Annotated in this window: 99 protein-coding genes, 8 tRNA genes and 1 other annotated feature; of the genes, 82 read left to right on the top strand and 25 right to left on the bottom strand. The window is 55.0% G+C overall.

Annotated features, from left to right (window positions below; translation table 11 throughout):
• The first annotated feature begins 85 nt into the window (after positions 1–85).
• Positions 86–2236: a bifunctional acyl-ACP--phospholipid O-acyltransferase/long-chain-fatty-acid--ACP ligase gene (gene aas, locus ACVLVH_RS19710; RefSeq protein ID WP_222211037.1), complete on the top strand. Its 2151-nt coding sequence runs from the start codon at positions 86–88 to the stop codon at positions 2234–2236.
• A complete protein-coding gene (lplT, locus tag ACVLVH_RS19705) occupies positions 2233–3423 on the top strand; it encodes a lysophospholipid transporter LplT (RefSeq protein ID WP_498949977.1) in 1191 nt (396 codons plus the stop codon). The genes aas and lplT overlap by 4 nt, the downstream gene beginning before the upstream one ends.
• Before the next feature lie 47 nt (positions 3424–3470).
• Here lplT and ACVLVH_RS19700 read toward each other — a convergent pair whose 3' ends face one another.
• The 3 genes from ACVLVH_RS19700 to mutH form a co-directional block, all read right to left on the bottom strand.
• Positions 3471–4511, bottom strand: a complete 1041-nt coding sequence (locus ACVLVH_RS19700) for an NADP(H)-dependent aldo-keto reductase (protein WP_176973574.1) — start codon at positions 4509–4511, stop codon at positions 3471–3473.
• 144 nt (positions 4512–4655) lie between these two features.
• Positions 4656–4874: a YgdI/YgdR family lipoprotein gene (locus ACVLVH_RS19695; protein ID WP_498949976.1), complete on the bottom strand. Its 219-nt coding sequence runs from the start codon at positions 4872–4874 to the stop codon at positions 4656–4658.
• 104 nt (positions 4875–4978) lie between these two features.
• Positions 4979–5665: a DNA mismatch repair endonuclease MutH gene (gene mutH, locus ACVLVH_RS19690; RefSeq protein WP_110867967.1), complete on the bottom strand. Its 687-nt coding sequence runs from the start codon at positions 5663–5665 to the stop codon at positions 4979–4981.
• Positions 5666–6347: 682 nt separating this feature from the next.
• Between mutH and rppH the strand changes: the two genes are divergently transcribed.
• The 12 genes from rppH (at position 6348) to recD (ending at position 24598) form a co-directional block, all read left to right on the top strand.
• Positions 6348–6875 carry an RNA pyrophosphohydrolase gene (rppH, locus tag ACVLVH_RS19685; protein ID WP_007890933.1) on the top strand — a complete coding sequence of 176 codons (528 nt, stop codon included), beginning with the start codon at positions 6348–6350 and terminating at the stop codon, positions 6873–6875.
• Positions 6876–6887: 12 nt separating this feature from the next.
• Positions 6888–9134 carry a phosphoenolpyruvate--protein phosphotransferase gene (ptsP, locus tag ACVLVH_RS19680; protein ID WP_192412025.1) on the top strand — a complete coding sequence of 749 codons (2247 nt, stop codon included), beginning with the start codon at positions 6888–6890 and terminating at the stop codon, positions 9132–9134.
• A 94-nt stretch (positions 9135–9228) separates the two neighbouring features.
• Positions 9229–10110: a prolipoprotein diacylglyceryl transferase gene (lgt, locus tag ACVLVH_RS19675; protein WP_008109262.1), complete on the top strand. Its 882-nt coding sequence runs from the start codon at positions 9229–9231 to the stop codon at positions 10108–10110.
• Positions 10107–10901 carry a thymidylate synthase gene (thyA, locus tag ACVLVH_RS19670; protein ID WP_192412024.1) on the top strand — a complete coding sequence of 265 codons (795 nt, stop codon included), beginning with the start codon at positions 10107–10109 and terminating at the stop codon, positions 10899–10901. Before lgt ends, thyA begins: the two co-directional genes overlap by 4 nt.
• Positions 10902–11078: 177 nt before the next feature.
• Positions 11079–11549 carry a prepilin-type N-terminal cleavage/methylation domain-containing protein gene (locus ACVLVH_RS19665; protein WP_192236490.1) on the top strand — a complete coding sequence of 157 codons (471 nt, stop codon included), beginning with the start codon at positions 11079–11081 and terminating at the stop codon, positions 11547–11549.
• Positions 11540–12079, top strand: a complete 540-nt coding sequence (locus tag ACVLVH_RS19660) for a prepilin peptidase-dependent protein (RefSeq protein WP_192412023.1) — start codon at positions 11540–11542, stop codon at positions 12077–12079. The genes ACVLVH_RS19665 and ACVLVH_RS19660 overlap by 10 nt, the downstream gene beginning before the upstream one ends.
• On the top strand, positions 12076–12498 hold the full coding sequence (locus ACVLVH_RS19655) for a DUF2509 family protein (protein WP_110867963.1): 423 nt from the start codon (positions 12076–12078) through the stop codon (positions 12496–12498). The genes ACVLVH_RS19660 and ACVLVH_RS19655 overlap by 4 nt, the downstream gene beginning before the upstream one ends.
• Entirely contained in the window at positions 12431–12772 is a 342-nt protein-coding gene (locus ACVLVH_RS19650) for a prepilin-type N-terminal cleavage/methylation domain-containing protein (protein ID WP_110867962.1), read from the top strand. Before ACVLVH_RS19655 ends, ACVLVH_RS19650 begins: the two co-directional genes overlap by 68 nt.
• A 69-nt stretch (positions 12773–12841) precedes the next feature.
• Positions 12842–16222, top strand: coding sequence for an exodeoxyribonuclease V subunit gamma (gene recC, locus ACVLVH_RS19645; protein WP_498949975.1), 3381 nt, complete (start codon positions 12842–12844; stop codon positions 16220–16222).
• Positions 16223–16329: 107 nt separating this feature from the next.
• Positions 16330–19227: a pitrilysin gene (gene ptrA, locus ACVLVH_RS19640; RefSeq protein ID WP_498949974.1), complete on the top strand. Its 2898-nt coding sequence runs from the start codon at positions 16330–16332 to the stop codon at positions 19225–19227.
• A complete protein-coding gene (recB, locus tag ACVLVH_RS19635) occupies positions 19224–22763 on the top strand; it encodes an exodeoxyribonuclease V subunit beta (protein ID WP_498949973.1) in 3540 nt (1179 codons plus the stop codon). Before ptrA ends, recB begins: the two co-directional genes overlap by 4 nt.
• Positions 22760–24598, top strand: a complete 1839-nt coding sequence (recD, locus tag ACVLVH_RS19630) for an exodeoxyribonuclease V subunit alpha (protein WP_192412018.1) — start codon at positions 22760–22762, stop codon at positions 24596–24598. The genes recB and recD overlap by 4 nt, the downstream gene beginning before the upstream one ends.
• A 142-nt stretch (positions 24599–24740) precedes the next feature.
• Here recD and argA read toward each other — a convergent pair whose 3' ends face one another.
• Positions 24741–26069 carry an amino-acid N-acetyltransferase gene (argA, locus tag ACVLVH_RS19625; protein ID WP_007891884.1) on the bottom strand — a complete coding sequence of 443 codons (1329 nt, stop codon included), beginning with the start codon at positions 26067–26069 and terminating at the stop codon, positions 24741–24743.
• A 233-nt stretch (positions 26070–26302) separates the two neighbouring features.
• On the opposite strand from argA, the gene amiC reads away from it, so the two are divergent.
• On the top strand, positions 26303–27538 hold the full coding sequence (gene amiC, locus ACVLVH_RS19620) for an N-acetylmuramoyl-L-alanine amidase AmiC (RefSeq protein ID WP_192412017.1): 1236 nt from the start codon (positions 26303–26305) through the stop codon (positions 27536–27538).
• Positions 27539–27611: 73 nt separating this feature from the next.
• Here amiC and ACVLVH_RS19615 read toward each other — a convergent pair.
• The 3 genes from ACVLVH_RS19615 to ACVLVH_RS19605 form a co-directional block, all read right to left on the bottom strand.
• Positions 27612–27688 (bottom strand) — tRNA-Met (locus ACVLVH_RS19615).
• A gap of 51 nt (positions 27689–27739) precedes the next feature.
• A tRNA-Met gene (locus ACVLVH_RS19610) sits at positions 27740–27816 on the bottom strand.
• Between the two features lie 53 nt (positions 27817–27869).
• A tRNA-Met gene (locus ACVLVH_RS19605) sits at positions 27870–27946 on the bottom strand.
• Between the two features lie 204 nt (positions 27947–28150).
• Between ACVLVH_RS19605 and mltA the strand changes: the two genes are divergently transcribed.
• Both mltA and tcdA read left to right on the top strand, forming a co-directional pair.
• A complete protein-coding gene (gene mltA / locus ACVLVH_RS19600) occupies positions 28151–29299 on the top strand; it encodes a murein transglycosylase A (RefSeq protein ID WP_101762003.1) in 1149 nt (382 codons plus the stop codon).
• 28 nt (positions 29300–29327) lie between these two features.
• The gene (gene tcdA / locus ACVLVH_RS19595) at positions 29328–30134 is read left to right on the top strand and encodes a tRNA cyclic N6-threonylcarbamoyladenosine(37) synthase TcdA (RefSeq protein ID WP_101762004.1); all 807 of its coding nucleotides are present in this window, start codon (positions 29328–29330) and stop codon (positions 30132–30134) included.
• Here tcdA and csdE read toward each other — a convergent pair.
• Positions 30122–30577 (bottom strand): cysteine desulfurase sulfur acceptor subunit CsdE, encoded by a 456-nt coding sequence (csdE, locus tag ACVLVH_RS19590; RefSeq protein ID WP_110867956.1) that lies wholly within the window; start codon positions 30575–30577, stop codon positions 30122–30124. The two genes, tcdA and csdE, sit on opposite strands and share 13 nt — an antisense overlap.
• A 4-nt stretch (positions 30578–30581) precedes the next feature.
• Positions 30582–31787: a cysteine desulfurase CsdA gene (csdA, locus tag ACVLVH_RS19585; RefSeq protein ID WP_498949972.1), complete on the bottom strand. Its 1206-nt coding sequence runs from the start codon at positions 31785–31787 to the stop codon at positions 30582–30584.
• 206 nt (positions 31788–31993) lie between these two features.
• Between csdA and ACVLVH_RS19580 the strand changes: the two genes are divergently transcribed.
• From ACVLVH_RS19580 to rlmM, 4 genes are all read left to right on the top strand, one after another.
• The gene (locus ACVLVH_RS19580; RefSeq protein WP_008109575.1) at positions 31994–32218 is read left to right on the top strand and encodes a YgdI/YgdR family lipoprotein; all 225 of its coding nucleotides are present in this window, start codon (positions 31994–31996) and stop codon (positions 32216–32218) included.
• 331 nt (positions 32219–32549) lie between these two features.
• Positions 32550–33467, top strand: coding sequence for a transcriptional regulator GcvA (locus ACVLVH_RS19575; protein WP_101762006.1), 918 nt, complete (start codon positions 32550–32552; stop codon positions 33465–33467).
• A gap of 49 nt (positions 33468–33516) precedes the next feature.
• Complete coding sequence (locus ACVLVH_RS19570) at positions 33517–33912, top strand: DUF423 domain-containing protein (protein WP_498949971.1); 396 nt, start codon at positions 33517–33519, stop codon at positions 33910–33912.
• Complete coding sequence (gene rlmM / locus ACVLVH_RS19565; RefSeq protein ID WP_101762008.1) at positions 33905–35005, top strand: 23S rRNA (cytidine(2498)-2'-O)-methyltransferase RlmM; 1101 nt, start codon at positions 33905–33907, stop codon at positions 35003–35005. Before ACVLVH_RS19570 ends, rlmM begins: the two co-directional genes overlap by 8 nt.
• 380 nt (positions 35006–35385) lie before the next feature.
• On the opposite strand, the gene xni is transcribed toward rlmM, so the two are convergent.
• From xni to queF, 3 genes are all read right to left on the bottom strand, one after another.
• A complete protein-coding gene (gene xni / locus ACVLVH_RS19560; RefSeq protein ID WP_498949970.1) occupies positions 35386–36156 on the bottom strand; it encodes a flap endonuclease Xni in 771 nt (256 codons plus the stop codon).
• Positions 36157–36194: 38 nt separating this feature from the next.
• A complete protein-coding gene (gene ppnN, locus ACVLVH_RS19555) occupies positions 36195–37559 on the bottom strand; it encodes a nucleotide 5'-monophosphate nucleosidase PpnN (RefSeq protein ID WP_101762010.1) in 1365 nt (454 codons plus the stop codon).
• A gap of 182 nt (positions 37560–37741) precedes the next feature.
• On the bottom strand, positions 37742–38587 hold the full coding sequence (gene queF / locus ACVLVH_RS19550) for an NADPH-dependent 7-cyano-7-deazaguanine reductase QueF (RefSeq protein ID WP_101762011.1): 846 nt from the start codon (positions 38585–38587) through the stop codon (positions 37742–37744).
• 62 nt (positions 38588–38649) lie between these two features.
• Between queF and syd the strand changes: the two genes are divergently transcribed.
• The 4 genes from syd (at position 38650) to ACVLVH_RS19530 (ending at position 41355) form a co-directional block, all read left to right on the top strand.
• Positions 38650–39198: a SecY-interacting protein gene (gene syd / locus ACVLVH_RS19545; protein WP_498949969.1), complete on the top strand. Its 549-nt coding sequence runs from the start codon at positions 38650–38652 to the stop codon at positions 39196–39198.
• A 592-nt stretch (positions 39199–39790) separates the two neighbouring features.
• Positions 39791–40117 (top strand): YqcC family protein, encoded by a 327-nt coding sequence (locus tag ACVLVH_RS19540; protein WP_101762014.1) that lies wholly within the window; start codon positions 39791–39793, stop codon positions 40115–40117.
• Positions 40117–40896, top strand: coding sequence for a tRNA pseudouridine(65) synthase TruC (truC, locus tag ACVLVH_RS19535; RefSeq protein ID WP_498949968.1), 780 nt, complete (start codon positions 40117–40119; stop codon positions 40894–40896). Before ACVLVH_RS19540 ends, truC begins: the two co-directional genes overlap by 1 nt.
• Before the next feature lie 12 nt (positions 40897–40908).
• Positions 40909–41355, top strand: coding sequence for a flavodoxin (locus ACVLVH_RS19530; protein ID WP_498949967.1), 447 nt, complete (start codon positions 40909–40911; stop codon positions 41353–41355).
• 123 nt (positions 41356–41478) lie between these two features.
• Here ACVLVH_RS19530 and garD read toward each other — a convergent pair whose 3' ends face one another.
• Positions 41479–43038: a galactarate dehydratase gene (garD, locus tag ACVLVH_RS19525; protein ID WP_192236499.1), complete on the bottom strand. Its 1560-nt coding sequence runs from the start codon at positions 43036–43038 to the stop codon at positions 41479–41481.
• A 509-nt stretch (positions 43039–43547) separates the two neighbouring features.
• Here garD and ACVLVH_RS19520 point away from each other — a divergent pair.
• The 6 genes from ACVLVH_RS19520 (at position 43548) to ACVLVH_RS19495 (ending at position 50540) form a co-directional block, all read left to right on the top strand.
• Entirely contained in the window at positions 43548–44894 is a 1347-nt protein-coding gene (locus ACVLVH_RS19520) for an MFS transporter (RefSeq protein WP_101762584.1), read from the top strand.
• A 9-nt stretch (positions 44895–44903) separates the two neighbouring features.
• Entirely contained in the window at positions 44904–46244 is a 1341-nt protein-coding gene (locus ACVLVH_RS19515) for an enolase C-terminal domain-like protein (protein ID WP_192236500.1), read from the top strand.
• Between the two features lie 16 nt (positions 46245–46260).
• A complete protein-coding gene (gene gudD / locus ACVLVH_RS19510) occupies positions 46261–47592 on the top strand; it encodes a glucarate dehydratase (RefSeq protein WP_192412005.1) in 1332 nt (443 codons plus the stop codon).
• A 52-nt stretch (positions 47593–47644) separates the two neighbouring features.
• Positions 47645–48412: a 2-dehydro-3-deoxyglucarate aldolase gene (gene garL, locus ACVLVH_RS19505; protein ID WP_192412004.1), complete on the top strand. Its 768-nt coding sequence runs from the start codon at positions 47645–47647 to the stop codon at positions 48410–48412.
• 19 nt (positions 48413–48431) lie between these two features.
• Entirely contained in the window at positions 48432–49316 is an 885-nt protein-coding gene (gene garR / locus ACVLVH_RS19500; RefSeq protein WP_064738030.1) for a 2-hydroxy-3-oxopropionate reductase, read from the top strand.
• An 84-nt stretch (positions 49317–49400) separates the two neighbouring features.
• Positions 49401–50540, top strand: coding sequence for a glycerate kinase (locus ACVLVH_RS19495; RefSeq protein ID WP_192412003.1), 1140 nt, complete (start codon positions 49401–49403; stop codon positions 50538–50540).
• A gap of 145 nt (positions 50541–50685) precedes the next feature.
• Here the strand turns inward: ACVLVH_RS19495 and barA are convergent, their stop codons facing one another.
• Positions 50686–53415, bottom strand: coding sequence for a two-component sensor histidine kinase BarA (barA, locus tag ACVLVH_RS19490; RefSeq protein WP_192412002.1), 2730 nt, complete (start codon positions 53413–53415; stop codon positions 50686–50688).
• Between the two features lie 90 nt (positions 53416–53505).
• Between barA and rlmD the strand changes: the two genes are divergently transcribed.
• From rlmD to queE, 6 genes are all read left to right on the top strand, one after another.
• Positions 53506–54822: a 23S rRNA (uracil(1939)-C(5))-methyltransferase RlmD gene (rlmD, locus tag ACVLVH_RS19485; RefSeq protein ID WP_192412001.1), complete on the top strand. Its 1317-nt coding sequence runs from the start codon at positions 53506–53508 to the stop codon at positions 54820–54822.
• 32 nt (positions 54823–54854) lie between these two features.
• A complete protein-coding gene (gene relA / locus ACVLVH_RS19480; RefSeq protein ID WP_101762592.1) occupies positions 54855–57086 on the top strand; it encodes a GTP diphosphokinase in 2232 nt (743 codons plus the stop codon).
• Between the two features lie 112 nt (positions 57087–57198).
• Positions 57199–57990: a nucleoside triphosphate pyrophosphohydrolase gene (gene mazG / locus ACVLVH_RS19475; RefSeq protein ID WP_192412000.1), complete on the top strand. Its 792-nt coding sequence runs from the start codon at positions 57199–57201 to the stop codon at positions 57988–57990.
• 241 nt (positions 57991–58231) lie between these two features.
• On the top strand, positions 58232–59869 hold the full coding sequence (gene pyrG / locus ACVLVH_RS19470; RefSeq protein ID WP_007891723.1) for a glutamine hydrolyzing CTP synthase: 1638 nt from the start codon (positions 58232–58234) through the stop codon (positions 59867–59869).
• Between the two features lie 75 nt (positions 59870–59944).
• Positions 59945–61243 (top strand): phosphopyruvate hydratase, encoded by a 1299-nt coding sequence (eno, locus tag ACVLVH_RS19465; RefSeq protein WP_101762594.1) that lies wholly within the window; start codon positions 59945–59947, stop codon positions 61241–61243.
• A 149-nt stretch (positions 61244–61392) separates the two neighbouring features.
• A complete protein-coding gene (gene queE / locus ACVLVH_RS19460; RefSeq protein WP_110868307.1) occupies positions 61393–62064 on the top strand; it encodes a 7-carboxy-7-deazaguanine synthase QueE in 672 nt (223 codons plus the stop codon).
• 54 nt (positions 62065–62118) lie between these two features.
• On the opposite strand, the gene queD is transcribed toward queE, so the two are convergent.
• Positions 62119–62478: a 6-carboxytetrahydropterin synthase QueD gene (gene queD / locus ACVLVH_RS19455; protein ID WP_167391191.1), complete on the bottom strand. Its 360-nt coding sequence runs from the start codon at positions 62476–62478 to the stop codon at positions 62119–62121.
• A gap of 297 nt (positions 62479–62775) precedes the next feature.
• On the opposite strand from queD, the gene cysJ reads away from it, so the two are divergent.
• Genes cysJ through ACVLVH_RS19440 form a run of 3 tightly spaced genes read left to right on the top strand, consistent with a single transcriptional unit; the run spans position 62776 to position 67033 of the window.
• The gene (gene cysJ / locus ACVLVH_RS19450) at positions 62776–64578 is read left to right on the top strand and encodes an NADPH-dependent assimilatory sulfite reductase flavoprotein subunit (RefSeq protein WP_280172011.1); all 1803 of its coding nucleotides are present in this window, start codon (positions 62776–62778) and stop codon (positions 64576–64578) included.
• Complete coding sequence (cysI, locus tag ACVLVH_RS19445; protein ID WP_498949966.1) at positions 64578–66302, top strand: assimilatory sulfite reductase (NADPH) hemoprotein subunit; 1725 nt, start codon at positions 64578–64580, stop codon at positions 66300–66302. Before cysJ ends, cysI begins: the two co-directional genes overlap by 1 nt.
• The gene (locus tag ACVLVH_RS19440) at positions 66299–67033 is read left to right on the top strand and encodes a phosphoadenylyl-sulfate reductase (RefSeq protein WP_498949965.1); all 735 of its coding nucleotides are present in this window, start codon (positions 66299–66301) and stop codon (positions 67031–67033) included. The genes cysI and ACVLVH_RS19440 overlap by 4 nt, the downstream gene beginning before the upstream one ends.
• 261 nt (positions 67034–67294) lie before the next feature.
• On the opposite strand, the gene ACVLVH_RS19435 is transcribed toward ACVLVH_RS19440, so the two are convergent.
• Entirely contained in the window at positions 67295–67579 is a 285-nt protein-coding gene (locus tag ACVLVH_RS19435; RefSeq protein WP_110868310.1) for a YciI family protein, read from the bottom strand.
• A 9-nt stretch (positions 67580–67588) separates the two neighbouring features.
• Positions 67589–68611 carry an aminopeptidase gene (locus tag ACVLVH_RS19430; RefSeq protein ID WP_192411998.1) on the bottom strand — a complete coding sequence of 341 codons (1023 nt, stop codon included), beginning with the start codon at positions 68609–68611 and terminating at the stop codon, positions 67589–67591.
• Between the two features lie 248 nt (positions 68612–68859).
• On the opposite strand from ACVLVH_RS19430, the gene cysG reads away from it, so the two are divergent.
• The 15 genes from cysG (at position 68860) to ACVLVH_RS19355 (ending at position 82492) form a co-directional block, all read left to right on the top strand.
• Positions 68860–70275: a siroheme synthase CysG gene (gene cysG, locus ACVLVH_RS19425; protein ID WP_101762601.1), complete on the top strand. Its 1416-nt coding sequence runs from the start codon at positions 68860–68862 to the stop codon at positions 70273–70275.
• Between the two features lie 9 nt (positions 70276–70284).
• Positions 70285–71193, top strand: coding sequence for a sulfate adenylyltransferase subunit CysD (cysD, locus tag ACVLVH_RS19420; RefSeq protein ID WP_007893231.1), 909 nt, complete (start codon positions 70285–70287; stop codon positions 71191–71193).
• 10 nt (positions 71194–71203) lie between these two features.
• Entirely contained in the window at positions 71204–72631 is a 1428-nt protein-coding gene (gene cysN / locus ACVLVH_RS19415; protein ID WP_498949964.1) for a sulfate adenylyltransferase subunit CysN, read from the top strand.
• Complete coding sequence (gene cysC / locus ACVLVH_RS19410) at positions 72631–73236, top strand: adenylyl-sulfate kinase (RefSeq protein WP_008104549.1); 606 nt, start codon at positions 72631–72633, stop codon at positions 73234–73236. Before cysN ends, cysC begins: the two co-directional genes overlap by 1 nt.
• A gap of 55 nt (positions 73237–73291) precedes the next feature.
• Positions 73292–73612 (top strand): DUF3561 family protein, encoded by a 321-nt coding sequence (locus ACVLVH_RS19405; protein ID WP_176973536.1) that lies wholly within the window; start codon positions 73292–73294, stop codon positions 73610–73612.
• A gap of 171 nt (positions 73613–73783) precedes the next feature.
• The gene (gene ftsB, locus ACVLVH_RS19400; RefSeq protein ID WP_101762604.1) at positions 73784–74101 is read left to right on the top strand and encodes a cell division protein FtsB; all 318 of its coding nucleotides are present in this window, start codon (positions 73784–73786) and stop codon (positions 74099–74101) included.
• A gap of 3 nt (positions 74102–74104) precedes the next feature.
• On the top strand, positions 74105–74821 hold the full coding sequence (gene ispD, locus ACVLVH_RS19395; RefSeq protein WP_192411996.1) for a 2-C-methyl-D-erythritol 4-phosphate cytidylyltransferase: 717 nt from the start codon (positions 74105–74107) through the stop codon (positions 74819–74821).
• The gene (gene ispF, locus ACVLVH_RS19390; protein ID WP_304622230.1) at positions 74821–75303 is read left to right on the top strand and encodes a 2-C-methyl-D-erythritol 2,4-cyclodiphosphate synthase; all 483 of its coding nucleotides are present in this window, start codon (positions 74821–74823) and stop codon (positions 75301–75303) included. Before ispD ends, ispF begins: the two co-directional genes overlap by 1 nt.
• Positions 75300–76343 carry a tRNA pseudouridine(13) synthase TruD gene (gene truD / locus ACVLVH_RS19385; RefSeq protein ID WP_192411994.1) on the top strand — a complete coding sequence of 348 codons (1044 nt, stop codon included), beginning with the start codon at positions 75300–75302 and terminating at the stop codon, positions 76341–76343. Before ispF ends, truD begins: the two co-directional genes overlap by 4 nt.
• The gene (gene surE / locus ACVLVH_RS19380; RefSeq protein ID WP_498949963.1) at positions 76324–77085 is read left to right on the top strand and encodes a 5'/3'-nucleotidase SurE; all 762 of its coding nucleotides are present in this window, start codon (positions 76324–76326) and stop codon (positions 77083–77085) included. The genes truD and surE overlap by 20 nt, the downstream gene beginning before the upstream one ends.
• Entirely contained in the window at positions 77079–77705 is a 627-nt protein-coding gene (locus tag ACVLVH_RS19375; RefSeq protein WP_008104533.1) for a protein-L-isoaspartate(D-aspartate) O-methyltransferase, read from the top strand. The genes surE and ACVLVH_RS19375 overlap by 7 nt, the downstream gene beginning before the upstream one ends.
• 172 nt (positions 77706–77877) lie before the next feature.
• Positions 77878–78993 (top strand): murein hydrolase activator NlpD, encoded by a 1116-nt coding sequence (nlpD, locus tag ACVLVH_RS19370; protein WP_192411993.1) that lies wholly within the window; start codon positions 77878–77880, stop codon positions 78991–78993.
• Positions 78994–79041: 48 nt separating this feature from the next.
• Complete coding sequence (gene rpoS, locus ACVLVH_RS19365) at positions 79042–80040, top strand: RNA polymerase sigma factor RpoS (protein WP_007893257.1); 999 nt, start codon at positions 79042–79044, stop codon at positions 80038–80040.
• Between the two features lie 371 nt (positions 80041–80411).
• A complete protein-coding gene (locus ACVLVH_RS19360) occupies positions 80412–81719 on the top strand; it encodes an MFS transporter (protein ID WP_192411992.1) in 1308 nt (435 codons plus the stop codon).
• Between the two features lie 26 nt (positions 81720–81745).
• Complete coding sequence (locus ACVLVH_RS19355) at positions 81746–82492, top strand: GolD/DthD family dehydrogenase (RefSeq protein WP_101762610.1); 747 nt, start codon at positions 81746–81748, stop codon at positions 82490–82492.
• A gap of 108 nt (positions 82493–82600) precedes the next feature.
• Here the strand turns inward: ACVLVH_RS19355 and mutS are convergent, their stop codons facing one another.
• Positions 82601–85144, bottom strand: a complete 2544-nt coding sequence (gene mutS / locus ACVLVH_RS19350) for a DNA mismatch repair protein MutS (RefSeq protein ID WP_280172005.1) — start codon at positions 85142–85144, stop codon at positions 82601–82603.
• Between the two features lie 366 nt (positions 85145–85510).
• Between mutS and mltB the strand changes: the two genes are divergently transcribed.
• Together mltB and ACVLVH_RS19340 are read left to right on the top strand one after the other, a co-directional pair.
• Complete coding sequence (gene mltB / locus ACVLVH_RS19345) at positions 85511–86593, top strand: lytic murein transglycosylase B (protein ID WP_101762612.1); 1083 nt, start codon at positions 85511–85513, stop codon at positions 86591–86593.
• A gap of 85 nt (positions 86594–86678) precedes the next feature.
• Entirely contained in the window at positions 86679–87014 is a 336-nt protein-coding gene (locus ACVLVH_RS19340) for a zinc ribbon domain-containing protein YjdM (protein WP_192236517.1), read from the top strand.
• Positions 87015–87046: 32 nt separating this feature from the next.
• Here ACVLVH_RS19340 and ACVLVH_RS19335 read toward each other — a convergent pair whose 3' ends face one another.
• A complete protein-coding gene (locus ACVLVH_RS19335; RefSeq protein WP_110868322.1) occupies positions 87047–87934 on the bottom strand; it encodes a dihydrodipicolinate synthase family protein in 888 nt (295 codons plus the stop codon).
• A 166-nt stretch (positions 87935–88100) separates the two neighbouring features.
• Here ACVLVH_RS19335 and tam point away from each other — a divergent pair, with 166 nt between their 5' ends.
• The 15 genes from tam to luxS all read left to right on the top strand — a co-directional run bounded on the left by tam (position 88101) and on the right by luxS (position 98900).
• Complete coding sequence (gene tam, locus ACVLVH_RS19330; protein WP_192411990.1) at positions 88101–88877, top strand: trans-aconitate 2-methyltransferase; 777 nt, start codon at positions 88101–88103, stop codon at positions 88875–88877.
• Positions 88878–88979: 102 nt separating this feature from the next.
• A complete protein-coding gene (pncC, locus tag ACVLVH_RS19325; RefSeq protein ID WP_192411989.1) occupies positions 88980–89474 on the top strand; it encodes a nicotinamide-nucleotide amidase in 495 nt (164 codons plus the stop codon).
• Between the two features lie 93 nt (positions 89475–89567).
• Positions 89568–90638 carry a recombinase RecA gene (gene recA / locus ACVLVH_RS19320; RefSeq protein WP_137386329.1) on the top strand — a complete coding sequence of 357 codons (1071 nt, stop codon included), beginning with the start codon at positions 89568–89570 and terminating at the stop codon, positions 90636–90638.
• 115 nt (positions 90639–90753) lie between these two features.
• Positions 90754–91269: a regulatory protein RecX gene (locus ACVLVH_RS19315; RefSeq protein ID WP_192411988.1), complete on the top strand. Its 516-nt coding sequence runs from the start codon at positions 90754–90756 to the stop codon at positions 91267–91269.
• 135 nt (positions 91270–91404) lie between these two features.
• Positions 91405–94032, top strand: coding sequence for an alanine--tRNA ligase (gene alaS / locus ACVLVH_RS19310; protein WP_192411987.1), 2628 nt, complete (start codon positions 91405–91407; stop codon positions 94030–94032).
• Between the two features lie 249 nt (positions 94033–94281).
• Complete coding sequence (gene csrA, locus ACVLVH_RS19305) at positions 94282–94467, top strand: carbon storage regulator CsrA (protein ID WP_008104508.1); 186 nt, start codon at positions 94282–94284, stop codon at positions 94465–94467.
• A 305-nt stretch (positions 94468–94772) separates the two neighbouring features.
• Positions 94773–94865 (top strand) — tRNA-Ser (locus tag ACVLVH_RS19300).
• An 8-nt stretch (positions 94866–94873) separates the two neighbouring features.
• A tRNA-Arg gene (locus tag ACVLVH_RS19295) sits at positions 94874–94950 on the top strand.
• A gap of 85 nt (positions 94951–95035) precedes the next feature.
• Positions 95036–95112 (top strand) — tRNA-Arg (locus ACVLVH_RS19290).
• A gap of 55 nt (positions 95113–95167) precedes the next feature.
• A tRNA-Arg gene (locus tag ACVLVH_RS19285) sits at positions 95168–95244 on the top strand.
• Between the two features lie 44 nt (positions 95245–95288).
• Positions 95289–95365, top strand: a tRNA-Arg gene (locus tag ACVLVH_RS19280).
• Positions 95366–95606: 241 nt separating this feature from the next.
• Positions 95607–96173, top strand: coding sequence for a fructose-1-phosphate/6-phosphogluconate phosphatase (gene yqaB / locus ACVLVH_RS19275; protein ID WP_008108985.1), 567 nt, complete (start codon positions 95607–95609; stop codon positions 96171–96173).
• Positions 96170–96598: a YqaA family protein gene (locus tag ACVLVH_RS19270; RefSeq protein ID WP_101762620.1), complete on the top strand. Its 429-nt coding sequence runs from the start codon at positions 96170–96172 to the stop codon at positions 96596–96598. Before yqaB ends, ACVLVH_RS19270 begins: the two co-directional genes overlap by 4 nt.
• Before the next feature lie 31 nt (positions 96599–96629).
• Positions 96630–98234 carry a glutamate--cysteine ligase gene (gshA, locus tag ACVLVH_RS19265; RefSeq protein WP_192411985.1) on the top strand — a complete coding sequence of 535 codons (1605 nt, stop codon included), beginning with the start codon at positions 96630–96632 and terminating at the stop codon, positions 98232–98234.
• 150 nt (positions 98235–98384) lie between these two features.
• Positions 98385–98900 (top strand): S-ribosylhomocysteine lyase, encoded by a 516-nt coding sequence (luxS, locus tag ACVLVH_RS19260; protein WP_192236523.1) that lies wholly within the window; start codon positions 98385–98387, stop codon positions 98898–98900.
• Between the two features lie 53 nt (positions 98901–98953).
• Here the strand turns inward: luxS and ACVLVH_RS19255 are convergent, their stop codons facing one another.
• A complete protein-coding gene (locus ACVLVH_RS19255; RefSeq protein WP_498949962.1) occupies positions 98954–100240 on the bottom strand; it encodes an HlyC/CorC family transporter in 1287 nt (428 codons plus the stop codon).
• 10 nt (positions 100241–100250) lie between these two features.
• Positions 100251–101045 (bottom strand): cytochrome C assembly family protein, encoded by a 795-nt coding sequence (locus ACVLVH_RS19250; RefSeq protein ID WP_008108993.1) that lies wholly within the window; start codon positions 101043–101045, stop codon positions 100251–100253.
• Positions 101046–101212: 167 nt separating this feature from the next.
• Here ACVLVH_RS19250 and ffh point away from each other — a divergent pair, with 167 nt between their 5' ends.
• From ffh to tyrA, 7 genes are all read left to right on the top strand, one after another.
• Positions 101213–102574: a signal recognition particle protein gene (gene ffh / locus ACVLVH_RS19245; protein WP_101762624.1), complete on the top strand. Its 1362-nt coding sequence runs from the start codon at positions 101213–101215 to the stop codon at positions 102572–102574.
• Positions 102575–102716: 142 nt separating this feature from the next.
• Positions 102717–102965: a 30S ribosomal protein S16 gene (gene rpsP, locus ACVLVH_RS19240; RefSeq protein ID WP_007893313.1), complete on the top strand. Its 249-nt coding sequence runs from the start codon at positions 102717–102719 to the stop codon at positions 102963–102965.
• A gap of 18 nt (positions 102966–102983) precedes the next feature.
• Entirely contained in the window at positions 102984–103532 is a 549-nt protein-coding gene (rimM, locus tag ACVLVH_RS19235) for a ribosome maturation factor RimM (protein WP_008108998.1), read from the top strand.
• Positions 103533–103567: 35 nt separating this feature from the next.
• A complete protein-coding gene (gene trmD, locus ACVLVH_RS19230) occupies positions 103568–104332 on the top strand; it encodes a tRNA (guanosine(37)-N1)-methyltransferase TrmD (RefSeq protein WP_192236546.1) in 765 nt (254 codons plus the stop codon).
• A 42-nt stretch (positions 104333–104374) separates the two neighbouring features.
• Complete coding sequence (rplS, locus tag ACVLVH_RS19225) at positions 104375–104725, top strand: 50S ribosomal protein L19 (protein ID WP_007893316.1); 351 nt, start codon at positions 104375–104377, stop codon at positions 104723–104725.
• A 387-nt stretch (positions 104726–105112) separates the two neighbouring features.
• Complete coding sequence (locus tag ACVLVH_RS19220) at positions 105113–106192, top strand: 3-deoxy-7-phosphoheptulonate synthase (protein ID WP_101762625.1); 1080 nt, start codon at positions 105113–105115, stop codon at positions 106190–106192.
• Positions 106193–106198: 6 nt separating this feature from the next.
• Positions 106199–107320 (top strand): bifunctional chorismate mutase/prephenate dehydrogenase, encoded by a 1122-nt coding sequence (gene tyrA, locus ACVLVH_RS19215; RefSeq protein ID WP_061719956.1) that lies wholly within the window; start codon positions 106199–106201, stop codon positions 107318–107320.
• A gap of 33 nt (positions 107321–107353) precedes the next feature.
• Here the strand turns inward: tyrA and pheA are convergent, their stop codons facing one another.
• The 4 genes from pheA to bamD form a co-directional block, all read right to left on the bottom strand.
• Positions 107354–108517: a bifunctional chorismate mutase/prephenate dehydratase gene (gene pheA / locus ACVLVH_RS19210; protein ID WP_101762627.1), complete on the bottom strand. Its 1164-nt coding sequence runs from the start codon at positions 108515–108517 to the stop codon at positions 107354–107356.
• Positions 108518–108539: 22 nt separating this feature from the next.
• Positions 108540–108664: a sequence feature (Phe leader region), on the bottom strand.
• Complete coding sequence (pheL, locus tag ACVLVH_RS19205; protein ID WP_100703679.1) at positions 108616–108663, bottom strand: pheA operon leader peptide PheL; 48 nt, start codon at positions 108661–108663, stop codon at positions 108616–108618. It overlaps the preceding feature by 48 nt.
• 96 nt (positions 108665–108760) lie before the next feature.
• Complete coding sequence (raiA, locus tag ACVLVH_RS19200; RefSeq protein WP_008109009.1) at positions 108761–109087, bottom strand: ribosome-associated translation inhibitor RaiA; 327 nt, start codon at positions 109085–109087, stop codon at positions 108761–108763.
• A 276-nt stretch (positions 109088–109363) separates the two neighbouring features.
• Positions 109364–110104: an outer membrane protein assembly factor BamD gene (bamD, locus tag ACVLVH_RS19195; RefSeq protein ID WP_008109011.1), complete on the bottom strand. Its 741-nt coding sequence runs from the start codon at positions 110102–110104 to the stop codon at positions 109364–109366.
• 130 nt (positions 110105–110234) lie between these two features.
• Here bamD and rluD point away from each other — a divergent pair, with 130 nt between their 5' ends.
• From rluD to clpB, 3 genes are all read left to right on the top strand, one after another.
• Positions 110235–111215, top strand: a complete 981-nt coding sequence (rluD, locus tag ACVLVH_RS19190; RefSeq protein ID WP_008109013.1) for a 23S rRNA pseudouridine(1911/1915/1917) synthase RluD — start codon at positions 110235–110237, stop codon at positions 111213–111215.
• Positions 111212–111940, top strand: a complete 729-nt coding sequence (gene yfiH, locus ACVLVH_RS19185) for a purine nucleoside phosphorylase YfiH (RefSeq protein ID WP_192411984.1) — start codon at positions 111212–111214, stop codon at positions 111938–111940. Before rluD ends, yfiH begins: the two co-directional genes overlap by 4 nt.
• 126 nt (positions 111941–112066) lie before the next feature.
• Positions 112067–114640: an ATP-dependent chaperone ClpB gene (gene clpB, locus ACVLVH_RS19180; protein WP_498949961.1), complete on the top strand. Its 2574-nt coding sequence runs from the start codon at positions 112067–112069 to the stop codon at positions 114638–114640.
• Positions 114641–114925: the final 285 nt, after the last annotated feature.

Below are 114925 nucleotides of genomic sequence, written 5' to 3'. Positions count from 1 at the left end.
TGCGTTTAAATCACCACGCCACTTGTCGAAAATCCCCAGATCCTGCATCGTAAGAGCCATTTTTTACGATTGCTAAGGAGCTGGCATGCTACTCACTTTTTTCCGTTTCCTGTTCCGCCTGCTGTGGCGTGTGGAACTGCGCGGCGACCTCGCGGCACTGCATAAAGAGAAAGTGCTGATCACCCCCAATCACACGTCGTTTCTGGATGGGGTATTACTGGCGCTGTTTCTGCCGATCAAACCGGTGTTCGCGGTCTATTCGTCGATCAGCGATCAATGGTTTATGCGTCTGCTGAAGCCGATTATCGACTTCGTTCCGCTCGATCCCACCAAGCCGATGTCGATCAAACATCTGGTGCGCATGATCAATCAGGGCCGTCCGGTGGTGATCTTCCCCGAAGGGCGCATCACCGTGACCGGATCGCTGATGAAGATCTACAGCGGCGCCGGCTTTGTGGCGGCGAAATCCGGTGCCACCGTGGTGCCGATGCGTATCGAAGGCGCGGAATATACGCCGTTTGGTCGTCTGGCGGGCGTGTTTAAACGGCGCCTGTTCCCGCGCATCACCTTAACGGTGCTGCCGCCAACGGTAATCCCAATGCCTGAAGCCAAACGCGCGCGCGATCGCCGCACGCTGGCGGGCGAGCACCTGCATCATGTGATGATGGAAGCCCGCATGGCAGTGCGTCCGCGTGAGACGCTGTTCGAGGCTTTCCTCAATGCGCGTCAGCGTTATGGCGCGATGAAGCCGTGCATCGAAGACGTCAACTTCAAACCGGATAGCTACACCGGTTTGCTGAAGAAAGCGCTTGGCGTGGGCCGCATTCTGGAGCGTTACAGCCAGCAAGGTGAATACGTCGGTCTGCTGCTGCCGAACGCCACGGTGACGGCGGCGGCGATTCTCGGTGCTTCGCTGCGCGGGCGCATTCCGGCGATGCTCAACTACACCGCAGGCGTGAATGGCATGCGTGCGGCGTTGACCGCATCGCAGGTGAAAACCGTGTTTACCTCGCGGCAGTTCCTCGAAAAAGGCAACCTGTGGCACTTGCCGCAGGGACTGACCGAAGTGCAGTGGATCTATCTGGAAGATCTGAAAGATACCGTTACGCTGCAGGACAAGTTGTGGATTGTGGCGCATCTGCTGATGCCGCGCCGTGCGCTGGTGGCGCAGCAGCCGGAAGATGCGGCGATGGTGCTGTTTACCTCCGGTTCGGAAGGCCATCCCAAAGGTGTGGTGCACTCGCATAAAAGTCTGCTGGCGAACGTTGAGCAGATTCGTACCGTGGCGGATTTCACCCCGCGTGACCGCTTTATGTCGGCGCTGCCGCTGTTCCATGCTTTTGGTTTAACCGTTGGCCTGTTTACCCCGTTGCTGACCGGTGCGCAGGTGTTTCTCTATCCGAGCCCGCTGCATTACCGCATCGTGCCGGAGCTGGTTTACGACCGTAACTGCACCGTGCTGTTTGGTACCTCAACCTTCCTTGGCAACTATGCGCGTTTCGCCAGCCCGTACGATTTTGCGCGTCTGCGCTATGTGGTGGCGGGCGCGGAAAAACTGCAGGAAGCGACGCGTCAGATCTACATGGAAAAATACGGCATCCGTATTCTCGAAGGCTACGGCGTGACGGAGTGCGCGCCGGTGGTGGCGATCAACGTGCCGATGGCGGCAAAAAATCACACCGTGGGCCGCATTCTGCCGGGCATGGATTCGCGTCTGATTTCGGTGCCGGGCATTGAGCAGGGCGGTCGCCTGCAGCTGCGCGGTCCGAACGTGATGAACGGGTATCTGCGCGTGGAAAATCCAGGCGTGCTGGAAGTCCCGGTCGCCGATAACGGCGAAGGCGAGATGGAAGCGGGCTGGTACGACACCGGCGATATCGTCAGCTTTGATGAAGGCGGTTTCTGCCAGATTCAGGGCCGTGCGAAACGCTTCGCCAAAATTGCCGGTGAGATGGTGTCGCTGGAGATTGTGGAGCAGATTGCGCTGAAAGCCTCTAACGAGAAGCAGCATGCGGCGTCGCTGCGTCCGGACGGTAATCGAGGCGAAGCGTTGGTGCTGTTTACTACCGACAGCGAGTTGGGCCGCGACACGCTGCTGAAAGCCGCGCGTGAAATTGGCGCGCCGGAACTGGCGGTGCCGCGCGATATCCGCGTGATGAAACAGCTGCCGATGCTGGGCAGCGGCAAACCGGACTATGTCAGCCTCAAGCAGCTGGCGGAAGAGGAGCAGGCATGAGCCAGGCGTTAAATAAGGATGCACCGCTGTTATCGCGCAACATGCTGGCGGTGATTGTGGCGCAGTTCTTCTCGGCATTTGGCGACAACGCGCTGTTGTTTGTGACGCTGGCGGTGCTGAAAAATCAGTTCTATCCGGACTGGAGTCAGCCGATCCTGCAAATGCTGTTTGTGGCCACTTACATTCTGCTCGCGCCGTTCGTGGGGCAGATGGCGGATAGCTTTGCCAAAGGTCGGGTAATGATGTTCGCCAACAGTCTTAAGCTGCTCGGCGCGCTGGTTATCTGTTTCGGCTTCAATCCGTTCCTCGGCTATACGCTGGTGGGGATTGGCGCGGCATCCTATTCGCCGGCCAAGTACGGCATCCTGACGGAGATCACCAGCGGTGAACGGCTGGTAAAAGCCAACGGCTTAATGGAAGGTTCGACCATTGCGGCGATTCTGCTGGGTTCGGTGGCGGGCGGTATTCTGGCGGACTGGAACCTGGTCGCCGCGCTGGTGGTGTGTGCCATGACCTATGCGATGGCGGTGGTGGCGAACATCTTTATTCCGCGCCTGACGGCAGCGCGTCCCGGTCAGAGCTGGCATTTTGGCGTCATGCTGCGCAGTTTCATCGCGGCCACTAAGCTGCTGTGGCGCAACGGCGAAACGCGCTTCTCGCTGCTCGGCACCAGCTTGTTCTGGGGCGCGGGCGTGACGCTGCGTTTCCTGCTGGTGCTGTGGGTGCCGGTGGCGCTCGGCATCAGCGATAACAAAACCCCGACCACGCTGAATGCCATGGTGGCGATTGGCATCGTGATTGGCGCGGCAGCAGCGGCGAAGCTGGTGACGCTGCAAACCGTGCGTCGCTGCATGCCAGCCGGTGTGCTGATTGGCGTGATGGTGGTGGTGTTCGCGTTGCAAACCAGCTTGCTCAATGCCTATCTGGCTTTGATGCTGATTGGTGCGCTGGGTGGTTTCTTCGTGGTACCGCTCAATGCGCTGCTGCAGGAGCGTGGCAAGGCGTCCGTGGGTTCGGGCAACGCGATTGCGGTGCAAAATCTCGGTGAGAATACCGCGATGTTGCTGATGCTGGGATTGTATACCGTGGCGATCAAGCTGGGCGCGCCTGCGGTGGCGACCGGCGTCGGATTCGGCGCGATTTTCGCCGTGGCGATTGCGGTGTTGTGGTGGAAAGCGCGGCGGTAGATGGTGAGGTAATTAATAAGGTCGCCATGAATGGCGACCTTACGGTTTTACGGGGCCGGATAGGTAAACTGGCGATGAATCGCTTCCAGTTCCTCTAACACATCGGCGTTCAGCGTCAGATTGAAACTCTCAACGTTAATCTTCAACTGCTCCAGCGTGGTGGCGCCCAGCAAGGTGCTGGCGACAAACGGCTGTTGACGCACATACGCCAGCGCCATCTGCGACGGATCCATATTGTGCTTCTGCGCCAGCGCAACATAGGCAGCAATCGCCTGCTGTGACTGATCGCCGCTGTAGCGGGTAAAGCGGCTAAACAGCGTATTGCGCGCACCGGCGGGTTTCGCACCGTTCAGGTATTTGCCACTCAACGTACCAAACGCCAGGCTGGAATACGCCAGCAACTCGACGCCTTCATGCTGGCTGATCTCCGCTAAACCAACCTCGAAGCTGCGGTTCAGCAGGCTGTACGGGTTCTGGATGGTGACAATACGCGGCAGCTCATGCTTTTCAGCCAACTGCAGATAACGCATCACGCCCCACGCAGTTTCGTTCGACACGCCAATGTAGCGAATCTTACCGGCGCGCACCTGTTCGGTCAGCGCTTCCAGCGTCTCCAGCAGCGTCACCGGCACGCTGGAATCGGTGTATTGATAACCCAGCTTGCCGAAGTAGTTGGTTTGACGCTGCGGCCAGTGCAGCTGATAGAGATCGAGATAATCGGTGTTCAGGCGTTTCAGGCTGGCATCCAGCGCTTCGCGGATGTTTTTGCGATCCAGCGCCTGGTTCGGGCGAATCGACGCATCCGCGCCGCGTACCGGACCGGCTACTTTGCTGGCGAGGATGATTTTGTCACGGCTGCCGCGCTTCTTCAGCCAGCTACCAATGTATTGTTCGGTTAATCCCTGGGTTTCCGGGCGCGGCGGCACCGGATACATTTCTGCGGTATCAATCAGGTTGATGCCACTGCTAACCGCGTAATCAAGTTGTGCGTGGGCGTCGGCTTCGCTGTTCTGCTCACCAAACGTCATGGTTCCAAGCCCCAGCTGACTCACTTCCAGCGTGCTATGGGGAATACGGTGATAGTGCATGTGCCGGCATCCTTTTTTCATTATGAAAGGGAATGTTGTGTCCTTTGGGACTATAGCGTGTGAAGCGGCGCGGAAGGAAGAGGGGAAAGTTCGGGAAATCGCCTGCACAAGGGGAAAACGCGTGCAGGCAGGGCAATTTGGCACTTAACGCTCAATGATGGTTGAAACCTCGTCACCATTGATCTGCATCTGATGGCCTTGCTCATCGGAGTACTGTACCAATCCGGTCTCTTTGTCGATGGCGGGTTTGCCATCTGTCATGATCATGCGGCCATCTTTGGTCGCCATGACGTAATCACTGCTACAACCACTCAATAACAGCGTCACCAAGGTTAAACCTACTGCACTCACCAACCCTTTCATTCTTATCTCCTTCTCGCGACTTCAACAGCAAAAGTGTAGTAATAAATGCTTTCGTCGTTAGGAGTAATCGCATCATTCCTAAAATTATCGGCAGCAATATGCATTTACAGTAAAAAATGTCGCGCCAAAAGCGGACCGGTGAAGCTTTTCTTCAGATAAAAGCCGCGCGGCAGCGTCATGATTGGCTCGCCGTGTTCGCCAATCGCTTCGGTCAACGCTTTGCTGTTGGCGGCTTTAGGGCGGATTTGCAGCCAGGCACCGTGACGTGCGGTGATGCGCTCCACCTGACCGAGCACAATCATATCCATCAACTCTTCCCAGTCTTCGCGCAGCTGTTGCTCCTCTTCTGCACTCGGATGCCACAGCAGCGGCGAACCGACGCGGCGTTCGGCCAGCGGCAAAGCACGATCGCCTTCGATCGGGATCCACAGCACCCGCGCCAGTTTGTGCCGCACATGGCTGGTTTGCCAGGTTACGCCGCTATTGCCGGTTAACGGCGCGACGCACACGAAGGTGGTTTCCAGCGGTTTGCCCTGCGCATCTACCGGAATCGTTTTCAGCTCAATGCCGAGATGGGCGAAATCCTGCTCGGCTTTGCTGCCAGCGCTGGCACCCAAATGCAGCTCTAACAGCATGCCAACCCAGCCTTTGTCGCGTTTCAAATCTGCCGGAATCGGCAGGTTAATCTGCGCCGCCAGCGCGGCAAAGGTCTGTCCCGCCAGCTGCTGTGCGCGCTGCAGTAATTCCGCTTCGTTTTCAGGTGGCGATGGCAATAACGGTGAGAAGTGCATGCTAAAACCTACATTGGTTAAAGAGTGAACAGTAAACGCGAGCCGGATTTGTCCACATGGCAGTTAGTTGAATAAAGGTGATAATAGCATGATTCAGCATGCTTTTTTATTTCAATAGAATGGGTCGATCCAGTGATATGGCCCGGTTATCCCAGCTTGTTATCGACAATGAACAGGTGTTGAACCTGGTTATCCACAGAAAAGTGGGGTAACACCCTTTTGGGCATACCCCTGTTTCCATTTACAGCCTTGACTTTCGCGTTTTGAACGCTTTTTTTCCTTTCTTTGACCAGGTTTAGGGCATTCTCTGTGGATAAAAACGTCGGTGATGGATCTTTAACCGATCGAAAAAACTGAGCGGAGTATAACTACGGATCCTGGTAACGATTTAACGGTTAATAAGTCATATCCCGATGAATATGATGATTTTTTTGCGTATTGTTATGTTGGGTGATGAGATTTATCCGAAGGGGTTATTCAATTCATTCCCGTGTTCTGCACAAAGCTATCCACAGAAAAGGTGAATAAGATCGCCGATAAATGGGGGCATCTGTTTATAACTTGGCTAATCTCTGTGAGTTATCCTGTTTTTATTCCGCCTGCGGCCCGCTATCCAGTGGTTTACCGCCTGTAAGGAGTGTGAAACAATCAGGCTATTCAAATTTAGCTTTGAGGTAGTCCAGTGATCGATGATGATGGCTACCGCCCGAATGTTGGTATCGTAATCTGTAACAGGCAAGGACAAGTGTTGTGGGCCAGGCGCTTTGGACAGCACTCCTGGCAATTTCCTCAGGGAGGCATCAATCCGGGTGAAACTGCTGAACAGGCGATGTATCGCGAGCTGTTCGAAGAAGTGGGTTTACACCGCAAAGATGTTCGAATACTTGCTTCAACCCGAAACTGGTTACGCTACAAGTTGCCAAAACGTTTGGTGCGTTGGGACACAAAGCCGGTGTGTATCGGCCAGAAACAAAAGTGGTTTCTTCTGCAGTTGATGTGCAGTGACGCGGAAATCAATGTGCAGCACAGCAGCACACCCGAGTTTGATGGTTGGCGCTGGGTTAGCTTCTGGTATCCGGTACGTCAGGTGGTCTCTTTCAAGCGCGATGTATATCGCCGCGTAATGAAAGAATTCGCGGGCGTAGTGATGTCTATGCAGGAGAGTGCGGGGCAGCGTAATAACGCCGCCCAACGACGTAAAAGAGGATAGGCCACGCCCTTTATGCTCACTCAGTTACGCGAAATAGTAGAGAAAGTGGCGAGTGCTCCACGTCTGAATGAAGCACTCGACATTCTGGTAAACGAAATTTGCCTTGCGATGGAAACCGAGGTTTGCTCGGTTTATCTCGCCGATCACGATCGTCGTTGCTACTACCTGATGGCGACACGCGGGCTAAAAAAGCCGCGTGGTCGTACGGTCACGCTGGCGTTTGACGAAGGCATTGTTGGCCTCGTTGGACGCTTAGCCGAGCCGATCAACCTCGCCGACGCGCAAAGCCATCCCAGCTTCAAATACATTCCTTCTGTTAAAGAGGAGCGTTATCGCTCCTTCCTCGGCGTGCCGATTATCAGCCGCCGCCAGCTGCTTGGCGTGTTGGTTATCCAGCAGCGCGAACACCGTCAGTTTGATGAAAGCGAAGAGTCATTCCTCGTCACGCTCGCCACGCAAATGGCGGGATTGCTGTCGCAGTCGCAGCTTGGTCAACTGTTTGGTCAATTCCGTCAGACGCGGGTAAAAGCGATTGCCGCTGCGCCGGGCGTGGCGGTCGCGCCGGGTTGGGTGGATGAAACTCAGCCGCTGCTCGATCAGGTTTCTGCTGCGTCCACGCTTGACGTGCAGCGCGAACGCGAGCGTCTGGTGCTGGCGATGGGCGAGGCCGGCAACGAATTCCGCCGCTTCAGTAAACGCTTTGCTGCCAGCGTGCAGAAAGAGAGCGCGGCGATCTTCGATCTCTATTCGCACCTGCTCACCGATGCACGCCTGAAGAAAGATCTGTTTGATGAGATCGAGCGCGGATCGGTAGCGGAGTGGGCGGTTAAAACGGTGATCGAGAAGTTCGCCGAGCAGTTCGCCAATTTGCAGGATCAATATCTACGCGAGCGCGCCGGCGATCTGCGCGTGCTCGGTCAACGTCTGCTGTTCCACCTCGATGATTCGCTGGTCGGCACCAATGCCTGGCCGGAACGCTTCGTGTTAGTCGCGGATGAACTCACCGCCACCACGTTGGCTGAATTGCCGCAGGAGCGTTTGGCGGGCGTGGTGGTGCGCGACGGTGCCGCCAACTCGCATGCGGCGATTTTGACGCGCGCGATGGGCATTCCCACCGTGATGGGCGCCGATATCCTGCCGGCGCAGCTTAACAAGCGCTTGCTGATTGTTGATGGTTATCGCGGCGAAGTGCTGATCGATCCGGAACCGGTGCTGGTGCAGGAGTATCAGCGTTTAATCAGCGAAGAGAACGCGCTGAGCAAAATGGCCGAGGGCGTGGTCGAGCAGCCCGGCGAGCTGAAAAGCGGTGAACGCATTCAGGTGATGCTGAATGCCGGTCTCAGCCCGGAACACGAGCAGGCGCTGGATAACTGGGTGGATGGCATCGGTCTGTACCGCACCGAAATTCCATTCATGCTGCACAACGGCTTCCCGTCCGAAGAGGAGCAGGTGGCGCAGTATCAGGGCATGTTGCAGCTGTTCTACGACAAACCGGTGACGCTGCGTACGCTGGATGTCGGTGCGGACAAACAGCTGCCGTATATGCCGATCAGCGAAGAGAATCCGTGCCTTGGCTGGCGTGGCATTCGCTTAACGCTCGATCAGCCGGAAATCTTCCTGGTGCAGGTGCGCGCCATGCTGCGTGCCAACGTGGCGTCCGGCAACCTGAGCATTCTGCTGCCGATGATCAGCCATATCGATGAGATCGATGATGCGCGTCGTCTGATTGATCGCGCTGGCCGCGAAGTGGAAGAGATGCTCGGCTATGTGATTCCCAAGCCGCGCATTGGCATCATGATTGAAGTACCGTCGATGTTGTTTATGATCCCGCATCTGGCGGATCGCGTCGATTTTGTCTCGGTTGGCACCAACGATTTGACGCAATATCTGCTGGCGGTTGATCGCAACAATACGCGCGTGGCGAACCTGTATGATTCGCTGCATCCGGCGATGCTGCGGGCGCTGCACACTATTGCCAGCGAAGCCCGCCAGGCCAAGCTGGAGCTCTGTTTGTGTGGTGAAATGGCTGGCGATCCAATGTGTGTCGCGCTGTTAGTGGGCATGGGATATCACCATCTCAGCATGAACGGCAAGAACGTGCCGCGGGTAAAATATCTGCTGCGCCATCTCAATTTTGAAGAGGCGCAGAAGCTCAGCGAGCATGGACTGGCCGCGCATACCGCCTCGGAAGTGCGCCATCTGGTCTCCACCTTTATGGAGCGCCGTGGTTTAGGCGGTTTGATTCGCGGCGGGCGTTAACGGTTACAACTTCACGACCTGTAAAAAAAGTGGCTGTGCTATGATGCGCAGCCTTTTATTGTCCCGTTTCAGGGCAGAAAAATGATGGTGAAAGATGACTGACGGCTACATTTCGTTTCCCCAATTCGATCCGGTAATTTTCTCTATCGGACCGGTTTCGCTTCACTGGTACGGCTTGATGTATCTGGTGGGCTTTGTATTTGCTATGTGGCTGGCGACGCGACGCGCCAACAAACCTGGCAGCGGCTGGAAAAAAGAGGAAGTGGAAAACCTGCTGTATGCGGGCTTCCTCGGCGTATTCCTCGGTGGACGTATCGGCTATGTGTTGTTCTACAACCTGCCGTTGTTCCTTGAGAATCCGCTGTATCTGTTTAAGGTCTGGGATGGCGGCATGTCGTTCCACGGCGGCCTGATTGGTGTGATTGTGGTGATGCTGATTTTCGCACGCCGTACCAAGCGCACGTTCTTCCAGGTAGCGGATTTCATTGCACCGCTGATCCCGTTTGGTTTGGGGGCCGGTCGTCTCGGTAACTTCATCAACGGCGAACTGTGGGGCCGCGTGGCGCCCGATTTCAAATACGCGATGTTGTTCCCCGGTTCACGCAGCGAAGATATCGCGCTGGCGGCCAACAATCCGCAGTACCAGGAATTGTTGAACACCTACGGCGTGCTGCCGCGTCACGCGTCGCAGCTGTATGAGCTGTGCCTCGAAGGCATCGTGCTGTTCATCATTCTCAACCTGTTTATTCGCAAGCCGCGCCCCATGGGCAGCGTCTCGGGCCTGTTCCTGATTGGCTACGGCGCATTCCGCATCATCGTGGAGTTCTTCCGTCAGCCGGATGCGCAGCTTGGCCTGTTTGAAGGCGGCGTCAGCATGGGACAGATTCTGTCGATCCCGATGATTCTGGCCGGTGTGATTATGATGATCTGGGCGTATCGTCGTCGCCCGCAGCAACAAACTCGTGAGGTAAAATGAAACAGTATCTGGACCTAATGCAACATGTGCTGAATGAAGGCGCAGAAAAGGCCGACCGTACCGGTACCGGCACGCTCTCCATCTTTGGCCACCAGATGCGTTTCAATTTGCAGGATGGTTTTCCGCTGGTCACCACCAAGAAAGTGCACCTGCGCTCCATCATTCATGAGCTGTTGTGGTTTCTGAAAGGTGAGACCAACATCGGTTACCTGAAAGAGAACAAGGTCACCATCTGGGACGAATGGGCCGATGAGAACGGCGATCTCGGCCCGGTCTACGGCAAGCAGTGGCGCAGCTGGGGCAGCGCCTCGGGTGAAGAGATTGATCAAATCAGTAAAGTGATTGAGCAGCTGAAGCGTGACCCCGATTCGCGTCGCATCATTGTCTCGGCGTGGAACGTGGGCGAGCTGGATCACATGGCTCTGGCGCCTTGCCACGCCTTCTTCCAGTTCTACGTGGCCAACGGCAAGCTCTCTTGCCAGCTCTATCAGCGCTCGTGCGATATCTTCCTGGGGCTGCCATTCAACATCGCCAGCTATGCGCTGCTGGTGCATATGGTGGCGCAGCAGTGCGATCTTGAAGTGGGCGATTTTGTCTGGACCGGTGGCGATACGCATCTGTACAGCAACCATTTAGAGCAGGCGCGCCTGCAATTAACGCGTGAGCCGCGCCCGTTACCGAAGCTGGTAATCAAGCGTAAACCGGCTTCTATCTTCGATTATCAGTTCGATGATTTCGAGATTGAAGGCTACGATCCGCATCCAGCCATAAAAGCGCCCGTCGCCATTTAACGCCACTCCCGCAAGGTCGCCATTCATGGCGACCACGCCCAAATCGCACCTTAATCCTGAATCTGTCTCACAAAACGCTGTATCTCTCTGCACCTCTCCTCGATTTCCTGCGCAACGTTTCCCAACGTCGATTTCTCTCCCTTGTTGAACTTCATGATGCTGGGCACATTACCCGCCATGAACAGAAACGATAACCACGGCTTCACTTTGCCCGAACTGTTATTGGTGATGGTGATCGCCGGCATACTTAGCGTCGGCGCGCTGCAAGGTTGGCAGCGCTGGCAGCAATATCAACAGCTGCGCGACAGCGTACTGCAACTGCAGGGATTTCTTCTGCGCTTGCGCGCCCATGCTAACTGGCACAACCGCGATCTCACGCTGTGGGTACAGAGCGGTGAAAACGGCTGTCTTGGGGCGGGACCTAAACCTGCAGAAGGCTGCGCACTGCCCTCGCGCTGGTTATTTAAACCGCCGCACGACAGCGTGCGCCTTGTCGGCATCAATGGTGACGTCGGTTTTTACGGTCGGCGTGATGTCGCGCGTCCTGGCAGCATCGATCTCGCCAGTGCGGCGGGACGCTGGCGCTTAATTATCTCCGCCAGAGCGCGCATCCGTGCCTGTCAGCCGGGAGAGAAAGGATGCGAATAGCGCAACGCGGATTCAGCCTGCTGGAGATGCTGATTGCCATGGCGATTGGAGCGGTGCTGATGATCAGCGTCGGGCGATTTTTACCGCTGCTGCTGGAGCAGAATCTGCGCCTGCAACAGCGCGTGCAGTTACAGCAGGAGCTGCAGCAGATCGCCAATACGCTGCAAAAAGCGCTGCGCCGAGCCGGCTATTGCCACGGCCAGTGCAGCGGTTCGGCGCTAACGATTGCCGCCAGCGGCAGCTGCGTTTTACTGCGCTGGGATGAGAACAGCAACGGGTGCTGGGAAGGCGTGGGCCATAGCGAAAGTGACTATTACGGCTATCGGCTGCGCAGCGGACAGCTTGAAATGCAGCGCGGCGTGGATGAGTGCAACAGCAGCGGCTGGGAGAAACTCTCCGATCCGGCGTTTCTCACCATCGATGCCTTCAAGCTTGAACGGCAGGGATCGCGTCTGGTGCTGCAACTGGCGGGACACGCTAACAGCCAAAGCGTAGAGCTGGCAAGCTGGATAGAAGGAATCAATCTGTGAAGCAGCGCGGCAATAGCACGCTGGGCATGGTGCTGATGATGTTACTGATGGGCGGATTGACGCTACACGCCACGCGAACGCAGCTCTCGCAAGGCATGGTGTTAGTGGCTGATGAGCAGCTGCACAGTCAGGATTTCTGGCAGGCGCAGGCGGCGTTAACGTGGGGCAGCGTGCAAAACTGGCCGCAGGCCACCGGCTGGCAATGTCAGCAATGGACAGCAGAACAGTGGCAAAGCTGCCTGCTACGAATGGAGGATGACAATGCGTTGTTATCGGGACATGGAGAAGGGCGCGCGCTGTGGCTCTATCGTTGGGTATCCATCCCCAACACGCAACCCCAGCCGCAAGCGCATGGCTGGATCGATTACTGCCCGCTGTCGCAGCCGGCGCTGTGCCAGCCAGAAGCAGCAGGGCTTTAGCCTGGCGGAAACGCTGGTGGCGATGCTGTTGCTGGCGATGACCATCAGCACATTGCTGCAATATCATCGCGCGCTGGCGCTGGGGTTTAGCCAGCAGTGGCAGCAGCGTCAGGCGTGGCGCGTTGCCGGCCAGGCGCTGCTTGGCCGTGACGTTGAGGGATGGCAGAGTCAGCGCCAGCAGCAGAGCCTGGCGGGCGGCTGCACGCTGGAGCGCGTCACGGTTACGGGGCCACAGCAGCGTTCCGCCTCACTGGCGCAGCTCAATTGCCACTAGCGGTAGGCATCGCAGGTGATAAACGGTAGAGTGGCTCGGCTGCGTTGTTGTCTTGTGTTTAGGAGAAATATGTTCCGGGTCTATCACTCTAATCAGCTTGATCTGTTGAAAAATCTGGCAGGTATTCTGATTGAAAATCAACCGCTGACCGATCCGCTGGCGGCTGAACAGGTGCTGGTACAAAGCCCAGGCATGGCGCAGTGGCTGCAAATGGAACTGGCTAACAGTTTCGGCATTGCCGCCAACATTGATTTCCCGCTGCCTGCGAGCTTCATCTGGAACATGTTCGTTAAGGTGCTGCCCGATATTCCTGAAGAGAGCGCCTTCACCAAGGCCAGCATGAGCTGGAAGCTGATGCATCGCTTGCCAACTTTGCTGGAGCAGGACGCTTTCCAGCCGCTGCGTCACTACCTCAATGATGACGACGACAAGCGCAAGCTGTATCAGCTCAGCGCCCGTGTTGCCGATCTGTTTGACCAATATCTGGTGTATCGCTCGGACTGGCTCAACAGCTGGGAGCGCGGTGAACGGATTGATGGCTTAGGCGAATCGCAGCAGTGGCAGGCGCTGCTGTGGTGCGATCTGGTTAACTTTACCGAAAGCCTGGGTCAACCGATGTGGCATCGCGCTAACCTCTATGCGCGCTTTATCCAAAAGCTGGAACAGGCGCAAATGCCGCCGCCGGGCTTGCCGCAGCGCGTATTTATTTGCGGTATCTCCGCGCTGCCGCCGGTTTATTTGCAGGCGTTGGAAGCGCTGGGCCGTCACATTGATATCCATCTGCTGTTCACCAATCCCTGCCGTCACTATTGGGGCGACATTCAGGATTATGCCTTTTTGGCGAAGCTGCAAAGCCGCCAGCGCCGCCGCATCCAATCGGATGAGCTGCAACCGCTGTTCCGCGATCCGGGTAGCGCGTCAGCATTGTTTAACGATATCGGCGAGCAGCAGTTGACCAATCCGCTGCTGGCGTCATGGGGCAAGCTGGGGCGCGATAACCTGTATCTGCTGAGCCAGATGGAATCCGCCGCCAACGACATTGATGCTTTCGTCGAGGTGCCTCAAGACAATCTGCTGCACAGCGTGCAAGCGGATCTGCTCAATCTGGACGATAAAGCGATCATTGGCCTCAACGCCGGTGAGCTGGCGAACAGCGCCGAAAAACGGCTGCTTGATCCTGAAGATCGCTCGATCACGCTGCAGGTGTGCCACAGCGCACAGCGTGAAGTTGAAGTGCTGCAGGATCATCTGCTCACGCTGATGGAAGCCCATCCCGAACTCAAACCACGCGACATCATCGTGATGGTGGCGGATATCGACAGCTACGCCCCTTTTATTCAGGCCGCTTTTGCCAGCGCGCCGAGCGAACGCTATTTGCCGTTCGCCATCTCCGACCGCCGCGCCAGTCAGGCGCACCCGGCAATTCTGGCGCTGCTCAGCTTGCTGTCGCTGCCTGAAAGTCGCTTTGCCTCCGAAGATGTGCTGGCGCTGCTTGAGGTTCCCGCATTAGCGCAGCGCTTCTCGGTGGATGAAAGCGGGCTGCGCCTGCTGCGCCGCTGGGTGATGGAATCCGGCATTCGCTGGGGACTGGACGATGCCAGCGTGGAAGCGCTGGCGCTGCCGGTAACCGGACAACACACCTGGCGCTTCGGCCTGCAGCGTATGCTGCTCGGCTATGCGCTGGAGAGCCGCAACGGCGACTGGCAAGGGATCCTGCCGTATGACGAATCCAGCGGTTTGATCGCTGAGCTGGCGGGGCATCTGGCTGAACTGCTATCGCGACTCGAAGAGTGGCGTGCGCGTCTGGCAGAAGAGCGCACGTTAGCGGAGTGGCAGCCGCTGTGTCGTGAGCTGATTGAGTGCTTCTTTAGCGGAGACGCCGAAAGTGAAGCCGCGCTGCTGCTGGTGGAAACGCAGTGGAAACAGATTATCGAGCAGGGCATGCAGGCGGCGTATCAACAGCCGATTCCGGTTACGCTGCTGCGTGATGAACTGCGTTCACGCCTCGATCAACAGCGTATCAGCCAGCGTTTTCTCGCCGGTCCCATCAACTTCTGTACGCTGATGCCGATGCGTTCAATTCCCTTCAAAGTGGTGTGTTTGCTGGGCATGAACGATGGCGTCTATCCGCGCACTTTAGCACCGCTGGGTTTCGACCTGATGCAGCAACAGATGCGCAAAGGCGACCGTAGCCGCCGCGATGATGACCGCTATCTGTTCCTCGAAGCGCTGATCTCGGCGCAGCAGCAGCTCTATATCAGTTACATCGGCCGGGCGATTCAGGACAACACCGAGCGCTATCCATCGGTATTAGTGAGCGAGCTGGTGGATTACCTGGGGCAGAGCTTCCGTCTGCCGGGTGATGAAGCGCTTGAACCCGATATCAGCGAGCAGCGCGTGCGCGAACATCTGCAAAAGCTGCATAGCCGCATGCCGTTTGCCGCAGAGAACTTCCAGCCGGGCGCACACGGGCAAAGCTTTGCTGCGGAGTGGTTGCCCGCAGCCACCGGCAGCGGCGTGGCACAGCCGGATTTTGTGCAGCCCTTGCTGCCTGCACCGATAGAAACCTTGTCGCTGGAGCAACTGCTGCGTTTCTGGCGCCATCCGGTGCGCGCCTGGTTCCAGCAGCGCTTGGGGGTGGCTTTCTGGATGGAAGAGAGCGAGCTGCCCGACAGCGAACCGTTCGCGCCTGACAGCCTGGAACGCTACCAAATCAACGCCCAATTGCTGAATACGCTGGTCAACGGTGACGATCCGGCGCAGCTGTATGCGCGTCACCGCGCCGCTGGCAATCTGCCTTATGGCGCGTTCGGGGAACTTTTCTGGCAGAGCCAGACCGAAGAGATGCAGGAAGTGGCCGCCGAGGTGAGTGGTCAACGCCAGCCCGCTGAAAGTTGGGAAATCAATCTGACGATAGGCGCAGTGCAATTGACCGGCTGGCTGACGCAGGTGCAAGCTGATGGCCTGCTGCGCTGGCGTCCGGGCGTGCTGAACATGAACGATGGTCTGCTGCTATGGCTTGAACATCTGGTGTATTGCGCGTTGGGCGGCAGCGGTGAAAGCCGCATGTACGGCCGTAAACAGAGTCACTGGCGCTTCGCGGCGCTGCCTGCTGAACAGGCGCTGTCGCTTCTGCATGCGTATGTTGCGGGTTACCAGGCCGGATTAGTCGAGCCGCTGATGCTGCTGAATAAATCCGGCGGAGCCTGGCTGGAAGCCAGCTTTGATAGCAAGTCGCAGCAGTTGCTGGAAGACGAAGCCACGCAGAAAAAGGCACTTAATAAATTACTGCAAGCCTGGCAGGGTGGTTTCCAGGTGGAAGGCGAGGGCAGCGATCCCTATCTGCAACGCCTGAGTCGGTCTTTGGACGATGATGCCGTGCAGGCGATTACTGCCGCCGCACGCCAATGGTATTTGCCGGTGCGCCTGGCGCATCAAAATGATGAATAGCAAGGGGATACGGCCTCGTTTGAGGTTGTTCCTGACACGATAAGAAAGTTTGTCTATTTCACTGCTGGGCACACAGCCAGCGGAAAAGGGTAATGTAAGGGGTTTAAATGCGGATTTACGCACGCTGGATTGGAGCGCTGCTGCTGAGCACGTTAGCGCTGAATGCCTTTGCCGATACCGATCGCGGCTGGCAACCCATCAATGACACCATTCGTAAAAGCGATCACGATCCACGCCGTTATCAGGCGATTACGTTAAACAACGGTATGATCGTGCTGCTGGTCTCGGATGCCGAAGCGCCTAAATCGCTGGCGGCGCTGACCTTACCGATCGGTTCGCTGGATGATCCTAATCAGCAGCTGGGTCTGGCGCACTATCTCGAACACATGGTGTTAATGGGCTCAAAGCGTTATCCGCAGCCTGATAATCTCGCCGAATTCCTGAAAAAAAATGGTGGCAGCCACAATGCCAGCACCGCGTCGTATCGCACGGCGTTCTATCTGGAAGTGGAAAACAGCGCGTTGCAGCCCGCAGTTGATCGTCTGGCCGATGCGATTGCTGAACCGCTGCTCGATCCGGTTAATGCCGATCGTGAACGCCATGCGGTTAATGCAGAGCTGACCATGGCTCGCTCACGCGATGGCTTGCGTATGGCACAGGTGGGCGCAGAAACTCTCAACCCTGCGCATCCCGGCTCGCGCTATTCCGGTGGCAACCTTGATACGTTGAGTGACAAGCCGGACAGCAAATTGCATCAGGCGCTGACCGATTTTTATCACAGCCACTACTCCGCCAATCTGATGAAGGCGGTGATTTACAGTAACAAACCGCTGCCAGAGATGGCCGACATTGCGGCAAAAACTTTTGGTCGTGTGGCTAATCATCGAACGACGGTGCCAGAGATTGACGTGCCGGTAGTGACCGACGCGCAAAAGGGCATCATTATCCATTACGTGCCCGCACAGCCGCGCAAGCAGTTGAAAATTGAGTTCCGCATCCCGAACAACAGCGGCCAGTTCCGCAGTAAAACCGATACGCTGATCAGCTACATTCTGGGCAATCGCAGCAAAAACACTCTCAACGACTGGCTGCAAAAGCAAGGGCTGGCGGATGGCGTCAGCGCCGGTGCAGACCCGATGACCGAGCGCAACAGCGGCGTCTTCGCTATCAGCGTGTCGTTAACCGACAAAGGTCTGGCGCAGCGCGATGAAGTGGTGGGTGCGGTGTTCAACTACCTTGATATGCTGCGCAGCAAAGGCATCAGTAAAGAATACTTCGATGAAGTCTCCCACGTGCTGGCGCTGGATTTCCGCTACCCATCAATTACCCGTGATATGGATTACATCGAGTGGCTGGTAGATACCATGCTGCGGGTGCCGGTTGAACACACGCTGGATGCGCCTTATCTGGCCGATCAGTTCGATCCCGCGGCAATCAAAACGCGTCTCGACGAAATGACGCCGCAGAACGCGCGCATCTGGTACATCAGTCCGCAGGAGCCGCATAACAAAGAAGCCTACTTTGTGAATGCGCCCTATCAGGTGGACAAAATCAGCGACGCCCAAATTAGCGACTGGCAGCAACGTGCCGCGCAGCTCCAGCTGTCGATGCCCACGCTGAATCCCTACATTCCGTCGGATTTCGCCATCATCCCCTCCGATGGCAAAACCTACGATCATCCGGTCGCACTGACTAATGGCGACAGCATGCGTATTTACTGGATGCCAAGTCAGCAGTTTGCCAGCGAACCGAAAGCCGCTATCACCTTAGCGCTGCGCAACAAATCGGCGATCAGCGATGCGCGCCAGCAGGTGCTGTTTGGGTTGAATGACTATCTCTCCAGCCTGGCGCTGGATGAATTGAATTCGCAGGCTTCGGTTGGCGGCATCAGTTTCTCCACTGGGGAAGATGATGGCATCGTGTTTAGCGCCAGCGGGTTTACCCAACGTCTGCCGGAATTGCTGAAGAAGCTGGTAGAGGGTTACGCCACCTTTACGCCGGATCAGCAGCAGCTGGAACAGGCCAAATCCTGGTACCTGGATCGACTGGAAGCGGCAGAGAAGGGCAAAGCGTTTGAGCAGGCGATTCAGCCGATGCAGATGTTGTCGCAGCTGCCTTACACCCAACGTGAAACGCGCCGCAATCTGGTGAAAGACATCACGCTGAAACAGGTCACCGATTACCGCGATGCGCTGATTCATCATGCAACCCCGGAGATGATGGTGGTGGGCAATCTCTCTGCAGAGCGCGTGAAACAGCTCGGCGATGAGCTGCAGCAACAGTTGCACAGCGATGGTCACGGCTACTGGCACAGTGATTATGTGACGGTGGATAAAGCAATGAAGGCCAATCTGCAGAAAGCCGGCAGCAGCACTGATTCGGCGCTGGCCGCGCTGTATGTGCCGTTGGGCTACAGCGAATATCAAAGCATGGCCAACAGCACCATGCTGAGCCAGATCGTTCAACCCTGGTTCTACAACCAGTTGCGCACCGAAGAGCAGCTCGGCTATGCGGTGTTTGCTTACCAGATGCCGATCGGACGCCAGTGGGGCATCGGTTTCCTGCTGCAAAGTAACAGCAAGCAGCCAGCGTTTTTACTGCAACGCTTCCAGGCATTTTATCCGCAGGCTGAACAGCGTCTGCGCAGCATGAAAGCGGAAGATTTCGCCCAGTATCAGCAGGCGCTGATCAACGATATGAAGCAGCGTCCGCAAACGCTGGATGAAGAGGCGAACCGCTTTAACCGTGACTTTAAACGTCAGAACTTTGCCTTCGATACGCGTGAAAAAGCGATTGAGCAAATTCAGCAACTGACGCCAGCCGGCCTGGCCGACTTCTTCCATCAGGCGGTTTTAGCGCAGCAAGGCATGGCGATGATTTCGCAGATCGGTGGCAGCCATGATGGCGCGACCAAAGATGAATACGCCCAGCTGCCGGGCTGGACCACATGGGATGAGGTCCAGAAGCTGCAGCAGTCGTTGCCCGTGAAGAGTGATGCCCAATGAGTCTGCTACCTGAATCGCTCAATCCTCTGACGCTGCCGCTGCGCGGTGAGCGTCTGATTGAGGCCTCAGCCGGCACCGGCAAAACCTTCACCATCGGCCTGCTCTATCTAAGGCTGCTACTGGGATTGGGCGGACAACATGCTTATTCGCGCCCGTTGTCGGTAGAAGAGATTCTGGTCGTGACCTTTACCGAGGCCGCGACCGCTGAACTGCGCGGGCGTATACGCGCCAACATTCACGAGCTGCGGCTGGCCTGCCTGCGCGGCGTCAGCGGCAACCCGATGCTGATGCAGCTGCTGCAGGAGATTCCACAGCCCGCCGATGCGGCTTCGCTGCTGCTGGCCGCTGAACGACAGATGGATGAAGCCGCCATCTTCACCATCCACGGCTTCTGCCAGCGCATGCTGAATCTCAACGCCTTTGAGTCCGGCATGCTGTTTGAACAGCAGCTGATTGAGGATGAACGGCTGCTGCTGCGCCAGGCGACTGCCGATTTCTGGCGTCGTCACTGCTATCCGCTGACGCTGGATGTCGCGCGAGTGATTGTCAGCGAATGGAACGGCCCGGAGCAGTTGCTTTCCACCTTGCGTCCGTGGTTGCAGGGCGAATCGCCCAGCCTGCGTCTGCCGCCTACCGACAGTGAAACCCTGGCTTCGCGCCACAGCGAAAACCTGGCGCGTATCGCCGCGATGAAAGCGCAATGGCTGACGGTGGGTGACGAAGTGCTGACGCTGGTGGGGCAATCTGACGTGGATAAGCGCAGCTACAGCAGCAAGAATTTGCCGGTTTGGGTCAATAAAGTCAGCTTTTGGGCGCAGAGCGAAACGCTTGATTATCAGGTGCCCGCCGAACTGGCGCGCTTCGGTCAGCGCATGCTTGAAGAGAAGACCAAAAAGGGCAATCCGCCGCATCACAGTGTGTTTGACGCCATCGACACTTTCCTTGCTCAGCCGCTGTCGCTGCGCGATCTGGTGATTGCGCGTGCGCTGGTAGAGGTGCGCGCTGCGGTGCGCAAAGAGAAACGTCAGCAGGCACTATTGGGTTTTGATGACCTGCTGAGCCGACTCGACGAAGCACTGCAGCAGCCGAGCGGTAAGCAACTGGCTCAGGCGATTCGCCAGCGTTTCCCGGTGGCGTTGATTGATGAGTTCCAGGATACCGATCCGCTGCAATACCGTATTTTCCGCACGCTTTATATCAATCAGCCAGCGCATGCGCTGCTGTTGATTGGCGATCCCAAACAGGCGATTTACGCCTTTCGTGGCGCGGATATTTTTACCTATATCCGCGCGCGCAGTGAAGTCAGTGCGCACTACACGCTGGATACCAACTGGCGCTCGTCGCCTGCGATGGTCAACAGCGTTAACCAGCTATTTGCGCGCCTCGACGCGCCCTTCCTGTTCGCTGAGATCCCGTTCCAGCCGGTGCAGTTTGCGCCTCCCAACCAGCAACTGTCGGTCAGTATCGATCAGGTTGAGCAAGCGGCGTTACGCTTTTGGCTGCAGCCGGGCGAAGGCTGCAGCGTTGGGGATTATCAACAACGTATGGCGCAGCAGTGTGCGGCCGATATCAGTCGCTGGTTGCAGGCCGGGCAGCAGCAGCGCGCGATGCTGGGCAAAACGCCCAATTTGCGGCCGGTACAAGCCTCTGACATCACAGTGTTAGTGCGCAGCCGTAACGAAGCTAACCTGATTCGCGAAGCGCTCAATCTGCTCGGTATTCCGTCGGTTTACCTGTCGAATCGCGACAGCGTTTACACCACGCCGGAAGCTCGAGAGCTGTTATGGCTGTTGCAGGCGGTACTGGCACCGGAGCAGGAGCGCATGCTGCGTACCGCGCTGGCAACCTCGCTCTTTGCCTTTGATGCCTCGCAGCTGGATGCGCTGGATCAGGATGCGCGCGGCTGGGATGAACTGGTGGATACCTTTGCCCGCTGGCAGCTGGTGTGGCAGCAGCGTGGCGTCTTGCCGATGCTGCGCGAGATGATGCTGGAGCGTCAGCTGGCGGAAAATCTACTGGCATCGGAGAACGGCGAGCGTCGTCTGACGGATTTACTGCATCTCGGCGAACTGCTGCAGGAAGCGGCTGCGCAGCTGGATAGCCCACACGCGCTGGTGCGTCATCTGGCACAGCAGATCGCCCGCCCGGATAGCCAGTCTGCCAGCCAGCAACTGCGTCTGGAGAGCGATCGTCATCTGGTACAGATTGTCACCATCCACAAATCTAAAGGGCTGCAATATCCGCTAGTGTGGCTGCCATTCGCCGCCGGTTTTCGCGAGGCGGATACCGCGCTTTATCACGATCGTGAGAGCTTTAACGCGGTCCTGGATCTGCAAGCCGATGAAGAGAGCCTGGCGCTGGCCGAACAGGAGCGTCTGGCGGAGGATTTGCGCCTGCTCTACGTGGCGTTGACCCGTTCGATCTATCACTGCAGCGTCGGCGTGGCACCGCTGTTTCGCGGCACGCGTAAGAAAGAGGGCGAGAGCGATTTGCATAAAAGCGCGCTCGGTTTTCTGTTGCAGCGCGGTGTAGCGGCAACAGCCGAACAGCTCGGCGCGTTGCTGCATAACATGGACGCGGCGGGCACCGAGGTGGTGCTGGCCGAAGTTATGCAAGCCGAGCGCTGGCAGGTTGAGGCGGTCGCCGATAGCGAGTTGGGGGCGCGAAACGTAACGCGTGTGCTGGCCGATCCGTGGCGCGTCACCAGTTACTCTGGTTTGCAGCAGCACAGTTCTCATCGTCTGCTTGAGGTGATGCCGAATTTCGATGTGGAAGCAGCCGGCGAAGAGGATCGGGAAGAGGAAGGGGAAGCGGCGCTCACGCCTCATCACTTCCCGCGCGGTGCCGCGCCGGGAACGTTTTTGCATGAGCTGTTCGAATCGCTGGATTTCCCGCAGCCGCCTTCCGAGGAGAAGCTGGCGCAACATCTGCAGCAAAACGGCTATCCGCTGCACTGGCAGCCGATGCTCAGTGCGTGGATCAGGCGTGTATTGAGCACGCCACTTAACGTGCAGGGTATTCATCTGGCGCAGGTGCAGAGCAGCGATCGTTTGGTGGAGATGGCATTCTATCTGCCAATTGACAATGTGCTGACCGCGCGTGAACTGAGCGCGTTGATTGCTCAGGATGCGTTATCGGCGCAGGCTCCGCCGCTCGATTTCCGTCAGGTGCAGGGCATGCTGAAAGGCTTTATCGACCTGGTGTTCCGCTGGCAGGGCAAATATTACCTGCTGGATTATAAATCCAACTGGCTCGGTGACAGCCATGAAGCTTATACGCCGCAGGCAATGGCGCAGGCGATGATCGACCACCGCTACGATTTGCAGTACCAGCTCTATACGCTGGCGCTGCACCGCTATTTACAACATCGCGTGCCGGATTACGATTATGAGCAGCATTTCGGCGGCGTATTTTATCTCTTCCTGCGTGGCATGGACGGCAGCTCGCCAGACAACGGCGTGTTTCATACCCGTCCCACCTTCGACTTCATTTCACAACTGGATAGCCTGTTTCGCGGGCCGGGAGCGACAGCATGAGCGGTATGACCGCGCTTTTAGCACAGGCGGCTGAGCTGCGTTTGTTGCGCTCGCTGGATGTCCAGTTCGCTCAACTGCTGGCGGATGATGATCAACCGGCGCGTTTGCTGCTGGCGGCCTGCCTGAGCGCGGAAGCGGGAGATGGGCATGTCTGTTTGCCGTTATCACAGCTGAACCGCGACAACCTGTTTAAAGGGCGTCATGCGGAGCTGGCCCAGGCCATCTGGCAAGCGGCAGGCAAACCGCAGGATTGGCCTGCAATTTTAGCCGGCTGGTCGGCACTGAGTAGCAGCGAGCAAGCGGCACCCATCGTGCTGAGCGAAGATCGTCTCTATCTGCATCGCCTTTGGCACAACGAAGGGCAGGTGGCACGCTTCTTTCAGTCACAGTCAACAGCACAGCCTTTTGCGCCTGAACGGGTCAGGGAAGTGCTGGATCAGCTGTTTGGCAGCGAGCCGGATAACTGGCAGAAGATTGCGGCTGCGGTGGCGCTGACGCAGAAAACTGCGGTGATCTCGGGCGGTCCCGGAACCGGAAAAACCACCACGGTGGCAAAACTGCTGGCGGCACTGATCCGTCTTAGCGAAGGCGCGTTACGTATTCAGTTGGCTGCGCCGACCGGCAAAGCGGCGGCGCGTCTCACCGAATCGCTGGGCAAGGCGCTGCAAAAGCTGCCTGTGAGCGAGGCGGAGCGGCAGCGCTTTCCGGCCGATGCCACCACGCTGCACCGCTTGTTAGGCGCGCAGCCGGAAACACAGCGCCTGCGCTATCACGCCGGCAATCCACTGCATCTGGATGTGCTGGTGGTGGATGAAGCCTCAATGGTCGATCTCGGCATGATGGCGAATTTGATTGCCGCATTGCCAGCGCAGGCGCGCGTGGTGTTCCTCGGCGATCGCGATCAGCTGGCATCGGTGGAAGCGGGCGCGGTGCTCGGTGATATCTGTCGCTGTGCCGAAGCCGGTTACAGCCCGATGCGCGCTGCGCAGCTGAGTGAGCTCACCGGCAGCGGGGTGGCGGGCATCGATGACAGCAGCGCACCCGCGGTACGCGACGCGATTTGCCTGCTGCGTAAAAGCTACCGCTTTGACGCCAACTCCGGCATTGGCCAACTGGCCGCAGCGGTTAACGCCGGTGATGCAAAGGCGGTTGAAACGGCATTTAAGGCTGGTTTCAGCGATATCACCCGTCAACCTTTGCAGGATGCTGATGCGTATCAGGCGATGCTGACGGAGATTGCCGCCGGTTATCAGCCGTTCCTGAAACTCATTCCCCAACGCGCTGATCCTGCTGAGATTATCGCGGCGTTTGGCCGATATCAGCTGCTGTGCGCACTGCGTGAAGGGCCGTTTGGCGTGCAGGGATTGAATCAACGTATTGAGCAGAAGCTGATGCAGCTGCAGCTGATTCGTCGTCCAACCGGCGGCAGTCGCTGGTATCAGGGACGTCCGGTGATGGTGACGCGTAACGACAGCGCATTGGGCCTGTTTAACGGCGATATCGGCATTACGCTGTTTGATGAGGAAGGTCTGCTGAAGGTGTTCTTTCCGTTGCCGGATGGCAGCATCAAGGCGGTGCAACCGAGCCGCTTGCCGACGCACGATACCGCGTGGGCGATGACGGTGCATAAATCGCAGGGTTCGGAGTTTGACCACACGGCGTTGGTGATGCCGGCGCAGTTCCTGCCGGTGTTAACGCGCGAGCTGATTTATACCGCGATTACCCGCGCGCGTAAGCAGCTGACGTTGTACAGCGATGACGGCGTGTTCCGTCGTGCCGTGCAGTTGCGTACCCAGCGACGCAGCGGATTACTGGAGCGGTTGAGCGGGGAGTAATTAAGTATCGATTCCGCACCATCCGTCGCGGCGCGATGAATCGCGCATATCAATGGCGGCAGCTTGCCCATGCGGATATTGCGCAATAAATTGCGCCGCTACGGTATGTGCAACTACGCAACGGCACAGTTAAATGATGCGACTACCCCAAATCCGCCATCAGCACCTTTGAACGGCGCTGATAGTTATACATCTGCTTCTTGCTCTCGGGCAGGGACTCAATATCCACCGGCGTAAAACCGCGCTCCTGGAACCAGTGAATGCTGCGCGTGGTTAACACAAACAGCTTCTTTAGCCCCATCTGACGTGCCTGCAACGCCACGCGATCCAGCAACAGTTCGCCACGCGACGAGCTGCGATAATCCGGATGCACTGCCACACAAGCCATCTCACCAATCTGCTCGTCCGGGAACGGATAGAGCGCGGCACAGGCGATGGTTAAATTATCGCGCTGAATAATGGTGAACTTATCAATCTCCATCTCCAGCTGCTCGCGGGAACGACGTACCAGAATCCCTTGCTGCTCCAGCGGGCGAATCAGTTCGAGAATACCGCCGATATCGTTGATGTTGGCGCGCCGAATCTGCTCGGCCGACTCCATCACAATCTGGGTACCGATACCGTCGCGCGAGAACAGTTCTTGCAGCAACGCGCCATCTTCCTGATAGCTAATCAGGTGGCTGCGACGCACGCCGCTGCGGCAGGCTTTGACCGCACCACGCAAGAACCGCACGGTGCCAGAGAGGAAATCGCCATCGCTCTCCATTTCGTCGATGCGCGCCTGGGCTTCATTCGGGAACAGTTCAGAAATAATCGCGCCTTCGCGATTGGTCACCCCCTGTTCGGAGCAGAAACCAATCATCTTCTCGGCCTTCAATTTAATTGCCAGCTGCGTCGCCACTTCTTCTGACGTCAGGTTAAAACTCTCGCCGGTCACAGAAACCGCTACCGGACCGAGCAGCACAATCGCATCGTTATCCAGCTGACGATGGATCGCTTCCTCATCAATACGACGAATACGCCCGCTGTGGCAGTAATCAACGCCATCATCCACCCCCAGCGGCTGCGCAATGATGAAGTTGCCGCTCACTACGTTAATGTGCGCGCCTTGCAGCGGCGTGTTGTTGAGGCTCATCGACAGACGCGCGGTGATATCCAGCTGTAAGCGACCGGCGGCCTGCTTTACCAGCTCAAGCGATTGTGCATCGGTAACGCGCGTATGTTTGTGGTAAATCGGTTCCAGCTGTTGCTGGGCCATGCTGGCGTCAATCTGCGGACGCGCACCATAAACCACCACTAAGCGAATGCCGAGGCTATGCAGCAGACCGATGTCATTAACGATGCTTGAGAAGTTCTCATGCTCGATGGCTTCGCCACCCAACATGATGACAAACGTCTTGTCACGATGGGTATTTATATAGGGAACGGTGTGGCGAAAACCCTGAACCAGTTCTGTACTGCGTTCCTTCACGGCAAAGCCCTCTATGCATGTTTATTCGTAATTTTCGTATTTTTATGCTCTTTTGCTCTTTATTGCAAGCGCCGGGCCTGACGTTACTTTACGATTTTCATGATGCAACACGCGCTAACAGACTGCATTATCTGGTTTTTCCGGCAAGACAAGACAATTCTCATCGAGTAAAGTTTTCACTTTCTTGCCATCGAGTGATGATTTTTTAGACATAACACAGCAGTTGGAGCGGCATGTCCGAAGCTTTTACACGACGACGATTATTACAGGGCGCTGGCGCATTATTAATGCTAAGCGTGACGCGTACCGGGCTGGCTGCCAGCCAGCATATTGTGGCGGTGCGCATCTGGCCCTCATCGACTTACTCCCGCGTAACCCTGGAATCAAACGTTCCCCTCAAGTACAAACAGTTCACGCTGGGGAATCCCGATCGTCTGGTTATTGATATCGAAAATATGCACATCAACCCGGTCCTGAAAGGAGTCGATAAGCTGGTGCGCGTGGACGATCCCTATATCAAAACCGCACGCGTCGGTCAGTTTGACGCTAACACGGTGCGACTGGTGCTGGAACTCAAGCGTAGCATTGCGCCCAAGACATTTACTCTTGCGCCAGTGGCAGGTATCAAGCATCGCTTAGTGGTCGATCTCTATCCTAATCAGCAAGCACGGGAAGAGGATCCGCTACTGGCATTACTGCAGAATTACAATCAGGGCGATCTTGAACGCGATCAGCCGGTGCAGGCGGCGCTGCCGGGCAAAGCGGGGCGCGATCGACCGATTATCATCATGATCGATCCTGGCCATGGCGGTGAAGATCCCGGCGCGCATGGCAAATATAAAACGCGTGAGAAAGATATCGTGTTGAAGATCGGTCGCTATCTGAAGGCGCTGATCGACAAAGAGCGCAACATGAAAGCTTACATGACGCGCAATGAGGATGTGTTTATCCCGCTGCGTGTCCGCGTGGCGAAGGCGCGAAAGCAGCGTGCGGATCTGTTCATTTCGATCCATGCTGATGCCTTCACCAGTCGGGCCGCGCGCGGTTCGTCGGTGTTTGCCCTTTCGACCAGCGGCGCTACCTCAGCGGCGGCGCGCTTCCTCGCACAAACGCAGAATGAAGCCGATTTGATTGGCGGCGTCAGCATGAGCGGCGATCGTTATCTCGACCACACCATGTTCGACATGGTGCAGCGGCAAACCATCAGCGACAGCCTGAAGTTTGGTAAAGAGGTGCTGTCACGCATGGGACATATCAATCACCTGCACAAGCGCACCGTCGATCAGGCGGGATTTGCGGTGCTGAAAGCCCCGGATATTCCCTCGATTTTGGTGGAAACCGCGTTTATCAGTAATGTCGAAGAGGAGCGCAAGCTGCGCACGTCGCGCTATCAGCATCAGGTGGCTGAGGCGATTTTGCATGGGATTAAGGCGTATTTTGATAAGGGTGCGGCACTAGCGCATCGCTGAGGAGGGCGGCAGCAATGCCGCTTTTTTCCGGACGCCAGAAACAAAAAAACACCCGTTAAGGTGTTTAAATGATTGGTTGCGGGGGCCGGATTTGAACCGACGACCTTCGGGTTATGAGCCCGACGAGCTACCAGGCTGCTCCACCCCGCGTCCGTCTGTCGCATTAAGCGACTTTTCACATTGTATTCTTCTTAAGACAATTGGTTGCGGGGGCCGGATTTGAACCGACGACCTTCGGGTTATGAGCCCGACGAGCTACCAGGCTGCTCCACCCCGCGTCCGACTGACGCGTTACACGACACTTCACATTGTCTCTTCATTTAAGAAGAATTGGTTGCGGGGGCCGGATTTGAACCGACGACCTTCGGGTTATGAGCCCGACGAGCTACCAGGCTGCTCCACCCCGCGTCCGTGGATGCGCACTATACTCTGGACGCGCGGCGATGCAACCCCTTTTTGAGACAAAACGTCAAATTTACAGTCAGTTGATGAATAAACTCGCCATTGGGTGGATTATTGTACAGATGTGAGCGTGACCGCTGATGGCAGATTTCATTCTCTCTGCCCCTTTGCTATCGTCGCCGGGCAAACAATCGATAAAAAGAGAAGGTTATGAAAGGACATTGGGCGAAGTATGCACTTACTGGCGCATTTATCGCGCTGTTAGCAGGCTGTAGTTCCAAACCGACCGACCGCGGTCAACAGTATATCGATGGCAAGCTGGAGCAACCGCTTGGGCTGGTCAACCAACCGAATGCTAAAGGGCGTCCGGTGAACGGCAAAGACTTTAGCGATCAGGTGGTGCAGATTCAAACCGCCTCATCCGGCCTGTTCGGGCGCAACAACGGTACTTACAGCGCAGTGCAAAACTGGCTGCTGTCCGGCGCGGATACGCGCCAGCTCAACCAGTTTGGTTTGAATGCTTATCAGATGGAAGGCACTGACAATTACGGCAATGTGCAGTTCACCGGTTACTACACGCCGGTTGTGGAAGCGCGTTATACCCGTCAGGGCGAGTTCCAGTATCCGATTTATCGTATGCCACCGCGTCCGCGTGGACAGAAACTGCCGAGCCGTGCTTCTATCTATAATGGTGGGCTCGACGATCGCTACATCATTGCCTATAGCAATTCGCTGATCGATAACTTCATGATGGATGTGCAGGGCAGCGGCTACGTTGATTTTGGTGATGGTCGTCCACTGCGCTTCTTTGGTTACGGCGGCAAAAATGGCTGGGCTTATCACAGCATCGGCAAAGAGCTGATCGATCGCGGTGAAGTGAAGCGCGAAGATATGTCGATGCAGGCGATTCGTCAGTGGGCGCAAGAGCATTCGCCACAGGAAGTGCGTTCGGTGCTTGAAACTAACCAATCCTTCGTCTTCTTCAAACCGGAAGAGTATGTGCCGGTGCGCGGTGCCAGCGCGGTGCCGCTGATTGCCAAGGCTTCCGTTGCCTCCGATCGTTCATTGATTCCGGCCGGAACCGTGCTGTTAGCCGAAGTGCCGCAGCTGAACGAGAAGGGCAAGTTTAATGGCAAATATGAGATGCGTCTGATGGTGGCGTTAGACGTGGGTGGCGCGATTAAAGGCCAGCACTTCGATATCTATCAGGGCGTTGGCCCGGATGCGGCGCATCTGGCCGGTTTCTACAACCATTATGGCCGCGTCTGGGTGCTAAAAGCCGCGCCGGGCACCGGTCAGCCGCTGTTTAGCAACCCACAAAATGGCAACAACGGTTCGCTGCTGTTAGGTTCTAATTAATGTCCCGTTTTCCCGGAAAGGTTTGGTTATGACAGTAGTAAGCGACGCCTGGCGACAACGTTTTGGCGGCACGGCGCGTCTCTATGGCCAGGACGCGCTGCAGCGTTTTGCCGACGCGCACTTTTGCGTGATTGGTATTGGCGGCGTGGGTTCGTGGGCAGCGGAAGCGCTAGCGCGCACCGGTATCGGTAAAATCACCCTGATTGATATGGACGATGTCTGCATCACCAATACCAACCGCCAGATTCACGCGCTGCAGGGCAAAGTGGGCCAGGCGAAAACCGAAGTGATGGCGGAACGTATGCGCGCCATCAATCCGGAATGCGAAGTGATCTGCATCGATGACTTCATCACGCCGGAGAATACCGCTGAACTGTTATCGGCGGGTTTTGACTACGTGATTGATGCGATTGACAGCGTGCGCCCCAAAGCCGCGTTGATCGCCTGGTGTCGTCGCAACAAGATCCCGCTAATAACCACCGGCGGCGCGGGCGGCCAGATCGATCCCACGCAGATCCAGGTGAGCGATCTGGCAAAAACCATTCAGGATCCGCTGGCGGCAAAGCTGCGTGAGAGATTGAAAGGGGATTTTGGCGTGGTGAAGAACAGTAAAGGCAAGCTCGGCATCGACTGCGTATTCTCGACGGAAGCGCTGATGTATCCGCAGCCGGACGGCAGCGTGTGCACTTCACGCTCCACCGCCGAAGGCCCGAAACGCATGGATTGTGCCGCCGGATTTGGCGCGGCGACCATGGTTACCGCCACGTTCGGGTTTGTGGCGGTTTCCCATGCATTGAAGAAGTTTCTGGCGAAGGCAGCGCGTCAAACGGCCTGAGCGTGCTGACGGGCAGCGCGTTGCACCGCATCCGCCAGCGCCTGTAAACCGCTGCTGCGCGACGCACTGAGCTGTGCGCGCAGACCTAACGTATCAAACAACGCCAGCGGATCTTGCTGCAGCAAGTCGGCTGGCGTTTTGCCTTCCACCGCCGTCAGTAACACCGCTAGCAATCCGCGCACGATGCGTCCTTCGCTGTCACCATAAAAGTGCAGCGTGCCGTTGTTCAGCAACTGGCTGCTTAGCCAGACGCGATTTTCACAGCCCGTGAGTTCGATATCTGGCGTCTTTAACTCTTCCGCTAACGCAGGCAGCTGGCGGCTGAGCTGGATCAGTTGACGATAGCGATCTTCCCACTGATGAAAATGGGTGAATTTTTCCGTCAGGCTGGCGGCGGTAATCAGATCGCCGAACGGATGCGGGGCGAGCAGGGTTGATGTCATGGGCTTATTCACTCAGTAAGTCTACGGCATGGCGCATGGCGCGCACCAGCGCATCCACGTCCTGCAAATTATTATAGGGGGCGAACGAGACACGCAGCGTGCCGGTGACGCCCAGCGCCGCCATCAGCGGCTGCGCACAGTGCTGCCCGGCGCGCAATGCGATGCCATGCTCGGCGAGCAGCGTAACGATATCGCTGTGGTGAATGCCGGCAATATCAAACGCCAGCAGGCTGGCATTGCCACAGCGGAAGCTGCGAAAACCGGGGATCTTGCTCAGTTGCTCCTCGGCGAGGCTCGCCAGTTGCTGGCTCCACATTTCGGCCTTTTTGCCATCATGTTGCGCCAGCCACTCTAGCGCGGCACTCAACCCCACCACGCCGGCAACATTAGGCGTTCCGGCTTCAAAACGCCACGGCACCGGCTGCGGTGTAAAACTGTCAAAATCGACCTGCGTCAGCATTTTGCCGCCGCCTTGCCATGGATCCATCGCTTCCAGCAGTTCCGCTTTGCCATACAGCACGCCAATGCCCATTGGGCCGTAAAGCTTATGGCCGGAAAAAGCATAGAAATCAATATCCAGCGCCTCTACATCCGGCGGACAATGCACCACACCTTGTGCGCCATCGACCATCACTTTGGCACCGACGTCATGGGCTAAACGGATCGCCTGCGCCAGATCCGGACAGCCGCCGGTGACGTTCGACATCTGACCAACGGCCAGCAATCGGGTACGTGAATTGAGCAGTGCTGGCAACAGCGTGATATCCGGCAAACGATCGTCGCCCAACGGCCATTTCACCACTTTTGCGCCCGCCGCTTTTGCCACCATCAGCCACGGCACCAGATTGGCATGGTGTTCGGCTTCGCTAACCACGATTTCATCGCCAGCCTGCAATCGCGGAGCCAGCCAACTGTTCGCCACCAGGTTGATCGCTTCGGTGGTGCCGCGCGTCCAGACAATCTGCCGATCGTCCGCAGCATTGAGCCAGCGCGCCACTAATCCGCGCGCCTGTTCGTATTTTTCCGTTAATGCGCGAGCGGCAGCGAACTGGCTGCGATGCACGGTGCCAGCGCTGAGGCTGTAGAACTGTGCGGTTGCGTCGATCACCGCCTGCGGCTTGAGCGCAGTAGCCGCGCTATCGAGGTAGATTCCGGCATCGCTCAGCGCGGGGAACTGCTGGCGGAAGGCGCCGGGAGAAAAAATGGTCATACTCAGCCCACTGTTAATCATGTTAGGACCAGGCTGAAAGCTGGCCCGTTGCCTGGCAAAGCTGGAAAAGCGCGTTATGCTAATTATTGCAAGGTTTGAACCGAAACCCGCATAACGCGTCGCTATTCATAGTCGATTTCACTGGCGCTACCCTTGGTGAGCGCATGCGGGTGGTTTAATGCAATTAATCTGCAAGGAGATAGAAGATGAATAAACTCACCGCAGTGCTGGCCGTGTGTACTCTGGCCTTTACCCTGTCCGCATGTTCCAGCAATTACGTAATGCACACTAACGATGGTCGCACCATCGTCGCCGATGGCAAACCTAAAGTTGATGACGAAACCGGTATGATCAGCTATCAGGATGCCAATGGCAACAAGCAGCAGATTAACCGCTCTGACGTCAAAGAGATGGTGGAGATGGGGCAGTAAGGCAAAAAAAAAGCACCGCAATTTGCGGTGCTATTTAAAATCACTATGGACAGACAGGGTAAATCTACAGGAATTAAAAGCTTGATCTGCAAGCGTCAGATCAAAATGCAAACACAACATCACGACCACAAGCCAAAAGCTCTCCAAAAGTCTGCGATCTCTCGCACGTTTCCAGAAATCTTTTCGTTCCGGCTCAGGAAGTGCGGCAACTATAGGTATTTGCTGGAGCTTCCTCAACGGACAAATTATAATGTCTCGGATTAAAAAAACTAATACGTAGCGACTTTGTATAAGTTGAAGTATTACCTTGTCAATCCGGATACGGAAAACCATGTCTAAACGCCTTCCGCCGCTTAATGCTTTACGCGTCTTCGATGCTGCTGCCCGTCATTTGAGCTTCACCAAAGCCGCTGAAGAGCTGTTTGTTACCCAGGCTGCTGTCAGCCATCAGATCAAATCTCTGGAAGATTTCCTCGGTCTAAAGCTGTTTCGCCGGAGGAATCGTTCGCTTTTACTGACGGAAGAAGGTCAAAGCTACTATTTAGATATTAAGGAGATTTTCTCCGCACTAAACGATGCGACGCGTAAATTACAGGCGCGCAGCGCTAAGGGTGCGCTGACCGTCAGTTTGCTGCCGAGTTTCGCCATTCAGTGGCTGGTTCCTCGCCTTTCCAGCTTTAATATGGCTTATCCGGGCATCGACGTGCGTATCCAGGCGGTGGACCGTGATGAGGAGAAATTGGCGGACGATGTCGACGTGGCGATTTTCTACGGTCGTGGCAATTGGCCAGGCCTGCGGGTTGAGAAATTGTATGCCGAATATTTGCTGCCAGTCTGCTCACCGATGTTGCTGACGGGTGATCATCCTCTCAAATCGCCGGCCGATTTGGCGCACTGCACGCTGCTGCATGATGCATCGCGCCGTGACTGGCAATCCTATACGCGTCAGCTGGGCGTGCAGCATATCAATGTGCAACAGGGCCCAATCTTCAGCCACAGCGCCATGGTGTTGCAGGCGGCGATTCATGGTCAGGGCGTGGCGCTGGCGAATAATGTGATGGCGCAGAGTGAAATTGAAGCCGGTCGTCTGGTGTGTCCTTTTAATGACGTGTTGGTCAGTAAAAATGCTTTTTATCTGGTTTGTCATGACAGCCAGGCAGAACTGGGTAAAATAGCCGCCTTTCGTCAGTGGATCCTGGAAAAAGCGGCCAATGAACAAGAAAAATTCCGTTTTCGCTACGATCACTAATGCGTTGCTGGCTGCACAATGATGTGCGCATTACCTTGAGGATTGTTTGATGTCCAGTCGTGCCATGTTTATTTTTGCTGCCATTAGCGGATTTATGCTGGTGGCGTTTGGTGCTTTCGGCGCGCATGTGCTGAGCAAATCGCTCGGCCCAGCCGAAATGGCGTGGATACATACCGGCCTTGAATATCAGGCGTATCACACGCTGGCAGTGATCGGCCTGGGTGCCGCTATGCTGCGTCGTGCCAATATCTGGTTTTACTGGAGTAGCGCCGCGATGGCGCTCGGTACCGTGTTGTTCAGTGGCAGCCTCTATTGTCTGGCGCTGTCGCATATGAAGTTTTGGGTTTTTGTTACGCCGGTAGGAGGCTTATGCTTCCTTATTGGCTGGTTCTTGATGTTGATTGGCGCACTGCGTCTGAAACGAAAGGCAGATCGCCATGAATAAAGTTTTACTCTATTGCCGTCCAGGATTTGAGAAAGAGTGCGCGGCAGAAATCAGCGCGAAAGCGGCTGAGCGCGAGATTTACGGCTTCCCGCGCGTCAAAGATGACTCAGGTTACGTGCTGTATGAGTGCTATCAGCAGCAAGATGCTGAAAAGCTGATCCAAACGCTGCCGTTTGCCGAACTGATCTTTGCGCGGCAGATGCTGGTGGTGGGAGAGCTACTGCGCGATCTGCCACCAGAAGACCGCATCACGCCGATTGTCGGCATGCTGACCGGTGTGGTGGAGAAGGGCGGTGAACTGCGGGTTGAAGTGCCGGATACCAATGAAGCGAAAGAGCTCACCAAGTTCTGCCGTAAATTAACCGTGCCGCTGCGTGCCAGCCTGCGTGAAAGCAAAATCCTGCTTAATTACGAAACGGCTAAGCGTCCGGTAGTGCACGTGTTCTTTATTGCGCCGGGCACCTGTTACGTCGGCTATTCGCTGCCGGAAAACAACTCGCCATTCTACATGGGCATTCCGCGCCTGAAATTCCCCTCCGATGCGCCGAGCCGTTCTACGCTCAAGCTGGAAGAGGCGTTTCACGTGTTTGTGCCTGCGGATGAGTGGGATGAGCGTTTAGCCAGCGGCATGTACGCCGTCGATCTTGGCGCTTGCCCCGGCGGCTGGACCTATCAACTGGTGAAACGCAGCATGTGGGTTTTTGCGGTAGATAACGGCCCGATGGCGCCAAGCCTGATGGACACCGGACAGGTGACGCACTGCCGCGAAGATGGTTTTAAATTCCGTCCGCCGCGTACCAATATCAGCTGGCTGGTGTGCGACATGGTGGAAAAACCGGTGCGCGTCGCTAGCCTGATGACCGAATGGCTGGTGAATGGCTGGTGCCGCGAGGCGATATTCAACCTCAAGCTGCCAATGAAAAAGCGCTACGAAGAAGTGACACAGAACCTGGCGATGATTGATGACGCGTTGAAAGCGCAGGGTATTAATGCCCAGATTCAGGCGCGCCAGCTTTATCACGACCGAGAAGAAGTGACCGTTCACGTACGTCGACTTTGGGCGGCTGTTGGCGGCCGTCGCGACGAGCGCTAATCCTGCTTCATACTTTGCGCTACAGCGGTCCTGCTTCATACTTTGCACTACAGCGGCGTTGGCTGCGTTTGCTCGCCCCGGTCACATACTCATGTATGCTCCCGGGGACTCACGCACTTGCCGCCTTGCTGTAGCACAAATTATTTCGCAGGATGCCAGCTTCATACTTTGCACTACAGCGGCGTTGGCTGCGTTTGCTCGCCCCGGTCACATACTGATGTATGCTCCCGGGGACTCGCGCACTTGCCGCCTTGCTGTAGCACAAATTATTTCGCAGGATGCCAGCTTTATACTTTGCACTACAGCGGCGTTGGCTGCGTTTGCTCGCCTTGCTGTAGCACAAATTATTTCGCAGGATAACTGTTTTGCACAGTCGCCATTTATGGCGACGGCTGTTTGGTTTGAAATCTCAATGTATTGAGATTGCCTTGCAGTACCAAATCACGCTTTAACGTCGATACTTTGCGGCAAATTTCTGCCATTTCCCGCTGTTCCTGCAATTTTCCCTGCCATTTGCTCGGTACCTGATCCCATTGCTGGTAGATCGCATCCAGCGATCCAAACTGCATCAACAACTCACGGGCGCTTTTCGGGCCAATGCCGGGCACGCCGGGAATTTTACTGCTGCTGATACCACACAATCCCCAATAGTCGGGCAACTGCGCGGGCGTTACGCCAAACTCTTGTTCAATAAAAGGCACATCCAGCCAGCGCTTCTGGAAATAGTCGCGAATACGAATGTTAGGTGCCAGCAGCTGGCAATAACCTTTATCGGTAGAAACAATCGTTGCCTGATAACCAGCGTCCGCCATTTTCACCGCCAGCGTGGCGGCGAGATCGTCGGCTTCGTCTAAATCGGCCACCCAGCAGCTGACGCCTGCTGCGCGGAAGGCGTTCTGCAGCGCGGGCATCTCCAGATGCAAATCCTCCGGCATCGGCGGGCGACCCGCTTTGTAATCCGGTAATAGCTGATGGCGCCAACCGGGCTGACGCTCATGGCTATCAAACACCGCCACCACGTGCGTGGGTTGTGTATGTCCCAATAACTGATGCAAGGCGGCAACGCAGCTGTCGCGGCATGGCGAACCCTGAACAGCGTGCAGACGGCGAATCAGATTGAGTGCATCAATGATAAGAAGATGAAGCGACATAGCGATAGCGGCAGCCCGCAGGCTGCCTTCCTGATGGGTTATTTGATAATTTCGTAGCAAGGCGTGTAGGCGCTGCCCGGCAGCTTCATGCGCTGCTGTGCGACAAAACCTTGCAACAGTTCGTCCATGCGGTGCATGAGATTGGCATCGCCGTGCAGTTTGTACGGGCCTTTCTCGCGAATTTCACGAATTCCAATCTCTTTGACGTTACCCGCCACAATGCCGGAGAAGGCGCGACGCAGATCGGCTGCCAGCAGCTCGGCGGGCTGATCCGGGAACAGCTTCAGGTTTGCCATATTCTCGTGCGTCGGCAGGAAGGGCACTTGCAATTCGGGTGCGATACGAATCGACCAGTTGAAGCTGTAGGCATCGCCGGTTTCGCGGCGATACTCTTTCACCTGCGGCATGGCTTTCTTCATCAGACGCGCCACTTCAGCGGCATCATCAATGATAATTTTGTAGTGCTTGCGTGCGGCTTCGCCCAGCGTATTTACGATGAAATCATCCAGCACGCGGAAGTAGTCGGCGCTCTCTTTGGGTCCGGTCAGAATCAGCGGCAATACCTGATCGCTGTTGTGCGGATTCATTAAAATACCCAACAAATACAGCAGCTCTTCGGCTGTGCCCACGCCGCCAGGGAAGATCACGATACCGTGGGCGATACGCACAAAGGCTTCAAGGCGTTTTTCGATATCCGGCATGATGATCAGCTCATTGACCAGCGGATTCGGTGGTTCGGCGGCAATGATTGAGGGCTCAGTCAGGCCGATAAAACGGCTGTCATGATAGCGCTGCTGCGCATGTCCTACCGCCGCACCTTTCATCGGTGCTTCCATGACGCCAGGTCCGCAACCGGTACAGATGTTGAGTTCGCGCAGGCCCATTTGCGTGCCGACGTTGCGGCAATATTGGTATTCCACCGCATTGATTGAGTGGCCGCCCCAACACACCACGGTATTCGGATATTCGCCGATGTGCAGTGCACGCGCGTTACGCAGAATCGAAAACACCTGATTGGTGATATGCGCAGAGTCTTCCGGCTCCTCGTTCTGGTAGCGTTCTGTTGCCGCCAGTTGTCCGTTTACAAACAGAATGTCGCGCAGCACGGCAAACAAGTTTGCCTGCAGCGAACGAATAATCCGGCCATCAACAAATGCCTCTTCCGGCGGGTTGATCAGCTCCAGTTTCACACCGCGCTCACGGCGCAACACGTTGATGTCGAAGTTTTCAAAACGCGAAAGCAATTCCTGGCTGCTGTCGGTCTGGCTACCGGAGTTGAGTACCGCAAGAGAACAGTTACGAAACAGCTGATAAAGGTCGCTGCTAGCGGTGCGCTTCAGCATGTCGACTTCAAGCTGGGAGAGCAGATCCATCGAGCCAAGCGGGCTGATATGTGTAATCAAGAGAACTCCTTTACACGCAAATGCGTGGCTGATGACGCTGCGCTTAACTTATTAACGCAGCGACGAAAATCCCTGGTCGCGCATGCTTCGATCGCGCCTTCAACAGAGTAACGTTGTCCGCTGTGAATGCTCAAGGGGATCCGCGCATCCGTGCAGCGGCCTGCGAGGCGTCTCGCAAACTATTACTGGCGAACCAGGCGGGAAAATCCCGGAGAGAAGGGCACGTTACTGCGCCACGGATTGATATCCAGACCCCCGCGCCTGGTGTAGCGTGCATAAACGCTCAGGGCTTCTGGCTGACAAAAGCGCTGAACGTCGTTGAAAATGCGCTCAACGCACTGTTCATGAAACTCATTATGCTGACGGAATGAGATGAGATAACGCAGCAGCGCTTCACGATTGATACGCGGGCCTTTGTAGCGAATCATCACCGAGCCCCAATCGGGCTGATTGGTAATTAAGCAGTTCGATTTCAGCAGATGGCTAACCAGCGTTTCTTCAACAATTTCACGGCCTGCAGCCTGCGCCAGATAATCCGCATTGAAGGCGTAATCGTGAATTTCGATATCCTGTTCATCAATCACTTCGCCACTGAAATGGCCGATCGGCTGGCCTTCCACTTCGCTGAGACGAAACAGCGCCACGCTGACCTGACCCTTCGCGCAGGCGCTGAGATCGCGCTCCAGCGTCTGACGCACTTCGCCCCAGTCGGCGAAAACGGTCTGATTAAAACTGTTAAGATAGAGCTTGAAACTCTTCGACTCGATCAGGTTTTGACTATCGGCGCGCAGCACCACTTCGCCCACCGCGACCTGCGGAACGCCTTTGTTGTTGAGCCAGGAGAGTTCGTAGAGCGTCCAGATATCTGCGCCAGTAAACGGCAGATTATCGGGATACAGCCCCAGCGGCTCACGGTTAAGGCTGCGCGGCACGGATTGCAGCAGCGTGTTATCGTAGCGATCAACATAAGCCGTGGGCTTACCTAAGGTCAGGCCGCTTAATGCCTGATCCCGGTTTTCAGAAGACATAACGGTTACCACTAAATTTCATCAAAGTGGTTAAGTGTAACCTAACACTTGCGAGAATATGAATGATGCAGCAAACCGTAGATGCTCTGCGTGAGTTTACCGCCCGCTACGTGGAACATTGGCAGCAACAAACCGGACATTTTCCCGCCAGCGCCGAACTGCTTGGTGTTCCCTCCGACTGCATTATCAGCACGCTGGATGACCGCGTGTTGTGGCAGCCGCAGCCGTTTACGTTACCGGCCACGCTTGAAGCGGTAGAGCGTGCGCTGGATCTGCAACTGCAACCAGAAATCAGTGCTTTTTATACCAGCCAGTTTGCAGGTGATATGACGGCAACCTTTGAACAGCAGCCGATTACCCTGCTGCAGGTATGGAGTGAAGCGGATTTCACTCGCCTGCAGGAAAACCTGATTGGTCACTTGGTTATGAAGCGCCGCTTAAGACAAGCGCCAACGCTGTTTATTGCCACCACCAACTCAGAGAATGAGGTGATTGCGCTGTGCAATCTTACCGGCGAGGTCATTATTGAGGAGCCTGGCACTAAAAAGCGTGAAGTCCTGACGACATCGGTTGAGAATTTTCTTAATGCTTTACAACCGGTTACTCAGTGATTTGCAGATTTTTAGGCTGCGCTTTGTGAGAGATCTCTCACGTTACGTGTGAGAGATCGCTAGATCATTGCGCAGACTTGCGGAAGCCCTAAATGTAAAAATATTGTGAATCATGAACTTATGGCATCAATCTCAAAATTAAGACAGGACTTAATCCATTAACGCTTCTTACTGGCTTGTTATTGCGATGGTTTCTGGGAGAATAGTCACCACTGGCAGGATGCCGGGGATTAAGAGACGTTCAGGAGAATGTCAGCCATGAGGCGGGAACGTAACGGAATTTACGGCACACGGAAGGCTTCAGGACGAAGCAGGACACTCAGGATTGAGTAAAAAGGACACCTCCAGGACGGAGAATGAGAGCCACGCGGAACGTGGTGGGCCAGGATGCTAAGGACCAATGTCATGATGACAAGCGACGGAAAGCGCAGGAAAAGTTGTCATGGATGAGCAGGGAGCACAGCAGTAGCTGGAATGCTGCAAACGAAAACCGGGAGCACTGTAATCACAGTGCTCCCTTTTTTTATGCCATTTTTACGCCGGGCGTGACTGATGGTATGCTTGCCGCCCAATTTTTCTCTGGAGGTGGCGCATGTCGTCGCAAATGATTTTTCAGCGCCTGCAGCAGGTCGAAGCGGTGATGCGTGAACACGGCCATTGGCAGTCACAATCCCCCGAGGCGGGCGCCTTCGCCAGTACCGAACCTTTCTGTCTTGATACCATGGAGCCGCTGCAATGGCTGCAATGGGTGTTCATGCCACGTTTTTATGCGCTGCTCGAAAGCGGCGCGCCGTTGCCGCAGAATTTTGCCATCGCTCCCTATTATGAAGTCGCATTGCCAGCCGACACGCCGGGCTATGCGGTGCTATTGCTGACGCTCAACAAGTTTGATGCGCTGTTCCAGGAACCTTCCGCCTGATGCTCGAAATCCTTTATCAAGATGCGTGGCTGGTCGCCGTGAATAAGCCGGCCGGCTGGCTGGTGCATCGCAGCTGGCTCGATCGCAATGAAAAAGTGGTGGTGATGCAAACGGTGCGCGATCAGATTGGCCAGCATGTGTTTACTGTGCACCGCCTCGATCGCCCAACGTCCGGCGTGTTGCTGATGGCCTTATCGAGTGAAGTCGCCCATTTACTGGCGCAGCAGTTTGAACAGCACCAGATGCAGAAAACCTATCATGCGGTGCTGCGCGGCTGGCTGGAAGGCGGCGCGACGCTGGATTATCCGCTGGTGGAAGAGCTGGATAAGATTGCCGACAAATTTGCCACCCAGGAACCTGTTGCCCAACCGGCGGTAACGGATTACCAGGCGCTGGCACACGTTGAGATGCCGGTCGCCATCAGCCGCTATAACACCGCGCGCTATACGCTGGTGGAGATGGCGCCGCACACCGGGCGTAAACATCAGCTGCGTCGCCACATGGTGCATCTGCGTCATCCGATTATTGGCGACAGCGCGCACGGCGATCTGCGCCAGAATCGCGGTGCGGCGGCACATTTTGGCCTCAATCGCCTGATGCTGCACGCCAGCGCGCTCAGCTTTACCCATCCCGTTACCGGCGAGCCCATAGTGATACGCGCCGGGTTGGATCGCGTCTGGCAGCAGATGCTTGAGCAGTTTGGCTGGCAGGATCAGATCCCTGAAGTTCCCAGGGTTGAGTTTGCCAATGATGCAGTCCAGGATAAGCCGACAGAATAAAGGAGCGGCAAGATGGCAAAGATTGGCATTTTTACAGGTACGGTTTACGGCAATGCGCTGCTGGTAGCTGAAGAAGCACAGACGGTGCTGGAAGAGCAGGGCCACGACGTGAAGGTGTTTGAAGATCCGTCGATGGCGGATTGGCAGGCATACAGCCAGGATGTGGTGCTGATTGTCACCTCAACCACCGGTCAGGGCGACTTCCCGGATAACATTGCCCGCCTGTATGTTGCAGTGCGTGATCAGCTAAGTTATCAACCAGAATTGCGTTATGGCGTGATTGGCTTGGGTGACAGCAGCTATGACAATTTCTGCGGTGCAGCTAAAACCTTTGATGCCACCTTGCAGGAGCAGAGCGCGCAGCGCATCGGCGAGGTGCTGTTGGTGGATGCGACGGAAGATCCGGAGCCCGAATCAGTGACCTCACCGTGGGTGGAGAGCTGGGGTAAGTTGCTGTAAGGACTTTTCCCTCACCCTAACCCTCTCCCGCCAGCGGGAGAGGGAATATTTAGAGGGTGCAGCCCGCACGGTTTGTTCCCTCTACCGCGAAGTGGGAGAGGGCCAGGGTGAGGGCAATAACCATCACGTTACCGGCGCCGGATTAAACACCGCCAGCTGATTACGAATCCCCCAACGATCCGACCACGTCTGCTTGCGCCCGCTGGCAATCTCCAGAATCAACTCAAACAGTCGCCAACCGACCTGTTCAATACTCTCTTCGCCCGTTGCAATAGTTCCGGCATTAATATCCATCAAATCATGCCAGCGTTCGGCCAGCGCATTGCGCGTTGCCATCTTGATCACCGGAATGGCGGCCAAACCGTAAGGTGTGCCGCGCCCGGTAGTGAACACCTGCAAGGTAATGCCCGATGCCATCTGCTGCGTGCCACACACGAAATCGCTGGCTGGTGTGGCCGCATAAATCAGCCCGCGTTTGGTGGGGCGCTGTCCGGGCGACAACACTTCAACAATTGGGCTGCGACCTGACTTGGCAATCGAACCCAGCGCTTTCTCCACCACATTCGCCAGCCCGCCTTTTTTGTTGCCCGGCGAGGGATTGGCGCTGCGATCGGTTTGGCCCTGGCTGAGGTAATCGTCATACCACGCCATCTCTTCCAGCAGCCGTTTGCCGACCGCTTCATCCACCACGCGCGGCGTCAGCAGATGGATAGCATCCCGCACTTCGGTCACTTCCGAGAACATCACCGTTGCGCCGCAGCGCACCAGCAAATCCGAAGCAAATCCCACGGCGGGGTTCGCCGTTACGCCCGAGAAAGCGTCGCTGCCGCCGCACTGCGTGCCGATCACCAATTCCGATGCTGGACAGGTTTCGCGCTGACGTTGATTGAGCTTTTTCAGATGGCGTTCGGCGACCTGCAGGATTTCATCCACCATCGCGCCGAAGCCCACCAGCCGCTCATCCTGCAATCGCACAATGTCGTTGTCATCCAGCGAAATGGCCTGCACATCCGGTGTGCCGGTCAGCAGACGTTCGGGCTGTAACTTCTCGCAGCCGAGGCTGACGATCATCACTTCGCCACCAAAATTGGGATTCAGCGCCAGGTTATGAATGGTGCGAATCGGCACCACCGCGGCGGGCGCATTGATTGCCACGCCGCAACCGTACAGATGATTCAGCGCCACCACGCCATCGACATTGGGATAACGCGGCAGCAAATCACGCTCAATGATCTGCACTACATAATCCACCACGCCCGCCACGCAGTGAACGCTGGTGGTGATGCCGAGCAGGTTGCGCGTGCCCACGCTGCCATCTGCATTGCGATAGCCTTCGAAGGTATAACCTTCCAGCGGCGGCAGCGCGGGCGGTACATTGTTTGCCAACGGCAAACTGTTGAGTGGCGGCGCTTCGGGCAGCGCTACCAGTGATTCTTCAATCCAGCTACCTTGTGGGATGGGACGCAGCGCGTAGCCAATCACTTCACCGTAGCGCAGGATCGCGCCTGCTTGCGGGATATCGCTGAGCGCGACTTTATGTCCCTGTGGCACATGCTCAGTCAGTTGCAGTCCGTCGTCGAACAGGGTGCCAGACGGTAATCCCTGATTGTTGACCACGATCGCCACGTTATCGGCATCGTGCACTTTGATATAGAGCGGTTTTTCTGTCAGAGGACGGTTCATTGCTCACCTTCCAGTTCGTCGCACCGTACGTAGCAGCGCGGTTTAAAATACGTCCATCACGTCATCGTTTTTTGCCAGCCTCAGTATATGCAGGGGTATTTGCCGTATGCATTGTGCAACTGACTGGCTTTAAGGAGATTTATCAGGGGAATTTGGTTCGTTTATCCAAACACAAGTGAAGGGACTCACAAACTGCCGTTATCCTGTACGTTAACCAGGCAAAATCAGGGAGCAAAAAAGCGTTCCGTGAGCCACGCCGCAGCGTTATGTGCAGATGCCATAAAATCATTCTCTTTCAACCCTAATCCTCATGCGTTCTTCCAGTGTTTCGCCGCCAGGCTGTTCCTATACTGATTCTCGTTCTTCAACGTTAGGTTATTCGTCACGACGCATCATCGTATTGCCAAATATAAAAATCGCCGTGTTTAACCCGACTTCATTCTGATACCCAACGCGATGTGTATGCAGTCAGAGTGGATGTAGCGTTCGCTATATTTCAGGAGTGCATCATGAATAGTTTCAGCCAGACAGCGGAAGCGGTGCAAAAGCGCACCAATGCCCGTTACTGGATTGTGGTGATGTTATTTATCGTCACCTCGTTCAACTACGGTGACCGCGCAACCATTTCGATTGCCGGTTCGGCGATGTCCAAAGAGATCGGCCTTGATTCGGTCGGCCTTGGCTATATCTTCTCCGCCTTTTCCTGGGCGTACGTGATTGGGCAGATTCCGGGCGGCTGGCTGCTCGACCGCTTCGGCTCAAAACGCGTCTACTTCTGGAGCATCTTCCTCTGGTCGCTGTTTACCTTGCTGCAAGGCTTCGTCGATCTGTTCAGCGGTTTTGGCATTATCATTTCGCTGTTCCTGTTGCGCTTCCTGGTCGGCCTGGCTGAAGCGCCATCCTTCCCCGGCAATAGCCGCATTGTTGCGGCCTGGTTCCCGGCACAGGAGCGCGGCACCGCCGTCGCAATCTTTAACTCGGCGCAATACTTTGCCACGGTAATCTTCGCGCCGATCATGGGTTGGCTGGTCTCCGAAGTGGGCTGGGCGCACGTGTTCTGGTTCATGGGCGGATTGGGCATCATCCTCAGCTTTATCTGGCTGAAAGTGATCCACGATCCCACCGATCATCCGGGCGTCAACAAAGCCGAGCTGGAGTACATGGAGCAGGGCGGCGCGCTGATCAACATGGACGTCAAAAAGGATGACCGCAAAGTGAGCTGGAGCGAGAAGTGGTTCCAGATCAAACAGCTGCTGACCTCACGCATGATGCTGGGCATCTATCTCGGCCAATACTGCGTCAACGCCTTAACCTACTTCTTTATTACCTGGTTCCCGGTGTATCTGGTGCAGGCGCGCGGCATGTCGATTCTGAAGGCCGGCTTTATTGCTTCGATCCCTGCGGTGTGTGGCTTCCTCGGCGGCGTATTGGGCGGCGTGATTTCTGATTACCTGATGCGTAAAACCGGTTCGCTGAACATCGCGCGTAAAACGCCCATTGTGCTCGGTATGCTGCTCTCCATCTCGATGGTGATGTGTAACTACACCGACACCGAATGGGTGGTGGTGTTCTTTATGGCGCTGGCATTCTTCGGCAAAGGCATTGGTGCGCTGGGTTGGGCGGTGATGGCAGATACCGCACCGAAAGAGATCAGCGGTTTGAGCGGTGGCTTGTTCAACATGTTCGGTAACTTCTCCGGCATCGTCACGCCAATTGCCATCGGTTACATCATCGCCACCAGCGGATCCTTTGAGGGCGCGCTGATTTATGTCGGTATCCATGCCTTTGTCGCCGCATTTAGCTTCCTGGTGATTGCTGGCGATATCAAACGCGTTGAACTGAAAACCAGGCCATAAGGACGGAATATGACTACGCAAAGCACGCCGGTCATCACCGATATGCAGGTGATTCCGGTTGCCGGTTACGACAGCATGTTGCTCAACATCGGTGGCGCGCACAGCGCCTGCTTCACCCGCAATATCGTGGTGCTCACGGATAGCGCGGGACACACCGGCGTCGGTGAAGCGCCGGGCGGGGAAACCATCTACCAAACGCTGGTTGAGGCGATTCCGCAGGTAAAAGGTCAGCAGGTTGCCCGCATGAATCGTCTGGTGCAGCAGGTGCACAAAGGCAATCAGTCGGCGGATTTCGATACCTTCGGCAAGGGCGCGTGGACCTTCGAGCTGCGCGTCAATGCGGTGGCCGCGCTGGAAGCGGCGCTACTGGATTTACTCGGCCAATGTCTCGGCGTGCCGGTGGCGGAACTGCTCGGTCCGGGCCAGCAGCGCGATGAGGTCACGGTGCTCGGCTATCTGTTCTATCTCGGCGATCGTCGCAAAACCGATTTGCCGTATCTGACCGGCGAAAATGCCAGCCACGACTGGTATCACTTGCGTCATCAGGAGGCGCTGACGCCGGAATCTGTGGTGCGTCTGGCGGAAGCGGCGCAGGACAAATATGGCTTCAAAGATTTCAAACTCAAAGGCGGCGTGCTGCCGGGCGAGCAGGAGATTGAGTCGGCGGCGGCGCTAAAAAAACGCTTCCCCGATGCGCGCATCACCGTCGATCCCAACGGTGCCTGGACGCTGGATGAAGCCATTCGCTTGTGTAAAGGCATGGGCGATGTGCTGACCTACGCCGAAGATCCGTGCGGTGCCGAGCAGGGCTATTCCGGCCGCGAAGTCATGGCCGAATTCCGCCGTGCGACGGGGTTGCCGGTCGCCACCAACATGATCGCCACCAACTGGCGCGAGATGAACCACGCGGTGATGCTCAATGCCGTCGACATCCCGCTGGCCGATCCGCACTTCTGGACGCTGAGCGGCGCAGTGCGCGTGGCGCAGCTGTGTGATGACTGGGGGCTGACGTGGGGCTGTCACTCCAATAACCACTTCGATATTTCACTGGCGATGTTCACCCACGTTGGCGCTGCTGCGCCGGGTAAACCCACCGCGATTGATACGCACTGGATTTGGCAGGAGGGCGATCAGCGCCTGACCAAAGAGCCGCTGCAGATCCGCAACGGCAAAATCGCCGTGCCGGATAAGCCGGGCCTCGGCGTCGAGCTGGATTGGGATCGCCTGCATCAGGCAAACGCGTTGTACAAATCACTGCCGGCGGGCGCACGTAATGACGCCACCGCGATGCAGTATCTGGTTCCCAATTGGGCATTCGACCGCAAGCGTCCAGCCTTTGGTCGCGGCTAAGTTTAAGGAGCAGGAAATGAGTCAGACACCGAAAATAACATCGCTGCAGGTCATTCCGGTGGCCGGTCACGACAGCATGTTGCTTAACCTGAGTGGCGCGCATTCGCCGTTCTTTACCCGCAACATCGTCATCATTAAAGACAATGCCGGACACACCGGCGTCGGTGAGATTCCGGGCGGCGAAAAGATTCGTCAGACGCTGGAGGATGCTGCGGCGCTGGTGGTGCAGAAAACCGTTGGCGAATACAAGAACATCCTCAACCTGGTGCGCAGCACCTTTGCCGACCGCGATTCCAGCGGACGCGGCAACCAAACCTTTGATTTGCGTACCACCATTCACGTGGTTACTGGCATCGAAGCGGCGCTGCTCGATCTGCTGGGACAGCATTTAGGCGTGAACGTCGCCTCGTTGCTTGGCGATGGTCAGCAGCGCGACCGGGTAGAAATGCTCGGCTATCTGTTCTATGTCGGCGACCGCAAGAAAACCTCGCTACCGTATCAGAGCCAGGAAAATGACAAATGCGATTGGTATCGCCTGCGCCACGAAGAAGCGCTGACGCCGGATACGGTGGTGCGCCTGGCGGAAGCGGCCTATGAAAAATATGGCTTTAACGATTTCAAACTGAAAGGCGGCGTGCTGCGCGGTGGCGAAGAGGCCGAAGCGGTGACGGCGCTGGCGAAGCGCTTCCCGCAGGCGCGCGTGACGCTTGATCCTAACGGCGCCTGGTCGCTCAACGAGGCGATTCTGCTCGGTAAGCAGCTGAAAGGTGTGCTGGCCTATGCGGAAGATCCGTGCGGTGCTGAGCAGGGCTATTCCGGTCGCGAAGTGATGGCGGAATTCCGCCGCGCCACCGGCATGCCGACCGCCACCAATATGATCGCCACCGACTGGCGTCAAATGGGCCACACGCTGTCGCTGCAGTCGGTCGATATCCCGTTGGCCGATCCGCACTTCTGGACGATGCAGGGTTCGGTGCGCGTGGCGCAGATGTGTCACGACTTCGGCCTGACGTGGGGCTCGCACTCTAACAACCACTTCGACATTTCACTGGCGATGTTTACCCACGTTGCCGCCGCCGCACCAGGTGCGATTACCGCCATCGATACGCATTGGATTTGGCAGGAAGGCAATCAGCGCCTGACTAAAGAGCCGCTACAGATTAAAGGCGGCATGGTGCAGGTGCCGCAAAAACCGGGTCTCGGCGTCGAGCTGGATATGGATCAGGTGATGCAAGCCAACGCGCTGTATCAGAAACACGGTTTAGGCGCGCGTGATGATGCGCAAGCCATGCAGTTCCTCGTACCGAACTGGACCTTTGATAACAAGCGTCCGTGCCTGGTGCGCTAACTTTTCCGGCTCCCCGCGCGGGAGCCTGCTGTAACCGACAGGAGTGAAGACAATGAGCAATGCCTGGCAGAACCCTTTTCGTCGCCGTTTGCTGGCAGGAGAAACCCTGATTGGCAGCTGGTGCGCGCTGGCTAATCCCCTTACCACTGAAGTGCTGGGCCTGGCGGGCTTTGACTGGCTGGTGCTGGATGGCGAACACGCGCCGAATGACATCACCACCTTTGTGCCGCAGCTAATGGCACTGAAGGGCAGCCACAGCGCGCCGGTGGTGCGTCCGCCGTGCAACGAACCGATCATCATCAAGCGCTTGCTGGATATCGGCTTCTACAACTTCCTGGTGCCGTTTGTGGAAACCGAGGAAGAGGCGATTCGCGCGGTCGCGTCTACTCGCTATCCACCGGCGGGCATTCGCGGTGTGTCGGTTTCACACCGCAGCAACATGTACGGCACGCTGCCGGATTACAACAGCACCATTAACGACAACATCACGGTGCTGGTGCAGATCGAAACGCAACAGGCGGTGGACAACATCGATGCTATCGCCGCGGTGGAAGGTGTTGATGGCATCTTCGTTGGGCCGGGCGATCTCTCGGCCGCGCTCGGCTATCTGGGCCAGCCTGCGCATCCCGAAGTATTGAAAGTGATTAAACACGTCTTCGAACGCGCCAAAGCGGCGGGGAAACCGAGCGGCATTCTGGCGCCGGTGGAAGCCGATGCACGCCGCTATCTGGAGTGGGGCGCCAGCTTTGTAGCGGTAGGCAGCGATCTGGGTGTGTTCCGTAACGCCACGCAGGCGCTGTGTGACAAATTTAAAAAATAACTGACTGAGAGGAAAGGCAATGAAAATTGGATTTATCGGCCTCGGCATCATGGGCAAACCGATGAGTAAAAACCTGGTGAAAGCCGGTTATTCGCTGGTGGTGCGCGACCATAATGTTAGTAACGAAGCAGAGTTGGTGGAGCTGGGCGCCACCGTAGCCAAGACGCCAAAAGAGGTGGCTGAACAGGTGGATGTGTTGATCACCATGGTACCGAACTCGCCACAGGTTAAAGAGGTTTGCCTCGGTGCTAACGGCATCATCGAAGGCGCGAAGCCGGGCCTGATCGTTATCGACATGAGTTCCATTGCGCCGTTGGCCAGCCGCGAAGTGCATGATGCGCTGGCGGCGAAAGGCATCAAAATGCTCGATGCGCCAGTCAGCGGCGGCGAGCCGAAAGCGATTGAAGGCACGCTGTCGGTGATGGTGGGCGGCGATAAGGCGGTGTTTGATCAGTGCTACGACATCATGAAAGCGATGGCGGGTTCAGTGGTCCACACCGGTGACATTGGTGCGGGGAATGTGACTAAGCTGGCAAATCAGGTGATCGTGGCGCTTAACATCGCGGCGATGTCAGAAGCGCTGTCGCTGGCGACCAAAGCGGGCGTTAATCCTGAGCTGGTTTATCAGGCGATTCGTGGTGGTCTGGCAGGCAGCACCGTGCTGGATGCCAAAGCGCCGATGGTGCTGGATCGTAACTTCAAACCGGGCTTCCGCATCGATCTGCATATCAAAGATCTGGCCAATGCGCTGGATACCTCGCACGAGATCGGTGCGCATCTGCCGCTGACTGCCGCAGTGATGGAGATGATGCAGGCGCTGAAAGTGGATGGACAGGGCACTTCCGACCATAGCGCGCTAGCCTGCTATTATGAAAAATTAGCGAAAGTTGAGATCACCCGGTAGTGCAATCGTCCGGCGTCTACGGATGTCGGGCGGCTCGCTGCCTTCGCAGGACGGATGTCCGTCATCAACCGCGCTGGATTGCCTATGAAAATTGTCATCGCACCGGATTCATATAAAGAGAGTTTATCCGCCCTGGAAGTGGCTTCGGCGATTGAAGCGGGATTCCGCGAGATCTTTCCCGAAGCTGAGTACGTGAAAATACCGGTTGCCGACGGTGGTGAAGGCACGGTTGAAGCGATGGTGGCGGCAACGCAGGGAAACATTGTCCGGCTGACGGTTACTGGACCGCTCGGCAAGCCAGTGGAGGCGTTCTACGGTTTGTCAGGTGATGAGCGTACCGCATTTATCGAAATGGCGGCAGCCAGCGGGCTGGAGTTAGTGCCCGCGGCACAGCGCGATCCGCTGATTACCACCTCGTTCGGCACCGGCGAGCTGATCAAAGATGCGCTCGATCGCGGTGTCGATCACTTCATTATCGGCATTGGCGGCAGCGCCACCAATGATGGCGGTTCCGGCATGATGCAAGCGCTGGGCGCACAACTGCTGGATGAGCACGGCAAGCAAATCGCCTATGGCGGCGGCGCATTACCGCAGCTGGCGCGCATCGATATCGAACAGCTGGATGCGCGTATTAAGCAGTGTCGCTTTGAAGTCGCCTGCGATGTCAGCAATCCGCTCACCGGTGATAAGGGCGCTTCGGCGATCTTCGGTCCGCAGAAAGGTGCGACGCCGGAACTGGTGCAGCAGCTGGACAAAGCACTGGAACATTACGCCACCCTGATTCATCGCGATCTGGATATTGATGTTTTACACATTGATGGCGGCGGCGCGGCGGGCGGCATGGGCGCGGCGCTGCATGCGTTTTGTCAGGCCGAGTTACGCAGCGGCATTGAGATTGTCACTGAAGCCTTGGGCCTGGCCGAGCAGGTGAAAGATGCCGATCTGGTGATTACCGGCGAAGGGCGCATTGATAGTCAAAGCATTAACGGCAAGGTGCCGATTGGTGTGGCAAAGGTCGCGAAGCAGTTTGATAAACCGGTGATTGGCATTGCCGGAAGTTTAACCGCGGATGTCGGCGTGGTGCACCAACATGGGCTGGATGCGGTGTTCAGCGTGCTGTTTAGCATCTGCTCATTGGATGACGCGCTGGCCAACGCGGCGCAGAACGTGCGCCTGACGGCGCGCAATGTGGCGGCGGTGATAAAGCTGGGGAAAGGGAGATAGTTTTCCCTCACCCTAATCCTCTCCCAGAGGGGGAGGGAACCGATCGGAGAGATGGAATAAGTTTGCACGTAACTTCAGCATGCTCAGGGCAACTCCCTCGCCCGCTTGCGGGAGAGGGCTGGGGTGAGGGGAAAACCGCACCGCACTAACCCAACGCCAATAACTTCCTCGCTTCACGCGCCACGTTCGCCATCTCATCGCTCAACTCCAGCAGCTCCGGCTCCAGCGCGTCGATATCGCTCTCCTGATGCAAACTCTTCTCCAGCTGCTGACACAGCTGCTTCAGGCGCGGCACGCCGCTGTAGCTGGCGCTGCCGTGCAGCTTGTGGATAATCTCGCGCAATCCCACCACATCATTACTCGCCATTGCACTCTCTACGCGCTCTTCCACTTCCGGCAGGAAATCGAGCAGCATTTGCAGCAAATCGCGGGCTAAATCGGGTTTATTGGCGGCCTGACGTAGCGCCAGCGTCCAGTCCAGCGACGGCGCCACGTGCGGCTGTTGCGGCAGTGGCATGACCCGGTTCGGCGCGTAACGCTGCAGCAGTTGGCTGAGTTTATCCTCATCAATCGGCTTCGCCAGATAGTCATTCATGCCAGCGTTGATGAGCTGCGCACGTTCGCCATCCAGCGCATGCGCAGTAACGGCGACAATCGGTGTGGTGGCGTGCAGCGGCAGGCTGCGGATGATTTCGCTAGCGCGGATGCCATCGATATCCGGCATCTGAATGTCCATTAGAATCACGTCCAGCTTGTGCAGGCGCGCCTGACGAATCGCCTGCTCGGCGTTATCACACAGAATGATGTGCTGCACCTGCTCCTCCAGCAGTGCGCCAATCAGTTTCAGGTTGGCGGGATTGTCATCCACCGCCATTACCGTCAGCGGCTGACGTGCGCCGCGCGGCAGCGCATCGCTTTGCCAGTCATGTAAGTCCAGCAGCATCGGCAGCAAGCGCGTCAACGAAACCGGTTTGGCGATACACCCGGCAATGCCGCGCGCCCGTAAGTCATCGGCAAACAGCATCATTTCACTCGGCAGCGCCAGCAGCACCGAGTCGGCACGCGCATGCAGACGTTTAATCAATGCATCCGGCAACGTCGCAGGATGCGGCTCGGTGACCGGCAAACCCATCAGCAGCAGCGGGAAGTGCGTCTCGGGCATCTCTTCCAGGCTGGAGAAGTGCTGCACCTGCAGCGGCGTGATGCTTAGCATCTCCTGCACCGCTTTCGCCACCGCTGGATGTGGCTCGATATACGCCAGCGGTGTGGCGCGCAAATCGTCCAACATGCGCGGAATGGCTGGCGCATTGGGATTGAGATCGAGATGAATATGCACCCAGAAGGTTGAACCCTGATTCGGACGGCTGTGGAAGGCAATTTCGCCGCCCATTTCGCTCACCAGTTTCTGCGTAATCACCAACCCTAAACCGGTGCCGCCATGACGGCGCGTAATGCTGGCATCGGCCTGACGAAACGCCTGGAATAGCTGCGACTGCTGCTGTTCAGAGATACCGATGCCGGTGTCATGCACCTGAATCTCCAGCTCGACGCGCGTAGTGTTGATGCTGCGCAGCTCAACGCGCAAATCGATATGACCGTGCTCGGTGAACTTGATCGCGTTACCAATCAGGTTAATCATGATCTGCTGCAGGCGCAGCGGATCGCCAATCACATTATCCGGCACCTGTTTTTCCAGGCACACGGTAATTTCCAGCCCTTTGTCATGGGCAGATGGCGCCAGCAGCACCAGCGTTTCATCCAGCGTGGCGCGCAGCGGGAACGGGATCGACTCCAGCACCAGCTTGCCGGCTTCCAGTTTCGAGAAATCGAGCACGTCATTAATGATGCTCAGCAGGTTATTCGCCGAACGCTCGATGGTGCTCATGTAGTCGCGTTGATTGGTGCTCAGCCCGGTTTTTAGCATCTGACGGGTAAAGCCAATTACGCCGTTCAGCGGCGTACGCAGCTCATGCGACATGTTGGCGAGGAATTCCGATTTGATGCGCGCCGCTTCCTGCGCGCGCTTCTTCGCCAGATCCAGCTCGACGTTCTGAATCTCCAGCTGCTCCAGCGTTTCACGCAGATCGTAAGTCGCCTGATCGATGTTCTGCTGCATCTCTTCGTGATAGGCGGTGAGCGACATTGCCATGGCGTTGATGCCGTTTTTCAGAATGCTCAGCTCGCCCAGCATGTAGCCATCGACGCGGCTGTCCAGCTGGCCACGACGAATGCGGTCCACGGTGGTAACCATATTGCGAATTGGGCCGGTGACGTCGCGCATCAGGCGATAGGCAAACAGCATGGCGATACACAGGCAGAACAGCAGCAGCAGCGTGGCGACAAATACTTCTTTGTACTGCTCCAGCCGCACCGATTGCAGATCCAGTTCGATCGCCACATAACCCAGCGGATTCCCGGCTGGTTTGGCATCTTCGCCCGGCAGCTCATCCACCGAATAGCGTTCAGAGATAATCGGCGTGCGCAGAATCATAATTGTGCCTTGCCGCTCCACCGAGACGCCATCTTCCAGCGTGGAGATGTCCTCTTTTTGCAGCAGCGCCAGATTCTGATTGTTATTCGAGGTGACGTAGACGTGATTGTTGTTGTCGAAAATGGTGATGGCACGGACAATATCGGAGTGGCGGCGATGCAGCAGACTAACTAACTCGCGAATCGCATCGCGGTTGTGCCACGTCATGCCGTATTCACTGGAGACCGCCAGCGGTTCGATGATGTTCGCTCCCGCATCGTGCACCTGATGCTGTAATTCATTGTAGCGGTGCACCACAAAGAAGGTACTGAGCAGCAGACCAATCATTAGCGTTGGCGCCAGTATCAGAATCATCATTCGCGCCCGCAGGCTGTATTTGGTCATAATTGTGGCCTAGCGACTCCTGGCATTTTTTCCCTGTGCGAGCACGGTTAATGGCTGCACACCCAATTAACGTAGAGATTTCACAATACTATGGCGCAATTTTACTCCGCAAAACAGCGTGTGACGACGAAGGCTCACATATCCGTCACCATTGAAGACCTCGATCCTTTCGGACAAGGTGTTGCGCGCCATAAAGGCAAGGCGATGTTTGTTAGCGGTGCGCTGCCCGGTGAACAGGCGGAAGTGACGGTGTTCGAGGATAAAAGCAAATACGCACGCGCCAAAGCCAACAAGATCATTAATCCCAGCCCACAGCGGGAAACACCGCGCTGCGTCCATTTTGGCGTGTGCGGCGGCTGCCAGCAGCAACATGCCTCGGTGGCTTTGCAGCAGGAGAGTAAAGCGCGCGCCTTGAGCCGCATGTTAAGCCGCGAAGCGCCGCTGCCGGTGAAGGTCGATGAGATCATCAGCGGCAGCGCGTGGGGTTATCGTCGCCGGGCGCGTTTAGGATTGCAGTGGCAGCCAAAACAGCAGCGTCTGCAAATGGGGTTCCGCCAGGCCGCCAGCAACGATCTGGTTGAACTGAAGCAATGCCCGGTTTTGGTGCCCGAACTTGAAGCGTTGCTGCAGCCGCTGCACCAGTGCCTCAGCGATTTACAGGCAGTTAAACGGTTAGGCCACGTAGAATTGGTGCTGGCGGATAATGGCCCGCTGATGGTGCTGCGTCATCTTGATGCATTATCTGCCGGCGACCGCGCAAAACTGGAACGCTTTTCGCATGAGCAGCAACTGTCGCTCTATCTGGCTGATGGCAGTGAAAGTTTGCAGGCGCTGAATGCGCGCGAACCTTTTTATCACTCGTTGAATTTGCCGCTATCCTTTAGCCCGCAGAATTTTATTCAGGTCAACGATGGTGTGAATCAGCAGATGGTCGCCAAAGCCATTGAATGGCTGGATTTGCAGCCAGAGGATCGTGTGCTGGATTTGTTCTGCGGCATGGGAAACTTTACCTTGCCATTAGGAAAGTTCGTACAAAATGTTGTAGGTGTGGAGGGCGTTGCAGCATTAGTGCAGCAGGCAGCGTATAATGCTGAGCAGACTAATCTCAAGAATGTTCGCTTTTTCCAGCATAACCTGGAGGAAGATGTATCGCGTCAGCCGTGGGCGACGCAGGGATTTAACAAGGTGTTACTGGATCCAGCGCGTGCTGGGGCCGCGGGCGTAATGGCGCATGTGGTTAAACTTGCGCCGCAACGTGTGGTCTATGTTTCCTGTAACCCTACAACGCTGGCGCGTGACAGTCAGACATTGCTGTCAGCGGGCTACCATTTGGAAAGGGTCGCGATGCTGGATATGTTCCCCCATACCAGTCATCTCGAATCCATGGTGCTGTTTAGCAAAGCATAAGCGATGTCCACATCGCTGTGGCAGGAGAGGATATGGTTGCGGTTAGAAGTGCGCATTTAAATACGGCGGGCGAATTTGCCCTCGACCAGTGGATCGCCAGTTTGAGTATCAACAATCCGCAATCCTGTCAGCGACTGGCGGATGCGTGGCGCTACTGTGAAGCCGAAACGCACAACCATCCTGATCAAGCTCTGCTGCTGTGGCGCGGTATTGAGATGGTGGAAATTCTCACCATGCTCAGCATGGACATTGACAGCCTGCGCGCGGCGCTGCTGTTCCCGCTCGCCAACGCCGATGTGGTGAGCGAAGAGGATCTCGAAAAAGCCTTTGGCAAAGAGATTGTGATGTTGGTGCACGGCGTGCGCGACATGGATGCTATTCGCCAGCTGAAAGCGATTCACAACGATTCGATGGCCTCCGAGCAGGTGGATAACGTGCGCCGCATGCTGCTGGCGATGGTGGAAGATTTCCGCTGCGTGGTCATCAAGCTGGCAGAACGTATCGCCCATCTGCGTGAAATGAAAGACGCGCCAGAAGATGAGCGCGTGCTCGCGGCGAAAGAGAGCACCAATATCTACGCGCCGCTGGCCAACCGCTTGGGTATCGGCCAGCTCAAATGGGAGCTGGAAGATTACTGCTTCCGCTATCTGCATCCCGATGAATACAAACGCATTGCTAAGCTGCTGCATGAACGCCGTATTGACCGCGAAGGCTATATTGAAAGCTTCGTTGCCAATCTGCGCGCCGAGATGCAGAAAGAGGGCGTGCGTGCTGAAGTGTATGGCCGTCCGAAACACATCTACAGCATCTGGCGCAAGATGCAGAAGAAGTCGTTAGCGTTCGATGAGCTGTTTGACGTGCGCGCGGTGCGTATCGTGGCGGAACGGCTGCAGGATTGCTACGGCGCGCTTGGTACGGTGCATACGCTGTTTCGCCATCTGCCGAGTGAGTTTGACGACTACGTTGCCAACCCCAAGCCTAACGGCTATCAATCGATTCATACCGTGGTGCTGGGTCCGCAGGGCAAAACGGTGGAAATCCAGATTCGTACGCGCCAGATGCATGAAGATGCCGAGCTGGGCGTCGCCGCACACTGGAAGTACAAAGAAGGTCCAACCTCCAGCAACGCGCGCGGCGCGGCAGGACATGAAGGGCGCATCGCCTGGCTGCGTAAGCTGATTAGCTGGCAGGAAGAGATGGCTGATTCCGGCGAGATGCTGGAAGAGGTGCGCAGCCAGGTATTCGACGACCGCGTGTATGTGTTTACCCCGAAAGGTGACGTGGTCGATCTGCCGGCGGGATCAACGCCGCTCGACTTCGCCTACCATATTCACAGCGATATCGGCCACCGCTGCATTGGCGCCAAAATCAGCGGGCGCATCGTGCCGTTTACCTATCAGTTGCAGATGGGCGATCAGATTGAAGTGATCACCCAGAAACAGCCAAACCCAAGCCGCGACTGGCTGAACCCGAACCTCGGCTATATCACCACCAGCCGCGGACGCTCGAAAATTCACGCTTGGTTCCGCAAACAGGATCGTGACAAAAATATCATTGCTGGCCGTCAGATCCTCGAAAGCGAGCTAAATCAGATGGATATCAGCATGCGCGAAGCGGAAAAACTGCTGCTGCCGCGCTATAACGTCAGTTCGCAGGATGAGCTGCTGGCGATGATTGGCGGCGGCGATATTCGCCTCAATCAGATGGTGAATTTCCTGCAGGGCAAGCTCAACAAGCCGAGCGCCGAAGAGGAAGATCGCGAGGCGCTGCGCCTGCTGACGCAGAAGTCACATGCGCCGTCCGCGCGTAAAGAGAGCGGTCGCGTGGTGGTGGAAGGCGTGGGCAATCTGCTGCACCACATCGCCCGCTGCTGCCAGCCAATTCCAGGCGACGATATCGTGGGCTTTATCACCCAGGGGCGCGGCATCTCGATTCACCGCGCCGACTGCGACCAGTTAACCGAGCTGATTTCGCACGCACCGGAACGTATCGTTGATGCGGTGTGGGGCGAGGATTACTCCAGCGGTTATTCGCTGGTGGTACGCGTTACCGCCAACGATCGTAGCGGCCTGCTACGCGATATCACCACCATTCTGGCTAACGAGAAGGTCAATGTGCTCGGCGTCTCCAGCCGCAGTGACACCAAAAAGCAGCTGGCGACCATTGATATGGATATTGAGATCTATAACCAGCAAGTGCTTGGCCGCGTGCTGGCGCGCCTTAATCAGGTGCCGGATATTATCGACGCGCGCCGTTTGCATTGATTCAGAGCCGTTTGTCCCCCATCCCGACCTTCCCCCGTTCGCGGGGGAAGGAGACGCTGCCGTATGTGTAACCGGCGCAGTCTCTCCCAAAATTTTCCCAAAGGATCCTTTCATGACGCCCTTAAATCGCCTGCTCACCATCATGCAAACCTTGCGCGACCCGGAGCGCGGCTGCCCGTGGGATCGTCAGCAAACCTTCACCTCGATCGCGCCTTATACGCTGGAAGAAACCTACGAAGTGATCGATGCCATCCAGCGTGAAGATTTTGCCGATCTGCGCGGTGAACTTGGCGATCTGCTGTTTCAGGTGGTGTTCTACGCGCAGATGGCCGATGAGCAGCAGCGCTTTAATTTCGATGACATCTGTAACGCCATCAGCGACAAACTTGAGCGTCGTCATCCGCACATTTTTGGCGATGTTCAGGCTGCAACCAGCGAAGAAGTGCTGAAAAACTGGGAAGCCATCAAGCACAGCGAACGCGCAGAAAAATCGCAGCACTCGGCGCTGGACGACATTCCTAAAGCGCTGCCGGCATTGATGCGCGCGCACAAAATTCAGAAGCGTTGCAGCTCGGTGGGCTTCGACTGGAACAATCTCGGCCCGGTGCTGGATAAAGTGCATGAAGAGATCGATGAGGTGATGCACGAAGCGCAGCAAGCGGTGGTGGATAACGCCAGGCTGGAAGAGGAAATCGGTGATTTGCTGTTCGCGACCGTCAATTTGTCGCGCCATCTAGGCAGCAAAGCGGAAATCGCATTGCAGAAAGCCAATGATAAATTTGAGCGCCGCTTCCGTGAAGTTGAAGCCATCATCGCCTCACAAGGGTTAGCCATGAGCGATGCGACCCTGGACCAAATGGAAGCCGCCTGGCAGCAGGTGAAAGTGAGCGAGAACAAACAGTAAGCGAATCTGGCGATTATTCCAGCGCTGCGCATAAATTCGCCGCTTGAGCTTACTCGATTCAGCCTTGCGGCGACTTTGTGACGTACATCAACATTTCGCACCATGCTATCCGCTATGTTACCGGCTTACCTGTGGAGGACGATGGTGTGATTCATCAATTGTGGCTTAAGACGACTTCAAGTATACTATTTTCCCGTCTTGGTTATTCCACCGTCTTTAAACCTAAACTCTCAGGTTCAGCATGACAACGAATTATATTTTTGTGACCGGCGGGGTTGTTTCCTCTCTGGGCAAAGGCATTGCCGCAGCCTCCCTCGCAGCCATCCTTGAAGCACGTGGTCTTAATGTGACCATCATGAAACTCGATCCGTACATCAACGTCGATCCGGGTACCATGAGCCCAACGCAGCACGGTGAAGTATTTGTTACCGATGATGGGGCCGAAACCGATCTGGATTTAGGTCACTACGAGCGCTTCATCCGCACCAAAATGTCGCGCCGTAACAACTTTACTACCGGTCGTATCTACTCAGAAGTGCTGCGCAAAGAGCGTCGCGGTGACTATCTGGGCGCCACGATTCAGGTTATTCCACACATCACCAACGCCATCAAAGAACGCATTATTGAAGGCGGCGAAGGTCATGACGTGGTTCTGGTCGAGATCGGTGGTACCGTGGGTGATATCGAATCCCTGCCGTTCCTCGAAGCGATTCGCCAGATGGCGGTCGATGTCGGTCGTGAACACACCATGTACATGCACCTGACGCTGGTGCCATATATGGCGGCCGCAGGCGAAGTGAAAACCAAGCCAACCCAGCATTCAGTGAAAGAGCTGCTGTCGATCGGGATTCAGCCAGACGTGCTGATCTGCCGTTCTGACCGCGCGGTGCCAGCGAACGAACGCGCTAAAATCGCGCTGTTCTGTAACGTGCCAGAAAAAGCGGTTATTTCCCTGAAAGATGTGGATTCCATCTACAAGATTCCAGGCATGCTGAAATCGCAAGGTCTGGATGATTACATCTGCAAGCGTTTCAATCTGAACGCGCCGGAAGCGAACCTGGCCGAATGGGAACAGGTTATTTACGAAGAAGCCAATCCGGGCGGCGAAGTGACCATCGGTATGGTCGGCAAATATGTCGAACTGCCGGATGCGTACAAGTCAGTGATTGAGGCCTTGAAACACGGTGGCCTGAAAAATCGCGTTACCGTGAATATCAAATTGATCGACTCGCAGGATGTTGAAACGCGCGGTGTCGAATTACTGAAAGATCTGGATGCTATTCTGATCCCTGGCGGCTTCGGCTACCGCGGTGTGGAAGGCAAAATGATGACGGCGCAATACGCCCGTGAGAACAACGTGCCTTACCTGGGAATTTGCCTGGGCATGCAGGTTGCGCTGATGGAATTTGCCCGCAACGTTGCCGGTATGGAAGGCGCGAACTCTACGGAATTTGTGCCAGACTGTAAGTATCCGGTGGTTGCGCTTATCACCGAATGGCGTGACGAAGAGGGCAACGTTGAACAGCGTACTGAGCAGAGCGATCTGGGCGGCACCATGCGTCTGGGCAGCCAGCAGTGCCAGTTGACGCCGGAAAGCAAAGTGCGTCAGTTGTACGGTTCTGAAATCATTACCGAACGCCACCGTCATCGTTACGAAGTAAACAATATGTTGCTGAAGCCGATTGAAGCGGCGGGTCTGCATATTGCCGGTCGTTCTGGCGACGATCAGCTGGTTGAGATCATTGAGATCCCGAACCACCCGTGGTTTGTTGCCTGTCAGTTCCACCCGGAATTCACGTCGACCCCACGCGATGGTCATCCGCTGTTCGCTGGCTTTGTGAAAGCCGCGCAGGAACACCAGAAGCGTTTAGCGAAGTAAGTTTCACGAACAACGCGCGAACTTTTCGCGCGTTGTTTGTCTTAGGATTGACTAACTTGTACTGAGGAAAATCGAATGTCCAAAATCGTAAAAGTCATCGGTCGCGAAATCATCGACTCCCGTGGCAACCCAACTGTAGAAGCAGAAGTGCATCTGGAAGGCGGTTTCGTTGGTCTGGCTGCTGCGCCATCAGGTGCATCAACCGGTTCTCGCGAAGCTCTGGAGCTGCGTGACGGTGACAAATCTCGTTTCCTGGGCAAAGGCGTAACCAAAGCGGTTGCGGCTGTTAACGGTCCAATCGCTAACGCGGTAACCGGTAAAGATGCCAAAGACCAGGCGAACATCGATAAGATCATGATCGAGCTGGACGGTACTGAGAACAAATCTAACTTCGGTGCTAACGCCATTCTGGCGGTTTCACTGGCTGCTGCTAAAGCTGCTGCTGCCTCTAAAGGCCTGCCGCTGTACGCACACATCGCTGAACTGAACGGCACCCCAGGCAAATACTCTATGCCGCTGCCAATGATGAACATCATCAACGGTGGTGAGCACGCCGACAACAACGTCGACATCCAGGAATTCATGATTCAGCCGGTTGGCGCGCCAACCCTGAAAGAAGCGATCCGCATGGGTTCTGAAGTCTTCCATCACCTGGCGAAAGTGCTGAAGTCTAAAGGCATGAGCACTGCAGTTGGTGACGAAGGTGGCTACGCGCCAAACCTGGGTTCTAACGCCGAAGCGCTGGCTGTTATCGCTGAAGCGGTAAAAGCAGCAGGCTACGAACTGGGCAAAGACATCACCCTGGCGATGGACTGCGCAGCATCTGAATTCTACAAAGACGGCAAATATGTGCTGGCTGGCGAAGGCAACAAAGCCTTCTCTTCAGAAGAGTTTACCCACTTCCTGGAAGACCTGACCAAACAGTACCCAATCGTTTCTATCGAAGACGGTCTGGATGAATCTGACTGGACTGGTTTCGCCTACCAGACCAAAGTGCTGGGCGACAAAATCCAGCTGGTGGGTGACGATCTGTTCGTAACCAACACCAAGATCCTGAAAGAAGGTATCGATAAAGGCATCGCTAACTCCATCCTGATCAAATTCAACCAGATCGGTTCACTGACCGAAACTCTGGCTGCAATCAAGATGGCGAAAGATGCGGGTTATACCGCGGTGATTTCACACCGTTCAGGTGAAACCGAAGATGCAACCATCGCTGACCTGGCGGTAGGTACGGCGGCTGGCCAGATCAAAACCGGTTCTATGAGCCGTTCTGACCGTGTTGCTAAGTACAACCAGCTGATTCGTATCGAAGAAGCGCTGGGCAGCAAAGCACCGTTCAACGGTCTGAAAGAAGTTAAAGGCCAGGCGTAATCGCCTGAGTATGCTGCCTGCGGGCAGCATCGTCTGAATGAAGCCCCGCCTTGTGCGGGGCTTTTGCTTTTATTTGGCACGAAGCAACTGTGACCTGGCGCATAAGATCTGCCATAATCTGCGCCTCAAATTTTAGACGTGAGTAAATAATGTTCTACCCGATTAACGAAATGTTCCAGACGCTGCAGGGCGAAGGTTTTTACACCGGTGTTCCGGCGCTGTTCATCCGCTTACAAGGATGTCCGGTGGGCTGTAGCTGGTGTGATACCAAACATACCTGGGAAAAGCGGGCGGATCGGGAGACCTCGCTGGGTGATATTCTGGTCAAAACCGTGGAAAGCGATGCGTGGGGCAGCGCCGATGCGGCCATGTTGATCGACACCATCCAACGTCAGGGCTGGACCGCACGTCATGTGGTGATCACCGGCGGCGAACCGGCGATTTTTGATCTGCGCCCTTTGACGGAACAATTAGAAGCGGCGGGTTTTGCCTGCCAGATCGAAACCAGCGGCACGCACGACGTGCAGTGTTCCGACGCAACATGGGTGACGGTTTCACCCAAGGTGAACATGCGCGGTGGCTATGATGTTTTGCCGCAGGCACTGCAGCGTGCAGATGAGATTAAACATCCGGTGGCGCGTGAGCGTGATGTGGAAGCGTTAGATGCGTTGCTGGCAGGATTACACGACGATAAAAAGCGCATTGTGGCACTGCAACCGATCAGCCGTGGTGATGCGGCAACGAAACTCTGTATTGAAACCTGTATCGCCCGCAACTGGCGGCTTTCGATGCAGACGCACAAATACCTGAATATTGCCTGAGTTCTAAGGTCGCCATGCATGGCGACCTCACTCACGGTTACGGCTTCACTGACCTCAACCGCGATAAACGCAGCCAGCGGTGCAGGTCTCTTTAATCATTACCGCACTCAATTCCGGCAGAATCGGCTTCATCTGATCCCAAATCCATTTCGCCAGCACTTCACTGGTAGGATTCTCCAGACCCGGAATGTCATTCAGATAGTGATGATCGAGGCGTTCATACAGCGGCTTAAACTTCGCCTTCAGTTCGGCAAAATCCATCACCCAACCGGTATGCGCATCCACTTCGCCGGTAATTTCTAATCGAACCAGGAATGAATGGCCGTGCAAACGCCCACATTTATGGCCTTCCGGCACGTGAGGTAAGCGGTGGGCAGATTCAAACTGGAACTCTTTAAATAACGTGGTAGACATAATGGCTCTCAGACTTAAAAACCGCTGAAGTCTACCTGAATTGCAGATTTTTCGCACCCGCTGGCAAAGAAAAGGGCATTTTGCGCCATGCCGACAGCAAAACGCCTAATTAACTCATTGAATCATATCGCCTTCATTTACCACTTTTGCTGGTTAACTTTACCCGAAAAACCACTTAGTCATTTTGGTTATTTAATATGTCGAAGGCGTATTTAATCGTTAATATACAGCCCGGTAACCTACGCACTCTTTCGCAACATATTGATCCGGACTTCTGACACTGGAATTTTTAACGCAATGACGACTCAGGCACCAGGTTCACTGCTTCCGTTATCACCGGAGCAACTCGCGCGCTTACAGGCGGCGACCACGGATTTCAACACCACTCAGATGGCCTGGCTCTCCGGCTATTTCTGGGGCATGGTCAATCAGACGCCGGGTGCGGCTGCCGCGCCAGCGCCTGTGCAAACAGAAACCCCGACCATTACGCTGATCTCCGCCTCGCAGACCGGTAACGCGCGTCGCCTGGCTGAGCAACTGCGTGATGACCTGCTGGCTGCCAAGCTGAGCGTCAATCTGGTTAACGCCGGCGATTATAAATTCAAGCAGATCGGTCAGGAAAAGCTGCTGGTGGTGGTGACTTCCACGCAAGGCGAGGGCGAGCCGCCGGAAGAGGCCGTGGCGCTGCATAAATTCCTGCTGTCGAAGAAAGCGCCGAAGTTCGCAGGCACAGCGTTTGCGGTGTTCGGTCTCGGCGATACCTCTTATGAGTTTTTCAGCAAAGCCGGTAAAGACTTTGATGAACGTCTGGCTGAGCTGGGTGCAGAACGTCTGCTGGATCGTGTGGATGCCGATGTTGAATACAAAGAGCAGGCGAACGCCTGGCGTCAGCAGATCACCGAGATTCTGAAAGCGCGTGTGCCGAGCGAATCGCCAGCACAGGCCGCCATCACCGCGGCGGGCAGCGTTAATCTGGTCGACAGCAGCCCGTACACCAAAGAAGAGCCGCTGGTGGCCAGCCTGGCGGCCAACCAGAAGATCACCGGACGCGATTCGGATAAAGATGTGCGTCACATTGAGATCGACCTTGGCGATTCTGGCCTGCGCTATCAGCCGGGCGACGCACTCGGCGTGTGGTTTGAAAACGATGACGAGCTGGTGCAGGAACTGCTGCAGCTGGTGTGGCTGAAAGGTGACGAGCAGGTCGACGTGCAGGGCAAAACCCTGCCGCTGGCCGAGGCGCTGAAAACCCATTTCGAACTGACGGTCAACACGCCACAAATCGTCGAACAGTATGCCACGCTGTCCCGCAATGACGCGCTGCTGGCGCTGGCCGGTGATAAGCCGAAGCTGCAGAGTTATGCGCAGAGCTTCCCGATTGTCGATATGGTGCGTCAGGCACCGACCGAACTGAATGCCGAACAATTAACCGGCCTGCTGCGTCCGCTGACGCCGCGCCTCTACTCCATCGCCTCATCGCAGGCGGAGAACGAAACCGAAGTGCACATCACCGTAGGTGCGGTGCGCTTTGAAATCGACGGTCGTCAGCGCGGCGGCGGCGCCTCAACCTGGTTGGCGGATCGTATTGAGGAAGAAGGCGAAATTCGCGTCTTCATCGAGCACAACGATAACTTCCGTTTACCGGCTAACCCGGAAACGCCAGTGATCATGATTGGTCCGGGCACCGGCATCGCGCCGTTCCGCGCCTTTATGCAGCAGCGCGATAACGATGGCGCAGGCGGTAAAAACTGGCTGTTCTTCGGTAACCCGCATTTCACCGATGATTTCCTCTATCAGGTGGAGTGGCAGAAGTATGTCAAAGATGGCCTGCTGACCCATATTGATCTGGCATGGTCGCGCGATCAGGCCGAGAAGGTTTACGTACAAGATAAAATCCGCGCCAAAGGTGCGGAGGTGTGGAGCTGGTTACAGGAAGGCGCACACCTTTACGTCTGCGGCGACGCCAATCGTATGGCGAAAGACGTTGAGCAGGCATTACTGGATGTGGTGGTCGAACACGGCGGCATGGATCGTGAAACGGCTGACGAATTTTTAAGTGAGCTGCGCATTGAGCGCCGTTATCAGCGAGACGTTTACTAATGAGCGAAAAACATCCTGGACCGCTGGTCGTTGAAGGCAAGCTGGTCGACGCTGAGCGTCTGAAAAAACAGAGCAACTACCTGCGCGGCACCATCCTCGACGATCTCGACGATGGCCTGACCGGCGGCTTCACTGGCGACAACTTCCTGCTGATCCGTTTCCACGGTATGTACCAGCAGGATGACCGCGACATTCGTGCCGAGCGTGTAGCGCAGAAACTCGAACCGCGTCACGCTATGATGCTGCGTTGCCGTCTGCCGGGCGGCGGCATCACGCCAACGCAGTGGCTGGCGATTGACAAATTCGCCACCGATAAAACCATTTATGGCAGCATCCGGTTGACCAACCGCCAGACCTTCCAGTTTCACGGCATTCTGAAGAAGAACGTCAAGCCGACGCACCAGATGCTGCACGAAGTCGGGCTGGATGCGCTGGCGACCGCCAACGACGTGAACCGTAACGTGCTGTGCACCTCGAATCCGGTGGAATCAGAGCTGCATCAGGAAGCGTACGAGTGGGCGAAAAAGCTGTCAGAGCATCTGCTACCGCAAACCCGCGCTTACGCGGAAATCTGGTGGGACAAAGAGAAGGTCGCCACCACCGATAAAGAGCCGATTCTTGGCGAAACCTATCTGCCGCGTAAATTCAAAACCACGGTGGTGGTGCCGCCGCATAACGATGTCGATCTGCATGCCAATGACCTGAACTTCATCGCCATCGCCGAGCAGGGCAAGCTGATTGGTTTTAACCTGCTGGTGGGCGGGGGCTTGTCGATCGATCACGGCAACAAAGCGACTTATGCGCGCACCGCAAGCGAATTCGGCTTTCTGCCGGTCGAGAAGATCCTCGACGTGGCGGCTGCGGTGGTCACCACGCAGCGCGATTGGGGGAATCGTACCGATCGTAAAAATGCCAAGACCAAATACACGCTGGAACGCGTCGGTGTTGAAACCTTCAAAGCGGAAGTGGAAAAGCGTGCCGGTCTGACCTTCGAACCGATTCGTCCGTATGCGTTCACCTCGCGCGGCGATCGCGTTGGCTGGGTGAAAGGCATCGATGAGAAATGGCACCTGACGCTGTTCATTGAGAACGGCCGTCTGCTGGATTATCCTGGCCGTCCGCTGAAACGCGGCATCGCCGAAATTGCCAAAATCCATCAGGGCGATTTCCGTCTGACGGCTAACCAGAACCTGATTGTGGCTGGCGTGCCGGAGAAGCAAAAAGCGCAGATCGAAGCCATCGCCCGTGAACACGGTTTGATGGAAGCGGTCACGCCGCAGCGTGAGAACTCGATGGCGTGTGTGGCGTTCCCGACCTGTCCGCTGGCGATGGCCGAAGCCGAGCGCTTCCTGCCGTCGTTCGTGACCAAAGTGGAAGAGATCATGCATAAGCATGGTGTCGGCGAAGAGCACATAGTGTTACGCGTTACCGGTTGCCCAAATGGTTGTGGCCGTGCTTTGCTGGCGGAGTTAGGTCTGGTGGGCAAAGCGCCTGGCCGTTACAACTTACACATTGGCGGCAACCGTGAAGGTACGCGCATTCCGCGTATGTACCGCGAGAACATCAACGAAGGTGAAATCCTCGCCAGCATTGATGAGCTGGTGGCGCGCTGGGCAACCGAGCGTCAGGCCAACGAAGGCTTCGGCGACTTCGTGATTCGCACCGGCATTATTAAAGCCGTGGTTGATCCCGCCCGTGATTTCTGGGACTCGGAGGCAGTATGACGGTACTCGATCTCGCAGCACTGAATGGTTCATCAAAAGTTGACCGCATCATGGCGCTGGCGGAAAGCAACGTGCAGCTGGAGAAACTCTCCGCTGAACAACGCGTGGGCTGGGCATTAGAACTGCTGCCAGGCGCATTTGTGCTGTCATCCAGCTTTGGTATTCAGGCGGCGGTTTTGCTGCATATGGTGACGCAGCAGAAGCCGGACATTCCGGTGATCCTGACCGATACCGGTTATCTGTTCCCGGAAACTTACCGCTTTATTGATGAGCTGACCGACAAGCTCAATCTCAACCTGCAAATCTTCAGTGCGGAGACCTCAGCGGCATGGCAGGAAGCGCGTTACGGCAAACTGTGGGAGCAGGGCGTCGAAGGGATTGAGCAGTATAACCAGATCAACAAAGTGGAACCGATGAACCGCGCGCTGGAAACGCTGGGCGCGCAAACCTGGTTTGCTGGCCTGCGCCGCGATCAGTCTGGCAGTCGCGCCAGTTTGCCGGTGCTGGCGGTGCAGCGCGGCGTGTTCAAGATTCTGCCGATCATTGATTGGGATAACCGTCAGGTGCATCAGTATCTGACCCAACACGGATTGAAATACCATCCGCTGTGGGATGAAGGTTATCTGTCAGTGGGCGATACGCATACCACCAAAAAGTGGGAACCGGGCATGGCAGAGGAAGAGACACGCTTCTTCGGCCTGAAGCGCGAGTGCGGGTTGCATGAAGGTTGATTGGTAGGTGCTGGTTGTCCCCCATCCTTGGTTTGTGCTCGCTTTCCCCCTCTTCGGTCCTCCCCCATGAATGGGGGAGGAAGATGCTGCCAGTTGGTGCTCGCTTTCCCCCTCCTCGGTCCTCCCCCATAAATGGGGGGGGAAGATGCTGCCATATGTGAGTTCTGAAGCTGCATGTGGCAGCGTCTCCTTCCCCCGCTTGCGGGGGAAGGCCGGGATGGGGGACAGCCAGCACAATCGAGTAAGGAACAGCCAGCACAATCAAACCCCCTGTAACCCCGCAAACTCTTCCGCCGCACGCGTCACATTCACTTTCGTCACTTCATAATGCGCCACCGCCACAAACGGATCTTCCGCCAGGATGGTATCTAATCGCGCACGATCAATATCCTTCACCAACAGCACGCCGCCCGTACGTGGATCTTTGCGTCCCGCCGCAATAAACACGCCGTTAGCGAAATAGCGATCCAGCCAGCTAATGTGCGGTTCCAGTAACGCTTCCACTTCTTCTACCGGACGAAAATAGTTTAGATATACCACGTACATAGGGAATCCTCAGGTTGTCGGATTAGCAAGCTCGGTCAGCAGCGGCAGCAGAATCTTCACGCTGTCACGCGTGCGCTGGGTGATGCGGCCAGGCAGCCAGTGGTCGAGGTAGTTGAGATTATCGCGCTCGGTTTGATGGCGCACATTGCCTTCCGGGAAGTGGCTGGAACGCGCGCGCTGCTGCTGCCCATCTTTGTTGCCCAGCGTCCAGTTGGCGGCGGTGACATCCATCAGTGGCATGCCGGCTTTGTCGAACGGATTGACGCCAGGATAATCGCGTGCGGTCATCGCGTGGCTGGCGGCGGAGATACCGTAACGGTGCGCCAACTGCACGGCACGCGCGCTGGTCTGTTTGCGTACCGCCGCTGGCGTATTGATGCCGCTGTTAAAGTAAAGATGATCACCGACAATCAGGCTATTCAGATCGATCACCAGCAGCGTGTTCTTCTTCTCCTGCGCGCTCATACGCGCCAGATAATCATCCATGCCGTGCAAACCCGCTTCACCGGCGCTCAGCGCCACAAAGCGCACGCCGTAGTGCAGCGGCGTTTTGCTTAGCGCCTGCGCCAGCTCCAGCATCACGCCAAGCCCGGAGGCATTGTCATCCACGCCCTGCAAACGCAGGCCGCCGAGATTGTTATCGGCTTCGTGGCGGCTGAGCGGCGTCCAGGTATCCAGATGCGTAACGATCAGGATCTCCTGCGGCACTTCACCGGCCCGCGCGGCAATCACCGACGTGGCCGTAACTTTGTGGGTGCGGCTCTCGCCCTTTTTCTCCAGCCAGCTATAGCTGGTTTTAAACTGGCGGGTATTACTCTGATATCCCAGCTGACTGAACTGCTGCTGCAGATAATCGGCAGTCAGCAACTCGGCGGGACTGCCGCTCATGCGGCCGGGGAAATAGGTGGCGATATGGCGAAGCTGCTGTTCGGCAAAATGCCCTGGCGCGCTGTTGCTCGCAGCCTGAACAAAGAAAGGCAAACCGCCCGCGAGCAGTGCAGCCAGCACAGTGCGGCGGAGAGTGGCAAACATAGTTAGCGTCCTTTTCTGACATCCGGTCATGCTAAAAAAATTCCGACTTAGTATGAAACTGTGACGACACTTGCACAATTTGATTTGCTCCGAAACACCAGCAATATCATTTGTTAAGCACAAAATGTTATCAGCAATCCTGGGTCGTTATTCCATTCGGTAACTACTCATTCCAATTCGTAATTTCATCTGCTGGAAGGGCGGGACGTATAGTCGCGTTAACTTATTGTAAAACTAGCAAGGTTAACGTGGATTATCTGCCTCTCTTTGCCGATCTCAAAAGCCGTCCGGTGCTGGTTGTCGGCGGTGGCGACATCGCGGCGCGCAAAATTGAACTGCTGCGGCGTGCCGGTGCGCGCGTGCTGGTCGCCGCGCGCGAACTCGGTCATGAGCTGCAGGCGCTGCTGGAAATTGAGGCGATTGAATGGATCGCCCACCGCTTCGATCCGGCGCAGCTGGATGGCGTGTTCCTCGTGATTGCCGCTACCGATGACAACGCGCTTAACGCGCAGGTGTTCGATGCCGCCAATGCGCGCCACAAGCTGGTGAACGTGGTGGACGATCAGCCGAAGTGCAGCTTTATCTTCCCGTCGATTGTCGATCGTTCACCGCTGGTGGTGGCCATCTCCTCCAGCGGCACCGCGCCGGTGTTAGCGCGTCTGCTGCGTGAAAAAATTGAAGCGTTACTGCCGGCCAATCTCGGGCAGATGGCGGAAGTGGCCGGGCAGTGGCGCGACAAGGTGAAGCAGCGCTATCACCGCATGTCTGACCGCCGTCGCTTCTGGGAGCGCGCCTTTAACGGTCTGTTCGCCAGCCAGATGGCGGCGGGTAACGTCCATGAAGCGCGGCGCACGCTGGATCACGAACTGGAAAACGATAGCGACAATCAGGGCGAAATTACGCTGGTAGGCGCCGGTCCAGGCGACAGCGGTTTGCTGACGTTGCGTGGCTTGCAGGTGATGCAGCTGGCCGATGTGGTGCTGTATGACCATCTGGTCAGCGACGAAGTGCTTGAGCTGGTGCGGCGCGATGCCGACCGCATCTGCGTCGGTAAACGCGCTGGTGCGCATTCGGTGCCGCAGGAAGAGACCAATCAGATGCTGGTGACGCTGGCACAACAGGGTAAACGCGTGGTGCGCCTGAAAGGCGGCGATCCGTTTATTTTTGGCCGCGGTGGCGAAGAGCTGCAGGCGGCGCAGGCCGCGGGCATTCCGTTCCAGGTGGTGCCGGGCATCACCGCTGCAGCAGGCGCAACCGCCTATGCCGGTATTCCACTGACCCATCGCGACCACGCGCAGAGCGTGCTGTTTATTACCGGTCACTGTCGCGCGGATGGCGACGGCATTGATTGGCCGTCGCTGGCGCGCGCACGTCAAACCTTAGCGATTTATATGGGCACGGTGAAAGCGGCGGAAATCGCTGCCGGGCTTATCGAACATGGCCGCGCCGCCTCCACGCCGGTAGCGGTGATTGGGCGCGGCACGCGTCAGGATCAGCAGGTGCTGACCGGCACATTGGATCAACTGGAGGCGCTGGCTGCGGCCGCGCCCACGCCAGCACTGTTAGTGATTGGCGAAGTCGTAAATTTGCACGGGCAATTGGCCTGGTTCCAACATTCGGCACAGCAGGGGGCTCGCGAGTCCGCCGTTGTCAATTTGGCTTGAGGAAAAATTATGGACCAAAATCGACTTACTCATCTGCGCCAGCTGGAGGCAGAGAGTATCCATATCATCCGCGAGGTGGCGGCCGAGTTCAGCAATCCGGTGATGATGTACTCCATCGGTAAAGACTCCTCGGTAATGCTGCATCTGGCGCGTAAAGCCTTCTATCCGGGCACGCTGCCGTTTCCGCTGCTGCATGTTGATACCGGCTGGAAATTCCGTGAAATGTACGAGTTCCGCGATCGCACCGTGAAAGCGATGGGCGCGGAGCTGCTGGTGCATCGCAACCCGGAAGGCGTGGCGATGGGCATCAACCCATTCGTGCACGGCAGCGCCAAGCACACCGACATCATGAAAACCGAAGGCCTGAAGCAGGCGCTGAACAAATACGGTTTTGATGCGGCATTTGGCGGCGCACGTCGTGATGAAGAGAAGTCGCGCGCCAAAGAGCGTATCTACTCCTTCCGCGATCGCTTCCACCGCTGGGACCCGAAAAACCAGCGTCCTGAGCTGTGGCACAACTACAACGGCCAGATTAACAAAGGCGAAAGCATCCGCGTGTTTCCGCTCTCCAACTGGACCGAGCTGGATATCTGGCAGTACATCTTCCTCGAGAATATCGAGATCGTGCCGCTTTACCTCGCCGCGCCGCGTCCGGTGCTGGAGCGTGATGGCATGCTGATGATGATCGATGACGACCGTATCGATCTCCAGCCAGGTGAAGTGATCAAGCAGCGCATGGTGCGTTTCCGTACGCTCGGCTGCTGGCCGCTGACCGGCGCGGTGGAATCAGAGGCGCAGACGCTGCCGGAAATTATTGAAGAGATGCTGGTCTCCACCACCAGTGAACGCCAGGGACGCGTGATTGACCGCGACCAGGCCGGTTCGATGGAAATGAAGAAACGTCAGGGTTATTTCTAAGGAGACGCAGATGAATACCGTTATTGCACAACAGATTGCCGATCAGGGCGGCGTAGAAGCCTGGCTGACCGCGCAACAACATAAAAGCCTGCTGCGTTTCCTGACCTGCGGTAGCGTCGACGACGGCAAAAGTACGCTGATTGGTCGCCTGCTGCACGACACGCGTCAAATTTATGAAGACCAGCTCTCCTCGCTGCACAACGACAGCAAACGTCACGGGACGCAGGGTGAGAAGCTGGATCTCGCGTTACTGGTTGATGGCTTGCAGGCCGAGCGCGAGCAGGGCATCACCATTGATGTGGCGTATCGCTATTTCTCCACTGAGAAGCGCAAATTTATTATTGCCGACACGCCGGGACACGAGCAGTACACCCGCAACATGGCGACCGGTGCATCGACCTGCGATTTGGCGATCCTGCTGATCGATGCGCGTAAAGGCGTGCTGGATCAGACGCGTCGTCACAGCTTTATCTCCACGCTGCTGGGCATTAAGCATCTGGTGGTCGCCATCAACAAGATGGATCTGGTGGAGTACAAGCAAGAGACCTTCGAGCAGATCAAACAGGATTACCTCGATTTCGCCGCGCAGCTGCCGGAAGACCTTGATATTCGCTTTGTGCCGATGTCGGCGCTGGAAGGCGATAACGTGGCAACGCCCAGCGTCACCATGCCGTGGTACAGCGGCCCAACGCTGCTCGACGTATTAGAAACCGTTGAATTGAACCGCGTGGTGGATCATCAGCCAATGCGTTTCCCGGTGCAGTATGTGAACCGTCCTAACCTCGATTTCCGTGGTTATGCCGGTACGCTGGCTTCGGGCGTGGTCAACGTCGGTCAGCGCGTGAAAGTGCTGCCATCGGGCGTGGAATCGACCATCTCGCGCATCGTCACCTTCGATGGCGACCTGCCTGAAGCGGGTGCCGGTGAAGCGATTACGCTGGTGCTGAAAGATGAGATCGACATCAGTCGTGGCGATCTGCTGGTGGATGCGGAAGCCGAGCTGCAAGCGGTGCAATCCGCCACCGTTGACGTGGTGTGGATGGCGGAACAGCCGCTGCAGCCCGGGCAAAGTTACGAAGTGAAGATCGCCGGTAAGAAAACCCGCGCGCGCGTCGAGAAAGTGATCCATCAGGTAGAGATCAACTCGCTGGAGAAGCGCACCGTGGAAAGCCTGCCGCTTAACGGTATCGGCCTGGTCGAACTGACCTTTGACGAACCGATGGTGCTGGACGCGTATCGCCAGAATCCGGTGACTGGAGGCATGATCTTTATCGATCGTCTGAGCAACGTGACGGTGGGCGTGGGCATGATTAATCAGCCGCTGACCGATGTGCGTACGCAAGCGGGCCAGTTCAGCGATTTCGAGCTGGAGCTGAACGCGCTGGTGCGTCGTCACTTCCCACACTGGAACGCGCGCGATCTGCTGGGTGGCAAGTAATGGCGCAACACGATGAAAACGTGGTGTGGCACGATCATCCGGTAACGCGCGAGGAGCGCGAACAGCAGCACGGCCATCAAGGCGTGGTGCTGTGGTTCACCGGGCTTTCCGGCTCGGGGAAATCCACCGTGGCCGGCGCGCTGGAGCAGGCGCTGCATCGGGCCGGTGTGAACACCTATCTGCTGGATGGCGACAACGTGCGTCACGGTTTGTGCCGTGACCTCGGCTTCAGCGATGACGATCGTAAAGAGAACATTCGTCGCGTCGGCGAAGTGGCGAAACTGATGGTCGATGCCGGTTTGGTGGTGCTGACCGCCTTTATCTCGCCACATCGCGCGGAACGCAACATGGTGCGCGATCTGCTGGCTGAAGGGCAGTTCATCGAAGTGTTTGTCGATACGCCGTTGGCCGTGTGCGAAGCGCGCGATCCCAAAGGTTTGTACAAAAAAGCCCGAGCCGGTGAGCTGCGTAATTTCACCGGTATCGATAGCGTTTACGAGGCGCCAGACGCCCCGGAAATCCACCTTGATGGCGAACAATTGGTTACAAAACTCGCCGGCCAATTGTTAGACCTGCTGCGTCACCGCGATATCATCAGATCCTGAACCGACAGCGGCAAATCCCTTTGGGTTTGCCGCGCTTAGCGTCAACAGGATCTCTATGCAGAACGTAACGCCCATGCTAGCCCGTAAAGATGAACGCACCCCGGATGAGCCTCGCTCATCACTGCCGGGCGGCGTGTTTGGCTTTCTCTCGTACTGGTGCGCACTGGCGATTCCGTTCATGCTCTACGGCTCCAACACGCTGTTCTTCTTCCTCTACACCTGGCCATTCTTCCTCGCGCTGCTGCCGGTTTCGGTACTGATTGGTATCGTGCTCAGCCTGATGATCCGCACTCACTTATTCTGGAGCGGGATCGCCACGGCGATTGTGGTGGTGTGCTTGTTCTGGCTGCTGTTCTCATTTCTCTCCGGTTGGTAACGCCCAGCTGATGTGCAAACGCATCGGCAGGTTACAAAACTTTACCTGCCGTCTCGCCTCCCACTCTGGCATTATTTGCACGGCTAAACGCCCGTGCGCGGCATTTTCGCCGTCGCAGTGGAGTCCAGCGTCAAGTTATGGGATGATTGGGCCGTTTTTCAGGGGGCGGGGATGGGAAAACTGACGTTACTGCTACTCGTGCTGCTGGGATGGCTTCAATATTCCCTGTGGCTGGGTAAGAACGGTATTCATGACTATACGCGCGTCAACGAAGACGTCGCGACACAACAGGCGAATAACGCCAAGCTTAAAGCGCGTAACGATCAGCTATTCGCCGAAATTGACGATCTCAATGGCGGCTCTGAAGCGATCGAAGAACGCGCACGTAATGAACTGGGCATGATTAAGCCCGGTGAGACTTTCTATCGTCTGGTGCCAGACCAGAACAAACGTAACGCGCAACAAGCTGCGCAAAATCAACAACGATAAGCCATGAACAAGCGCCCGATCCTTGCGGATGTAATTGCCGTGGTGCCCGCCGCAGGTGTGGGCAGCCGAATGCAGGCTGCCTGCCCAAAACAGTATCTGACCATTGGTCAATTCACCCTTCTTGAACACAGCGTCGCACGTCTGCTGGCACATCCTGCGGTAAAACAGGTGATTGTGCCGGTCAGCAATGATGATGGCTGGTTCGATTCACTACCGCTGGCGCAGGATTCCCGTATTCTCCGCGTGACCGGTGGCGACACGCGCGCCGAATCGGTGCTGGCGGGCTTAAACGCCATTCAACACAGCGAATGGGTGCTGGTGCATGACGCTGCGCGTCCTTGCCTGCATCCGGACGATTTAGCACGCCTGCTGGCGGTACGTGAGTACAGCAAGGTTGGCGGAATTCTGGCGGCGCCGGTGCGCGACACCATGAAACGCGCCGAACCGGGCAAAACCGCCATCGCCCACACCGTTGAACGCGAAGATTTATGGCACGCGTTAACGCCGCAATTTTTCCCGCATCAACTGCTTACCGCTTGTCTGACGCGCGCACTCCATGAAGGCGCTACCATTACCGATGAAGCGTCGGCGCTGGAGTATTGCGGTTATCACCCGGAATTGGTGAGTGGACGCAGCGACAATATTAAGGTGACGCGGCCAGAAGATCTGGCGCTGGCGGCCTTCTATCTTACCCAGATTCAGTTACAGGAGAGCGCATGATGCGTATCGGTCACGGTTTTGACGTTCACGCTTTTGGCGGCGAGGGTCCGTTAGTGATTGGCGGGGTGCGTATTCCCTTCGAACACGGTTTTATTGCCCATTCTGATGGTGATGTGGCGCTGCATGCGTTGACGGATGCCTTGCTCGGCGCGGTGGCGATGGGCGATATCGGCAAGTTGTTCCCGGATACCGATCCGGCGTTTAAAGGCGCTGACAGCCGCGGTTTGCTGCGCGAAGCCTGGCGTCGGATTCAGCTGAAAGGCTATCGCATCGGTAACGTTGATGTGACCATCATTGCGCAGGCACCGAAAATGTTGCCGCATGTGCCGCAGATGCTCGTCAATATCGCCGAAGATCTTGGTTGCCATATGGATGACGTCAACGTCAAAGCCACCACCACCGAAAAGCTGGGCTTTACCGGGCGTGGCGAAGGCATTGCCTGTGAAGCGGTTGCGCTGCTGATAAAGGCCGATCAGGCATGAGTGAACTGCATTACCTGCACGGCGTGCCGACTGCCACCGGCGTCATCAAAGCCAATCCCGAAGATTTCGTGGTGATTGAAGATCTTGGCTATCCCTATGATGGCGAAGGTGAACAGCTGTTGGTGCGCATCCGCAAAATTGGCTGCAATACGCGCTTTGTCGCTGAAGCCATCGCCAAATTTCTCGGTGTGCCGGTGCGCGACCTTAGCTATGCCGGCATGAAAGATCGTCATGCAGTCACCGAGCAAACACTCTGTTTCCGCGTGCCCGGCAATGGCATGCCGAATCTGGCGGGATTCCAGTTGGAAGGCGTTGAAATCCTGCAGGTGATTCGCCACAAACGCAAACTGCGTACCGGCGCGCTGGCGGGCAATGCGTTCCGCTTAGTGGTGCGTCAGATCTCCGATCGCCGTGAAGTCGACGCACGTTTACAGCAGATTCAACAGCGCGGCGTGCCGAACTACTTTGGTGAGCAGCGCTTTGGTCGTGGCGGCAACAACCTGACGCAGGCGAAACAGTGGGCGAAAGAGACATTCCGTCCGCGCGATCGCAATATGAAAGGTTTGCTGTTGTCAGCGACCCGCAGCCATCTGTTTAATCAGGTGACCAGCGCGCGTTTGCAGCGTGATGGCGCACTGGATGTGGTGCAGGTGGGCGATGCGGTACAGCTGGCCGGTCGCGGCAGCTGGTTCGTGGCGCAGGCGGAAGAGTTGCCTGACTTGCAGCAGCGCATCGATAATCATCAACTGCGCATCACTGCGCCGCTGCCGGGTCGCGGTGATGCGGGTCCGCAAGGCGACGCGCTGCTTTTTGAGCAGCAAAGCCTGGCAGGCGCAGAAGAATTGATTACACTGCTTGAGCGCGAGCGGGTTGATGCCGCGCGTCGTGCAATGCTGGTGGTGCCAAAGGATCTGCGCTGGGAATGGTGGGACGATGTGACGCTGGAGATGCAGTTCTGGCTGCCCGCCGGCAGTTTTGCCACCAGCGTGGTGCGTGAGCTTCTCCAACAAGAAGGTAACGATGCGGATATTGCTGAGTAACGATGATGGAATCCATGCGCCGGGTATTCAGACGCTGGCGCGTGCTTTACGTGAGTTTGCCGAGGTGCAGGTTGTCGCGCCCGATCGCAATCGTAGCGGCGCATCAAACTCGCTCACGCTGGAGACGCCGCTGCGTACCTTTACACATGAAAACGGCGATATCGCGTTGCAGATGGGCACGCCGACCGACTGCGTGTTCCTCGGCGTGAACAAGCTGATGCAGCCGCGTCCCGATATCGTAGTGTCCGGCATCAACGCCGGTCCCAACCTTGGCGACGATGTGATTTACTCCGGTACCGTCGCTGCGGCAAAGGAAGGGCGCCATCTTGGCTTGCCTGCGCTCGCTGTTTCACTCAATGGACATCAGCATTACGACACCGCCGCATCCATCACCTGTACGCTGTTACGTGCGCTGTCGCGCGCTCCGCTGCGTACCGGCCGTATTCTTAATATCAACGTGCCTGATTTGCCGTTAGCGGAGATCAAAGGTTTCCGTGTGACCCGCTGCGGCAGCCGCCATCCCGCCGATCAGGTTATCTGCACCGAAGACCCGCGCGGCCAGCCGCTTTACTGGATTGGCCCGCCGGGGCAAAAGCTGGATGCAGGCCCGGATACCGATTTCGCTGCGGTGGATGCGGGCTACGTTTCGTTGACCGCGCTGCATGTGGATTTGACCGCGCATGCGGCACAAGAAGTATTGAGTGACTGGCTGACCCAGGCAGAGGTAAAACTCGCATGGTGAATCGCCGCATCGAAACGCTTTTGGAGCAGCTGCGCGCGCAGGGCATTCATGATGAACACCTGCTGAAAGCCATTGCCGATGTGCCTCGTGAGCGTTTTATCGATGAGGCGTTTGAGCATAAAGCGTGGGAAAACGTTGCGCTGCCGATTGGCAACGGCCAAACCATCTCTCAGCCTTACATGGTGGCGCGCATGACCGCCTTGTTAGAGCTCACGCCGGAATCGCGCGTGCTGGAAATCGGCACCGGTTCTGGCTATCAGACCGCGATTCTGGCGCATCTGGTTAATCATGTTTATTCCGTCGAACGCATCAAGGGCTTGCAGTGGCAGGCTAAGCGTCGCCTCAAGCAACTCGATCTGCATAATATCTCTACCCGGCATGGCGATGGCTGGCAGGGCTGGGCGACGCGTGGTCCGTTTGATGCCATTATCGTGACCGCCGCACCGCCTGAAATTCCGACTTTGCTGATAGCGCAATTAGGTGACGGCGGCAAAATGGTGCTGCCGGTTGGCGAGGATCAGCAGGTATTGAAGCGTTTGCGTCGTCAGGGCGATGAATTGATTGAAGAAATCATCGAACCCGTGCGCTTTGTGCCGTTGGTTCAGGGCGATCTGGCCTAGGACAGCATTACGCAATTCTTCACAACTGTTACATGGCACGGCACAGTTGATATTGTTACTATCCTTGTTTATCAATGCTAAAAACCGTTTTTAACGTTACGCGCAGTGGATAATGCGGTTAACGCCGTTACACATTTATATTCAGGGTTGCCATCACGGGGGATCAGTGAGCATGGGAAGCACAGCATTTCAATTACGCCGTTTGGCGGCACTTTCATTGGTAGGTTTTTGGCTGGCGGGCTGTAGTTCTGGCGATAATACACAGGCACCCATTAGCCAGATTGGTGGTAATAGCGGCGATAGCAGTATGGCTTCAGCCCCAAGCGGCGGCATGATCTCTTCGCAAAACAGCGCTGTGCCCGCGATGCCACGTGGCGGAATGTTAAGCGGCGGCACACCATCGACACAACCGTCAGGTGGAATGGTAAGTGACAATAACAATGTGGCCACGGAAAATGGTCGCATTGTGTACAATCGCAATTATGGGAATATTCCTAAAGGTAGCTACGGTGGTGAAACTTATACCGTAAAACGTGGCGATACCCTGTTCTACATTGCCTGGATTACCGGCAACGATTTCCGCGATCTGGCACAGCGTAACAATATTGCAGCCCCGTATGGCTTGAACGCCGGGCAAACGCTGCAGGTTGGTAATGGTAACGGCCAGACCATTACCGGTGGAAACGCGATTACTGCCGCCGATGCAACGCAGGGCGGCGTGCCAGTTACACCGAGCCAGACGCAAATTAAATCCACCCCTGTTGCACAGCAACCTGTTATTACGTATTCTGATGATTCGGGTAATTCGTCGGGTAGCAAATTGCTGCCGTCGAAAGGAGCAAATAATGTGGCAACGACCACAGCTCCGGTTGTCGCACCACCTACAGTCAGCAGCACGACTAATAGCACAACTCCAGTGGGAAGCTGGCGTTGGCCGACTGATGGGAAGATCATCGATAACTTCTCCGCTGCGGAAGGCGGAAACAAAGGGGTCGATATCGCCGGTTCGCGTGGACAACCTGTTGTCGCCACAGCTTCGGGAAGAGTGGTGTACGCAGGCAACGCGCTCCGTGGGTACGGTAATTTAATCATCATCAAACACAATGATGACTACCTGAGCGCCTACGCCCATAACGACTCTATGCTGGTCCGGGAACAACAGGAAGTTAAGGCGGGGCAAAAAATCGCTACCATGGGTAGCACCGGTACCAGTTCAGTACGATTGCACTTTGAAATTCGTTACAAGGGGAAATCCGTAAACCCGTTGCGTTATTTACCGCAGCGATAATCCGGCAGAACCTTGGTTCTGCCCTTGGATCACGGGTAGGAGCCGCTAATGAACCAGAATACGCTGAAAGTTAACGATTTACATGAAGATGCGGAATTCGAGGAAAACAACGGAGCTGAGGTTTTTGATGAGAAGGCTCTCGTTGAGAACGAACCTGGTGATAACAACGACGTAGCGGAAGAAGAGCTGTTGTCACAGGGTGCGACGCAACGCGTTTTGGATGCGACGCAGCTTTACCTCGGAGAGATTGGTTATTCACCGCTGCTGACGGCAGAAGAAGAAGTCTTCTTTGCGCGCCGTGCACTGCGGGGTGACATTCCATCTCGCCGCCGCATGATTGAAAGTAACTTACGTTTGGTAGTAAAGATTGCCCGTCGTTATAGCAATCGTGGTCTGGCGCTGCTGGATCTGATTGAAGAGGGTAATCTCGGCTTGATTCGCGCCGTAGAGAAGTTTGACCCAGAACGTGGGTTCCGTTTCTCAACTTACGCCACGTGGTGGATTCGTCAGACAATTGAACGGGCGATTATGAATCAAACCCGTACCATCCGTCTGCCAATCCACATCGTTAAAGAGTTAAATGTTTACCTGCGTACCGCGCGTGAACTTTCGCACAAGCTTGATCATGAGCCAAGTGCTGAAGAGATTGCCGAGCAGCTAGACAAGCCTGTTGATGACGTGAGCCGTATGCTGCGTCTCAATGAGCGCATTACCTCGGTCGATACACCTTTGGGTGGCGATTCCGAAAAAGCGCTGCTGGATATCCTGGCCGATGAGAAAGACAACGGTCCGGAAGACACCACGCAAGACGATGATATGAAACAGAGCATCGTTAAGTGGTTGTTTGAACTGAATGCCAAGCAGCGTGAAGTGCTGGCGCGTCGTTTCGGCCTGTTAGGCTACGAAGCGGCAACGCTTGAAGATGTCGGTCGTGAAATCGGGTTGACCCGTGAACGCGTACGTCAGATTCAGGTGGAAGGACTACGTCGTCTGCGTGAGATTCTGCAGACGCAAGGTTTGAACATCGAAGCACTGTTTCGTGAATAACAGAATACGTGGTTAATACAAGAAGCGGTGGTGAAAACCACCGCTTTTTTATTGGTTAAAATAAACAGACAGCACTTTGTTAATTCATCGAAGTAAAATCTTTTAACGCTATCACTTAAATCCTCACCTAAATAGATAAACGTAAACTAAATCTATTAGATGTTAATTAAACATCTAATAAATGCTCAATTTATCTTGCTCTCATTTAGAGAATTGTAATGCTGCGCACGACTTTCTTTGCAATTTTGCCTTATTTCCTTTCTCCGTGTCACTCTGATAAAAGTTTTTAACACGGTGCTATGCCATTTTCTTGCTCGCTGTATCACCAGGATATTCAAGCAATGAATAACTAAAAGGGAGTGAGAAGAACAATGCGTGTGCAAAGCAGCAGTACAAAGTCACAATACTCCAGAGTGGTTTTTGGGATGCCAATATCTCTGCTATGGGGATATATTGCGATGGCCATCTTCATGACCGGCGATGGCATCGAACTGGCTCATCTCTCCCGATATCTCTACGATCTCGGCTATGGAGAAAAACAAGTTTCATTAGTTTTCACCGTTTATGCGTTAACGGCAGCAGTTTCAAGTTGGCTTTCCGGTGCCGTCAGTGAAATTTATGGTCCGAAGAAAATTATGCTCACCGGCGCTATTTGGTGGATGGTGTTACATGCCGTATTTGTTTATTTTGGCGTAAGTGAAAATAACTTTACCTTGATGTTGGTGAGTTATACGTTGCGCGGCTTCGCTTATCCGCTGTTTTTTTATGGATTCTATGTATTAGTGGTGCAGCGCACGCCTGAGCATCGACTTGCCTCCGCAACCGGCTGGATATGGTCGATGTTTACCATTGGTTATGGCATTACAGCTTCCTTCCTCTCCGGCCTTCTGGTGCCTGAAATTGGGTTCATCAATACGCTTTGGCTTTCACTGCTGTTTGCTGCGGTGGGCGGTGTAATTATATTGCTCATGGTAAAAAATAAGAATGAACATAATCTAAATAGTGACGGCGTCAGTCACAAAGAAAAATTACGCGAAATATCGCGTGGAATAACCTTGATCTTCGAAGACCGCAGTATGTTCTTTGCGCTGATAACACGCATCTTATGTAATGTGGCATTATTTGGCCTGCCGGTATTTATGCCGATCTATTTCACCCGTGAATTAGGATTTTCTACTAAAGAGTGGGCGACTATCTGGGGCGTATTTTTCCTGGTTCAACCAATAACCAATGTGCTTTGGGGCATTATTGGCGATCGTATTGGCTGGATTTTTCAGATGCGCTGGTTTGGTTTCTTCGGATGCACGATTACCACTGCCGCTTTCTATTTTTTACCCTCATTTTTCCCAGGTAATCTGGCGTTAGCCATTGTCTGCGCGCTGTTATTAGCCTTAACGCTCACCTCCTTTGTGCCAATGGGGGCAATTTTCCCGATGCTGGCGCCGCAGCATAAAGGCGCTGCGGTTTCGGTGCAAAATCTGGGGGGTGGTTTCGGTAATCTAATTGGTCCGGCGGTTGCCGCACTAATGTTCGGCCTGTCATTTGAAATCAAGCACGTGATTATTACTTTCTCCGTTCTCTATTTTGCTGGCGGCGTCATGACATTCTTTATTCGTGATCCCCAACCAAAAATAGAGCGTAACGCTCCTTTCAAGACCACGGCCAGCGAATCCGAATAAATACCCTCAATGAAAAGGACCACAACATGACAACACCATTTTCACTGCAAAATAAGGTCGCCATCGTCACCGGCGCCGCATCGGGAATTGGTTACGCCATTGCCCGCTGTTTAAGTGCTGCGGGTGCCCAAGTGGCGATGATCGATCGCGCAGAAGAGGTAAAAACGGTTGCCAGCAAGATGGACAACCCTGCGCGAGGTTACGTTTTCGATCTGGCTAATGTCGAAGCGCTTGGCGAACTGGTTGAGCAGATTCACCATGATTTTGGCCGCATTGACATCCTGGTCAATAACGCCGGTATTGGCATGCTGGAATCCGTGGGCGAAGTGCAACTCGCCAGCTGGAATACCACGATGTTGATTAACATGACCGCGCCATTCTTCCTCGCTCAGCATTGTGCCCGTTATATGAAAGAACACGGTTTTGGTCGCCTGATTAACATCGCCTCACAGGCCAGCGTCATTGCACTCAATGAGCACGCGGCATATTGCACCAGCAAATCAGGCATGGTGTCTTTCACGCGAGTGTTGGCAGCGGAGTTGGGACCGTTTGGTATTACCGCTAATGCCATTTCACCAACGGTGGTTGAGACGGAATTAGGTAAGCGTTACTGGCATGGGGAGAGAGCGGAGCAGATGAAATCAAAAATCCCATCACGACGTTTTGCCACACCAGACGAAGTCGCGAGTACGGTGCTGTATCTCAGCAGCAATGAAGCGGCAATGGTCAATGGCGAGAATTTAGTGATCGATGGGGGATATAGTGTGATTTAAAGCCGGGCGAGTTGATTAGTATGAGCCCGCTGAAATTGCTTAACACCAGGGAATTGTAAGAAAGAAAAAATGGCCCGCACAGAACGTTGCTTCTGGGCGGGCGAATAACTACACCAGCGTTTTCAAGCGATAGATCCATTCCAGCGCTTGCTTCGGCGTTAAGCTGTCTGGGTCCAGTGCCTCAAGCGCATCAACCGCCGGTGAGGTTTCTGCCACCAGCAACTGCATTTGCGAACCTTCCACTGTGGATGCGGCGGAGCTGCCAGATAACGCTTCCAGCTCCTTCAGCTTGTTACGCGCGCGCTTAATCACTTCCTTCGGCACGCCCGCCAGCGCCGCCACCGCGAGACCATAACTTTTGCTTGCTGCACCATCCTGCACGCTGTGCATAAAGGCGATGGTGTCTCCGTGTTCGACCGCATCCAGATGCACATTCACGACACCTTCCATTTTTTCCGGCAGCGTGGTCAGCTCGAAATAGTGGGTGGCAAACAGCGTCATGGCCTTAATGCGATTCGCCAAACTTTCAGCGCAGGCCCATGCCAGCGACAAACCATCATAAGTTGAGGTGCCGCGCCCGATTTCATCCATCAGTACCAGACTGTTTTCGGTAGCGTTATGCAGAATGTTGGCGGTTTCCGTCATCTCCACCATAAAGGTTGAGCGTCCGGAAGCCAGATCATCAGCAGCCCCGACGCGCGTGAAGATGCGATCGATAGGGCCGATGACGGTCTCTTCTGCTGGCACATAGCTGCCTATCCACGCCATCAGCGCGATCAACGCTGTCTGGCGCATGTAGGTACTTTTACCGCCCATATTGGGGCCGGTAATGATCAGCATGCGACGCTGCGGTGAGAGTGACAGCGGATTCGCGATAAACGGCTCTTTCAATACCTGCTCGACCACCGGATGGCGGCCTGCAGTAATACGGATGCCGGCTTTTTCTTGCAGCACCGGGCGGCAATAATTCAGCGTCCATGCACGTTCGGCCAGGTTCGCTAGCACGTCCAGCTCAGAGAGTGCAGCCGCACTGATTTGCAGGGCTTCAAGATGCGGTAGCAAGCGATCAAACAGCTCATCGTAGAGACCTTTCTCCAGCGCCAGCGCTTTGCCCTTCGACGTCAGGACCTTATCTTCATACTCTTTTAGTTCAGGAATGATATAGCGTTCAGCATTCTTCAGCGTCTGGCGGCGAACGTAATGAATCGGCACCAGATGGCTTTGACCACGGCTGACCTGAATGTAGTAGCCGTGAATCGCGTTAAAGCCGACTTTCAGCGTATCCAGCCCGAGTTTCTCGCGTTCTCGGATTTCCAGACGATCAAGATAATCGGTGGCACCATCGGCTAGCGCACGCCACTCGTCGAGTTCAGCGTTGTATCCCGGAGCGATCACGCCACCGTCGCGCACCAGCACTGGCGGCGATTCAATGATCGCCTGTTCCAGCAACTCACGCAGTTCGGTAAATTCGCCCATCTGAGAGCGCAGATTAATTAACTGCGTGGCCTCAACGCCCTCGAGTTGTTGGTTTAACTCGGGCAACTGCTGGAAGGCATGGCGCATACGTGCCAAATCGCGTGGGCGCGCGGTGCGCAGTGCCAGTCGCGCCAGAATACGCTCCAGATCGCCCACCTGGCGCAGCACCGGCTGCAGCTCCTGACTAAGTGATTGCAGTTCTGCGATAGACTCCTGACGCCGGGCAATGGTAGTGACATCGCGCAGCGGCATATGCAGCCAGCGTTTCAGCATACGGCTGCCCATCGGCGTGACGGTTTTATCCAGTATCGCCGCCAGCGTGTTCTCGATGCCGCCGGCCAGGTTTTGCGTTATCTCCAGGTTGCGGCGCGTAGCAGCATCCATGATCACGCTATCCTGCTGACGCTCCATGCTCAGCGAGCGAATATGCGGTAACGACGTGCGTTGCGTGTCTTTAACATATTGCAGCAGACATCCTGCAGCGCGTAGCGCCAGATGCGCCTGCTCAACGCCAAAACCACTTAAGTCGCGGGTGCCAAATTGCAGATTGAGCTGCTGGCGCGCCGTATCGATTTCATATTCCCACAGCGGGCGGCGACGCAGGCCACGGCGTTGATCGATCAACGTCATTGCCTGGAAATCTTCGGGATAGAGCAGTTCAGCCGGATTGGTGCGCTGCAGTTCTGCTGCCATCGTCTCCAGATCGCCGGGTTCACTCAGGCGGAAGCGGCCAGAACTGATGTCCAGCGTTGCATAACCAAAACCGCGCTGGCTCTGGAAGATGGCGGCGAGCAGGTTATCCTGGCGCTCTTGCAGCAACGCTTCATCGCTGATGGTGCCGGGTGTAACGATGCGCACCACTTTTCGCTCAACCGGGCCTTTGCTCAAGGCTGGGTCGCCAATCTGCTCACAGATCGCCACCGATTCGCCGAGCTGGATCAGTTTCGCCAGATAGCCTTCAACCGCATGGTAAGGCACGCCCGCCATCGGAATCGGTTCCCCAGCAGAGGCGCCGCGTTTAGTCAGAGAGATTTCCAGCAGTTGCGAGGCGCGTTTCGCGTCATCGTAAAACAGCTCGTAAAAATCGCCCATGCGATAAAACAGCAGGATGTCAGGATGATCGGCCTTCAGGCGCAGGTATTGCTGCATCATCGGCGTATGGCCACTAAAGTCCATTTGCTCTGCTCCTTTCATCTCATTCTCACTCAACATTCATTCTTTTAATTACCTGAGGCTGGGTCAATGCAGCCCGGAAGTGTCGTTATCACTTGGGCGGATAACGAAAGCGGGATATTACCATTTTTGCCGCGTAACCTTCATCCGCCAGCAGGGCTTTATGGCTGCCGACCATAACAAATTGCCGCAAACGGTAAAAAGCAAAATTTAATGAAAAAGGTAAAGTGTGGAGCGGTTTCGCAAATTCGCGTTGCAACCGGCTGAAACGGGCGGGAAACGGCTAAATTTTAAGATATTGCTCTGTATGTCACCCCGATGAACGATTACCATGAGTGCTTCCGGTTTCACCTGGCTTATGGATATCCAATGCGTTTTAAGGTTGCTCTTCTTCCGCTTATTACTCTGCTTGCTGCCTGCAGCAGTAAGCCTGCATCCCATCAGCAGCCCGCCGTTGTGCCTGCACCGAAAGGCGGTTTTTTGCTGGAACCTTCGCACGCGGTTCAACCGATGTTTGGCGATTTTGCGGGTAACCCCGCCGCTGAACAGTTCATTGATCAAATGGTGGCAAAACACGGTTTTAACCGTGAGCAATTGCATGCGGTTATCGGCCAGGCGAAGCGTCTGGATTACGTGCTGCGTCTGATGGACCAGCAAGCCCCGAGCTATACGCCGCCAACCGGACCGAATGGCGCGTGGATTCGCTATCGCAACAAGTTTATTACGCCGGATAACGTGCAGAACGGCGTGGCATTCTGGAATCAGTATCAGGATGCGCTACAGCGTGCGCAGCAGGTTTACGGCGTGCCGCCGGAAATCATTGTTGGCATTATCGGCGTTGAGACGCGCTGGGGCAGGGTAATGGGCAAAACGCGCTTGCTGGATGCGCTGGCAACCTTGTCATTTAGCTATCCGCGTCGTGCAGCTTACTTCAGCGGTGAGTTGGAGACCTTCCTGCTGATGGCGCGAACAGAGCAAGACGATCCGCTGGATCTGCGCGGCTCCTTTGCCGGTGCGATGGGTTATGGACAGTTCATGCCATCCTCTTATAAGCAATACGCAGTCGATTTTAATGGCGATGGTCATATCAACCTTTGGGATCCGGTTGATGCGATTGGTAGCGTTGCCAACTACTTCAAAGAACATGGCTGGCGTGCGGGCGAGAACGTTGCGGTGCCGGCCAGCGGGCAGGCTCCGGCATTGGAGAATGGCTTTAAAACCAAGTACCCGGTCAGCACCTTAGCCGCGAGTGGGTTAACGCCGCAGGGATCGCTGGACGGCAATACTCAGGTCAGTTTGCTGCGTTTGGATCTCGGCACCAGCTATCAATATTGGTATGGTCTGCCCAACTTCTATGCCATTACGCGCTATAACCACAGCACCCACTATGCAATGGCGGTGTGGCAGTTGGGTGAAGCCGTGGCTAAAGCACGTCAGGGCAGCCTGTTTTAATGCTGTCCATATAAAGTGTGAGGGTATAAGATGGCGCCCCATTTGCGGTGCCATCTTCACCGCATCCGACTTCTGAGGAGCGCTTATGAGTACCTTACCTGCCTGTCCTGTCTGCCACGCCGATTACACCTGGCAAGATGGCGAGAATCTGAATTGCCCATCTTGCGGCCATATCTGGACGGCAAACGCCGATGATGCATCGGACGGTTTGGTGGTACGCGATGCCAACGGCAACCTGTTAGCCGATGGCGACAGCGTCACTGTCGTTAAAGATCTTAAGGTTAAAGGCAGCTCTTCGACGTTGAAAATTGGTACCAAAGTCAAAAGCATTCGCCTGGTCGAAGGCGATCACAACATTGATTGCAAAATTGATGGTTTTGGCCAGATGAAACTCAAATCTGAGTTCGTCAAAAAGAATTAATTATGGGACGGCTTTGCGCCGTCCTGTTTGTTTCAACTCAGTAAACGATCCACTTCCTCGCACTGTTCCGCTGTTAGCTCGCCACCATAATTGCGCGAGTCGCTGCGCATTGAATCAAATCGACGTGCAACAGCCGTTTTTATGGTGGTAACAAAATCATCGCCGATAGTGTAAATCGCCATCAGTTTACCAATACGTTGCTGAATCTCACTGAGCTGCGCTACATCGCCCGCCCGCCAGGCCTGCATCGCACGGGCAAATAGCTCCGGTACAATATTGTTCAAGCCGGAAATCACACCTGAACCGCCAGCCAGTAGATTGGGCAACAGATATTCGTCATAGCCGGAAAGCACGGTGAAATCACTGCGCACCTGCTTCGTTTCTTCAATCATTGCGCGGTTGTGCGACAAGCAATCCATGGTGTCTTTGATGCCAATAAAGTTGGGCAGCTCTGCCGCCAGTTCTGCGACCAACGCAGGCGTTAAATCACAGCCGGTGCGTGCGGGGAAATTGTAGGCGAACCACTTGCCGCCCAGCTGTGTATCCAGCGCTTTGAAATAGCGCAGCAGCTGTTTATGTGTCTGTCCGTAATAGTAAGGAGGCAGCACCATTACAGCATCAAATCCGTTCTGCCAGGCCGCATCTGCCAGTTGCAGCATGTCCGCAATACAGGTGCTGGAGACATTTGCCACCATGGTCAGGGGCGAGAGTTGACGCGCCTCGCGGATCAGTAACAGGCGCTCCTGCTGCGAGAGCGAGGCAAATTCGCCAATACTGCCCATCAGCAGCAAGGTATCAATGCCTGATTGGCTCAGGCGAGAAAAATGGCGGCCAAGCGCATCAATATCGAGATTATTGTTGCTATCAAAGGGCGTTACTGACGGACACCATACGCCGGGCAATGCGGGTTGTGCAGACATATCAAGCTCCTTGGTTGGAAAATGAAACGTCGTTTTAACTTAATGCTATCTGCACAGGCTAACCAGCTAACGAGGGCAAAAAGGTGAGATATCGCACTTTTCTCTTTCTATAAACGCATGAAAAGCAGGTAGTGTTTAACCCCTCAGCCAAGACAGGAGCATTGCCATGCAAGACTGGAATCCACAGCTGTATCGCCAATTTGAATCAGAGCGAACCCGCCCGGCGCGCGAGCTATTGGAGCGCATTCCGCTCGATGATGTGCGCTTTGCCACCGATCTTGGTTGCGGACCCGGCAACAGCACCGAGCTACTGGCACAAGCCTGGCCGGAGGCGCAGATAACCGGCATTGACAGTTCTGCGGCAATGTTAGAACAGGCGCGCGAACGTCTCCCCAACTGCCATTTCCTGCAGGCCGATATTCGTCGCTGGCAGGCTGAACAGCCGCAGCAGGTTGTCTATGCCAACGCCTCGCTGCAGTGGCTGACCGAGCATCACACCTTGCTGCCGCATCTGGTTGATCAATTGGCCATCGGTGGCGCGCTAGCGATTCAGATGCCGGATAATCTTGAAGAACCATCGCACCGTCTGATGCGTGAAGTGGCGGCGAATGAAAAATGGCAGGCGCTGATTTCGCCACAAGCGGCAGATCGCAAACGTCTGCTAACCACCGATCGCTATTACGATCTGCTGACCGATGCGGGTTGTCAGGTTGATGTCTGGCGCACTACTTATTATCACCCGATGGCAGATGCGCAGGGCATCATTACCTGGTTGCGTGCCACCGGGCTGCGTCCTTTCCTCGCGGGGCTGGATGAAACGCAGCAGGCAGCATTTCTTCATGATTATCATCAGGCCCTCATTCCGGCTTACCCCGCACGCAGTAACGGCCAGGTTTTGTTAGCCTTCCCGCGTCTGTTTATGGTTGCAGTGAAAACAGGTTGAGGTATCTGGAATCCACTGCGCAGAAATGATGGCTGAAGGTTGAAAAGGGCTTTTCAGTGCACCATTTACTGCTAACGTGAAGCGCCACAACGGGAGAAGGCGATGAACGATGAACAGTTACAGCAGCTAAGCCACCGCATTGGCGAACAGCTGAAGAGACGTCAGGCCACGGTGACCGCTGCAGAATCCTGCACCGGCGGCTGGATTGCGAAAGTATTTACTGATATCAGCGGTAGCTCTGCCTGGTTTGAGCGCGGTTTCGTTACTTACAGCAATGAAGCTAAGCAGCAGATGGTCGGCGTACAGGAGACAACGTTGCAGCAGCATGGCGCCGTAAGTGAACAGACGGTGCGTGAGATGGCTACCGGTGCGGCTAAAGCGGCAGCGGCAGAATACGCCATCGCCGTAAGCGGTATTGCCGGTCCTGAAGGTGGCACGCCCGATAAACCGGTGGGCACCGTGTGGTTTGCGATTGTGGGTCCAGAGGGGCGCGTACTAGCGCAGCGCCAGATCTTTGCTGGCGACCGTGATGCGGTACGCCGTCAGTCAGTGGCTTGGGCGCTGCAAACGCTGCTTGATGAATTTCTGATAAATTAAAACTTGATACTGTATGACTATACAGTATAATTAGCTGCAACAGAACGAGCGACATACTTGATGTCGACTCACCCAGCATGATTAGGAGTGGAAATGGCGATCGACGAGAACAAACAGAAGGCTTTAGCTGCCGCACTGGGCCAGATTGAGAAGCAATTTGGTAAAGGCTCCATCATGCGCTTGGGTGAAGACCGCTCAATGGATGTCGAAACCATCTCTACCGGCTCACTGTCACTGGATATCGCGCTGGGCGCGGGTGGCTTGCCGATGGGCCGTATCGTTGAGATTTACGGACCGGAATCTTCGGGTAAAACCACGCTGACGCTGCAGGTCATTGCTTCTGCACAGCGTAAAGGTAAAACCTGTGCCTTTATCGATGCTGAGCACGCACTGGATCCGGTGTACGCGAAAAAACTGGGCGTTGATATCGATAACCTGCTGTGTTCACAGCCGGATACCGGTGAGCAAGCGCTGGAGATTTGTGATGCGCTGGCGCGTTCAGGCGCAGTTGACGTCATCATCGTCGACTCCGTGGCGGCGCTGACGCCGAAAGCGGAAATCGAAGGCGAGATTGGCGATTCGCACATGGGTCTGGCCGCTCGTATGATGAGCCAGGCAATGCGTAAGCTGGCGGGTAACCTGAAGCAGTCCAACACGCTGCTGATCTTCATCAACCAGATTCGTATGAAGATTGGTGTGATGTTCGGTAACCCGGAAACCACAACAGGCGGTAACGCACTGAAATTCTACGCTTCTGTTCGTCTGGATATCCGCCGTATCGGTGCGATTAAAGAGGGCGACGAAGTGGTAGGTAGCGAAACCCGCGTGAAAGTCGTGAAGAACAAAGTTGCGGCACCGTTTAAGCAGGCTGAATTCCAAATCATGTACGGCGAAGGTATCAACACCTTTGGCGAGCTGGTGGATCTTGGCGTGAAGCACAAACTGGTTGAGAAAGCCGGCGCGTGGTACAGCTACAACGGTGAGAAGATTGGTCAGGGTAAAGCTAACTCCACCAACTTCCTTAAAGAGAACCCGGCGATTGCGAATGAAATCGACAAGAAGCTGCGTGACTTACTGCTAAGTGGTGATGCCGCCGCCGCAGACACCGCGAAAATCTCCGCGGATGATCGCGAAGAAGCCAGCGAAACCAACGAAGATTTCTAAAATATTAACGGGAGCAGAAATGCTCCCGTTTTGCTTTTCCCCGCCAGCGCTTTTCCTCTCTGCCTTCTTGCTTTACTCTGCGACCCTGCACGACTGTTAGAACAAGGTTGATCCTATGTCATCATCACCATCTGCGGCACCGGTGCCAACATATTCCCGTTTACTCGACCGCGCTATGCGCATCCTTTCGCAGCGCGACCACAGTCGTGAAGAGCTGAAGCGTAAATTACAGCTCTCTTCCCAACGTGCGGCTTATCTGCAGCAGCAGGAAAATACGCCCATTCCCGACGAGTTACTGGAAAAAGTGCTCGACTGGTGTCAGGAAAGCGGTTGGCTCAACGATGAGCGCTTTACCGAACGCTTTATTCAAAGCCGTGCACGTAAAGGATATGGTCCACAGCGCGTGCGTATGGAATTGCAGCAAAAGGGCATTGGCCGTGAGGAGATCAATCAGGCGCTATTCGATACCGAAGTAGACTGGAGCCAGTGCGCAGCCGATCTTGCCAAACGCAAATTTGGCGAACCCTTACCGCAAACCTGGACTGAGAAAAGCAAGGTACAGCGTTTTTTAATGTCGAAAGGCTTTATGATGGAAGATATTCAGGCTGTTTTCAGAAATAGTGACGACTGAAAGGCGATGTGATTTTACTTCCCACTGAAGAAAATTTATCTTATTCCCACTTTTTGTTCCTCAGTCAGCGGCAGGCCGGATGGATAGGGTTTGCCAGCGAAAGGGAACGTTCGTTAGCGTGATTCCAGGAATTTTATGAGCAAGAGCACTGCTGAGATCCGTCAAGCGTTTCTCGACTTTTTTCATAGCAAGGGACATCAGGTTGTAGCCAGCAGCTCCCTCGTACCGAACAACGACCCGACTTTGCTGTTTACCAATGCCGGGATGGTCCAGTTTAAAGACGTTTTCCTCGGTCAGGATAAGCGCGACTATGCGCGTGCAACGACGTCGCAGCGCTGTGTGCGTGCCGGCGGCAAGCATAACGACCTCGAAAACGTGGGCTACACGGCACGTCACCACACCTTCTTTGAAATGTTGGGCAACTTCAGCTTTGGTGATTACTTCAAGAAAGAAGCGATCGCTTATGCATGGGAACTGCTGACGGGTGAGCAGTGGTTCAAGCTGCCTAAAGAGCGCCTGTGGGTGACCGTCTATGAAACAGACGATGAAGCCTTCGAAATCTGGGCTAACGATATTGGTGTGCCGCGCGAGCGTATTATCCGTATCGGTGACAACAAAGGCAGCGCTTTCGCATCAGATAACTTCTGGCAGATGGGCGACACCGGACCTTGCGGTCCATGTACCGAAATTTTCTTCGATCACGGCGATCATATCTGGGGCGGCCCACCGGGCAGCCCGGAAGAAGATGGCGATCGTTACATCGAGATCTGGAACATCGTCTTCATGCAGTTCAACCGTCAGGCCGACGGCACCATGGAGCCGCTGCCTAAACCGTCAGTGGATACCGGCATGGGTCTGGAGCGTATTGCTGCCGTGTTGCAGCACGTTAACTCCAACTATGAAATCGATCTGTTTGCCAAACTGATCAAATCAGTTGCGCAGGTAACTGGCGCAACCGATCTGGATAACAAGTCGCTGCGCGTTATCGCTGACCATATTCGCTCTTGTGCCTTCCTGATCGCCGATGGCGTAATCCCATCGAATGAAAACCGCGGCTATGTGCTGCGTCGCATTATTCGTCGCGCGGTACGTCACGGCAATATGCTGGGTGCGAAAGAAGCCTTCTTCTACAAGCTGGTTGCGCCACTGATTGAAGTGATGGGAGCTGCAGGCGAAGACCTGAAGCGTCAGCAGAAGCATGTTGAAAACGCGCTTAAAAACGAAGAAGAGCAGTTTGCCAAAACGCTGGAGCGTGGACTCGCGCTGCTGGATGAGGAATTGGCCAAGCTGCAGGGCGATACGCTTGATGGCGAAACGGTGTTCCGTCTGTACGACACCTTCGGTTTCCCGGCGGATTTGACCGCTGACGTGTGCCGTGAGCGCAATCTGAAGATTGATGAAGCGGGTTTTGAAGCCGCGATGGAGCAGCAGCGTCAGCGTGCGCGTGAAGCCAGCGGTTTTGGTGCCGACTATAACAATGTCATTCGCATTGATGCCGCAACCGACTTTAAAGGCTATGACCATCTGGAACTGAATGCGACAGTCGAAGCACTGTTCGTCGACGGTCAGCAAGTTGAGCAGATCAGCGCAGGTCAGGACGCGGTGGTCGTGCTGGACGAAACGCCGTTCTACGGCGAGTCAGGTGGACAGGTTGGCGATACTGGCGTGCTGGCTGGGCAGAATGCTGAATTTAGCGTTCAGGATACACAGAAGTATGGTAAAGCGATTGGTCATATCGGTAAGCTGAGCAACGGTCAGTTACGCGTTGGTGACCGTTTGCATGCGCAGGTTGATGAAACGCGTCGCGCGCGCATCCGTTTGAATCACTCCGCCACGCACTTACTGCATGCAGCACTGCGTCAGGTGTTGGGTGATCACGTAGGACAAAAAGGCTCGCTGGTTAACGATAAATATCTGCGTTTCGACTTCTCTCATTTTGAAGCCATGAAACCGCAGGAAATCCGTCAGGTCGAGGATATTGTTAACGCGCAGATTCGCCGCAACCTTGTCGTTGAGACCGAAATCATGGATCTCGATGATGCAAAACAGAAGGGCGCAATGGCGCTGTTTGGTGAGAAATACGATCAGCGCGTACGTGTGCTGACCATGGGCGATTTCTCTACCGAACTCTGTGGTGGTATTCACGCGCTGCGTACCGGTGATATTGGCCTGTTCCGCATTCAGTCTGAATCGGGCACTGCTGCAGGTGTACGCCGCATTGAAGCCGTAACCGGCGAAGGTGCGTTGGCACAAGTGAATGCGCAAAGCCAACAGTTGCTGGATGTGGCGCAATTGGTGAAAGCCAATAGCAGTAACCTGAATGAGAAAGTGCGCGGCTTAGTTGATCACGTCCGCGCGCTGGAAAAAGAGTTGCAGCAACTGCGCGATCAGCAAGCTGCGCAGGAAAGCGCGTCACTGAGCAGTAAGGCGATTGACGTTAAAGGCACGAAGTTGCTGGTCAGTGAACTGAGCAACGTTGAGCCGAAAATGTTGCGTACCATGGTTGACGATCTGAAGAACCAGTTAACGTCTGCCATTATCGTGCTGGCAACGGTTGATGATGGCAAAGTTTCATTGATTGCTGGCGTGACCAAAGATCTTACTGACCGTGTAAAAGCCGGCGAGCTGATTGGCGAACTGGCCTCTCAGGTTGGTGGTAAAGGCGGTGGTCGCCCAGATATGGCTCAGGCCGGCGGTACAAATCCGCAGGCGCTGGCTGGCGCGCTGGCAGGCGTGCAGGAATGGGTCAGTGACCGACTGTAACGTATAAAATTTCGCATTGTGATAAGCGCCAGAAGCCCGTTTTCTGGCGCTTTTTTAACGCGGTGCACACCAGGTAATGACAAAGTCCGGTTGATGTAGTGTATTTCGGCTAAACTAACTATCAGCAGAATGTATTGGCATGGCGAAGCACAATGGTGTATTTGTCATAGGCATTGTTCAGCGTTATATGATGGATACGGCCGGGAGACCGAACAAGCCCGACTCTTTTAATCTTTCAAGGAGCAAAGAATGCTTATTCTAACTCGTCGAGTTGGTGAAACCCTCATGATTGGCGATGAGGTGACTGTAACGGTGCTGGGTGTAAAAGGTAACCAGGTCCGCATTGGGGTTAACGCGCCTAAAGAAGTTTCGGTACATCGCGAAGAGATCTATCAGCGTATTCAAGCCGAAAAAACTCAAGCCTCGAGTTACTAACGGATTCAGCGCCTCGCTCATGAGCGAGGCGCTACCGGTTTTTCCTCTCCAGCCCCACACATCTTCCGCTTTTCGCTCTCTATTACCAATTCTCTTTAACGCCCATTTCTGTTCTCCAGCAGGCTTTCTTTGTTGATAAATCACTCTTTTTGTCGCTAAAGCATCCGAATTGAGTGTCATTTGTGCAATCAAACAAAAGGCTGGAAATAAATGTTTGACTTATAAGTCCGGGAAAGTAATATGTGCGCCACGCAGTGCCGATGAGCAGAAACAAGTTCAGAAGCACGGTTCGGAAGAACGCGTAAGGTGAGGTGGCCGAGAGGCTGAAGGCGCTCCCCTGCTAAGGGAGTATGCGGTCAAAAGCTGCATCCGGGGTTCGAATCCCCGCCTCACCGCCATTTCCGATGCATCCATAGCTCAGCTGGATAGAGTACTCGGCTACGAACCGAGCGGTCGGAGGTTCGAATCCTCCTGGATGCACCATTCGGAAAGGTGAAGTAAGAGTGAACGAGCAGTTCCTTTCATGGTGAGTTGTTAGCACCCTGCGTTGTACAAGAATTAACTCGATGCATCCATAGCTCAGCTGGATAGAGTACTCGGCTACGAACCGAGCGGTCGGAGGTTCGAATCCTCCTGGATGCACCATTCTTCGTATCATCCTCAGGTTGTTTCAGTTAGTCCATCGTAAGAAAACCTCAATGCATCCATAGCTCAGCTGGATAGAGTACTCGGCTACGAACCGAGCGGTCGGAGGTTCGAATCCTCCTGGATGCACCATTCCTCTTCAAACTTCTCAAAATTTTCTTCAGCAGTAACTCAATGCATCCATAGCTCAGCTGGATAGAGTACTCGGCTACGAACCGAGCGGTCGGAGGTTCGAATCCTCCTGGATGCACCATCTCTTCTTCGATACCTTTCTGTTTTTGACTCTCAGTTTCTGAATCCTGCAGCAATCAAATCAACTTGTAAAAAAATCGCTGAATTTACCGGCGTTTATCCACGGCATTGCACTCTGACCTTTTTCTGAAAACGAAAAAAACTAATGCTTTCAAAGCATTTGCGGTTAAGCGTGCCTGGCGACAACCTGAGCGCATTACGCTAAAGTAATGGCTCATTTTGTGGTGCTCGATGGAGTGACAATGTACGACCAATATGACGCCCTGATTTTCGATATGGACGGCACAATTCTGGATACTGAGCCGACACATCGAAAAGCCTGGCAGCAGGTGCTTGGCCGCTATGGTTTCACCATGGATGAAGAAAAAATGGTGGGCTTCAATGGCGCTCCAACCTGGCAACTGGCGCAGTTCATTCTTGAGCAGAACAATGCAACGCACGATCCGCATCTGCTGGCGGCGGAAAAAACCGCTGCACTGAAAGCGATGTTGCTGGATGACGTGCGTCCGCTGCCGTTGATGGACGTGGTAAAGGCTTATCATGGTCGCCGTCCGATGGCGGTGGGCACCGGCAGTGAACACAGCCTGGCAAAAGCCTTACTCGAAGAGTTAGGTGTTTACCACCTGTTTGATGCGGTGGTCGGAGCGGATGACGTACAGCGTCATAAGCCGCAGCCGGATACCTTTTTACGCTGCGCTGAATTAATGGGTATCGCACCCGAGCGCTGTGTAGTGTTTGAGGATGCTGACTTCGGCGTACAAGCCGCCAAAGCAGCAGGCATGGACGTGGTTGATGTCCGTTTACTGTGAATGAATTTCTGACCTATGGATCGTTATTCGGCAGCAGCTTTCTTAGCGCGACTCTGTTACCGGGAAGCTCGGAAGCGGTGCTGGTTGCACTGCTGATCGCCCAAAAAGGTTCGGTTTATGGATTGTTATTGGCTGCATCAGTGGGAAACACGCTGGGTGGCCTGACCAACATTCTTCTTGGTCGCCTGATGCCGCCAAAAGGGCAAGGGCGATGGCACGACACAGCAATGACGTGGTTACACCGATTAGGACCTGCAGCACTGATTTTTAGCTGGCTGCCGGTAGTGGGCGACTTACTCTGCGTGCTCGCAGGTTGGTTGCGCTTTGCCTGGCTACCTTCAGTGCTGTTCCTCGCCATGGGTAAAACGCTGCGTTATATCGTTATCGCGACCGCCACATTGCAAACAATGCAATGGTGGCATTGATTCGCACAGATTCGAGGCTACGGCTAACATTATGCTGAACAAAAATAAATTATTAACACAGCGGGAGGTTAACGTGATCCCGGACGTATCTAAGGCACTTTCCTGGCTGGAGGCGCATCCTGACGCGTTAAAGGGTATCGGCCGTGGTATTGAGCGCGAATCATTACGCGTAAAACCCGATGGTCACCTGGCAACCACAGGACATCCTGAGTCACTCGGTTCGGCGCTTAAGCATGATTGGATCACCACCGATTTTGCCGAAACGCTGATGGAGTTCATCACGCCAGTTGATCAGAGCATCGATCGCTCACTGGCGTTTCTGCGCGATATTCACCGTCATGTGGCGCGTGAGTTAGGCGAGGAGCGCTTGTGGCCTTTCAGCATGCCGGGCTTCATTGATGACGTTGATAGCATCGAGTTGGCGCAGTATGGCAGCTCGAACATTGGCAAAATGAAAACGCTGTATCGTCAGGGGCTGAAGAATCGCTACAGCGCGCTGATGCAGATTATCTCTGGCGTGCACTACAACTTCTCGTTGCCGCTGTCGTTTTGGCAGGAGTGGGCGGATGTAAAAGATGCCGAAAGCGGTAAAGAGACCATCTCTGCCGGCTATCTGCGTTTGATTCGCAACTACTATCGTTTCGGCTGGGTCATTCCGTATCTGTTCGGTGCATCGCCAGCGATTTGCTCCTCGTTCCTGCAAGGGCGCGAGAGCAATCTGCCGTTTGAAGGTGATGGCAAGGGTACGCTGTGGCTGCCTCACGCCACCTCACTGCGCCTGAGCGACCTTGGTTATACCAACAAATCGCAGAGCGGTTTGGGTATCACTTTTAACTCGCTGGAAGGTTACGTTGCAGCGCTGAAAGCGGCGATTAAAACGCCGTCGGAAGAGTATGCCGCCATGGGCACCAAAGACGCCGATGGCAACTGGCTGCAGTTGAACACCAATGTGCTGCAAATTGAAAACGAGCTGTACGCGCCGATTCGTCCGAAACGCGTTACGCGTTCAGGCGAGGCACCATCCGATGCGCTGTTGCGCGGAGGTATTGAATACATTGAAGTGCGTTCGCTGGACATCAACCCATTCTCCGCGATTGGCGTAGATGCCGATCAGGCGCGCTTCCTCGATCTGTTCCTGATTTGGTGTACGCTGGCTGATGCGCCAGAAATGAGTGCGGATGAGCTGCTGTGTACGCGCAAAAATTGGAATCGCGTGGTGATGGAAGGGCGTAAGCCTGGCCAGGTCATTGCTGTAGGTTGCAGCGAAAAAGAACACACGCTGGTTGAAGTGGGTAAAGCGCTGTTTGCCGATCTGCGTCGCGTGGCGGAAGTGCTCGACAGCAATCACGGCAACACGCAATATCAACAGGTTTGCGATCAACTGATGGCATCTTTCGACGATCCTGAGCTAACCTATTCGGCGCGCATCCTGCATGCGATCAAAGAAAACGGTTTGACCGGCGCGGGCGTGGCATTGGCAGAGCAATATCGTCATCTGCTGTGTGAAGAGTCGTTAGAGATTCTGACTGAAGAAGATTTTAGTCGTCAGGCGCTGGAGTCGGTGCAGGCACAAGAGAAGCTGGAACAGAGCGATACGCTGGATTTCGAAAGCTACCTTGCGGGTCGCGAAGGCTAGAAAAGAAAATGGCCACATCAATGTGGCCAAAATAAACATCTCTGTTGTCAGGGATGATGATAACAAATGCGCGTCTTTCATATATTCAGACGCTGGACGAACAGAAAAGTTTCATCGTTTTAAAAAAAATCTCAAAACAGGAGGTGACGTATGCCACTACTGGATAGTTTTACTGTTGATCACACCATCATGGGCGCACCTGCAGTACGCGTAGCAAAAACCATGAAAACTCCGCATGGCGATACCATCACCGTTTTCGACCTGCGTTTTTGCCGTCCGAATATTGATATTCTGACTGAGCGTGGCATCCATACGCTGGAGCACCTGTTTGCTGGCTTCATGCGTAATCATCTGAATGGTGATGGCGTTGAAATCGTCGACATCTCGCCAATGGGTTGCCGCACCGGCTTCTACATGAGTTTGATTGGTACGCCTGACGAGCAGCGTGTAGCGAAAGCCTGGAAAGGCGCGATGGAAGATGTTCTGAAAGTCAAAGAGCAGGGCCAGATTCCAGAGCTGAACGAATATCAGTGCGGCAGCTATAAACTGCACTCACTGGATGAAGCGCAGCAGATCGCGCGCAATGTGCTGGCGCACGACATCGGCGTGAACCGCAACGAAGATTTGAAGCTGCCAGCGGAAAAGCTGAAAGAGCTGCACATCTAGTTGAGACACCATGAAAAACGCCGCGATTATCGCGGCGTTTTTGTTTACAGGCTTCAGGAGCCGATGGAGGATTTCAGTGCGTGGTGTGGCGTAATGCGCACCTGCTTCACCATGTTGTCCTGCACATCAAGGATATCAATATCGTAGGCGCCAAGTGTGACACGAGTATCGACCAGCGGAATCTCTTCCAGTGCTTCCAGCAGCATGCCGTTAATGGTGCGCGCATCTTCTTCCGGTAACGTCCAGTTAAAGGCTTTGTTGATTTCACGCACATTGGCGCTGCCTTCAATCAATACCGAACCATCATTTTGCGGCATGACTTCTTCGGCCAGCGACGGCGACATGGAGGTGGTGAAATCGCCGACGATCTCTTCCAGAATATCTTCGATCGTCACTAGGCCTTTAACATCGCCATATTCATCAACCACCATGCCGACTTTCTTTTTGTTGCGCTGAAATTTAACCAGCTGCACGTTAAGCGGCGTGCCTTCCGGTACATAGTAAATCTCATCAGCAGCACGCAGCAGGCGATCTTTGTTGAACTCTTTCTTCTCGGTCATCATGCGCCAGGCTTCACGCACGCGCAGCATACCAACGCAGTCATCCAGCGAGTCACGGAACAGGACGATACGCCCATGCGGCGAATGACTCAGCTGGCGCTCAATCGATTTCCAGTCATCATTGACGTTGATGCCGACGATCTCATTGCGCGGCACCATGATGTCATCCACGCTGACTTTCTCCAGATCAAGCACTGACAGCAGCATGTCCTGATTACGCCGCGACATCAGCGAGCGCGACTCATGCACAATGGTGCGCAACTCTTCTTTGCTTAACGCCGAACTGATGGAACCGTCGGTTTTAATGCCCACCATGCGCATCAGAATGCGGATTATGGTATTCAGCAGCCACACCAGCGGCAGCATCACATACTGCAGCGGAGCCAGTAACACGCTACTGGGATAGGCCACTTTTTCTGGATAGAGCGCCGCGACCGTTTTCGGCAGCACCTCGGCAAAAACCAGCACGACAAAAGTCAGAATGCCGGTGGCAATCGCTACGCCAGCATCGCCATACAGGCGCATACCGACAATGGTGCCGAGTGCGGAGGCGAGAATATTAACGAGGTTATTGCCGATTAAAACCAGGCTGATCAGGCGGTCGGGACGACGCAGAAGTTTTTCTACCCGACGCGCGCCGCGATTGCCGCTTTTGGCTTTATGGCGCAGTTTGTAGCGATTAAGCGTCATCATGCCGGTCTCTGAACCGGAGAAATAGGCAGAGACCAGCACCATGATGACCAGCGTAATGATCAGCGTGGTGGTTGAAACGTGTTCCAACACAAAATCCTTAGTGAGAGGTGAGCAGGTGCTGAAGCACGCGGCTGCCGAAGTAGGCCATGGTTAGCAGCAATGCGCCGCCACAGTTAAACCACACGACGCGGCGTCCGCGCCAGCCTTCACGATAGTGTCCCCAAAGCAGAACGATGTAGACAAACCAGGCAATGATGGAGAGAACAGCTTTATCCACATTCTCAGCGCTAAACAGGTTATGCATGAAGAGCAAACCGGTGCACAGCACCAGCGTCAACAGCACAACGCCAATCTGCGTGATGTGGAACATTTTGCGCTCAATGCTGAGCAGCGGCGGCATATCCTGAGTGAAAGCCAGTTTCTTATTTTTCAACTGGTAATCAATCCACGCCAGCTGCAGCGCATACAGTGCCGCGATGATCAGCGTGGCATAGGCAAACAGCGACAGACCGATGTGAACCATCATGCCCGGCGTGGTTTCCAGATGCGTAATAAAGGCATTGGGCACAAAGGTGGCAAAGGCCAGATTAATCAATGCAAAGCTGTAAACAATCGGCAGCAGCAGCCAGCCACGATTGCGCGAGGCGACAATCGTCATGATGGCGCAGATCAGCAGGCTAACCAGCGAGCCGATATTAAGCAGGCTGAGGTTTTGCCCATTATCAACAGCAAAAATGCGCTGCTGCAGAGCAACGGCGTGCGCAATTAGCGCCACGCAGGCAGAAAGCACAGCAAAACGACGCCAGCCACCGTTGCGTTTAAGCAGGCTGGGAATGATCAATGCAAGGCTGAGGGAGTAGGCGAACAGCGCCACGATCGCGAAAACGAACATAGATCCTTTCAGGTATCGGTCAGATAAGGAAAAAAGCAGTATAGCGCCAGCGGCAGCAGGCTCCAAACGATCTGACGGTCAATTGCAGAGATCGCTTCGTCTTCGTGTTATAATCCGCCGCATTGTGTCGCCTATGGCGGCCTCGCTACGGTTCTAAGTGAGAGAGCATGTTTGATAATTTAACCGATCGTTTGTCGCAAACCCTGCGCAATATCAGCGGCCGCGGAAGGCTGACTGAAGACAACATCAAAGACACGCTGCGTGAAGTCCGCATGGCGCTGCTGGAAGCCGACGTTGCGCTGCCGGTAGTGCGTGAATTTATTAATCGCGTGAAAGAAGCCGCCGTTGGCCACGATGTGAACAAAAGCCTGACGCCAGGCCAGGAGTTCATCAAAATCGTGCGCAACGAACTGGTTGCGGCGATGGGCGCTGAAAATAATGCGCTCAATCTGAATGCTCAGCCGCCAGCCGTGGTGCTGATGGCAGGTTTGCAAGGTGCTGGTAAAACCACTAGCGTGGCGAAACTGGGTAAATTCTTGCGCGAGAAGCATAAGAAAAAAGTGCTGGTAGTTTCTGCTGACGTTTATCGCCCTGCGGCGATCAAACAGCTGGAAACCCTGGCTGGCCAGGTCGGCGTGGATTTCTGTCCGTCCGATCTGAGTCAAAAGCCGGTCGATATTGTTCAGAACGCGCTAAAACAAGCCAAAGTGCAATTCTACGATGTGCTGCTGGTGGATACCGCCGGTCGTTTACACGTCGATGAAGCGATGATGGACGAAATCAAACAGGTACACGCCGCGATAAATCCGGTGGAAACCCTGTTTGTGGTCGATGCCATGACCGGTCAGGATGCCGCCAATACCGCGAAAGCCTTCAACGAAGCGCTGCCGCTGACCGGTGTGATCCTGACTAAAGTCGATGGTGATGCGCGCGGTGGTGCGGCGCTGTCGATTCGTCACATTACCGGCAAGCCAATCAAATTTATGGGGATGGGCGAGAAGACCGAAGCGCTGGAAGCTTTCTATCCAGAGCGTATCGCGTCGCGCATTCTCGGCATGGGCGATGTTCTGTCGCTGATCGAAGATATCGAGAGCAAAGTTGACCGCGATCAGGCGGAGAAACTGGCGAAGAAACTGAAAACCGGCGACGGTTTTGATCTCAACGACTTCCTTGAGCAGTTGAAGCAGATGCGTAACATGGGCGGCATGGCGAGCCTGATGGGCAAACTGCCGGGCATGGGGCAACTGCCTGACAACGTGAAATCGCAGATGGATGATAAAGTGCTGGTCCGCATGGAAGCCATCATCAATTCGATGACGCGTAAAGAGCGTGAGAAGCCAGAAATTATCAAGGGGTCGCGCAAACGTCGTATTGCGTTGGGCTCTGGCATGCAGGTGCAAGATGTCAACCGACTGCTGAAACAGTTCGATGATATGCAGCGCATGATGAAGAAAATGAAGAAAGGCGGCATGGCCAAAATGATGCGTGGCATGAAAGGTATGATGCCGCCTGGATTCCCTGGTCGCTAAGGCGGCCGTCATAAAGCCGGAAATTTGGCACGCTTAGGTTGCTTTTTGCGCCAAAATGAGTAAAATTTTCGGGCTTTTTATATCGCGCTCGGGCCCCGTTCCTCGATGGGGCCCGAGCGCTTTATTAACTAATGAGGATGTTATGGTAACAATTCGTTTGGCACGTCACGGCGCTAAAAAGCGTCCGTTCTATCAGGTCGTCGTCACTGACAGCCGCAATGCTCGTAACGGTCGTTTCATCGAGCGCGTAGGTTTCTTCAACCCGATCGCTTCTGGTCAGGCTGAAGGTCTGCGTCTGGATCTGGACCGTATTGAGCACTGGGTTGGCCAGGGCGCAACGCTTTCTGATCGCGTTAACGCGCTGATCAAAGAAGCAAAGAAAGCAGCTTAATCTGTCACGGTGGTGAGCATGAGCATTAAACCTGCCGGGCAGCCTCCCGTTAACCCGATTGTATTGGGAAAAATGGGCGCGGCTTACGGAATTCGGGGTTGGCTCAAAGTGTTTTCCTCCACTGAAGACGCTGAAAGCATCTTCGACTACCAACCTTGGTTCATCCAGCGCGCCGGTAAATGGCAGCAGGTCGAACTCGAGGGCTGGAAGCACCACAATCAGGACCTGATCATCAAAGTCAAAGGCATTGACGATCGGGACGCTGCGGCACAGTTGACCAATTGCGAAATTACGGTCGACTCCACGCAGCTGCCAGCGCTAGAAGCAGGCGATTACTACTGGAAAGACCTTATGGGAATGAAAGTAGTGAACCTCGAAGGCTACGAGATGGGCAAAGTCATTGATTTGATGGAAACCGGATCGAACGACGTTCTCGTCGTTAAGGCAAACCTGAAGGATGCATTCGGTGCGCAAGAGCGGTTAATCCCGTTTCTTGATGAACAGGTTATCAAGAAAGTCGATCTCTCTACTGGCCTTATTGAAGTAGATTGGGATCCTGGTTTTTGATCTCCGGACAATCCGGTAACGTAACGGCGAACGCGATGTGGATTGGTGTTATTAGCCTGTTTCCAGAGATGTTTCGCGCTATTACCGAGTACGGGGTAACTGGCCGGGCAGTAAAAAATGGCCTGCTCGACATTCAAAGCTGGAGTCCTCGTGACTTCACGCATGACCGGCACCGTACCGTGGACGATCGTCCTTACGGCGGCGGACCGGGAATGTTGATGATGGTGCAACCCTTACGGGACGCCATCTCCGCAGCGAAAGCAGCGGCGGGAGAAGGTGCTAAGGTGATTTATCTTTCACCTCAGGGACGCAAACTGGACCAACAGGGCGTTTGCGAACTGGCGACCCATCAGAAGTTGATTCTGGTGTGTGGTCGCTATGAAGGGATAGATGAGCGCGTGATTCACACTGAGATTGATGAAGAATGGTCAATCGGTGATTACGTGCTCAGTGGCGGTGAGCTGCCAGCCATGACGTTGATTGACTCGGTCGCGCGGTTTATTCCCGGCGTACTGGGAAAACAGGCGTCAGCCGATGAGGATTCGTTCTCGGATGGTTTGCTGGATTGCCCGCACTACACCCGACCTGAAGTGTTAGAAGGGATGGAAGTTCCGCCAGTTTTACTGTCGGGCAACCATGCCGATATTCGCCGCTGGCGCCTGAAACAGTCGTTAGGCCGTACCTGGCTAAGAAGACCTGAACTTCTGGAAAACCTGGCTCTGACTGAAGAGCAAGCACGGTTGCTAAATGAGTTCCAGCGTGAACATCAGCAGCAACAAAACGATGAGGCGGGAGAGTAATCTTCCCTCACTATCAGTTTACCCAGGATAAGAGATTTAATTATGAGCAACATTATCAAGCAACTTGAACAAGAGCAGATGAAGCAGGACGTACCTTCATTCCGTCCGGGTGATTCCGTGGAAGTGAAAGTATGGGTCGTAGAAGGTTCTAAGAAGCGTCTGCAGGCATTCGAGGGCGTGGTTATCGCTATTCGTAACCGCGGTCTGCATTCTGCATTCACTGTTCGTAAGATTTCTAACGGCGAAGGTGTTGAGCGTGTCTTCCAGACTCACTCTCCAGTAATTGACAGCATTGCTGTTAAACGTCGTGGTGCTGTGCGTAAAGCCAAACTGTATTACCTGCGTGAGCGTACCGGTAAGTCAGCTCGTATCAAAGAGCGTCTTGGCGCGTAAGCGACTTCTCAAAGTTAATAGCAAACAAGGGGTTGGCCATTTGGCCAGCCCCTTTTTTTATGGGCGTATAAGGGCGCAGGATCATCCCTAAGATGGAAAGTGTATGTTTCCTGAAAACAATGAAAATCAAAATGTTATACCAAACTTTTAGTTGAGAGCATCATCAGAACATAATCAGGTGTAACCTTTAGTTTACAGTGCCATCCTTTCACTATTTATGTTATTAGTATGATTCTAATGAATATTTAGATTTTTTCTGTGTTTTTTATTTGATGTGGTAATAAATGTGTACATAGGTGGATTGCAACCTGTACAGGGTGTGATAAAGTAAGCGCCATCCTCAGTGAGGATCCCAAACCGCATAAACGAGTAAAAAGGATCGCAATCATGCAAAAAGACGCGCTGAACAATGTGCATATCGCCGACGAACAAATTTTGATTACCCCGCAAGAGCTGAAAGCCAAATTCCCGCTCACTGCGGCGCAGGAAGCGCAAATTGCGTCTTCTCGCCAAACCATTGCCGACATTATTGCGGGCCGCGATCCGCGTCTGTTGGTGGTTTGTGGTCCTTGTTCGATTCACGATACTGAAGCCGCACTTGCCTATGCCCGTCAGTTGCAATCTCTCTCTGCACAGTTGAAGGATCAGCTGTACATCGTTATGCGCGTTTATTTTGAAAAACCTCGAACCACCGTCGGCTGGAAGGGGTTAATCAACGATCCTTACATGAACAACTCATTTGATATGGAAGCTGGCCTGCATATCGCGCGTCAGCTGCTGGTTAATCTCGTGGAGATGGGTTTACCGCTGGCGACCGAAGCGCTGGATCCGAATAGCCCGCAATATCTTGGCGATCTGTTTAGCTGGTCAGCGATTGGTGCGCGTACCACCGAATCACAAACCCACCGTGAAATGGCTTCAGGCCTTTCTATGCCGGTGGGTTTTAAAAACGGTACGGATGGCAGCCTTGGCACCGCGATTAACGCCATGCGCGCCGCCGCAATGCCGCACCGTTTTGTTGGCATCAATCAGGCCGGCCAGGTTTGCTTGCTGCAAACGCAGGGCAACCCAGATGGACATGTGATTCTGCGCGGCGGTAAAGCACCAAACTACGGTCCAGAAGATGTCGCTCAGTGTGAAAAAGAGATGCTGAAAGCGGGACTGCGTCCGGCCTTAATGATAGATTGCAGCCATGGTAATTCTAATAAAGACTATCGTCGCCAGCCTGGCGTAGCCGAATCGGCTATTGCGCAGATTAAAGATGGAAACCGTTCCATCATTGGCCTGATGTTGGAAAGCAACATTCATGAAGGCAACCAGTCTTCTGAACAGCCACGTAGCGAAATGAAATACGGTGTGTCCGTCACTGATGCCTGCATCAACTGGGAAACCACTGAAACATTGCTGCGTGAAATCCATCAGGATCTGCAGGGAGTGCTGTCGGCGCGTCTGTCACACGAGGTGTAATGAGTCATGGTGGCTGAACTGACCGCGCTACGCGATCAAATCGATGAAGTAGATAAAGCACTGCTTGGGTTACTGGCAAAACGACTGGAGCTGGTAGCCGAAGTAGGGGAAGTTAAAAGCCGCTACGGTTTGCCGATCTATGTTCCTGAGCGTGAGGCCAGCATGCTGGCTTCACGCCGCCAGGAAGCTGAAGCGCTCGGCGTGTCGCCGGACTTGATTGAAGATGTATTGCGTCGTTTGATGCGTGAATCCTATGCACATGAAAATGACAAAGGCTTCAAAACGCTGTGTCCGACGTTGCGTCCGGTGGTGATTGTAGGTGGCCGCGGCCAGATGGGGCGTCTTTTTGAAAAGATGCTGACGCTTTCTGGCTATCAGGTCCGCATTCTGGATAAAGGCGATTGGGAACGCTCTGACGAGCTGCTGAAAGATGCGGGCATGGTGATCATCAGTGTGCCAATTCATCTGACCGAGCAAATCATCGGTGAGCTGCCGAAATTGCCAGAAGACTGCATTCTGGTCGATCTGGCTTCGGTGAAGAATCGCCCACTACAGGCGATGCTGGCCGCGCACACCGGACCGGTTCTGGGCTTGCATCCGATGTTTGGCCCGGACAGCGGCAGCCTGGCAAAGCAGGTTGTGGTTTGGTGTGATGGCCGTCAGCCGGAAGCTTATCAGTGGTTTCTTGAGCAGATTCAGGTTTGGGGCGCGCGGCTGCATCGTATCAGTGCCGTTGAGCACGACCAGAATATGGCGTTTATTCAGGCACTGCGTCACTTTGCGACTTTCGCTTACGGCCTGCATCTGGCGGAAGAGAACGTTAATCTGGATCAGCTGCTGGCGCTATCTTCACCGATATACCGCCTTGAACTGGCAATGGTTGGACGTCTGTTTGCGCAGGATCCACAGCTTTACGCGGACATCATCATGTCCTCGGAGAGCAATCTGGCGCTGATTAAACGTTATTACCAGCGATTTGGCGATGCGATCAAACTGCTCGAGCAGGGCGATAAGCAAGCCTTTATCGATAGCTTTGAGCGCGTCGAACACTGGTTTGGTGATTACGCGAAACGCTTCCTGGTCGAAAGCAGAAGCATGCTGCGATCGGCGAACGATAGCCGGCAGTAAAAACAAAAGGCATCCTCACGGATGCCTTTTTGCTTAGAGACGCGGCTCAACCGGCACCACATTCTCGCCTGGATAGCAGCCAAGAACTTTTAATGAACGGGTTAAGCCGCTCAACTCGGTTAACGCCAGCTGCATATTTTCTGACTGCAGATTGCCCTGCACATCAATATAAAACATCTCTTCCCACGGATTGCCGTTGATGGGACGGTTTTCCAGTTTGCTCATGATGAGGCCGTGGTTACGTAATACCATCAGCGCTTCAACCAATGCCCCTGCTTGTTGACCCGTTGCCATGATCAATGTTGTTTTCGCTGGAACCTGACCCGAAACTTCAATCGCTTTACGTGCCAGCACGATGAAGCGCGTGTGGTTCTGCTGTTGATTGGCCAGATTGCGCTCCAGCACCTGCAATCCATACAGCTCACCGCCCGCTTCGCTACCCAATGCGGCAACCTTTGGTGAATTCATCGCTGCCACTTTCTCCATCGCTGCAGCGGTGCTTTCGGTGTATTCGATTTTCCACTGCGGGAAACGATTAATGAACTGGCTGCACTGCTGGAATGGCTGTGGATGGCTATATACCGTTTCGATCTGCTGCAAATCGGTGCTGCCGTTGACCAGCACACAGTGCTCAATTGGAATGGTCAGTTCACCCACAATCGATAGCGTGGTTTGCTGAAGCAGATCGTAAACGTCGTTGATCGAACCAGAGCTGGTATTTTCAATCGGCATCACCGCGTAGTCCGCTTGTCCACTTTCCACCTGATGGATGATGTCATGGAATTTCAGGCAGCCGATCTCAACCATTGAATCAAAATGTCGGGTGGCGTATTTGCGCGCCGCAAGATGTGAGTAGGAACCTTTCGGACCGAGGAATGCAATGCGCGGTGCGTGAGCATGTGGATGGTTGAGATTCTTTTGCAACAAGGCTTGCTGAGTTAGAACTGAATCTTCAATCACCAACTGAAACAGGCGAGTGATGTAATGCGCATCAAGCTGATGCTTTTTACCCAGTGAAATTAAGTTTTCCAGCAGAGCGCGCTCACGCTCAACATCGCGGATAGGGCGATGCGTTGCCAGTTTAGCCTGCGCAACTTCAACGGCCAGTATGCGACGCTCTGACAAAAGCGCTAAGAGTTTTTCATCAACGGCGCTGATTTTATCGCGTAATGCCAGCAGCGGATTTTCGGGATTCATAGGGCTCACCTGTAAAATGTCCAATAAAAAAGCCTCCCATTTGGGAGGCTTTGTTGTTCGTCTTCGCATTCATTTTCACATGACGAATCGCCTCCCAATCAGGGGAAGGTAAAAAAGAATGCGAAGAAGAACGGCAGATGTTTCATGGTTGTTTCCATAAATGAAGTGGCTTGAGAGTAACCGCAGTGATTTAAAGCTGTCAATAAAAAACGCGCCCGGAGGCGCGTTACTAAAGATGTTTGCTTATTCCGTAGGAAGAAAATCTTTCACACTGCTGTTGGCGCGACGGGCTTCGGGTTTGTGTTGCGCTTTATTGAGTTGTCGCTCCAGCTTGGCAATCAAGTCATTGATGGCCGTATACATATCATCATGTTTCGCGCTGGCAACCAGCGTTCCGTTAGGCGTATTTATGGTGGCATCAGCCACAAACTCCTTCGGCTCTTTCGATAACACAATGTGAGGGTTTATCAGATGTGTTTGCCATTTTTCCAGCTTGGCGAGACGCTCTTCAACGTGGTTACGGATGGCCTCTGTGATTTCCATTTGTTTGCTGGTAATGTTCAGAATCATAGTTAAACCTCTCTGTCATTTCCGTGTGGGTAGGTCCAGCATACCGCGGAAATTAAGAAAATGTGTGATCTAAATCACATTGAAATGTCACTTTTTGTCAATGCCGCTTAATTGTGAGAAAGGCCGGGAAAGTGGCGGGAAATACTTGAAGACGACTGGGGAAGGGCGCATGATTGACTGGATAACTGCAGCGATAAATCTGTAAAACTGCTGAATTATCCACAAAGTGACATAAAAAAAGCAGCCTCATGGGCTGCTTTTTTGTGGGTGTAATAATCAGGACTGATTATTTGCCGCAATGATTTTTGCCACTTTGTCGGCTTCAGCCGTCAACTGCAGCTGGCGGTAAGCATTCTCCATCAACGGCAACGCTTCATGGGTCGCCTCAGTATCCGGATAATCCTTCATCATTGTTTCCACGCGGTTAACAACAGCGACATAGGCACCGCGCTTGGTATAGAATTGCGCCACCGAGAGTTCATACTTCGCCAGGCGCTCTTTCAGGAATGCCAAACGTTTCTGCGCATCCGCAGCATATTGGCTGTTTGGATAACCGCGCAGTAATTGCGAGAAGTCACGGAAAGCATCACGAGCGTGCGTCGGATCACGATCGGAACGATCGATACCGAAGAAGCCCTGCAGTGCAGAATCATCCAGCGCCATATCCGTCAGACCTTTCATATAGATGACATAGTCGATATTCGGATGGGTTGGATTCAGACGCATAAAGCGAGAAATAGCGGCTTGCGCCAGTGGCAGATCGGCATTTTTGTAATACGCGTAGATCAAATCCAGCTGTACTTGCTGCGAGTAAGGACCAAACGGATAGCGGTTATCCAGTGCTTCCAGTTGCTTAATCGCCGCTTTAAAGTTACCGTCCTGCAGCTTTTGCTGGGCCGTGGCGTAAATTTCAGACGGCGGGCTGTCCGGGACTGGATCTGATGAGCCAGAACAACCCACAAGCGCCAGGCTCAGGCTCAGTGTGGCAGCAGCCACCAGATGTTTCATACGCGTCATGACGAAATGATTATCCTCAAAGTGTTGTAGCAGAAGCTGTCCGTATAGCTCCCAGTTATGACCAGGTACGATAGCACATTATATTAAACGGCATCGCCGTGAAAACCCAACGTTAACGAAGAAGCTGTATATGGCACAACAAGTTCAACTCACCGCAACGGTGTCCGAAGCACAGCTTGGACAACGCTTAGATCAGACTTTGGCAGAATTGTTCCCTGATTATTCACGTTCTCGCATAAAAGAATGGATTCTTGAGCGCCGAGTCAGCGTCAACGGCACTATCATCGATAAACCAAAAGAAAAAGTTTTTGGCGGTGAGCATGTCTCGATTGATGCTGAGATCGAAGAAGAGCAACGCTGGGAAGCGCAAAACATCCCACTGAATATCGTCTATGAAGATGACGACATTCTGGTCATCAACAAACCTCGCGGTTTGGTGGTACATCCCGGCGCCGGTAATCCTGATGGCACAGTGCTTAACGCACTGCTTTATCACTATCCACCGATCGCTGACGTACCTCGTGCAGGTATTGTTCATCGTCTGGATAAAGATACCACCGGTTTGATGGTGGTCGCGAAAACAGTTCCTGCGCAAACGCACCTGGTTGAAACGCTGCAGCTGCGCGAAATCACGCGTGAATATGAAGCGGTGGCTATTGGCACCATGACTGCGGGCGGTACGGTGGATCAGCCCATGGCGCGCCACTCAACCAAACGTACGCACATGGCGGTGCACCCGATGGGTAAACCGGCAACCACGCACTATCGCATCATGGAGCATTTTCGTGCCCATACGCGTTTGCGTTTGCGTCTCGAAACCGGTCGTACCCATCAGATTCGTGTGCATATGGCGCATATCAACCATCCGCTGGTGGGCGATCCGCTGTACGGTGGCCGTCCACGTCCGCCAAAAGGGGCATCTGAAGCTTTCATCACTACGCTACGGGGTTTTGATCGCCAGGCGCTGCATGCCACGATGTTACGTCTCTATCACCCAATCACCGGTATTGAGATGGAATGGCACGCGCCGTTGCCGCAGGATATGGTCGATTTAATTGATGCGCTGAAAGCCGATACCCTTGAATTCCGCGATCAGATGGATTGGCTATGAGTGAATGGATCATCCCGGATTGGCCTGCGCCGCAGCATGTTCGGGCATGTTCCACCACGCGTTACGGCGGCGTCAGCGCTGCTCCATGGGATTCGTTGAATCTTGGTGGGCATGTTGGCGACGCTGAGGCGCATGTTGCTCAGAATCGTCAACGCCTGGTTGAACAACTGACGTTACCTGCAATGCCGCAATGGCTGGATCAGATCCATGGTCAAGTGGTTGCGCGTTTACCCGCCAGCGATCCGCTGCCGCGCGCTGATGCCGCAATCACGCGTGAAAGCGGGGTGGTTTGCGCAGTGATGACGGCGGATTGTTTGCCGGTGCTGTTCTGCAGCAAGGATGGCAGTGAAGTCGCGGCAGCACATGCCGGTTGGCGTGGACTCTGTAATGGCGTGCTGGAACAGACGTTGTCACAGTTTCACTGCGCGCCAAATGACATTCATGCATGGCTTGGTCCGGCAATTGGGCCGCTGGCATTTGAAGTTGGCTCGGAAGTCAGAACGGCATTTATGGCCCATGATTCACAAGCGGAAGAGGCTTTCCGCCCGGCGGGTAACCAATACTTCGCCGATATTTGGCTGCTGGCGCGTCAGCGTCTGCAGGCCGCCGGCGTGCATTCCATCAGCGGTTCAACGCGATGTACCTTCCATGAGCGCGATGATTTTTTCTCCTACCGACGCGACGGAATCACCGGGCGTATGGCAACTTTGATTTGGCTGAGATAACCTTACGCCACAAGACGGTCCAGTTAGCGTATTTTTTGCTCACAACTCAGGTCATTAACCTTGAAAAATTTGAGGGATGACCTCATTTAATCTCCAGTAGCATTTTGACCTGTAATGGGAGGAATTATGCGTCTGGATCGTCTTACTAATAAATTTCAACTGGCACTTGCCGATGCACAGTCCCTTGCTCTGGGACATGACAATCAATTCATTGAACCCCTTCATTTGATGAGCGCATTGCTCAACCAGGAAGGCGGATCGGTGCGTCCGTTGCTCAGCGCAGCGGGTGCCGACGTGGCTGGCCTGCGTACCAGCATTGAACAAGCGATTAATCGACTACCTCAGGTTGAAGGCACGGACGGCGATGTGCAGCCATCCGCCGATCTGATTCGGGTACTCAATCTGTGCGACAAGCTGGCGCAAAAGCGCGGCGACAACTTTATATCATCTGAATTATTTGTATTGGCGGCCCTCGATTCACGTGGTTCGCTGGCTGATCTTTTGAAATCAGCTGGCGCGACTCCGGAAAAACTCTCTGCGGCCATCGAGCAAATACGGGGAGGAGACAGCGTGAACGATCAAGGGGCTGAAGATCAGCGTCAGGCATTAAAAAAATACACCATCGACCTTACAGAGCGTGCCGAACTCGGCAAGCTGGATCCGGTTATTGGTCGTGATGAAGAAATCCGCCGCACCATTCAGGTGTTGCAGCGTCGTACCAAAAATAACCCGGTGCTGATTGGTGAACCCGGCGTCGGTAAAACGGCTATCGCCGAAGGTTTAGCGCAGCGCATCATCAATGGCGAAGTACCGGAAGGGCTGAAAGGCCGTCGCGTGCTGGCTCTGGATATGGGTTCGCTGGTGGCGGGCGCCAAATATCGCGGTGAATTTGAAGAGCGCCTCAAAGGCGTGCTTAGCGATTTGGCGAAGCAGGAAGGCAACGTCATTCTGTTTATCGACGAACTGCATACCATGGTGGGCGCAGGTAAAGCCGATGGCGCCATGGATGCCGGCAACATGCTGAAACCCGCATTAGCGCGCGGTGAGTTGCACTGTGTCGGCGCAACTACGTTGAATGAGTATCGTCAGTTCATTGAGAAAGATGCGGCGCTGGAACGTCGTTTCCAGAAAGTCTTTGTTGCTGAGCCGAGTGTCGAAGATACCATTGCCATTCTGCGCGGACTGAAAGAACGCTATGAGCTGCACCATCACGTGCAGATCACCGATCCGGCGATTGTGGCTGCGGCGACGTTGTCGCATCGTTACATCTCCGATCGTCAGCTGCCGGATAAGGCCATCGACCTGATAGACGAAGCGGCCTCAAGCATTCGCTTACAGATGGATTCGAAGCCTGAGCCCCTTGATCGCCTTGAGCGACGCATCATCCAGTTGAAACTTGAGCAGCAGGCGCTGAAGAAAGAGTCTGATGACGCCAGCGTGAAGCGTCTGGAAATGCTGGAAAGTGAACTTGACCAGAAAGAGCGTGAATATGCTGAGCTGGAAGAGGAGTGGAAAGCGGAAAAAGCCTCATTAACCGGCACGCAAAACATTAAAGCCGAGCTGGAGCAAGCGCGCCTGACGATGGAGCAAGCGCGTCGCGTTGGCGACTTGGGTCAAATGTCTGAGCTGCAGTACGGTAAAATTCCGGAGCTGGAGAAACAGTTAGCCATCGCTACGCAGTCTGAAGGTAAAACCATGAAGCTGTTACGTAATCGCGTAACGGATGTGGAGATTGCCGATGTACTGGCGCGTTGGACCGGAATTCCTGTCGCACGCATGATGGAAGGCGAGCGCGACAAGTTGCTGCGTATGGAGCAGGATTTGCATTCACGCGTCATCGGCCAGAACGAAGCGGTAGAAGCGGTTTCGAATGCGATTCGTCGTAGTCGTGCCGGCTTGTCCGATCCGAATCGTCCAATTGGTTCCTTCCTGTTCCTCGGACCAACGGGGGTAGGGAAAACCGAGTTGTGTAAAGCGCTGGCTAGCTTCCTGTTCGGTAGCGATGACGCGATGGTGCGTATTGATATGTCCGAGTTTATGGAAAAACACTCGGTGTCGCGGCTGGTGGGTGCACCTCCGGGATATGTCGGCTATGAAGAGGGCGGTTATCTGACCGAAGCGGTACGTCGTCGGCCTTATTCGGTGATTCTGCTGGATGAAGTGGAGAAGGCGCATCCTGATGTGTTCAACATTCTGTTGCAGGTGCTGGATGATGGTCGCTTAACCGACGGACAGGGCCGTACGGTCGATTTCCGCAATACCGTGGTGATCATGACCTCGAACCTTGGCTCCGATCTTATTCAGGAACGTTTCGGTTCTCTGGATTATGCGGAGATGAAACAGGTGGTGATGACGGTTGTGGGGCAGCATTTCCGCCCAGAGTTTATCAACCGTATCGATGACATGGTGGTGTTCCACCCATTGGGCGAAAAACACATTGCTTCAATTGCGCAGATTCAGCTGCAACGTTTGTATAAACGTCTTGAGGAGCGTGGCTATCAGCTGCATATCTCCGATGAGGCGCTCAAACTGCTCGGCGAGAATGGCTACGACCCGGTGTATGGTGCGCGTCCATTGAAACGTGCTATTCAGCAGCAGATTGAAAACCCGCTGGCTCAGCAGATTCTTTCTGGTGCCCTGGTTCCGGGAAAAACCATCGAAATGGATGTAAAAGACGATGTGATTGTTGCTCATCAGTAATCACTTCTGATTAAAACGGGCCTGCAGGCCCGTTTTTTTTGGCCTTTTTGCAAGAATTAGCTGCTTTTTGCAACGTATAGCCTGGAAAGTGAGCGGTCGCGCGAAAACTTCAAATTTGCACTTGTCAGCTCCAAATAACTCCCTATAATGCGCCACCACTGAGACGGCAAAGCGGCAACGCAGACGGCTCGGCAGGGAGTGAAGAAATTCATCCCGCCGGATGAAAGCGCTGAAAAAAGTGTTTGACTCCGAAGGAGAGTAGCGTAGTATACGCCACCTCGCGAC

It is taken from the genome of Kluyvera sp. 1366 (assembly GCF_054823405.1).
The sequence above is the reverse complement of the archived record's forward strand: the minus strand, read 5'-3'. Positions and strand labels throughout refer to the sequence as shown.

What these genes read in the sequence shown, in the direction of transcription:
- yfiH (WP_192411984.1), top strand. Translation starts at nt 111,212, where the DNA reads ATGAGTGAATGGATCATCCCGGATTGGCCTGCGCCGCAGCATGTTCGG.
- cysD (WP_007893231.1), top strand. Translation starts at nt 70,285, where the DNA reads ATGGACCAAAATCGACTTACTCATCTGCGCCAGCTGGAGGCAGAGAGT.
- raiA (WP_008109009.1), bottom strand. Translation starts at nt 109,087, where the DNA reads ATGATTCTGAACATTACCAGCAAACAAATGGAAATCACAGAGGCCATC.
- rlmM (WP_101762008.1), top strand. Translation starts at nt 33,905, where the DNA reads ATGAATAAAGTTTTACTCTATTGCCGTCCAGGATTTGAGAAAGAGTGC.
- csdE (WP_110867956.1), bottom strand. Translation starts at nt 30,577, where the DNA reads ATGACATCAACCCTGCTCGCCCCGCATCCGTTCGGCGATCTGATTACC.
- rpoS (WP_007893257.1), top strand. Translation starts at nt 79,042, where the DNA reads ATGAACCAGAATACGCTGAAAGTTAACGATTTACATGAAGATGCGGAA.
- barA (WP_192412002.1), bottom strand. Translation starts at nt 53,415, where the DNA reads ATGACCAAATACAGCCTGCGGGCGCGAATGATGATTCTGATACTGGCG.
- mltA (WP_101762003.1), top strand. Translation starts at nt 28,151, where the DNA reads ATGAAAGGACATTGGGCGAAGTATGCACTTACTGGCGCATTTATCGCG.
- pheA (WP_101762627.1), bottom strand. Translation starts at nt 108,517, where the DNA reads ATGAATCCCGAAAATCCGCTGCTGGCATTACGCGATAAAATCAGCGCC.
- pyrG (WP_007891723.1), top strand. Translation starts at nt 58,232, where the DNA reads ATGACAACGAATTATATTTTTGTGACCGGCGGGGTTGTTTCCTCTCTG.
- queE (WP_110868307.1), top strand. Translation starts at nt 61,393, where the DNA reads ATGTTCTACCCGATTAACGAAATGTTCCAGACGCTGCAGGGCGAAGGT.
- mazG (WP_192412000.1), top strand. Translation starts at nt 57,199, where the DNA reads ATGACGCCCTTAAATCGCCTGCTCACCATCATGCAAACCTTGCGCGAC.
- trmD (WP_192236546.1), top strand. Translation starts at nt 103,568, where the DNA reads ATGTGGATTGGTGTTATTAGCCTGTTTCCAGAGATGTTTCGCGCTATT.
- ACVLVH_RS19340 (WP_192236517.1), top strand. Translation starts at nt 86,679, where the DNA reads ATGAGTACCTTACCTGCCTGTCCTGTCTGCCACGCCGATTACACCTGG.
- ACVLVH_RS19580 (WP_008109575.1), top strand. Translation starts at nt 31,994, where the DNA reads ATGAATAAACTCACCGCAGTGCTGGCCGTGTGTACTCTGGCCTTTACC.
- ACVLVH_RS19695 (WP_498949976.1), bottom strand. Translation starts at nt 4,874, where the DNA reads ATGAAAGGGTTGGTGAGTGCAGTAGGTTTAACCTTGGTGACGCTGTTA.
- ACVLVH_RS19335 (WP_110868322.1), bottom strand. Translation starts at nt 87,934, where the DNA reads ATGTCTGCACAACCCGCATTGCCCGGCGTATGGTGTCCGTCAGTAACG.
- queD (WP_167391191.1), bottom strand. Translation starts at nt 62,478, where the DNA reads ATGTCTACCACGTTATTTAAAGAGTTCCAGTTTGAATCTGCCCACCGC.
- ACVLVH_RS19530 (WP_498949967.1), top strand. Translation starts at nt 40,909, where the DNA reads ATGGCAAAGATTGGCATTTTTACAGGTACGGTTTACGGCAATGCGCTG.
- recD (WP_192412018.1), top strand. Translation starts at nt 22,760, where the DNA reads ATGAGCGGTATGACCGCGCTTTTAGCACAGGCGGCTGAGCTGCGTTTG.
- rlmD (WP_192412001.1), top strand. Translation starts at nt 53,506, where the DNA reads ATGGCGCAATTTTACTCCGCAAAACAGCGTGTGACGACGAAGGCTCAC.
- xni (WP_498949970.1), bottom strand. Translation starts at nt 36,156, where the DNA reads ATGTCGCTTCATCTTCTTATCATTGATGCACTCAATCTGATTCGCCGT.
- garR (WP_064738030.1), top strand. Translation starts at nt 48,432, where the DNA reads ATGAAAATTGGATTTATCGGCCTCGGCATCATGGGCAAACCGATGAGT.
- pncC (WP_192411989.1), top strand. Translation starts at nt 88,980, where the DNA reads ATGAACGATGAACAGTTACAGCAGCTAAGCCACCGCATTGGCGAACAG.
- nlpD (WP_192411993.1), top strand. Translation starts at nt 77,878, where the DNA reads ATGGGAAGCACAGCATTTCAATTACGCCGTTTGGCGGCACTTTCATTG.
- ffh (WP_101762624.1), top strand. Translation starts at nt 101,213, where the DNA reads ATGTTTGATAATTTAACCGATCGTTTGTCGCAAACCCTGCGCAATATC.
- csdA (WP_498949972.1), bottom strand. Translation starts at nt 31,787, where the DNA reads ATGACCATTTTTTCTCCCGGCGCCTTCCGCCAGCAGTTCCCCGCGCTG.
- aas (WP_222211037.1), top strand. Translation starts at nt 86, where the DNA reads ATGCTACTCACTTTTTTCCGTTTCCTGTTCCGCCTGCTGTGGCGTGTG.
- ACVLVH_RS19495 (WP_192412003.1), top strand. Translation starts at nt 49,401, where the DNA reads ATGAAAATTGTCATCGCACCGGATTCATATAAAGAGAGTTTATCCGCC.
- ispF (WP_304622230.1), top strand. Translation starts at nt 74,821, where the DNA reads ATGCGTATCGGTCACGGTTTTGACGTTCACGCTTTTGGCGGCGAGGGT.
- ACVLVH_RS19355 (WP_101762610.1), top strand. Translation starts at nt 81,746, where the DNA reads ATGACAACACCATTTTCACTGCAAAATAAGGTCGCCATCGTCACCGGC.
- eno (WP_101762594.1), top strand. Translation starts at nt 59,945, where the DNA reads ATGTCCAAAATCGTAAAAGTCATCGGTCGCGAAATCATCGACTCCCGT.
- ACVLVH_RS19315 (WP_192411988.1), top strand. Translation starts at nt 90,754, where the DNA reads ATGTCATCATCACCATCTGCGGCACCGGTGCCAACATATTCCCGTTTA.
- ACVLVH_RS19540 (WP_101762014.1), top strand. Translation starts at nt 39,791, where the DNA reads ATGTCGTCGCAAATGATTTTTCAGCGCCTGCAGCAGGTCGAAGCGGTG.
- csrA (WP_008104508.1), top strand. Translation starts at nt 94,282, where the DNA reads ATGCTTATTCTAACTCGTCGAGTTGGTGAAACCCTCATGATTGGCGAT.
- garL (WP_192412004.1), top strand. Translation starts at nt 47,645, where the DNA reads ATGAGCAATGCCTGGCAGAACCCTTTTCGTCGCCGTTTGCTGGCAGGA.
- ACVLVH_RS19575 (WP_101762006.1), top strand. Translation starts at nt 32,550, where the DNA reads ATGTCTAAACGCCTTCCGCCGCTTAATGCTTTACGCGTCTTCGATGCT.
- recA (WP_137386329.1), top strand. Translation starts at nt 89,568, where the DNA reads ATGGCGATCGACGAGAACAAACAGAAGGCTTTAGCTGCCGCACTGGGC.
- bamD (WP_008109011.1), bottom strand. Translation starts at nt 110,104, where the DNA reads ATGACGCGTATGAAACATCTGGTGGCTGCTGCCACACTGAGCCTGAGC.
- queF (WP_101762011.1), bottom strand. Translation starts at nt 38,587, where the DNA reads ATGTCTTCTGAAAACCGGGATCAGGCATTAAGCGGCCTGACCTTAGGT.
- gudD (WP_192412005.1), top strand. Translation starts at nt 46,261, where the DNA reads ATGAGTCAGACACCGAAAATAACATCGCTGCAGGTCATTCCGGTGGCC.
- alaS (WP_192411987.1), top strand. Translation starts at nt 91,405, where the DNA reads ATGAGCAAGAGCACTGCTGAGATCCGTCAAGCGTTTCTCGACTTTTTT.
- recB (WP_498949973.1), top strand. Translation starts at nt 19,224, where the DNA reads ATGAGTCTGCTACCTGAATCGCTCAATCCTCTGACGCTGCCGCTGCGC.
- mutH (WP_110867967.1), bottom strand. Translation starts at nt 5,665, where the DNA reads ATGCACTTCTCACCGTTATTGCCATCGCCACCTGAAAACGAAGCGGAA.
- rpsP (WP_007893313.1), top strand. Translation starts at nt 102,717, where the DNA reads ATGGTAACAATTCGTTTGGCACGTCACGGCGCTAAAAAGCGTCCGTTC.
- ACVLVH_RS19520 (WP_101762584.1), top strand. Translation starts at nt 43,548, where the DNA reads ATGAATAGTTTCAGCCAGACAGCGGAAGCGGTGCAAAAGCGCACCAAT.
- rplS (WP_007893316.1), top strand. Translation starts at nt 104,375, where the DNA reads ATGAGCAACATTATCAAGCAACTTGAACAAGAGCAGATGAAGCAGGAC.
- rluD (WP_008109013.1), top strand. Translation starts at nt 110,235, where the DNA reads ATGGCACAACAAGTTCAACTCACCGCAACGGTGTCCGAAGCACAGCTT.
- ACVLVH_RS19665 (WP_192236490.1), top strand. Translation starts at nt 11,079, where the DNA reads ATGAACAGAAACGATAACCACGGCTTCACTTTGCCCGAACTGTTATTG.
- gshA (WP_192411985.1), top strand. Translation starts at nt 96,630, where the DNA reads ATGCTGAACAAAAATAAATTATTAACACAGCGGGAGGTTAACGTGATC.
- recC (WP_498949975.1), top strand. Translation starts at nt 12,842, where the DNA reads ATGTTCCGGGTCTATCACTCTAATCAGCTTGATCTGTTGAAAAATCTG.
- ftsB (WP_101762604.1), top strand. Translation starts at nt 73,784, where the DNA reads ATGGGAAAACTGACGTTACTGCTACTCGTGCTGCTGGGATGGCTTCAA.
- tyrA (WP_061719956.1), top strand. Translation starts at nt 106,199, where the DNA reads ATGGTGGCTGAACTGACCGCGCTACGCGATCAAATCGATGAAGTAGAT.
- rimM (WP_008108998.1), top strand. Translation starts at nt 102,984, where the DNA reads ATGAGCATTAAACCTGCCGGGCAGCCTCCCGTTAACCCGATTGTATTG.
- clpB (WP_498949961.1), top strand. Translation starts at nt 112,067, where the DNA reads ATGCGTCTGGATCGTCTTACTAATAAATTTCAACTGGCACTTGCCGAT.
- mltB (WP_101762612.1), top strand. Translation starts at nt 85,511, where the DNA reads ATGCGTTTTAAGGTTGCTCTTCTTCCGCTTATTACTCTGCTTGCTGCC.
- ACVLVH_RS19440 (WP_498949965.1), top strand. Translation starts at nt 66,299, where the DNA reads ATGACGGTACTCGATCTCGCAGCACTGAATGGTTCATCAAAAGTTGAC.
- ACVLVH_RS19375 (WP_008104533.1), top strand. Translation starts at nt 77,079, where the DNA reads ATGGTGAATCGCCGCATCGAAACGCTTTTGGAGCAGCTGCGCGCGCAG.
- ptrA (WP_498949974.1), top strand. Translation starts at nt 16,330, where the DNA reads ATGCGGATTTACGCACGCTGGATTGGAGCGCTGCTGCTGAGCACGTTA.
- luxS (WP_192236523.1), top strand. Translation starts at nt 98,385, where the DNA reads ATGCCACTACTGGATAGTTTTACTGTTGATCACACCATCATGGGCGCA.
- lplT (WP_498949977.1), top strand. Translation starts at nt 2,233, where the DNA reads ATGAGCCAGGCGTTAAATAAGGATGCACCGCTGTTATCGCGCAACATG.
- mutS (WP_280172005.1), bottom strand. Translation starts at nt 85,144, where the DNA reads ATGGACTTTAGTGGCCATACGCCGATGATGCAGCAATACCTGCGCCTG.
- truD (WP_192411994.1), top strand. Translation starts at nt 75,300, where the DNA reads ATGAGTGAACTGCATTACCTGCACGGCGTGCCGACTGCCACCGGCGTC.
- ispD (WP_192411996.1), top strand. Translation starts at nt 74,105, where the DNA reads ATGAACAAGCGCCCGATCCTTGCGGATGTAATTGCCGTGGTGCCCGCC.
- cysN (WP_498949964.1), top strand. Translation starts at nt 71,204, where the DNA reads ATGAATACCGTTATTGCACAACAGATTGCCGATCAGGGCGGCGTAGAA.
- lgt (WP_008109262.1), top strand. Translation starts at nt 9,229, where the DNA reads ATGACTGACGGCTACATTTCGTTTCCCCAATTCGATCCGGTAATTTTC.
- ACVLVH_RS19405 (WP_176973536.1), top strand. Translation starts at nt 73,292, where the DNA reads ATGCAGAACGTAACGCCCATGCTAGCCCGTAAAGATGAACGCACCCCG.
- truC (WP_498949968.1), top strand. Translation starts at nt 40,117, where the DNA reads ATGCTCGAAATCCTTTATCAAGATGCGTGGCTGGTCGCCGTGAATAAG.
- surE (WP_498949963.1), top strand. Translation starts at nt 76,324, where the DNA reads ATGCGGATATTGCTGAGTAACGATGATGGAATCCATGCGCCGGGTATT.
- ACVLVH_RS19360 (WP_192411992.1), top strand. Translation starts at nt 80,412, where the DNA reads ATGCGTGTGCAAAGCAGCAGTACAAAGTCACAATACTCCAGAGTGGTT.
- ACVLVH_RS19250 (WP_008108993.1), bottom strand. Translation starts at nt 101,045, where the DNA reads ATGTTCGTTTTCGCGATCGTGGCGCTGTTCGCCTACTCCCTCAGCCTT.
- yqaB (WP_008108985.1), top strand. Translation starts at nt 95,607, where the DNA reads ATGTACGACCAATATGACGCCCTGATTTTCGATATGGACGGCACAATT.
- ACVLVH_RS19515 (WP_192236500.1), top strand. Translation starts at nt 44,904, where the DNA reads ATGACTACGCAAAGCACGCCGGTCATCACCGATATGCAGGTGATTCCG.
- syd (WP_498949969.1), top strand. Translation starts at nt 38,650, where the DNA reads ATGATGCAGCAAACCGTAGATGCTCTGCGTGAGTTTACCGCCCGCTAC.
- ACVLVH_RS19435 (WP_110868310.1), bottom strand. Translation starts at nt 67,579, where the DNA reads ATGTACGTGGTATATCTAAACTATTTTCGTCCGGTAGAAGAAGTGGAA.
- ACVLVH_RS19220 (WP_101762625.1), top strand. Translation starts at nt 105,113, where the DNA reads ATGCAAAAAGACGCGCTGAACAATGTGCATATCGCCGACGAACAAATT.
- garD (WP_192236499.1), bottom strand. Translation starts at nt 43,038, where the DNA reads ATGAACCGTCCTCTGACAGAAAAACCGCTCTATATCAAAGTGCACGAT.
- ACVLVH_RS19570 (WP_498949971.1), top strand. Translation starts at nt 33,517, where the DNA reads ATGTCCAGTCGTGCCATGTTTATTTTTGCTGCCATTAGCGGATTTATG.
- cysI (WP_498949966.1), top strand. Translation starts at nt 64,578, where the DNA reads ATGAGCGAAAAACATCCTGGACCGCTGGTCGTTGAAGGCAAGCTGGTC.
- ACVLVH_RS19650 (WP_110867962.1), top strand. Translation starts at nt 12,431, where the DNA reads ATGGCTGGATCGATTACTGCCCGCTGTCGCAGCCGGCGCTGTGCCAGC.
- ptsP (WP_192412025.1), top strand. Translation starts at nt 6,888, where the DNA reads ATGCTCACTCAGTTACGCGAAATAGTAGAGAAAGTGGCGAGTGCTCCA.
- cysC (WP_008104549.1), top strand. Translation starts at nt 72,631, where the DNA reads ATGGCGCAACACGATGAAAACGTGGTGTGGCACGATCATCCGGTAACG.
- ACVLVH_RS19700 (WP_176973574.1), bottom strand. Translation starts at nt 4,511, where the DNA reads ATGCACTATCACCGTATTCCCCATAGCACGCTGGAAGTGAGTCAGCTG.
- cysJ (WP_280172011.1), top strand. Translation starts at nt 62,776, where the DNA reads ATGACGACTCAGGCACCAGGTTCACTGCTTCCGTTATCACCGGAGCAA.
- amiC (WP_192412017.1), top strand. Translation starts at nt 26,303, where the DNA reads ATGTCCGAAGCTTTTACACGACGACGATTATTACAGGGCGCTGGCGCA.
- relA (WP_101762592.1), top strand. Translation starts at nt 54,855, where the DNA reads ATGGTTGCGGTTAGAAGTGCGCATTTAAATACGGCGGGCGAATTTGCC.
- thyA (WP_192412024.1), top strand. Translation starts at nt 10,107, where the DNA reads ATGAAACAGTATCTGGACCTAATGCAACATGTGCTGAATGAAGGCGCA.
- ACVLVH_RS19660 (WP_192412023.1), top strand. Translation starts at nt 11,540, where the DNA reads ATGCGAATAGCGCAACGCGGATTCAGCCTGCTGGAGATGCTGATTGCC.
- tam (WP_192411990.1), top strand. Translation starts at nt 88,101, where the DNA reads ATGCAAGACTGGAATCCACAGCTGTATCGCCAATTTGAATCAGAGCGA.
- ACVLVH_RS19430 (WP_192411998.1), bottom strand. Translation starts at nt 68,611, where the DNA reads ATGTTTGCCACTCTCCGCCGCACTGTGCTGGCTGCACTGCTCGCGGGC.
- tcdA (WP_101762004.1), top strand. Translation starts at nt 29,328, where the DNA reads ATGACAGTAGTAAGCGACGCCTGGCGACAACGTTTTGGCGGCACGGCG.